Raw genomic sequence first — 115,343 nt, 5'->3', positions numbered from 1 at the left:
CCGCAATAGCATTGTATTCAGCTCGTATAGGTACGTTAGGCCCGGTATAAGATCACTGAGAGTGGGCAAAGAAGGCTGATAAGCCTCTGACACACGTGGTAGTTTAACTTTCTATTTTACTTACCCTACATGAAAGTATCTGAAGTGTCGTCCGAATCACTTGTAACCATGGGATTGTTCGCCCTCTACGCGGCCGGTTACCTGATTGTGAATATGTACCTAGCGACTCACAATCTGACAGAAGCAAGTTGGTTGAGCTTTAACTATATCAAAGCGGGCATCAGCTTCTTAGGCTTTACGCTACCTCCCGTACTAATAGCCTACTATAGCACGCACGAACAAGAGCAGGTACCTATACCTATCGTGGATGCCGCGTTTGCCGTGCTGGGAGCTCTTGGGTATGGATGCGTTGCGTTCACCATAACGGGGAGCTTCTCGGCAACGGCTGAATCGGTTACGCCCATGAAAGTAGTGATCATAGCCGGCGCATTTGTTGCAGCCAGTATATGCTTATTTGCGGCGCTTAAACCGGCTGCGGATACCCCTAACTGGGGCAAAAAGCATGGACTGCCGTGGTTCTACCTACTACTGGCTGTTGTAATAATATGGGTAGGCGTATATGGCATGAGCTTACTCATCCTGTACTTCATCTCCAGTGGAGTGGTCTGCCAAGTAATAGTTCGGCAGATGCGCCGGATTAGGGAAAAACCTTCGCTCCAGCGAGCAGTGTGGACTGCTATAGCAGGCATTACTTTTCTCCTGGTAGCGTGCGTGTTATACGGAGTGCTCTTCTATCGCTGGATGCCGTTGCAGTTGGGCGGTGGGCGGCCCTACTTCACCCGCTTTTACCTGCAGGCAGAAGCGCTTGACAAGCTGGTAAAAAGTGGGGCTATTACCTCCCCAGCTGTGCTGCAGGCACCTGTCGAGGTGGTGTACATCTCGGAAAAAAATTACTACGTGCTGGTTAATGGCAATGCGGTTCCCTTACCCATCGAGAGCATAACTGGATATGCAGGAACCGGCACCCAAAATCTCTGACCGAATTGCCTAACGTCGCAAAAGGCAAGCAGTTAAGGCAGTAGTTCAGAAGAAAAGATTCGACACCTACTTTGTAGGAGTCGAATCTTTCCCGCTAAGCCTTGGACTTGTCCTTACGGGTAACCTCACACCTACACTTGCATCGCGGGCTGGCAAGCTTGCGTAGTGACGCACACTCCGGTCCTAGCCGGTACTGGACTTTGACTGGTTGGTCAATACCAGTTAGAGCAGAGCTTTGCGCGAGTTTGGCCTGCCTGCGTCGGCTCTACTCTGGTGCTCTGCATGATGTTTTCAAAAAAGCGAACTACTACCGGTTCGCTTTTTTGGTTTTGGGGCCGACGCCTCCTTACTAGGCAATACATGCAGAGCAAGCTGGCGTAATACGTACAAGGTGCTGCAATTTTCCTGCAGATTTGAGTGCTTGTTTTGCTGCCTCACTCAATTCCCGTGCTTTTGCCTATCCACTCACCCCATTGCTCGCTTTGCTGCCGCGTGTGTATACTGGTGGCGGTCCGCATCAGCGCTGCCGACGCGGAGCTGGTGCGGAAAACCTGCAAGCTATGATGAGCGTCACCGCCCGCCTCGACGACCGCGACCCAGGCGGAGTCATGCGCGACATCCAGCAGTGACTGGCCCAGTTGGTGCCCCTGCCGCCGGGCAGCTACTTCAAGTAGTACGGGGGATCCTACGCCGAGCAGCAGCAGTCGTTTCAAGAGCTACTCACCATCCTGATTACGGCGTGCCTGCTCGTATTTGCCGTGGGGCTGTTTCTATTTAGGGACGTGAAGGCCGCGGGACTGCTTTTGCTGGTGGCCGTTCTGGGCCGGCCGGCGGCAGCCTGGCGCAGCACTTCACCCCCACTCCCCTCCATGTAAGCTCGTGCACCGGCCTGATTATGGTGGTGGACATCATCGGGGAGAATGCAATCTTCACGCTGCAGCCATTTTCTGACAACCGCGCCGAGGGTAACCCCGTGGACCAGGCCATCGGCTACGCTATTGTCGCCCGCCTGCGGCCTAAGCTGATGACCGCGCTGGCCGCTATTTCTGCCTTACTGACCCTGGCCATTGCCGTTATTGGGGGCTACTGCTGGCCCTGCCCCTGCTTTTAGTAGTGTCACCCAGTCTGCTGCGGCTGGCCGACGCAGTTAAGCTTGATGCACCCGTAATAAGAACGAGGTAGCGCGTCAAATTGGCCAGAAGAGCTAACGTGCAGCCCCTACCCCTTCAGTAGCGTGGATGCGCTGCTCGACGCAGGAAAAGGATAACACCGACCAATGAACGCAATGTCCTGGGCAGAAAGCTGGGTATTAGGCGGCCTATGCGTGTGGGGGACGGTGAAATCTGGGGGGAAACTATAGTGCATAATCGAAAGCGGATCATACCCGGAATTCGTGATAAGCTCTTTTTCCGCTTGTTCAAAGAAATTGGTGTCCACTTTCTGCCGATCCCACCCGTAGGCTTGAAACAGGCGGCTGTAGATCAGGGGCTTGTTCCACTGGATAGCAGCTGCCGGACTCTGATGCTCGTGCACGCACCCCAGGCAATGGCCAAATTCGTGCAGTATCGTAGCCGGGAAAGCGTCCGGACTGGTCGTTTCATCCGAGAGATCAAAATTCATCGTGGCTTTATTCTGATCGCGTTCCGTCAGCGCATCCGTGCCTACCAAGGACCAAGAGCCGCTACGGGTAAAGCTAATTCTTACTTCCGCCTCCCCCTGCGTAATAAAGTCAAACGTGATGTTGGCATGGGTTTCCCACGTTTTGGCGATTGTCTCAATTTGACGGTGCACATGCGCCTCCCCACCCAGAAAGCGGACCCGCAAAACTCTGCCTGGCTGCCAGAAGTGGGTGTGCAGTAGGGCCAGTTCCTGCAGGATTTCTTTGGTTTCCCTTCTCCCAATGGCGGTGCCTTCACTGATCAGCAACTCCGAGTACGCTTTGTGGCCGGCCGCTATTTCCTGCAGCAGGTACCGAGCGGGTTTGTGGCCGTAAATTGACTCGGTTTCCGCATTCATGACATTGTCGGCCCGTTCTCGTAGCGCAACGTACAGGCCGTATTCACCGCCATGGGGGCGCGTGGTACATAGGTTGAGCGGGGTATTTTTCACTGGCGTAAGTAGGGTATGTATATGTAAGGGCATTCAGCCGCACGGGGCGGCCAAAGTAGCAGAGGGTATGCTACTCTATCAGGAGGGCTAAAAATCCTCACTCCCCCCGGACCTGAGGCCCTAGCTGGTGGGAACTAACTTAGTGTAATTCCATGGAAATCGAAAAAATACTAATTCACAAACCTTCTAAGTCATTAATTCATAATACCAACTGCTGCGCAGGAAAAACTGCTGAGCCGCGGATACTCTACTACCCTCCTATCGCACCATCCGGCTACAAAGCATCTAGTGCGCTTGCCGCGAAATATCTACCCTTCGGGTATAACGGACGTGGATTTGCCAGGTCAGCGCGATGGGGACGCCAGGTGGTGTAGGCGACTAGAATAACCAGTAACGCAAATAGAGTCAGCGAGGATCCCTGCGTGCCGAAGCCAAGGCCATGTTTAGCCAAGGGTTTGGTTAACAAGTCGCCGAACGTAGTTCCGAACGGGCGGGTGAGCACGAACGCCACCCAAAACAGGAGCACGTGCGACAGGTGGGTGAAGTAGTACGCCAGCACGACCAGGGCTAGCAGGGATCCAATAAGCAGCGCCCCTCCGGCGATCCCTAAGCCGGAGTAGTCGGCCATATAGTGGCCCAAGGCCGTGCCCAGCGTGTTGAAAAATAGAATGGCAGTCCAGTAAAACCGCTCCCCCCGGCGAGTGGTAATCGTACTGACCGAGAGGGTTTTTCGTTAAGCCGCCATAGCCCCAGTATTACGGCCAGCAGCGTTACCAGCAACGCTGAACCAGTAGCGTAGCCTAAACCCATGGTCCGGTCCATGTAGTCTGACATGGTGGTGCCCGCCGTGCTGGTGGCCAGAATCACGGCCCAATACAGCGCGGGGATGTACCGACTGACAACTAGCTGGGCAGCCAGGACGACCAGGAACACGCCCAGCAGCAATAGGGAGCTAACCCCGTAACCCACGTTCAGGGTTTGCGCCAGCAGGTCCCCGGCCGTTTCGCCCAAGGTGGTGGCACAGATCTTCATCACCCAGAAGAGTAGGGTGACTTCCGGGATTTTCTTCAGCGCGGTCTGCATGAGGCCAGCCAGTTAATGAGCGCGCCAGCTCAGCGTCAGGCCGGATGTGCCACCGCCAAAATAGGCCGGAGCCACGTTCAGGCCTACCAGGCGCGGCTGCCGGCCCCAGCGGTTGCGGTGGGTAAGATAGCCCAGGTGTGCGGAGAGAATACCGAAGCCCGCGCCCGCCACCACGTCGCTCTGCCAGTGCTTGTTGTTGATCATGCGCAGGGCCGCTACGCTGGTAGCGATAGTATAAGCACCAATGCCATACCACTGGCTTTTGTCGCGGAACTCCGTGTGCACGATGCTAGCGGCCAAGAACGCCTGGGCCGTATGCCCTGACGGGAAGGAAAGGTTATCAGAACCGTCGGGGCGGGTTTCCCGAGTTAGGTTTTTGACCGCGAATACGGATGCCAGCATGAATAACTCCGACTTGCCGATAACCAGCAGGGTGTTCAGCCGGTCGTCGCGTGACTCTACTCCCGAGAGGGCTACCAATCCCAGCTCGGCATAGGGGGCAAAAATCAAGATGTCGTCCAGCCGCGTACGGTAGGTGGGAAACAGCTTGTGAATGTCGCGGTTGGCTTGCTGATTAGTGTAAAAGCCTCCCCCGTTGAAGGTATAGGCCCCGTAGCCGATAAGCAGCGCGGGCACAATGCTGGCCTTCACCAGTTTGCCCTTGTACCAGGGTTTGGAAGCTGGTGGTGCCGCCGCCGCGGGCACCTCGAATTTGTGCAGTGAGTCCGCGGCCGGCGTGGGCGGATTCTGGGGAATCTGGGCGTAGGCCGGCATGGACAGGCTCAGAACTATCGCCGCGAAAACGGCGCGGCAAGACGATGCAATACGCATATGTTGGTAGCTAGTGTGTAACCATGGCCCGCATCAGCGAGGAAAAGAGTTCTGAAATCGCGCAAACCTAACGGCGGATTCTGGCGGAAATCTGAGTTTTAAAGCTTACTCTGGAGCGGCTGTGGTTGAGCTTTCCTTCGTGCGTATCTATCTAATCCGCACCCATTAGGTTCGTGCTGAGAACAGCAGCTAGCAGAGTCTTGCGGCTTACGTTTCCCGAGTATAAGCAGCGTCCAGGGACACGCAGTGGGGGCAGCGTGCCCGAGTTTCCTCGATTCGGGTGGGCTCGTAGTATTGCCACTCACCTCCAGCCTTCACCTGCTGACCAACGGGACACCCGTCGTTGTCGTGGTAGGGGTAGCGTACTGGCCCCGGAGCTGCGGACCGTAACCCAGTTGCGTGCTGGTTATGCTGGAAAAAAGGCGGAGTCTTGGCCATCGGTATGAAATAGCTGGCGTGTTGGCTGAAGCCAGGTGAAGTATTTATGATCCAGCCACTGACACAGAAAGCGGCATCTGGCACCTTATCCGGGCAACTAGTGAGCAGACGCTGCTACAAGCTCGATAAGATAGAGTGCGACGGCAAAGGTGCCCGCTGATTCTGAAGCAAAACTGACGCCTGCCTGACCGCCGCTATCCGGCTGGAGCGGCGGGGTCCGGCCAACTTCCAGACGCACCTGGACAAGCTGCAGCAGGCTCCTTGGTGGCTAGGCCTCAGTTTTTACTCAGAATCCGATACTAGTCTTGCTTTTGCCGGCTCCCCTGTGAGTTGGTACGGAAAGAGGTTTTACAAGACTGTTCACTATGGATCTCTCTGATCTGACTCACCTCCTGCGCCACTTGCTCCGGCAGCGGCGCCAGGTGGTAGTACTCCTGCTACTAGGCATTATCCTGCCTTGGAGCGCGTTTCTGAAGGCCGCCTCAGAAATCCGGGAGGGGGAAGGCTTCCCTGGCGACCAGGCCTTTCTGCGGTGGCTGCATGCCCATGCTACGCCCCCGCTGGACGCCCTCAACCTGCTGCTGACCCGGGTCGGCGGACCCCAGGTAATGGCCGTTGTGACCCTGCTCATTGCGGGTTTCCTGTTCTGGCGCCGCTCTTACCACCAAGCCTGGTTTTTCTCGTGGGCAGTTGGAGGCGCTATGGTTATCAACCTGCTGGCGAAGGCGCTGTTAGGCCGGGTCCGACCGGCACTCTGGGTATCTCTGGCTCCGGAAACGACGCCTAGCTTTCCCAGCGGCCACGCCATGGGGTCGGCGGCGGTGGTGCTGGCGTTGGGGCTGATACTGGCCCACTCGCCCCGGCGCTGGCTGCTGTGGCTGCCGGGGGCACTGTTTGTGCTGGGGGTGGGCATTTCGCGCATGTACCTGGGCGTACACTATCCTTCCGATGTGCTAGCGGGCTGGATTGCGTCCGTTGGCTGGGTGACGAGTGTATACCTGCTTTTCAACCGGTCCACCCTGCTAAGGTAATTCGGGAGTGAGGGCCGAAGTAGTCGGCCAAGTCGCCTTTACACGCCCTTAGTATACAACTCAGTTTAGCGCTGACAAGATATTCTAAGCCCGTTAACCAGTCGGGAAGCTGGCTAACGGGCTTTTTCACTACGGGACCGTTAGTTTCTGGCTTAATAGGGTTTATTCAGAATTGCTTCAGAAACGGTGCCTAACCTTGTGCGTAGTGCTGCTTCACGCATTCTTCATAAATACCTAAAGTACCATTCATATGACAGCAAGATGCTTTTAAAGCAGAGTGCTGGCGGACAGCTGATAAAACAATCCTGTTTTACAACCTCACATGCGGTAGCCATGCGCTCTTCGCTTTGTTGCACTCATAGTTAGTTGCCGTGACTTTTTTCCTTCCGAATCGACTTTCAAATCTTCTGGTCTTTCCCCTCCACCGCCGCGGCGTTTGGCTACTGGCTTTGCCGCTGCTGCTGGCCGGCTGCGTCAGCACCAAGTCAGCGTACACCCGCGACCATGTGGCCCGGCGCCTGCAAGCCCGCGGCGGCTACGAGCTGGGCACGGCCCGCAGCGCCAGCGCCCTGGCCCCGGCGCTGCCTACTCTGCAGGACGGCCTGAGCGAAGACGAGGCCATCCGCCTGGCCCTGACCCGCAACCCCGCTTTCCAGGCCGACCTGAGCACGCTGGCGCTGGCCCAGGCCGATTTACAAGACGCTGGTTTGCTTCCCAATCCCGTGCTGAGCCTGGTGACGGCCCACGGTACCGCCCCGTTCTCCATGGCGCTGAGCCTAGCCTCTGACCTGCTCTGGCAGCGGCCGTCGCGCGTGGGGGCCGCTCAGCTGGAAACCCAGCGCGTAGCCGAAAGCCTCGTCAGTCGCGGCCTGCTGGTTAGCCGCGACGCCCAGGTAAGCTACACGGATATCACGCTGGCCGATGAGCGGCTGCGCATCGCCCGTGAGGCCATTGTGATGCGGGCCGAAGTAGCGCGCATCGTGCGGGCCCGCTACCGCGCAGGCGAGGCCAGCGAGCTGGAAACCGTGGCGCCCAGCGCCGATTCCCTGCGCGCCGTCGACGACTACTACCGGGCCCGCCGCGACAACCGGGTGGCCCGCCTGCGCCTGCTGGCTACGCTGGGCCTGGACTCCGTGAATGCCGATTCCCTGCGGTTCACCGCCGCTCCCGTCTCGGCGACTCTGGTGCCGCCCTTGCCGACGCTGCTCGATTCGGCCTACGCTGCCCGGCCCGACTTGTGGGCAGCGCGGGTGGGCATCGAGGGCATTGGCCAGCGGCTGCGGTGGGAACGGAGTCGGGTGTTTTCGTTCATCGTTTCGCTGGACGCCCGCTTCAACAACCCCAACCCGGTGCACCTGGGGCCGGGCGCAACCATCGGCCTGCCCCTCTTCAACCGCAACCAGGGCCGCATTTCGCGGGTGAAAGCCGAGCTGGAACAAGCCTCCTGGCAGTACCTGACCCTGCGCCAGACCGTGAACCTGGACGTGCGCGAGGCCTACGCCCAGTACGAGCAGGCCACCCAGAGCGTCGCCCTGTGGGAGCGGAGCTACCTGCCCAGCCTCCAGGACGCGCTGCGCCGCTCCACCAATGCCTTTATCAACGGCGACTTCCCTTACGTGCAGGTGGCCGAAACCACCCGCCAGTTGCTCGATGCCCAGCAGCGTGCCGCCGACGCCCGCGCGGACCAGCGCCGCGCCCTGGCCCGGCTGCGCTACGCTGTGGGCGGCCGCTTCTAATTCTTCGATTTCTTCTCTGTATGTACTTCCCCAAGTTTACATTCTCCCTGCTGGCAGCGTCCCGCTGCCTGGCACTGAGTGGCCTGCTCTGTGGCGCAGTTGCCTGCGGCAAAGCTGAAAAGCCCAAAGCCGTCAGCCCTTCCGAGGTTGCAAACCCGGTCAAGGAGTCAGACCTGACCACGGTGACCATTACCGCCGACGCGGAAAAGCGGCTGGGCATTAAAACCGTGGCGGTCAAGACCGACAACGTGCAGGCCACCCGCGAGGTGGGCGGCGAAATCCAGGCCGTACCGGGCCAGGCTGTGACCATCGTGGCCCCGGTGCAGGGCACGCTGCGTGGCGGGGCCAGCCTCACGGCCGGCCAGCGCGTGCGACAGGGGCAAACCCTGTACCAACTGGTGGCACTGCCCGCCGAGCGCGACCTGCTCACGCTGGACCAAGGCACCACCCAGGCCCGCACCCAGCTGCAGGTAGCCCAGGCGCGCCTGCAACGGGCCGAGGCCCTGCTGGCTGACCGCGCGGGCAGCGTGCGCGCCCGCGATGATGCCCGCGCCGACGTGGCCCTGGCCCAGCGGGCCCTGGCCGATGCCCGGGCCCGACAGGGTGCTCTGAACGGCAACACCGGCGGCGGGCAGAGCCTGCCCATCAAAGCACCGTTGAGCGGGGTAGTGCAGCGCGTCACGGTCGCGCCGGGTTCGCTGGTGACGGCCAACACCGTGCTGCTGGAACTGGCCTCCTTGAACAAGGTGTGGGTGCGGGTACCGCTGTTCGTGGGCGACTTGCGCCGCCTGGGCAAGGACCAGGCAGTGACCGTGCGGCCCCTGAACGGCGGCGCGGCCCGGCAAGCGCGGCCGGTGGAAGCGCCCACCATTGGGGGCACGGCGGGCACGGCCACGGCCGATGTGTTCTACGAGATTGACAACACCGACGAGGCCTTTCGCCCCGGCGAGCGGGTGGCCGTGGACGTGACGCTGGGCAACGCGGCCAGCGGCGCCACAAATGGTATGACGGGTGCGGCTACCAGTACGGCGGCGCTGACTGTGCCTACGGCCGCACTACTCTACGACGCCTCGGGCGGGCAGTGGGTGTACGTGCGCACCAAGCCCTTGCAGTACGTCCGCCAGCGAGTGGAGGTGCAACGGGCAGTGGGGGACCAGGTGGTCATCTCGCGGGGCGTGAAAGCCGGCGCCGAAGTCGTGACCGACGGTGCGGCGGAGTTATTCGGAACCGAATTTGGCGGCAGCCACTAAGCGATGAAGTGGATAATAGAATCGGCGCTGCGACTACGGCTGGTGGTAGTCATCCTGTTTGGCGTATTGCTGGCAGCAGGGCTGCAGGTGGTGCGTAACACCCCGTTGGATGTGTTTCCGGAGTTTGCGCCGCCTTACGTGGAAGTGCAGACCGAAGCCCCCGGCCTGAGCACCGCCGAGGTGGAAGCCCTGGTGAGCGTGCCGCTGGAAAACGCCCTGAACGGCACGCCCGAGGTCAAGAAAATCCGCTCCAAATCGGTGCTGGGCCTCTCGTCGGTGGTGCTGTACTTCCCTCAAGGCACCGACATCAACAACGCCCGGCAGGCGGTGCAGGAGCGGCTGGCACGGGTGGCCCCTACCCTGCCCGGCGTAGCCCGGCCTCCGGTGATGCTTTCACCCTTGTCCTCGACGAGCCGGGTGCTGAAAATTGGGGTGTCGTCAGATAGTCTGACCCAGGTGGAGATGACCACGCTGGCCCGCTGGAGCATCCGCCCCCGCCTGATGGCCGTGCCCGGCGTGGCCAACGTAGCCATCTGGGGGCAGCGCGACCGGCAGTTGCAGGTGCTGGTGAACCCCGAGCAGCTGCGCACCCTGGGTCTGACCTTGGCCGAAGTAGAAAAGGCGGCGGCCGACGCTACCGCGCTGGCCGGCGGCGGTTTTATCGATTCGCCCAACCAGCGCCTGGCCGTGTCGCAAAGCTCGGCCATCCAGTCCGCTGCTGACCTAGCCCAGATGCCCGTCACGTTCCGCAACGGCGTGAGCCTGAAGCTGGGCGAAGTGGCGCAGGTGGTCGAGGGCTTTCCCGCCCCCATCGGCGACGCCGTAATTAACGACGGGGCCGGCCTGCTGCTCATCGTGGAAAAGCAGCCGGGAGCCAACACCCTGGCCGTGACCCAGCAGGTGGAAGCCGCGCTAAATGCCATGCGTCCCGGTTTGAAGGGGCTGGAAATCGACTCGACCATCTTCCGGCCGGCGACCTTTATTGAAATGTCGCTCAGCAACCTGAACAAGTCCCTGCTCATCGGCTGCGTACTGGTGGTGCTGGTGCTGCTGTTTTTTCTGTACGAGTGGCGCACGGCCCTCATCAGTGCGCTGGCGTTGCCCACCTCGCTCATCGCGGCGGCGTTAGCGTTACGCTACTCCGGCAAAACCATCGACACGATGGTGCTGGCCGGCCTCATCATTGCCCTGGGCGAAGTCGTGGACGACGCCATTATCGACGTGGAAAACATCATGCGCCGCCTGCGGCTGAATCACGAGGCCGGCTCGCCTAAAACGGCCTTTGCGGTGGTGTACGAGGCCAGCATGGAGGTACGCTCGGCCGTGATTTACGGCTCGGTTATCGTGGCGCTGGTGCTGCTGCCCATTTTCCTGCTGCCGGGCTTGTCGGGGGCGTTTTTCCAGCCGCTGGCCTTTGCCTACGTGCTGGCCATTCTGGCCTCGCTGTTTGTGGCCCTGACCCTGACGCCGGCCCTGGCCCTGATTCTGCTGCCTAAGGCGGCGGAGAAAAAGTCGAAAGATGCGCCGGTGGTGGCCTGGCTCAAACGGCACTACGCCCGCATCTTGCCCACCCTGCTGGCCCGGCCCAAGCGCGTGGCCTGGTCGCTGACGGCAGCCGCGGTTATCTCCATGCTCACGCTGCCGTTTTTCGGCCAGGAGTTTCTGCCCAACTTCAAGGAGTACGATTTTCTCATGCACTGGGTAGAGAAGCCCGGCACCTCGCTGCAGGCCATGTCGCGCATCACGGTGCGGGCCAGCAAGGAGCTGCGCGCCATTCCCGGCGTGCGCAACTTCGGGGCCCACATCGGCCGGGCGGAAGTAGCCGACGAGGTGGTGGGTCCCAACTTTACCGAATTGTGGATTTCCGTCGACCCCAAGGTGGACTATGAGGCCACCGTGGCCAAAATCCAGACGGTGGTCGACGGCTACCCCGGCCTGTACCGCGACCTATTGACCTACCTGCGCGAGCGCATCAAGGAAGTGCTGACCGGTACCTCGGCCACCATCGTGGTGCGCATCTTCGGCCCCGACCTCGACCAGCTTTACACCAAGGCCAAGGAAGTGGGCAGCAAGCTCGAAGGCGTAGAGGGCGTGGTGGACCTCAAAGTGCAGCAGCAGACGCTCGTGCCCCAGATTCAGGTGAAGATGAAGCCCGAAGCCGCGGCCCGATTCGGTCTGAATCCCGGCACGGTGCTGCAGGCCATCAGCACCGTGGTGAAGGGCCGGAAGGTGGGCGAAATCTACCAGGAGCAAAAGATTTTCGACGTAGCCGTGTGGGGCCAGCCAGCCATGCGCGCCGACTTCGGGGCCGTGCGCGAGCTGCTCATCGGCCTGCCTGGTGGCGGGGCCGTGCCCCTACGCGAGGTGGCCGACGTGCGCATCGTGCCCACGCCCAACGAAATTACCCGCGAGGCCTCGTCGCGCCGCATCGACGTAACGCTCAACGTGCGGGGCCGCGACCTGGGCTCGGTGGCCCGCGACGTGCAGGCGCAGGTGGACGGCGTGGCCTTCGGCGCCGGCTACCACCCCGAAATCCTGGGCGAGTACGCCGAGCGACAGGCCTCGCAGAACCGCATGGCCCTGCTGGTCTGCCTCTCGCTCATCGGTATCTTCCTGGTACTCTACACCGACTTCGGCACCGTGCGCCTGGCCGTACTGGGGATTCTGAGCTTATTCTTCGCCGTGTCGGGCTGTTTGCTGGCGGCGTTTCTCACCGGCGGGGTGCTCTCGCTGGGCTCCATCGTGGGGTTTATTACGGTACTGGGCGTGGCGGCCCGCAACAGCATCATGCTCGTGAGCCACTACCGCCATCTGGAAGTGGAGGAAGGCATGCCATTCGGTAAGGAACTGATTATCCGCGGCTCATTGGAGCGGATATCGCCCATTATCATGACGGCCCTGACCTCAGTGCTGGCCCTGCTGCCCATCATCTTGGCCGGCAACGAGCCGGGCTCTGAAATCGAGCACCCCATGTCGGTGGTTATTCTCGGGGGCGTCATCACCTCCACGGTGCTTAACCTGCTGGGCATGCCCGCGCTGTATTGGGCTTTCGGCCGCAAGGCCGGAGCGGAACCAGCGCGGGCAGAACCAGCCGTCGCCTAGCTCCGATGACTGTCGTCTGCCCCACTACGAACCCAAACCCCTCAATCAGGTTGCGCGTCGCTTGGGCCGGAGCCGGGCTGGTGTTGCTGCTCAGCAGCGGCCTGACTCCACATGGCGCCCTTTCGCCTTCGGTGGCGGTAGACCCCGACGCGGTGCGCACGGTGGCCGCCCGACCCATGGACAAGTCGCTGCTGGTGTACCTCGCCGCCGACGATTACCGGCAGATAGCGGTCTCGTTGACCCGAAAGTTTGGCGAAAAGTTTCGGGCGCGGCGCGACCACCTGCCGGCCGTGGCGCGTGCCCCTGATGAGCTTATCTGCCCAGTCAAGCCCGGTCGCATAAAGCATAAATCGGCCAACCTCGCTTAAGTCGGCCGGAAAATCAACTTCTTCCACAATGTCGCGGTCAGCAGGGGTCATCAGTCACTGCCTACGCCAACCTGTCAACAAACTTAAGTATTCAATGATAAGATTCTTGCGCGTTTGCAGGCATCCCTGCTACCGGCTGCTTCTGTGTTTGACCATCGGCTTGCTTACCTCTAGCTGCGGTTCCAAATCGGACAGCGTAAAACAGGCAGCCGAGACTGCGCCCGTATTCAACGTCCCCGACCTGCTGGGCTTGGATATTGACCGCGTGGAAAGCAAGTTGGGCCGGCCCAAGTGGGACAGCGTAGCCGCGCATGACGCCTCCGAAAGCGTCCGCCTCTTTCGCCGCGATACACTGCTGCTGCGGGTCGGCTACAGCGCGCGCACCCGAAGAGTGTACAGCTATCTGATTCAATCCGCGCACGCACAAACCCATGATTATCGGCCCCTGCTGCGCCTGGCGAACCTTACCGGCAACGAGCCCGTGCTGGTGGTGGTGCCCGTGCCGTCAAAGAACAATTCTGCCGAATACACCGGAGTTAAAGTGTTTGTAAAAGACGCCGGGAGCCGGTAATGCGGCAGCAGCATACTAGGGGGAAATAGCCGACTACTTCGGGGACAGCGCAATTGATTTGGCAAACGCCTGGGGTAGCGGCACTTTATTTCATAGTCTTTAACTGACTATTTCTTTGCTCATGCAGCCCGACTCCCGCGCCTTTCTTGAAATACGTGCCCACACCGAAACGCACCTGACCAGCTCGGCCATGCTGCAGGACATCGTCATCGGTCTGTCGGATGGCCTGACGGTGCCCTTCGCCCTGGCGGCGGGCCTAAGCGGGGCCGTGGCCTCGTCCAGCCTCGTCATCACGGCGGGCCTGGCCGAAGTGGTGGCCGGCTCCATTGCCATGGGCCTGGGCGGCTACCTGGCCGGCCGCACCGAGGTGGAGCACTAAGCCGCCGAACTGCGGCGCGAGCACCAGGAAGTACGGGAAGTGCCCGAGGTGGAGCGCTGCGAAGTTAAGGAGCTGCTGGCTGAAATGGGCCTGAGCCCCTCCACCCAGGAAGTGGCCATGCAGGAGTTGACAGCTGACCCTGAACAGTGGGTGAAGTTCATGATGAAGTACGAACTGGGCTTGGAAGCGCCCAATCCCCGCCAGGCTCCCAAAAGCGCCGTGACCATCGCCGGGGCCTACGCCGTGGGCGGCCTCATTCCGCTCAGTGCCTATTTCCTCACCAGCACGCCCTGGCAGGGCCTGCTTTGGTCGGCCCTTATTACGCTGGTTTGCCTGCTCATCTTCGGCTACTTCAAGAGCCGCATCACCGGCCAGCCGCCGGTGTGGGGGGCCCTCAAGATGGCCAGCACCGGGGCCGCCGCGGCCGGGGCCGCATTTTACGTTGCCCGTCTCTTTGGGAGGTAAGGCGATCCAATACTACCCCCGCCTGAACGCGCCGGCAGCCCGGCGCTTCAGCTTTCCTTCAGATTTACGGACTTATTTCGCCTTCACTATCCCATCAGGGAAGACCTGCTTTTGCCCATTTACCATGAAACTGCTGCTGATTGAAGACGAGGTCTACCTGCGCAATACGCTCGTAGACTACCTGCGGCAGGCGGGATACGTCTGCGAGGTCGCCGGGGACTACCAGCAGGCGCTGGAGAAAATCAAGCTATATCAGTACGATTGTGTGGTGCTAGACTTAACCCTGCCCGACGGCAACGGCTTGAATATTCTTCGCGAACTGAAGGCCGACAGCTCCCGGGCCGGCGTGCTGATTATTTCGGCCCGTGATGCCCTTGATGACCGGCTGACGGGCCTGGACCTGGGCGCCGATGACTACCTGACCAAGCCCTTTCACCTGGCTGAGCTGAACGCGCGGCTCCGGGCCATTATCCGGCGGCGCCAGTTCCAGGGCAGCCACCACATTGCTTTCCGCGACCTGCTGGTGTGGCCCGAGCAAGCCGAGGTGTTTGTGCGGGACCAGCCGCTGGTACTCACCCGTAAGGAATACGATCTGTTGCTGTTTCTGCTCGCCAACCCTAACCGGGTGCTGACCAAAGAATCCATTGCCGAGCACCTATGCGGCGATGCCGTGGACAGTGCTGACTCGTTTGACTTTATTTATACCCACCTGAAAAACCTGCGCAAGAAGCTCCAGGAAAAAGGGGCCGACAACTACATCCGTACCATGTACGGCGTGGGCTATAAACTCAGCACCGAGTGAAGCTGCTCACCAAAACCAACCGCTACTACTTGCTGCTGACCACGGTGCTGTTCATTGTGGCCAGTGCGGTACTCTACTACGGGCTATTCGGCGCCTTGCAGCACGAGGTGGAAGAGCAGTTGTTCAATCGCCGCGTATATTTGGAGCAGCGGGTGCAGAATGGTGTGGGCCTGCCCACCTCCCCCTTTGAGTACCAGATGGCAGTCAGCCACCGACCCCAGCGCATCGGCTACAGCGACACGCTGCTGCTCGACCCACAGGAGCAGGAAATGGTGCCGCACCGCCAGCTTACGTTTCCGTTACGGGTGCGGCAAGAGCTGGTTTGGGTAACGTTGCGCAAGTCACTGGTGGAAACCGAGGACGTACTGGCCGTGGTACTGGGCGTGATGGTGGGCGTGCTGGGGCTACTGCTGCTGGGCGTTATTCTGATTAACCGCTGGCTGGGGCAGTGGCTGTGGAGCCCGTTCCGCAATACGCTACGGGTGCTGCGCGGCTACGGCGTGCAGCAGGACCAGGTGCTGACGTTTCCGCCGACCAACACCGATGAGTTTGCCGAGCTAAACCAGGCCCTGACCCTGATGAGCCAGCGGCTGGTAGCCGACTACGAGGCCGTGCGGGAGTTTACGGCTAATGCCGCCCACGAGACCCAGACCCCCCTGGCCATTATGCAAGCCAAGCTGGAGCAGATGCTGCAGCTGCCGGAACTGGTAAACCCGGAGCTGGCTACGCTGGTGTCGGAGCTGTACGGGGCCACGCTGCGGCTCTCGCGCTTGCACCAGGCCCTCACGCTACTCAGTAAAATCGAGAACCGTCAGTTCGCAGACACCTCTGCGCAACGCCTGGACCGGCTGCTGGAAGAAAAAGTGCTTCAGTTTGAGTCGCTGGCCGATGTACGGCACGTGACGCTACGCACCCACCTCAGCGGCGTGCCAGCCTTGCAGATGCACGCCGGCCTGACCGATTCGCTGGTACACAATCTGCTGCAGAACGCCATTAAGCACAATCACCGCGGGGGCACTATTGATGTGACGCTGACTCCAGCGTACCTGGAAGTGAGCAACACGGGCCCAACGGTGACCGGCGACCCAGCCCGCTTTTTCGAGCGGTTCCGCAAGCACCAAGCTGCTTCCGATTCGCCGGGCCTGGGCTTGTCGATTGTGCAGCAAATCTGCCAGTACTATGGCTTTACCGTGCGCTACCGCTTCGAGCCGACTACCAGCCTGCATACCTTGCGGGTGGACTTCGCACCCAAAAAGGCAGCTTCCACTCCGGATACTCAAGTGTCAGCGGGCTAAGCCAGCGTCAGTTCTGAGGCCGCACGTCAGAATTACTTCAGATTCGATTTATAGACTGCGGGCCAAACCACTCCAGGCTTGGCTTTTCCTCCCTGTATGCTCTCACGGCTCCGCCCACACATTTTACTCTTCCTGTTTGGCCTTGGAGCATTAGCCGCTCTGACCGGATGCGAGTCGGGCAGTGGCCAGCCTATCACGGTGCCAGCAGCAGCGCAAAACGCTTTGCGCCAGAAATTCGGCACGCACCTGGAGCAGCTGCGCTGGCACCCGGACTCAAACCGGCTACACGCCTCTTTTATCTGGAAGACCATCCCCGTAGACGTATGGTTGACCGCGGCCGGCCAGGTGCAGGAAACTCAGCTGGCGATGCTTGGGGAAGACATACCGCCCGGGTTGCAGGATTCGCTGCAGCGCTACTACCGCTCCTACCAGCGCCGGGCGATGCACTTGGTTGAAACGCCGGCCGGCTTCCACTACAACTTGCTGCTCGCCGCGCCCGGTGGCCCCGCGATGCGCTTCCGCTTCCTGGCCGATGGGCACCGGCTCAGCCAACCTGTTAAGGTTTCCAGCTCCCCCCGTTAGGTTATGAGAAAAACAGCTTTTCCCCTTATAAGTGGAGGTGTGCTGGCTTGGTCAGTGGGGGCGGCGCAGGCTCAGCAAACGGCATTAACGCCGGGCTTGCTGGTGCCCGATAGTGCCCACGCTACCTCTTCCGTAATGGTGCAGCGGGTCCGGCCCGCTACCTGGGTCGTACTGCGGGGGCTGGTAGTGCCGGCGGCTTTAATAGCAGCCGGGGCCCTCACGACAGAGCATGTCGAGGTAATCAATTCCGATGAAGCGGTGCGGGAGGAAAGCCGGGAACACCTGCGCTGGGTGCGTACCAACCTCGACGACCAGCTTCGCCACGCGCCCGCCTACACCACGCTGGGCCTGAGTTTGCTGGGGGTGAAGGGCGAGCATAACTCGCTCAACCAGGCCGTGTTATTTGCTCTCACCTACACGCTTAATAACACGATTACCAGCAACCTTAAGCGCATCACCCGCGTGGAGCGCCCCCAGGGCAACAGCTTCGAGTCGTTTCCGAGCCAGCACACCAGCGCGGCGTTTTCGGCGGCCCGGTTTCTGGACAAAGAGTACGGTGCCCAGAGCATCTGGTACCGGGTGGGCGGCTACACTGTGGCCACGGGCGTGGCCGGGCTGCGCGTGGCCAAGGATAACCACTGGCTCTCCGACGTGGTGGCCGGGGCCGGGGTAGGCATGCTGTCCACGGAAATAGTGTACCGGGTGTACCCGCTGCTGCAGCGCGCCACTCGCCGCGTCATCGGCCCAACCAGCCGGTTTGGCCACCACGCCGTGCTGCTGCCCAGCTACGCCAATGGGGCCACGGGGGCGACCTTGGTGATGGTGTTATAATTTTTACGGACAGCGTCGGATTCCAGAATATCGACAGAATCAGGGGGTAGTTTTGGCCATAGATCTTTCAAAACCTCCCCATGAAACACTATCTTGTGTTGGCCGCCTTCGCTCTGGCGCTGGCCGCCCCCGCCCAGGCGCAGCAGCTGAAGGCGACCCAGGTTCCCGCGGCAGTCGTTGCGGCGTTTAAGCAGAAGTTCCCCCAGGTCAAAGAAGTGAAATGGGAAAAGGAAGGTGACAAGTACGAAGCCGGCTTTGAGCAGGGCAACGTGGAAATGTCGGCCTTGCTGAGTGCCAGCGGTGAGCTGCTGGAAACTGAATCGGAAATGGCGCCGTCGCAGCTGCCAGCTGCCGTGCGGGCCAAGCTAGCCAGCTCTTACAAAAGCTATAAAGTCACGGAAGCCGCCAAAATCGTGTCGGCCAGTACGGGGGCTACCACCTACGAGGCCGAGGTGCTGAAAAGCGGCAAGAAGATGGACCTCCTCTTCGACGCCAACGGCCAGGAAGTAAAAAAATAACGTGATTGAAGCCCAAAAATAGTTGGCTTCCATGATAACTTGAGGCCCAGTTCGTCCCTGAAGCAAACGCCTGCTCCGACATCTGATCCCACACGTATTGCAGCACCCATACCAGGAATGCCTGGTTCTAATTCAAGCTGTCAGCATCTGCTGACAGCTTGTTTTTGTTATCTACCTGTCGTTTTTCGCCTTGTTCCCTTTAGCCCGGTCTTATAAATTAGTCTGCTACGCTGTATTTTAGCCTACTAACTGCTTTAACCGTGAAAAAAATCTGTTGCGCTATTACCCTTTCGGCTACGGGGAGTTTTATTGATAACTGGGAAGCTATTGGGCAGGCTGCTGCTGACCAAAGCGAGCGCCCACCAAGCCACCATCAGTTCATTCACGACCATTCGCACTAGTGGTGTAACATGAAAGCTGCTTTGTCCAGACCTCCCAGGCAGCGGAGCAGTTCACTTCGGAGCTTGTTTTCAGCGCGTAGCGCCAGCGTGCTCACAAGTCCATCTAGTAAGTCGAGAATATCGTCCGTTGCCGTCCGTTCCAAGGCGTGCATAAACACAAGCAATGTCGCCAAACACCGGTCCTCGAGCATCCGGCTTACTCTCTGAGCCCATGATACCTGCGCGTGGCGCACCATGCGTGTCACTCGATCTTCCGGTAAGTCACGTACCAAAATGTCTCCCACGCCTACGGCCCGCAATTGTTCCAGCCGCCAAAAGGCTCCTGCCAGGGCTGGAGCCGACACGCGGGTAGGAGGCGTACGGAGGACTTGCATCGGCGTAAATCGCTCTCCAGGCAACAGAATCAATACATCTTCCAGTGCGGCGCACTGCAGCGTTAAAAGCCGGGCAGCAAGTTGCCGATACACCGTGCGGCTAGTACACTCCCGTACCAGGACAGTCAAGCGGGCCAGCATCGTAGCGCCCGGCTGTACCACGCGGGGCGTTACTAGGTGAGCAGTAGCCAAATTAAATAAAATGCTGTGACGTACCGGGCTGGTTGTCACCTGCGCATACAGCCAGTGGGTAGGGCGAAATGCCTGCTTCGCTTCAATGAGTATGTAACCGAGTTACACCAGCAGTTTGGCCTGCTGATCGTCCCTAGTACTTATACGTTTGCGATGTTCTTCTATTTCGGGCGGTGCAGCACCCAACTGCGCGGGTAGGGTGTCCACGACAACCGTTGGCAAATCGAGTGGGTCGGGTGGAAAGGTAACCAGAAACCGAAGAGTACAGAGTTGCACCACGCAGCCCAGCCGATTACATGGCCGGCGCCGCTGGGCCACGAACGCCAAATCAGCGAACCTCAGGTAAAAGAAGCGGGCTATTTGCTCAGGGCCAGGAGCCACGTAGTAGCATCTGTAGCGGGCGGCTTGCTCGTCACTGAGAAATTCTACGGGCATGCAACAGCTTGTTAAGCAGAGAAAGTACTGATATCATGCTGAATGGGCCATTGCACGTCAGTGAAGAGCAATAGAACTGAATAAAACGCACCGAGTTGCTCCAAGATAAGCCTCCCTTAACTAGGTGGCAATCGGCTATCACAAACTGATATAAAAAACCAGTTCGTAGATAAGCGAGTATGTAAGCTTGCCTAAAAAAATATTTAGGTTTGTCTAAAATACACGTATGCTCTCCTTCTACTGCCTGGTATTCTGTTCACTGCCTGTAGCCTTGTCAGCGCAGAGCCAAGGGGTCGCGCCGGATTCCTTGAATCGTCGCCCCCCCAGTACTCGCTCTTGCGGCCGGTGCCCCGGGCCCGGCTGCGGCCAATGAGTACGGACCGGCCCGACGCGACGGAAAGCGCCTACTTGGTGGACGCGGGGCATTTTCAGGTGGAAACCGACGTGCTGCGGCTGGGGCGGCAGCGGTTTGGCAAGCAGGACACGCACCAGGAGCTGGGGCTGAACCATGCCAATCTGAAACTAGGTTTGACGCGCACGATGGATGTGCAGCTGGTGGTGGAATCGTACACGGCGCAGACGGAGCGGGGCGAGCATCCGGGGGCACGGGCCGGCTTTGGGGACCTGACGCTGCGGGTGAAGCGCAACCTGTGGGGTAACGACGGGGGCCGCACGGCGCTGGCGCTGATGCCCTTCGTAAAGCTGCCGACGGGTCGGCGCACTGGCAACCACAATTGGGAAGGCGGCGTGGTGGCACCGTTTGCCTGCCAATTACCCCACGATTGGAGCCTGGGCAGCCAGTTGCAAGCTACCTGGGTGCGCGACGAAGCCACGGCGCGTCACTGCCTGGAACTGGCCCCGACCCTGACCGTGGGCCACGACCTGTACAAAACGCTGGGTGGGTTTGTAGAAGTGGCCGGGGCCTGGGACTGGCGGGAAAGAGGCTGGGCCGCGACGCTCAACGGCGGGCCCATCTGGCGGGTGACGGATAACGTGCAGTTGGATGTGGGCCTGAACTACCCGCTGACGAAAGACACAGAAACAACGTACTTTCTGGGGGTAAGTTTTCGGCGTTAGGACGCGGGAATAATGCGTGATTTTGCGTGGACAGCTGCTGGGGTCAGAGAAATTAACACTGAATGCATTCTGTTTGCTGCCGCTGCCCCTGACGTCAGTTCGCTCAGCGAACTCAACACCTGTATACTGCCGGTTACGAAGATTTTAGCCTAGTGGTGTGCCCGGCGAAAAACTGGTTGCTTCAGCTTATTTTATAACCAGCGATTAGGGTCGAAGCCAGCCTCATGCCGTGTTTTTCAGGTCTATTTCCCCAACCTAAACCCATCATGCTGATCTGCTACGCCTGTTAATTACCTGGTAGAGGAATCTATTTGGCGACGAGTACGTATGTTTGCAGCGTTTGCCCCTTTCTGCTATGCGTTTTTTCGCGGTCTTTTTTGCGCTCTACCTGCTGTTGCTGGCCTGTCTGCCCTGTGCTGACGGGGCGGTGAACCCGCCGGAGCCGGCGCGTGCCCGCATTACGGCGCAGACCAATGCCGCCGCGCATCACCAGCAGGATTGGTGTACTCCCCTGTGCCAGTGCCACTGCTGCGCTGGTACCTCCTTGCCTGCCGCTACGGCCGTGGTTCTTCCGGCCACCCACCCGGTAGGCGATGCTGCCCGGCCGTTTGCTCCGTTGACGAGCCCGGCCCCGCAGCCGCGGGCCTTTGCCGTCTGGCAGCCTCCGCAAGCCTAGTTTCCTGTTTTTTCGGTTCCGTCCGCGGGACCGGGCACGCTGCCGTGCCCGGTCCCGTCGGCGCATACGCACCTTGCTGTGCGCTGTCGAACCCTGCCGTCGTCGAGCCCCGCGGGCTCCGACCGCCCTTTTCTCAGGATTTCTAGTCTTACCCCTCAGCCAGTATGTTCGACCGGCTCATTCACTTTTCCATTCACAACAAGCTCATCATCGGGCTGCTGACCCTGGCTTTGATTGCCTGGGGCAGCTACTCGCTAAGTCGGCTGCCCATTGACGCGGTGCCCGACATTACCAACAACCAGGTTGTGGTCTACACGGTGGCACCCTCGCTATCGGCCGGCGACATCGAGCGGCTGGTGTCCTTTCCCATCGAGCAGAGCGTGGCCACGATTCCGGGGCGCGAAGAAGTACGCTCCTTTTCCCGCTTCGGCCTCTCGGTCGTGACCATCGTCCTGGAAGACGGCATCGACATCTACTGGGCCCGCCAGCAGGTGGCCGAGCGCCTGCGCGAGGCCGAAAGCCAGATTCCGGCCGGCGTGGGCCGGCCGGAACTAGCCCCGGTCAGCACCGGCCTGGGCGAAATCTACCAGTACCTGGTACGGGCCAAGCCCGGCTACGAGAAAAAATACACGGCGCGGGAGCTGCGCACGATTCAGGACTGGATTGTGCGCCGCCAGCTGCTGGGCACGCCCGGCGTGGCCGACGTCAGCTCTTTCGGGGGCCAGCTCAAGCAGTACGAGGTGGCCCTGGACCCGGAGCGGCTCCGTTCCCTGAACGTGACCGTGGACCAGGTGTACCAGGCCGTCAGCCGCAACAACCAGAACACGGGCGGAGCCTACCTGGATCAAAACCCGACGGCCTACTTCATCCGCACCGAGGGCCTGGCCCAAAACGCCCAGGACATCGGCAACATCGTGGTGCGCTCTACCAGCACCGGCTTGCCGGTGCTGGTGCGCGACGTGGCCGAGGTGCGCCTGGGCTCGGCCGTGCGCTACGGGGCCATGACCCGTAACGCGGAGGGCGAGGTCACCGGCGGCATCGTGCTCATGCTCAAAGGCGCCAACGCCAACGAGGTTATCAAGGCCGTCAAGGAGCGCATGGAAACCGTGCGCAAGTCCCTGCCGGAAGGCGTGACCGTGGACGTGTACCTGGACCGCTCGGAACTGGTGGGCCGGGCCATTCATACGGTAACCAAAAACCTGATTGAGGGAGCGCTCATCGTGATTTTTGTGCTGGTGCTGTTCCTAGGCAACCTGCGCGCGGGGCTGGTGGTGGCCTCGGTGATTCCGCTGGCCATGCTCTTTGCCATCAGCCTGATGCGCGTGTTCGGCGTGTCGGGTAACCTGCTCTCGCTCGGGGCTATTGATTTCGGACTGGTAGTGGATGGGGCGGTGATTATCGTGGAGGCCATCGTGCACCGCCTGCACACCCACTCGGGAATTGCCGCCCACCCCGACGGGGCCCACGGCAAGCTAACCCAGGACCAGATGAACGAGGCCACCTACGAGGCAGCCTCCAAAATCCGCGCCTCAGCCGCGTTCGGGGAAATCATCATCCTCATCGTGTACCTGCCCCTGCTGGCCCTGGCCGGCATTGAGGGCAAGATGTTTAAGCCCATGGCCGAGACGGTGGCCTTCGCCATTATCGGCGCTTTCATTCTCTCGCTCACCTACGTGCCCATGATGGCGGCACTGGGGTTGAGCCGCAACACGGAGCACAAGCGCAACTTCTCGGACCGCATGATGAGCTGGCTGGAGGCCCGCTACCGGCCCCTGCTGGAATGGGGTCTGCGCCGCAAAGCCCTGGTGCTGGCTTCGGCCGTGGGGCTGTTCGTCGGGGCCTTGCTCGTGTTCCGCACTCTGGGCGGGGAGTTTATCCCCCAGCTTTCGGAAGGCGACTTCGCCATTGAGATGCGCGTGCTCACGGGCTCGTCGCTAAGCTACACCATCGAAAAAAGCCAGCAGGCCGGGGCCATCCTGAAACAGCAGTTTCCGGAGGTCAAGGAAGTGGTGGCCAAGATTGGCGCGGCCGAAATTCCCACCGACCCCATGCCGGTGGAAGCTGGGGACGTGATGGTAATTCTGGAAAAGGACCAGAGCAAGTGGACTTCGGCCAAGTCCCGCGAGGAGCTGGCCGAGAAAATGGCCCACGCCCTGAGCGTAATTCCGGGCGTCACCTTCGGGTTCCAGCAGCCCATTCAGATGCGCTTCAACGAGCTCATCAGCGGGGCCAAGCAGGACGTGGTGATGAAAATCTACGGCGAAGACCTGCAGCAGCTGGCCGACTACGCCCAGCGGGCCGCGGCCCAGGTGCGGCAGGTGCAGGGAGCCGAAGATGTGTACGTGGAGCAGGTGACGGGCCTGCCCCAGATTGTGGTCCAGCTGGACCGCAACAAGCTGGCCCAGTTCGGTCTGAACGTCGAGGACGTGAACCGCACGGTGCAGACTGCCTTTGCCGGCCAGGCCGCCGGGCAGATATTTGAGCAGGAGCGCCGCTTTGATTTGGTGCTGCGCCTGCGCCCGGACCTGCGCCAGGACATCAACGCCGTGCGCCAGCTCTTCATTGCCACCCCGCGGGGCGAGCAGGTGCCGCTGGAGCAGGTGGCCACCGTGGCCCTGCAGGAGGGTCCGAACCAGGTGCAGCGCGACGACGCCAAGCGCCGCATTACGGTGGCCTTCAACGTGCGGGGCCGCGACGTGGAAAGCGTAGTGGAGGAGCTGCAAGGCAAAGTGGACCAGCGCCTGAAGTTTGCTCCCGGCTACTACGCCACCTACGGCGGGCAGTTCGAGAACCTGCGCGAGGCCTCGCAGCGCCTGAGCGTGGCCGTGCCGGTGGCCCTGACCCTGATTTTTGTGCTGCTCTTCTTCACCTTCGGCTCCCTGAAGCAGTCCGTGCTGATTTTCACGGCCATCCCCTTATCGGCCATTGGCGGGGTGGCGGCTCTGTGGCTGCGGGGCATGCCGTTCAGCATCTCAGCGGGCGTGGGCTTTATTGCCCTGTTCGGCGTGGCCGTGCTCAACGGCATCGTGCTCATCGGCTATTTCAACCAGCTCAAGGACGAGGGCTGGGCCAACCTGCACGAGCGAATTCTGGAAGGCACACAGGTACGCCTGCGGCCGGTGCTGATGACGGCTACGGTGGCCTCGCTGGGCTTTTTGCCGATGGCCCTGAGCACCTCGGCCGGGGCCGAGGTGCAGCGCCCCCTGGCCACGGTCGTCATCGGCGGGCTGGTCACGGCCACGCTGCTGACGCTGCTGGTGCTGCCGGTGCTCTACGCCCTGTCGGAACGCACCCCGGCAGCCGGGCCGGACCAGCAGCCCGAGGATCCAACCCACCACGGCACCCGGTCGGCACCCCTGCTGGCCGGCGGCGCAGCCGTGCTGTTGCTGACACTGCTGGTGCCCGGCACCGGCCGGGCCCAGCAAGTGCAGCTGACGGCCGGTGGCACGCCCTTCACGGCCCAGCAGGCCGTGACCCAGGCCTTGCAGGCCAACACCACGGTAACGGCTGCCCAGCGCAGTTTGGAGGCCCAGCAGGCCCTGCGGCGCACCGCTACCGACGTGGGCCGCACCACCGTGGGCGTTACCTACGGGCAGTACAATTCCTACCGCAAGGACAACCAATTCAACGTCAGCCAGAGCTTTTCGCTGCCGCGGGTGTACCGCAGCCAGCGCCAATTGCTGGAGGCGCAGGTCGGCGGGCAGCAGCTCACGCTGGCCCAGGTGCAGGCCGAGCTGCGGCGGCAGGTGCGCCTGAATTATGAGCAGGCCGTGTACGCCCGCCACCGGGTGCAGGTGCTGCGCGGGCAGGACAGCCTCTACAGCGAGTTTTTGCGGGCCGCCCAGCTGCGCTTTAAAACCGGGGAAGTAGCCCGCCTGGAGCCGGCCACCGCCCTGGTGCAGCAAGGCGAAACCCGCGCCCTGATTGCCCAGGCCCGCACCGGCTACCAGGTGGCCCAGCGCCAGCTGCAAGCCCTGCTGCAACAAAGCCAGGCGGTGGGCGTGGCCGACAGCCTGCTTCGCCCGCTGGAACCCGTGGTGCTGCCCGCCACCGGTGACACGGCGCGCCTGACCCAGAACCCGGAGCTGCAAGTGCAGCGCCAACTCATCGCCCAGCGCCAGGCGGCCACCCGCACCGAGCAGGCCCTGGGACTACCCAACGTGACGCTGGGCTACTTCAACCAGTCGCTGATTGGCCCCCAGACCATGGGCGGCGTGGGCGGCGCGGAGCGGTACTACGCCGGGTCGGACCGCTTCCAGGGCGTGCAGGCTTCGGTGGGCATTCCCCTCCTGCGCGGGCCGCAGAAGGGTCGGGTGCAGGCCGCCCGCCTGCAGGAGCAGGTGGCCGACGCCGGCTACCAGCGCCTGCGGGCCGAGCTCTCGGGCCGGCTGGACGAGCTAGTGGCCCGGCACGCCGAGCAGCAGCAGCGCCTGGCTTTCTACCAGCAGACGGCCCTGCCCCAGGCCGACGTCATCGTGCGCCTGAGCACGCGGGCCTTCAAGGCCGGTGAAACCGGCTACGCCGAATACCTGCTCAACCTGGAGCGGGCCCTGACCCTGCGCACCACCTACCTGGACGTGCTGCTGGAACACAACCAGACCGTCATCGAGCTGGACTACCTGCTGGGCAGCACCCCCCAGTAATCATCCCTGACTTTTCTTGCCTCCCCCTTTCATGACAAAATACGCATTGCTGGCCCTGCTGGGCCTGACGCTGGCCGGTTGCGGTCAGGAGAAAACGGATACGGCGGCACCGGAAGCGGCCGGGGCCACCACGGAAACATCGGCCGCGGGCGGCGAAGCCGCCGCCGAAGAAAACGCTACCGAAACCACCCTGTCGGCTGCCGAGCAGCGGGCGGCCGGCATCCGGCTGGGCCGGGTGGAAGACCGGGTGCTCAGCGGCACGCTCAAAGTCAACGGCACGCTCGACGCGCCCCCGGAAAACGCGGTGGCCGTCAGCGCCCTGCTCGGGGGCATCGTGGAGCGGACGACCCTGCTACAGGGCAGCCGCGTGCAGGCCGGGCAGGTGCTGGCGACGGTGCGCAACCCCGAGTTTGTGCAGCTCCAGCAGGATTACCTGGAAACCAGCAGCCAGCTGGAGTTTGCCCGCGCCGAGTACGAGCGCCAGCAGGAGCTCTACCGCCAGGAAGTAGCCCCGCAGAAAAATTTCCAGAGGGCCCGTGCCGAATACCGAGCCATGCAGACCCAGGTGGCGGCGCAAGCCGCCCGCCTGCGCCTGGCGGGCCTGCCGGTGGGCGGCAAGATTACCACGACGGCCCCGGTGCGGGCCCCGCGCGGCGGCTTCCTGAAAACCGTGAATGCCAGCGCCGGGCAAAGCGTGACCTCGACCGACGTGCTGTTTGAAATCGTGGACCCGGCCCACCTGGACGTGGTGCTCACTGTGTTCGAGAAGGACGTGCCGCAGGTGCGCGTGGGCCAGACCGTGCGCTACACCCTGGCCAATGATTCGGCCGGGGCCGAGCACCGGGCGAAGGTGTATGTGATTGGCCGCGCCGTGAGCGAGGACCGCACGGTGCGCGTGTACGCCCACCTGAGCCGGGAAGACGCCAGCCGCCTGCCCGGCACCTACGTGCGGGCCACTATCGAAACCAACTCGGCCACGTTGCCCTCCCTGCCCGACAAGGCCCTGGTGCAGTTTGGGGGAAAGAGCTACGTGTTCGTGGCCGAAGGTCCGGCAGGAAAAAACCAGGAAACGCACTACCGCATGGTGCCCGTGACGGCGGGGGTAAGCGAAAACGGCTACACCGAAGTCCGTCTGCCGCAAGGCACTGCGGCGGCGCAGGTCGTGGTGGAGGGCGCGTACTCGCTGCTGGCCAAGCTCAAAAACGCGGAAGAAGAAGAATAGCCGCGCATTTTCTCCCCTAATCCGGCCGCGTTCCTGTCGCGGCTCTTCGCCCTGCCCATGTTCCATCTGCTCACCGGTTGCCTGCTCTTAAGCCTGCTGCACGCCGCGATTCCCAACCACTGGGCGCCGGTGCTGGCCGTGGCGCGCGCCGAGCGCTGGCCCCTGCGCCGGGCCGTGGGCGTGACGCTGGTAGCCGGCCTGGCCCACGTGCTGAGCACGGTGCTGCTGGGCCTGGGGCTGGGGCTGCTGGGCTGGCGCTTGTCGGCGCAGTTCTCCCACCTGGCCCGCGGGGCGGCCCCGGCCCTGCTCGTGCTCATTGGCGTGCTGTACGCCTTGTCGGGGCCGGGACACGCCCACCCGGACCCGGCCCCGACCCGGCCCCGCGGCCGGGTGGTACTGGGGCTGGCGGCGACCATGTTTCTGGCGCCCTGCCTGGAAATTCAAACGTTTTTTCTGGCCGCCGGCACCCACGGCCCGGCGGCGCTGGCCCTGCTCATGGGGGTGTACCTGCTGGCTTCGGTCTCGGCCATGTGCGCGCTGGTCGCGCTGGCTCACCGGGGGCTGGGTCGCCTGAACCTGGACGGGCTGGCGCACCACGAGCGTCGCCTGACCGGGGCCGTGCTCGTGCTGGTAGGCCTGGCCGGCTTTTTCGTGGACTGGTAGCGGCCGGCTGGCTGCTGTCTTCATTTTTCACCTGATGCATCTTTCCTATGCCTGATCCAACCCCTTCCAATACCGACGAAGAGCTCAACACCGCCAAGCAGGTGCAGCTCGACAACGTGGGCGCCCTGAGCCGGGACCAGCTCACGCCTGAGGCCGCCGCCGCGCCCGAGGGCCACGACGTGCCCGGCCACGACCACGCCACCCACGACCACACGGGCCACCACCATCCCCCCGGCAAACAGGTCGTGGACCTGGCCGGCCAACCGGCCGACGAGCACGCCGGCCACTCCCACGGGGACGGCGACGACCACGACCACGGTCCGGCCGGGGACAACCCCTACCTCTGGCCCGGGGTGAGCCTGGCCCTGCTGCTGGCCGGCATTGCGCTCGACTACTATACGGTGGGCTTTTTTACCGGCTACGTGCGCCTGCTCTGGTACGGGGTGGCCTTCCTGCTGGTGGGCTGGAAAGTCATCCGCTCCGCCGTGCAAAGCATTCCGTCGGGTAACGTATTCAACGAGTTTCTGCTCATGAGCATCGCCACGCTGGGGGCGTTTGCCATCGGCGAGTACCCGGAAGGGGTGGCCGTGATGCTGTTCTACACAGTCGGCGAATTATTCCAGGACGCGGCCGTGAACCGGGCCAAGCGCAGCATCAAGGCCCTGCTGGAAATCCAGGCCACGGAAGTCACGGTGCTGCGAGGCGGGCAGTCCCTGGTGCTGGATCCCAAACAGGTACAGGTAGGCGATACCATTGAAGTGAAGCCCGGCGAGAAGGTAGCCCTGGATGGGACGCTGACCAAGGGACCGGCTTCCTTCAATACGGCGGCCCTGACGGGGGAATCCGTGCCCCAGACCAAACAAACGGGGGAGCCGGTGCTGGCCGGCATGGTCAACCTGGAAAGCCTGATTCAGGTAGCCGTCACGGCAGGCTACCAGGACACGAAGCTGGCCAAGATCCTGGCCATGGTGCAGGACGCGGTGGGCCGCAAGGCTAAAACCCAGCAGTTCATCACCAAGTTCGCCAAAATCTACACCCCCATCGTAGTGGCGCTGGCCGTGCTGCTGGTGCTGGTGCCCTCCTTCGTGGTAGAGGACTATGTCTTCCGGGACTGGTTGTACCGGGCCCTGGTGTTCCTGGTCATTTCCTGCCCCTGCGCGCTGGTCATCAGCATTCCGCTGGGTTACTTCGGCGGCATCGGCGCGGCCTCCAAAGCGGGCATCCTGTTCAAAGGCTCCAACTTCCTGGATGCCATGCGCGAATTGGATACGGTGGTGATGGACAAAACCGGCACCCTCACGGAGGGGGTGTTTGCCGTGCAGCAGGTGCAGGCGGTGGGACTGGAGAAAGCCCAGCTGCTGCGGCTGCTCGGGGCGCTGGAAACCAAATCGACGCACCCGATTGCCAAAGCCGTCGTGGCCCACGTCGGCGCGGCTACCGCCGGCGTGGCAGTAGAGAACGTGGAGGAAATAGCCGGCCACGGCCTACGGGGCCGGGTGGACGGGCGCGACGTGCTGGCCGGCAACACCAAGTTGCTGCGCAAGTTTAACGTGGCCTACCCGGCCGAAGTAGACCAGGTGGTGGACAGCATCGTGGTGGGGGCCGTGGACGGGCAGTACGCGGGCTACCTGACTGTGGCCGACGCCCCGAAAGAGGACGCGGCCCGCGCCGTGCAGGAGCTGCGCGCCGACGGCATCAGCAAGCTGGTCATGCTCTCGGGCGACAAGGACAGCATCGTGCAGCGCGTCGCCCGGGAGCTGGGCATCGACGAGGCCCACGGCGGCCTGCTGCCCGAGGACAAGGCCCGCTACGTGCAGCAGTACAAAACCGAAGGGCGGAAGCTGGCCTTCGTGGGCGACGGGGTAAACGATGCTCCGGTGGTGGCCCTGGCCGACGTGGGCATTGCCATGGGCGGGCTGGGCTCGGATGCGACCATTGAAACCGCCGACGTGGTTATCCAAACCGACCACCCCAGCAAGATTGCCACCGCCCGGCGCATTGCCCGCGCCACTCACCGCGTGGTGTGGCAGAATATCTGGCTGGCTTTCGTGGTAAAAGGCATCGTGCTGGTGCTGGGCGCGGGCGGCTTGGCGACCATGTGGGAGGCCGTGTTTGCCGACGTGGGCGTGGCCCTGCTGGCTATTTTAAATGCCGTGCGCATTCAGCGCATGGACTATTCCACGCCGGGTACCGGTAACCCGTCGCCTGCTTCTCTCGCTGCCCCACAAGCGCAGCATACCCTGTCAGTGGTTGAGCCCATGCCCCGGGCGCTGCGCCAGGGCCCGCACCACCCTAACGACCAAACGACATGAGCGGGTCCCACGGTATGAGCGGCAGCGCCGCCAGCCGCAACAAGCGGCAACTGACCATTGTCTTCTTTCTAACGCTGACCTACCTGCTGGCGGAAGTAGTGGGCGGGTTCTGGACCGGCAGTCTGGCCCTGCTGGCCGACGCGGGCCACATGCTCACCGACGTGGCCGGCGTGGGGCTGGCCCTGCTGGCCATCCGCTTCGGGGAGAAACCGGCGACGCCGCAGCGCACCTACGGCTACTACCGCTTTGAGATCCTGGCGGCGCTGACCAACGCGGTGGTGCTGATTCTGATTTCGATTTATATTCTCTATGAGGCCTATCTGCGCTTTCGGAACCCGCCCCAGGTGGAAAGTGGGCAGATGCTATGGATCGCAGGTCTCGGACTGGCGGTTAACCTGGCCGGCATGTACTTGCTGCGGCAGGGCAAAGACGAGAGTCTGAACATGAAGGGAGCGTACTTCGAAGTGCTCAGCGACATGCTGACGTCTATCGGGGTAATTGCCGCCGGTATCATTATGCTCACCACCGGCTGGTACTACGCCGACCCGCTGCTCTCGGCCGGCATTGGCCTGTTCATCCTGCCCCGCACCTGGGCCCTGCTCAAGGAGTCGGTGAACGTGCTGCTGGAAGGTACCCCGGCCGATATCAACCTGGAGGAGCTGCGCCAGGGCCTGCTGCAAGTGCCGGGCGTGGCGGCCGTACACGACCTGCACGCCTGGGTGCTGACCTCCGGCGTCAATGCCCTGAGTGCCCACGTCGTGCTGGCCGAGGCCGCCGGGCACGAGGAAGTACTGACCCGCGCCCAGGCGTACGTCACGGGCAAGCATTCCATCCAGCACGCGACCATTCAAGTGGAGCGCGGCGACGTTGCCCGGCACGAAACCCACCTCTAACCTGACTAGCTTCTTCGTTTCTCTCATGACCTCCTACGACGTTCTCATTATCGGCTCCGGCCCCGGCGGCTATATCGCGGCCGTACGCTGCGGGCAGCTGGGCCTGAAAACGGCCATCATCGAAAAGTACCCCACCCTGGGCGGCACCTGCCTCAACGTGGGCTGCATCCCCAGCAAGGCGGTACTCGAATCCACCGAGCTCTACCAGAAAGCCACTCACCAGTTCACGGAGCACGGCATTGATGCCGATAACCTGCGTGCCGACCTGCCCCGCATGATGGAGCGCAAGGACCAGGTGGTGAAGAAAGTGTGCGACGGGGTGGTCTTCCTCATGAAGAAAAACAAGGTGGACGTACTCCACGGCGTAGCCTCGTTCGTGGATGCCACCACCGTGCTGGTAGAGCCCAGCGACGGGGGCAGTGGGGAAAAGCAGCTGCTCACGGCCAAAAACATCATCATTGCCACCGGCTCCAAGCCCAGCACCCTGCCCTTCATCACCCTGGATAAGGAGCGTGTCATCACCAGCACCGAGGCGCTGGCCCTGCGCGAGCTGCCCCAGCACCTGATTATTGTGGGCGGCGGGGTTATCGGCCTGGAGCTGGGCTCAGTGTATGCGCGGCTGGGTAGCAAGGTGTCCGTCGTGGAATACACTGACGCCATCATCCCTACCATGGACCGCACCCTGGGCAAGGAGCTGCTACGCTCCCTCAAGAAGCAGGGTCTGGAGTTCTACCTCTCGCACAAGGTGACGGCCGTGGAGCGGACCGGCGACACGGTGAAGCTCACGGCCCAGGGCGGGCCATCGGCCGAGCTGCAGCTGGAAGGCGACTACTGCCTGGTATCAGTGGGCCGCCGGCCCTACACCGACGGGCTGAACCTGGCCGCGGCCGGCGTGGAGCTGGATGAGAAGGGCCGCGTGAAAGTCAACGAGGACCTGCAGACGACGGTGCCGGGCATCTGGGCCATCGGCGACGTGGTGCGCGGGGCCATGCTGGCCCATAAGGCTTCCGATGAAGGCGTGTACGTGGCTGAGCTCATTGCCGGCCAGGCCCCGGAGGTGAACTACCTGCTTATCCCGGGTGTGGTCTATACCTGGCCCGAAGTAGCTGGTGTGGGCTACACCGAGGAGCAGCTCAAGGAGCAGGGCAAAGCCTATAAGGTGGGTTCCTTTCCGTATTCCGCCTCCGGCCGGGCGCTGGCCGGGGCTGACACCGAAGGGTTGGTGAAGGTGCTCACCGACGCGCAGACCGACGAGATTCTGGGCGTGCACATGATCGGGGCCCGCATTGCCGACATCATTGCCGAGGCCGTGGGCATCATGCACTTCCGGGGCGCGGCCGAAGACGTGGGCCTGATGTCGCATGCCCACCCCACCTACGCCGAAGCCTTCAAGGAAGCCTGCCTGAACGCGGCCGGCATCGGGGCCCTCAATATGTAACCCCGTATGCTACTCGCCTTTCTGCTGGCTGTTACGCCGGACGCGCCCCCTTCCTGGAGTCAGGTGCTGCTGTATTCCCTGGTGCCCGCCGCCATCATGGTCGTGGGGGCCGTTGTGGCCGTGCTGCGCCCGCCGGGCGCGGCCATTCGCAGCGCCATTTTGCACTTCGCCGCCGGGGTGGTGTTTTCCGTGGTGGCCGTCGAGCTGCTGCCCGACATCGTGGCCCGTCACCGTCCGCTGGAGGTTGGCCTGGGCTTCGGGGCGGGGTAGGGCTGATGCTGGCCTTGCGCTCCTGGACCCGCAAAGCGGCGGAAAAGGAGAAAGCCACGCCACTTCCCTACTTCGCCCCAGGCACCATGTGGGCCTCGCAAACCGAAAAAGCCGCGGACCAGCGCCGGGCGCCGCTGCCCATGGGCCTGCTCACGGGCGTGGCCATCGACATCCTCATCGACGGGCTGCTCTTGGGCATCGGCTTTGCGGCCGGGGCCGAGGAAGGCCTATTGCTGGCCATTGCCCTGACCATTGAGGTGCTGTCGCTGGGGCTGGCTACGGCCGTGGAGTTGCAGCAGGAAGGGCAGCCCAAAGCCCGGACCGTGGGCGTCGTGGCTGCTTTGTCGGGGCTGCTGGTCGTCGGGGCCGGGGTCGGTATCACTGTGCTGCAGGGCGCCTCCGACAACGTCATGGAACTGGTGCTCTCCTTCGGCCTGGCCGCGCTGCTGTTCCTGGTAACGGAAGAGCTGCTGACCGAGGCCCACGAGGAGCCGGAGTCGCCCTGGCTAACCTCCGCATTTTTCCTGGGTTTTCTGGTCTTTCTACTTCTGGGCATGCTCGTGTAGCCGGCCACATTTTCTGACCTACTATGGATTCGCACAAGCTTCTCATCGAACTCACCCTGGTGCCGGCCGGCCGGCACATTGCCTTTTCCAAAGAAATGCTGGAAAAGGTGCACGTCTACCGCCGGGTAGGAACAGAGGGAGACGCCTGGCAGCAAGTGGCTACGAATGCCCGCTCTCCCTTTATCGATACGGAATCCTTTCCGGCCGGCACCACCCTGGAGTACCACGTGCAGCACTTCAATCAGCAGGATGTTTACGAGGGGCACAGCAACATCGTGCGCACCACCCTCAGGTAGCTTCAACCCAAACAACCCGACCCAACAACGCGATGCGCTTCACCGACAAAATATGCCTCGTCACCGGCGGCGGCTCCGGCATCGGCCGGGCGGCCTGCCAGCAGCTGGCCGCTGAAGGCGGCACCGTCGTCGTCCTGGACCGCGACGAAACCACGGCCCAGCAGACCGTGGACCTGATTGAAAAAGGCGGCGGTCAGGCCCGGGCCATCCGGGTTGATTTGGGCCTGGTGGCCGAGATAGAAGCGGCCATGGGCACCGTAGTAGCCGCCTACGGCCGGGTGGATGTGCTGGTCAACAACGCGGCCATGATGACATTTAAGCCGATTACCGAGTTGGCGGTCGAAGAGTGGGACCTGGTCATGGCTGTCAATCTGCGGGCAGTTTTTCTGCTCAGCAAACTGTGCCTGCCCCACATGCGGGGCGGAGCCATCGTCAACATCAGCTCCGTGCATGCGCAGGAAACCACGGCCAACGTGATTCCCTACGCGGCCAGCAAAGGCGCGCTGGAGGCCTTCACCCGGGGCATGAGCCAGGAGTATCCGGCTGCCCGCGTGCGCACCAACTGCGTGGCCCCCGGAGCCGTGGACACGCCCATGCTGTGGAACAACCCGAACGTGAAAAGCGGCAAGGAGAAGGTAGAGGGCGAGGTTGGCCACCCCGCAGACATTGCCGGCGCCATCTGCTACCTGGCCTCGGCCGATGCCCACTACATCAACGGCACCACCCTGGTCGTGGACGGCGGCCGGCTCAGCATCTTGTAACCGCCTCCCCGCACACACTTTTCCATTTCCGCTTAAACTTATCCCCAAGCCCATGAGCGCCTTCATGTTTGCCACCGGCATCGAAAACAGCTACCCCACTATCAAACTGCCGGACGGCACGAGGCAGCGGGTGGACGAGCTGGAGAAAACCGGCCATTACGAGCGCTGGCGCGAAGACTTCGCCCTGGTCAAGGAAATGGGCATTGAGTTCCTGCGCTACGGCCCGCCCTACTACCGGGTGCATACCGGCCCCAGCCAGTATGACTGGGCCTTTACCGACGAGACCTTCGGCGCCCTGCGCGAGTTGGGCATCACGCCCCTGGTGGACTTGCTGCATTTCGGGCTGCCCGACTGGCTGGGCAACTTCCAGAACCCGGCCTTCCCGGAGCACTTCGCCGCCTACGCCGGGGCCTTTGCCGCCCGGTTCCCGGACCTGCAGTTCTACACGCCCATCAACGAAATCTTCGTCACCACCATGTTTTCGGCCCAGTACGGCTGGTGGAACGAGTGCCTGGCCAGCGACCAGGCCTTTGTGACGGCCCTCAAGCACGTGTGCCGGGCCAATGTGCTGGCCATGCAGGCCATCCTGGCCGTGCAGCCGGGAGCCACCTTCATTCAAAGCGAGTCGGCCGAGTACTTCCACCCCGAAACGCCCGCCGCGCGGCCCCTGGCCAACTTTCTCAATCAGAAGCGCTTCCTGAGCCTCGATTTAACCTACGGCTACCCCGTGAGCGTGGCCATGTACGAGTTCCTGCTCAAAAACGGCATGACGGATGCCGAGTACCACTGGTTTGACGACCAGAACATCAAGGCCAAGTGCATCATGGGTACGGACTACTACCGCACCAACGAGCGTATGGTGCGCGAGGACGGCAGCACCTACCCGGCCGGGGACGTGTTCGGCTACTACGTCATTGCCAAGCAGTACTACGACCGCTACCGCATGCCGCTGATGCACACCGAAACCAATTTGTGGGAACCCGACGCCGTGAACTGGCTCTGGCGGCAGTGGGCCAACGCCTACCGCCTCAAGCAGGACGGCATTCCCCTGGTGGGCTTCACCTGGTACTCGCTGCTCGACCAAGTGGACTGGGACACGGCCCTGCGCGAAAACAACGGCCGCGTTAACCCGCTGGGCCTCTACGACCTGGACCGCAAGATACGGCCCGTGGGCCGGGCCTACCAGCGCCTGATTGCTCAGTGGAAAGACGTACTCCGGGACGAGAGCTACGGCGTGCACATCAACTATTAGCCCCCTCTTGCCATGCCTGCTTTCTTAGCACCTTTGCGCCGGGTACGCATCCTGTTGCTGGGGGCCGGGGCCCTGCTGCTGGGCTTTTGCGGTCACCCCCGCAACGAGCAGCACGCGGAACCCGCGCGCCCGGCCGTGGCCCCGGCCGACTCGGGCCACGTAGACGCGCCCGTGGAGCACGCCACCGCCACCGGCATTCTGCAGCGGTTGCAGGAGAGCCTGGACGGCCTCTCGCTGAACGGCCGGGCCGACCATGACTTTGCCCACCTGGCGCTGGAATACACCCACGCCGGCCTGGATCTGGCCAACCTGACGGTAGAGCGGAGCGCTTCCGATTCCCTGCGGGCCCTGGCCCGGCGGGTGCGCCCCGGCCAGGAGCATCTGCTCCCCGAATTGGAAGCCATTGTTTCCCGCCAGCATCATCTTCACACCAATCACCGCCTGGATCCGGCCACGCCGTTTGCCCGCGCCACCGCATTGCTACGCCGCGATTTGGCGCACGCTTGCGCGGCACTTCCTGCTTCCAAGGCAGATTCTGCCGCTCAACTGGCGGCCGCATGGCGCGTGTACCAAACGAGCCTCACCCGTTTGGCACAGCTGCAATTGCGTTACGGGCAGGATTTCCGTCTACGAGAAATAGCCCGCTTGCTAAGCCCGCTGGCTGCCAGCCCTGGGCGGAGGCATCCCTAACATACCAAGTGGCCATTGTTTACTCGGACCTATGCCTGTTTTACGCCTGCTTTCCCCCCGGCACCTGCTGGCCCATCTGCGTCACCTCTCGGCCCGGCAGCGCCTGCTCGTAGCCGCCGGCCTGGGCGGCCTGAGCTGGCTGCTGCTGCTGCCGTTTTCCTTGCAGGCGGCCACGCGCCTGGTGGCCGCCTGGGACGTGTTTTGCTCCGGCATTCTGAGTTTGCTGTGGGCCGCCATGTACCGGGCCGACGCGGCCCATATCCGGCGCGTCGCCACCCGGCAGGATCCCGGCCGGACCTGGACCTTCGTGGCCGTGCTGGCCGGCAGCAGTGCCGCGCTGCTGGCCGTGGTGGTGCTGCTTTCGGGGCTGGCTTCCATGCGCGGGCCCGAAGTGAGCTACCATGTGGGGTTGTCCGCCGGGGCAGTGGTCGGGGCCTGGCTGCTGGTGCACACCGTGTTTGCTCTGCGCTACGCCCACGCCTACTTCAGCGAAAACCTCGCGACCGACCCACCGGATACGCTGGGGGGACTGGAGTTTCCCGGGGAGCCCCCCACCTCGTACTGGGACTTTGCCTACTTCGCCTGCATCGTGGGCATGACCGCCCAGACCGCCGACGTGGCCGTGTCCTCGGCCCGTCTGCGGCGGCTGGTGATGCTGCACGGCCTGTTGGCCTTTGCTTTCAATACCAGCATCGTGGCGCTGGCCATCAACCTGCTGGCCGGACTGCTCTGAGGCGGCGGGCCGTCCAGTTCTCCGGCCAGTGGCTTGCTCACGGCCTGATGATCCTTCGTTGTTTTACCCCGCTGTTACCGCATGTATATCCGTAAGCACATTCACTGGCGTGTTATCTGGGCCTATTCCTGGAAAGACGTGCTGATTTTTCTTGGCTACGATACCCTGCTGGCCGTATTGCACGGGCCGCTGCAGGTACGCTGGCTGGACATTCCCTGGCAGCTCATCAGCATCCTCGGCGTGGCCGTCTCCTTTTACGTGGGCTTCAAGAACAGCAGCTCCTATAATCGGTTTTCCGAGGCCCGCCAGCTGTGGGGCGGTATCGTGAACCGCAGCCGCAGCTGGGCGATGCTGGTACTGGGCAATACCGACCCATTGGGGCCGGCCCTGACGCCGGCGCAAGTGGCCGCACAGCAGCGGCTGATCTACCGGCACCTGGCCTGGGTGAATGCCCTGCGCCTGCACCTGCGCCGCCAGCCTGAGCGGTGGGAGGCGGAGGTGGCCCCTTTCCTGGGCCCGGACGAGTCCGTGTACTTGCGGGCAGTAGCCAATCGGCCGGCCCAGTTGTTACTGCGGCAGACCCATGACTTGCGCCAGGCAGCCGGTCTCTACACCGAGTTGCAGCAGCGCACCCTTACCGAAGACCTGCGGGAGCTCACCAATCTGCAGGGTGGCTGCGAGCGCATCAAAAACACACCGTTTCCCCGGCAGTATGCCTTTTCCAGCGCTGCGTTCGTCTGGCTCTTTATTGCCCTGCTGCCCCTAGGCTTGCTGGCCGAGTTCGAGAAGCTGGGCCACGGGCAGTACTGGATGACGATTCCGTTCTCGGTGCTGGTGTCCTGGGTGTTTGTGACCATGGAATTGGTGGGCCACATCAGTGAGGACCCGTTTGAGAATCGCATGAACGACGTGCCCATGACGGCGCTCTGCCGCACCATCGAGATTGACCTGCGCCAGATGCTGGGCGAGCAGCAGGTGCCCGCGCCCGTACAGCCCGTGGAGGATGTACTGCTGTAACCTGACTGGCCGCCTACCCTGCGGGGCGGGGTGGCGGCGGGCCGCAGGTGGACCCTTGTTGAGCGCGGCCTGGCTAAGCGCGGCTCTGCTGCAGCCCTCCCCCGCCGCCGCCCAAGTGCCCCGATCAAAGAACGAGGACGTCCCCAGTCTGGCCGACTCCAGTCGTCACGCCGCTCGGTTGCCGGTGCTGGCCGGCAGCGTGGCGGTGGTCTATCCCGCGGGGCTGTACCTGCTGGGGCGTAGCTGGTACACCGGGGAGCGGGTTCCGCTGCATTGGTTTAACGACTGGCCCGAATGGAAGCAGCTAGACAAAGCCGGCCACTTCTGGACCGCGTTTCACGAAAGCCGCGCCGCGGTTGACCTGCTGGGCTGGGCCGGGGTGGCCGAGCGCCGCTCCCGCTGGTACGGGAGCTTTGTAGGATTTCTGCTGCAAAGCCCGATTGAGCTGCTGGACGGCCGCTCTCCCGCCTACGGCGCCTCGCCCGGCGACCTGGCGGCCAACCTGGCCGGATCGGTGGGCCTGCTGACCCAGCAGCTGGCCTGGGGCCAGGTGCGGCTGATGCCCAAGGTATCGTTTCACCGCAGCCCCTACGCCGCGCAGCGCCCCGACGTGCTGGGGCGTACCCTGCCCGAGCGCTTGCTCAAGGACTACAACGGCCAAACCTACTGGGTGTGTGCCGACGTGGGCGCGTGGCTGCCGGCCGGCAGCCGCTGGCCACGCTGGCTCCAGCCGGCAGTCGGCTATGGGGCCGACCAATTGCTCTACAACGACCCGGCCCGCAACCAGGCGGCCGGACTGCGCGCCTACCGCCAGTACTACCTGTCGGTGGACGTGGACCTGCGTCGGGTGCCCACACGCTCCCAGGTGCTACGGCGCGTGTTCTACGTAGCCAGCCTCGTGCACCTGCCCGCCCCGGCGTTAGAATGGAACGCCCGGCGGGGCTGGCATGGCCATGGCCTCTATTACTAACGCTGTCCGGGCGGCTTCGCGCCCTTTCCGGGTGTTCTCCTACCTCCGGTTTCCCTCCTTATTTACTGGCCGGGGCGCTGCTCATTTTTAGCTCGTATGGCATGAAGACGTATCTGCCCTTTAATCGGTTCATCGGCCTGGCCGGTCTGGCAGCCGCACTGTTGCTGCCCGGCTGTGGCAATCTGGGCTCGCATAGCCTGACCCTCCGCTTGCAGGTTGCCTTCGACAGCACGGCCATCCGGATCCATAACCCCACCCGCGCAACGTACTACCACGCGCAAGTGGAAGTAAATGATGCCTTTGCGGCCGCATTAGGCACCCTTGCCCCGGGCGCCCACCGGCGGCTTTCCTTGGACAGCCTGCGCACCGACCAGGGCCAAGGGTTGTCAAGGGAAGTGCAGCTGGAGCGGCTTACGCTCTACGCCCAGGACAGCGTCGGCAACTATGATGCGCTTATCCTGGATCCCGTTCCTGCCGGCCGATGAAGTCCGGCGTAGGAGTCAGCGTTTTATACCGGGGCAGAACGCCAGAAACTCGTAGCGGTCCAGCAGCACCGCGCGGCAGGGCAGCTACGAGTAAGCGGCCCGCCACGGCCAAACGACCTGTGGCTTTGCGGGGTTCGTGCTCAGCCCCAGCGACGGCAGCTCGTTGCAGACGGCGTCTTTGCTGCTGTGCGCCAGGGGAACTACGCCCGCTCTCATTATGGTTAGGCGGGTATGTGTGCGCATCATACCCCGACTCGAAAACTGCTCCGACTAGGCCTCTACGCGGCGGTCGGCGCCTGGATCCTCTACTCCCAAGCCGGCGGTTTCTAGCCCGGCGCATGGGGCCGTTTTTGGGAATGCGCTACGCAGGAACCGGGTGCACAACGCACCTAGCATAGGCCAACGGTGCCGCTACCTTGTGTATCTTCCGGGGTTGTCCCCTGCACTGTATGCTCCCTGTTCGTCTTTGCTGGCCCGCTGTCGGCGTGGCCGTCTGCCTGCTGACGCCAGCGCCCGTCGCGGGGCAGGTGCTGCATTCCCCTGTTGTGCCTGATTCCGTGGGCCGGCGCCTGGAGGTAGAGCCCCGGCCGTCGCCGCTCCGGCGCGCGGCGCAGTGGGCCGGGCGGCCGGCCACCTGGCGCGTGCTGGTACCAGGGCTGTTGGTGGGGGTCGGCCGCCCGGCCCACCACACGCTGGAGCTCAAGACCGATTGGGCGGTGCGCGAGGAACTCGGTGAGCACGTGCCGGCCGTGCGCACCACCCTGGACGACCAGTTGCGCCACGTGCCGGCCGCCGCGGCCCTGGGGCTCAGCCTGGCCGGCGTGCGGGGCGAGCACAGCACGGTGAACCAGGCGTTGCTGTTTGCCCTGACCTACACCATCAACAATACGCTCACCAGCAACCTCAAGCGCCTGACGCGGGTAGAGCGTCCCTACGGCGGCGGCGATTACAGCTCGTTCCCGAGTCAGCACGCCAGCGCGGCGTATTCGGCCGCCTGGCTGTTGGACCGCGAGTACGGGACGCGCAGCGGCTGGTACCGCGTAGGCGGCTACACCGTGGCCACCAGCGTCGCGGCCCTGCGCCTAATCAACGGCAAGCACTGGCTGTCGGACGTCGTCGCGGGGGCGGGGGTAGGCCTGGCGTCTACAGAGCTGGCGTACTGGGTGTATCCAACGGTCCAACGCCTGCTGCTGCGGGGCTTGCAGGACCGGGCGGGGTGGTGCCTTTCTACCAGGGTGGGGTCACCGGGCTGCTTGCCGTGGTGCGGCTGTAGAATGAAAGGCAGGTACTGTACGCTTAGCGGGAATTTTTGTTCTTGTGCTAGTGCTTCCTAATACACCTTCGGATTAAGTAAACGTAGACTTCGTCCTGTCCGTTTTAGCTAGACCATCTCGCTTTTACTGACATTCTCATTGCCTTATTGTTAAATGGCGGCCTGTCTACCTGAAAGTTATCAGGTGCCAAGCGTTCAAAGTATTGTAGAATACAGGAACACTCCAGCCGCGTTTGTGGCGAAAGTCTCGAGCAAAGTCATAGTGTTTAACATATACCTCAATGCCTGAGTCAGTCACTTTCAGCACTACGAAGCCTGCTTGATTGTTCGTGATTCTAACTTTAGGATAGCTCGTATACGCTAGGTGCTTGCTGCTGGCATTACCCAAAAGCGTAAGTCTGGGCTTTAATGTTTTTAGAAAATCATAGTTCCGCCCAGAATCTCGGCCGTGATGCGGGGCAAAGAGGACATCCACGTTGCTTACTTCAGTCTGATAAGTGGTAAGAATGTAGTCCCAAGCTGCATCGTGCGTGTCGCCAGCGAACAGAATTTTCCAATGCCCTCCCCCTGCTTTAGGAGGGGTGAATAGCAGCACGTAAGAAGACTCATTATAATCCTTCTTGTCGTTCGCTTCTTTAACCAACGCTGCGGTTGGACACAGTATTTTAACGTTATCCTGGTTCCAAAAATCGGCTTGGTGATTGGCTAGCAGGGATAAGCGACGTGTGGCCGAATATCGGCCATGACGTACTTCTTGATAAAATTTCCAGTCTTCCTTGTTGTAGCCTCCGCCAAAGCCGTTCTCGTCACAATATTTATCATTGTCTGTGTCCCACGTATTAGGAATTGAGAACTCCTGGTACAAATCCCGGATACCATCCAAATGGTCCATATCTGGGTGAGTCACGATGAAGCGCCAAATCTGCTTAACACCTAACCCTTTTATATAATCAACGGGGTTATCGGGGCTCAGCTTCTGATAGTAGTTGGTTTTTCCGGATGGGACAGAAGTTCGAGTACGCCGTTCCTCTCTTTCTTTCGAGGCTTTTACTGCTTTTTCTTCTGGTGTATCCACCAGATTATAAGCATTGCTGACATCAATTACTGTAGTTCGACCTGAGTTGTGCTGTATTATATTACAATCGCCCTCAAGCACGTTAAGAAAATGGATAATCTCCATGAAAGGAAAGGGAAGTGAGCTTTGTTTTAAGAAAAAGGTTATTTCAAGTTTTACTAAAGTAGTCTTTTGCTTAGGATGGTAACATTGCACGCTAAGCCCCCCATTCTCTATACAAATACAGTGTATTGCTTGGCTAGCGTTTGACCATCCTTGGTGATGACTCTATACCGGGCTTCGCCAAGGGTTGTCAAATCATATTGCGCGGAGGGGCGCGGAATGATTTCAATTTCGTCCATAATAATACATTTACCCTGGCTGCGTTCCATCAAGTCTCGAAGCAAGCGGTAATTAGGCATCGTAGTTCGCCAACGGGATGAGATACGTCGTAGATCCAGGGGGACCATGACCGCCAAATCCGGGTTGTTCAGTAACTGAATGCCTTTGTCCAATGGAGTGCCGTTGAAGCTTAGATGGTGTGAGACCTTGTAAAAAACGGTACGGCTCAGTAAGTCCGTCACGAAATGTTTAGGATTGGGGCCTGTGCCATTCCATTTCTCAATCAGGTGCCAGCTCTCCCAGTTGGCGTACTCAGCATCACCGGGCAACAGCAGTACGGGGCCACCTGTTCCGATCTCAATGGCCAAGGCCAAACTGGTGTTGTTGATGTGAGAGTCCAGTCGAATGGCCAATGAACCAGCCGTGTATAGCCATTCCTGCTCAATATCCCGCCACTTATTGTCGAAGGCCGCGTAACGGTCAAACAAGTCTCGGGCCTGGCTCAAGTACACTGCGCTCTCGGCGGGTGAGTGATCGAGTTCCGATTGGACGAGTCCCTGAGCCCCCACAGCATACTTATCCGAGAATGGTAGGTCGCCTGGAGAGATATCTCCATCAATAGTAAGAAAGCTGTTCATCGCCAGAATACCTTCCCCTGGAGTGGTGTGGCGAGGGTGCGTATCGCGGCCCTCTTTGCCATCGGCAAAAATATGCGCCTTGTCTAGTGGCGGGCCCAATACATGAAACCGGACGCCAGGCACCTGGGGCATGGGAAGCGAAGCTCCGGGCAGTAGGTAGCGGGTACGCACTTGCTTGTTTTTCAGCAGTTGCTTGATTTTTCGCATCCCGGCCAGGCCCCCCGCAGCAGGCAGCGCTTCGTCTAAATTCACGGCTCCGAGCGTGTCCATCCCATCAAGAAAAGCATCTAGAGCCAACAGTGCCTGCTCATTGGCTTTCAGATTGGTTTGCTCGGCGTGAATGGCACCTCTGTTCGTATGCAGCTGGGTGATGGCATTTCGGAGACCCAGGCGCATTTTTTGTCTTTTCTGGAGCAGGTCTTGGGCCCGTCCTTGTGGGTCATCAGGATCCTCAGTCCACGCAAACCAAGCCTCCCCAATTTCAAGTTGCTCAAACTCCTCTAGGCACTTGTCAAACCCATTGACATGGTCTTGGTGTTCGTGAGTAATGACCAGCAAGTCCAGCTTGCCTTCGACGTAGTCAACTAGGTTTTCGATGTAGGGTAAAAAGTCGGCCCGCGTGCCCATACAACTTCCGCAGTCAATCAGCATGGTGAATTGCAATTCCTCCTGCGCAAAGAATTTGAGCACGAAGCAATCGCCTGTACCCAGACAGTACATGCGCACGTCAACCCGGGTAGTGGGCACGGCTGGCGACATGGATGCCCCTTCTAGAGCAGTAGTGTTTCTATTATGTTCCATGCCGACGGCTAGTGTTGGTGCAAGAAGGCAAACGGCTCGCTCAGGTGCTGCACTTGCTGGCCGAAGTACTGGGTATAGGCATTGTGGTGGTGGTGCTGCCCTTGGCGCGTATAGCGGTACTGCCGCTCAGCCCGGGTTGTGTCGAGCACGGCTATTTCACCTCCCGATTGCTCCCACACCTGCATGTTGAGCAAAGGCCGGTTCACCACGTACTTTAGACTGAGCGTGTCCAGATCCAGAATAAGCGTGCAGCCCCCGCGGAACTCCATCCGCTGCTCCGTGTCGCCCGGATTGGTGCGGATGCCTTCTTTCAAATTGTAATGTCCTACCACTTTACCCTCTCTAAATACAACGCCGCTACGCTGCACCAGGCAAAAAACAACATGGTTAATTTGTAAACCATCTGGTCCGGATCGGCTGACTAGCCGCAGGTTTTGAACTTGAAAAGAGGGGCGTGACGAATAGGTAGTTTGGTGGACGACAGCTGCGTGAAGCGAGTCAGCCAACACAAAGGCTATTCCGGTAAAGCTGGTAAACTCCTTAGAAGTGGCAAATTGCTCACTGATATACTGGTGAATCCCCTCCGTTTCTCCCGTCTCTTCCTTCCGCAGCTTACCAATAAAATTTCGGGTGAAGGCATCTATCTTAGCCCGGTCGTTTTCGTACTTGATTCCTATCGCGTATTCCCGCAGTCGTCCGATGAGTTTCGTCAACACCTTCTGAGAAGCTGAATCTGAATTGTACTCCGCAATAGTTCCTATTCCGGGTAAACGCAGGCTTTCCACGCTCAGCGTCTTGATGCCCTGCGGATAAATGCCCCGTCGACGGAAAGCATCAATAAAAGCCAGCCTGTATTCATACCGGTCGTCCCGTACGGAGTCAACGTCAGCCGTGATGATGGCTCGCAGGTAATCACCGAAAGTGATGTCTACGGGCGGACAATAATCAAGTGCCCGGATGCACATGCCCAGCACATGATTCGCAGCCTTAGCCGCTTCATCCGCTAGGCGGTTGACCAAATCCGGATGCAGTTCGCCCTGGGCTAAGATGCCGCTGCCGCCCGAGGCGATGCGCAACAGGTCCGCGATCCGCACCTTATAAATCGAGGTAAAGGCTTCAAAAACTGCTGCTACCAGGATGCTGCCGCGGGCATGCGGCTCGGTTTGCTGCCGATATTCGTCACTGTTAGGCTCCAAAGGCCGCCACTGCTGGGTATTGGGGTCCTGGCGTCCAATGGCGTCGCGCAAGCTGCCGTAGCCGCCGATAGCCGTACCAAACTGTTGTGCCAATTCACCCAGTAAGTTCTGCGCGGATAAATCACCCCTCGTGCGAGCAATCTGGTGTTTGAGCACCTCCGGAAAAGTAAAGTGCTGAAACAGGGCTACGATGTCCGCGAAAGCTTCGTGAAAAGCTAGCACATCGGGGTTGGTTGGCTCGTTGTAATGCGTGTAGATGCCGTCGAGAATGGCGTGCGTCACCTCGTGGGCGATGATGTCATGGCTCAGACAGGTAAAAACCAGTGAATCGGGCATTTGCTGGGTATCATCCGCAGGGGTGGAGGAAAAGTACCCGAAAAGAATAGCCTTCTTTAAAGGACTGTAGTACGCATTGGCATCTCGCATCGCGTGCGGGTAAATGCGCAGTTGCGCCACATACTCTTCGTACCCGGGGCCATCAAGCGTGCGCCGCGGGGACCACTGAATTTTACGGCCAAGAGCCTTTTCAAAATTTTTAATTGTTGTCATGGCCACCGCGTACACCATTTGCTGGTGAAACTGCGGATTGCTTTCGCTGGGCTCTAACCCGTGTTGAGCGAGCAAGTTCCGGTCGTTTAGATCGACCGGTAAATAGAACCGTCGCACGGTAGGATCGTAGTCCAATACCTCCAGGTACTCACCCACCGGTCCCGGTGTCACAGATTCCCAATCCACCTGATAGGTAAGTCGGTTTATGGCCACTGTGTCCAAGCGCAGAGACAACGAAGGATCGAAGCTGTACGCCCGTAAACTTCGGTGCCCAGGTTCCGCGATGCGCGGGCGATGTTGGATTGGTAAAGACATTGATTAAAAGCTGTTTATATGGCCATTGCCAAGCGCTATTCGAAGTGATTGGAGTGTGCTGGCAGTAATATTCTCAGGGCGCCAAGCGCCAAAGTGGCCAACTGGCACCCAGCTGCAATGAAAAGGTAATATGCAGCTTTGCACAATAATTTTAACTAATCTTCACTTGCAGCTTGCTACACGCCTTTTCCAAGTTTGCTGGCTCCAATCTTACATCTCATGTCAAAACGCCTAATTGTCCTTTGTGACGGCACCTGGAATCGGGCCGAAAACATGGATAACCGCAAGCGCAAACCTACCAACGTGATGAAGATGGTGCGGTCAATCAAACCGCTAACCGCTGATAACACCGTGCAAGTAACCTATTACGACGAGGGCGTGGGCAATCATTGGGGACTGGACCGGTTTCTTGGGGGCGGCTTAGGGCTGGGATTATCTAAAAACGTCGTTGAAGCGTACCGGTTTTTGCTCTACAACTATGAGCCCGGGGATGCGATATTTCTGTTCGGCTTTAGCCGGGGGGCTTACACGGTCCGTAGCTTGGCCGGATTGATTCAGCACATTGGTTTGCTACCCAAGCAGGAGGACTTCTATGTGCCGGAAGCGTACGGTCTGTATCGGCAGCGGCCCACCAAAGGGGACCCACAGGAAGCGTGGCAACACCAAATTGCTGCGTTTAGAACAAGGCACCATGCCCAACCCATTCCTATCCATTTTGTTGGCGTGTGGGATACTGTAGGAGCCCTGGGCCTGCCGTTGAACCTGTTCAATCTTTTCAATCGTCGGCGTTATATGTTCCACGATTCCAGCCTCAGCCCCTGCATCCAGCACGCCTACCAAGCGTTGGCAGTGGATGAGCAGCGAAAAACGTTTCGACCAACGCTGTGGGAACATGTAACAACCTCACAGGTATTGGAGCAACGCTGGTTCGCTGGCGTACATACCAACGTAGGAGGTGGCTATGAGAAAGATGGGTTAGCTAATATTCCTTTGCATTGGCTTAAAGAAAAAGCTACCGCTTTGGGCCTAGAGGTCGACGAAGCTTTTTTGGCGTATTACAAGCCGTGGTATGGTGACCAACTGCGCAATTCCATGACGTGGCTCTACCGGCTGCTGGGCACGCACGTGCGTGAAATCGGTGTCGGTCAGGGCAGCAATGAAACAATTGATGAGAGTGTACTGCAGCGAATAAGAGCCCTACCCGATTACAAGCCCGTCAACGTAGCAGCTGCCTTGGAAAGGCTAACGGTTAGTGCTTCATAACCTGCGCCAGTGTAGGGAATACCTCTCAATCCAGCATTCCATTTTGCTCACAACATCCGGCTAGTGGGCCCACGCTTTTTAGGAACGATATGTTTCAGTTCGATAATCTAGACCAGAAAACCAGAGACTACATGCTGCTCGAAGTAGAGGCTGCCATCAAAACCAGCCAACTCTACATTAGCATGCGGTTCACCGAAGAGGGAAAGGCTCTTTACCCAAAACTTCTGCGCCAAGCAGTGATAGATGGGAATGAAGAAACACTGGCCACAGCACTGCAACAGCATAATTGCTTTCAGACGCACGAGAAGCATGGAATCGTATTACGGAAAGTACCGGCGAATGCACCGCTGATTTTTGCGGAAGGAGAATTCAACGCCTTTTATATGCGTGGCATTTGCCACCGGGCCATTGGGGAAGGAAACGCAGTAGAAGTATATCGAGCCAAATCCTCTATGGTACCACGAAGGTCCTCCAAGTTGATCGAAGGAAATCTGGAAGATCCTCGAAGACTGCTCCTCTACCTGAAAAATAGCATAGATGGCAGCCAAAGGGGCAGCCAACTGCCGGCGGGCTCTAATTCTGGCCTAACGCTTCGCCTAACAAACAAGCCACTAATGAAGTAATCGTGCCTTGACCGGGTCAAGCGGGTAGTCCATAACCTGTGAGGAGTTTCCGCTACGCGTTTCAGTAGACAAAAGGCAGGATGGCAGAGGGCGTGGCAATAAGCAAGAAAACTGGTAAGGGGCTTGTAAGGTCAGCAAACTCTTGCTGGAAGCGTTGCACCGTGGCCGCATCGGTTGGGCTCATGCACTCAGGCCCAACTGGATGAGTATGCCACTCGCCAATGTAGCCGAGTTGCCCGCCACTGGCCTGGTTGATCTTGTTTACCGTTTCCGGCAGATTCTGTACGCCGCGAAAGAAGCACACGGAGTTGGCTCGGCTGTCGGGTGGCGCTGGCACCACCCCTACTACGTGGATGGTTTTGGTTTTAAAATTAGCCCTTCCAATAAATACGCCGCCCGTTTCGTGAGGGGCTGCAAGCGCCAACTCTTGTTTAATAGTTTGCAGCACCGCTGCCGTCATGCGCACCTGCCAACTCGCGTCGTTCACCGCGTTGAACACATGCATGGGCTCTACTACCAAGCGCTCGGTGGAAATACTGGGGTAGCCGTCTTCGATGGCGACGCGGCTAAGAAACACTTGGCCGTGAACGGGCCGCTCCCTAACTACCGCGTCTTGCTTGAGCACTTCGGCGAAATAGGCTGCGTGGGTCGAGATGGTTTCATCGGCTAGGACTGTGGTTTCGGAGTTACAGCCTATCCCTACGCTTAACAGCGGACCGTCGGTTTGAGCTAAAGCCACTTCCCGCGCCAGCCATGCGGCCACTGCGGGACGGTGGGCATATTCGGCGTAAAGCATAGTTTGCAAGTCATCCAATCGCGGATTGCGGTTGGCCCCCTCCAAGGATAGAATGCCGAGCTGCCCCTGGTCCGAAATAAGCCCTCGGCTTATTACTGTCTGAGCAAGTATTGGACTAGCCAAAAGGGTATGGAAAAAGGCTTCCGATGCAGTGAAGTCAAATACTCGTTGGATAGTAACAGGCACATTCCCCACGACGGGCGCTAACACGAAATCAGCTGAACGGGCAAGGGCAATCAGACCCAAACCGGTTTCATATCTATACATTTCCCGAATGACTTGCTCTAAAGCAAGTGCTTTGTTCAGGCCCTCATGCTGGGCAAATAAAGTGTGGCGAACTAGGTTATGAGGGGAGAGCTTGTCGGGATCCAGTAGCACAAAATCGGTAATGCCACCACGAGCAAAATGCATCACCACTTTCGAACCTAAGGCCCCGCAACCTGCCACCCAGATCGAGCCAACAGGTACGACCGCCGCCCCAGAGACCACCTGGGCCTTCTGCAGGGTTAAGGGCTCATTGTGCACCTGAAAGCTTACAGGCAGATCGTTTATAATGCGACCTGTAGTTGGATCCTTGTCGGTGTCTTGCAGCGTGAGGTAAAAGTTGACAAACTCCAGATTTGCTGTAAATCCAATGAGTGGTTTGGGCCTTTTCAGGGCACATAGCACGGGTACTTCTGGGAAGAAATTGATGTCGTGCACGGCTAAGTGCCGTTCCAAGGGACCAAAGTCAATGCCAAATGATTGACCAAAGGCCAGTAATTTTTGCCAACTGCGGGGCAAATCCACGCAGTAATCGGAATAGGTGGTGTCTGCAGGTGACCACACCACGTAACCGGCGTGGTAGCGGCGGGCCTGTAAGGAATTGGCGGCCACTGCCCGCATGCCGCGCAGAAACTCTTCTACGATTTCCTCTATATTTTCAGGCGTGACCAACCTGTCAAGCCTAAAAGCGGGAGAAGTCCCGACTGGGGCTGTATTCTCAAACAGAGCTACGGAAAAATTGGCCACTCCAGACGCTGGCCTAGTTAACACAACCTGGGCCAGATGGTCGTAGGGATAAATAACGGAGCCCTGGTACCCTTCCAACCGAAGCGGATCAAACTGCTGCCCGTCAACAGCCAGCTCGCCAGTAACCGCGTCGCGTAGCCAGTTTTGGGTGCGGGTTACGACGTCGGGGAGCCGGCGGTTAGCATACCATTCCGTGAAGTCGCCACGCACCAGACAAAATGCTGGCGGTTTACCCGGCACTGCCACGTACAAATGAGCAAGTTGGTCTTTAGGGAAATCAAGTCGGTCAGCATATACCACCGGCGTCGCAGTGGGGTAACCGGTGCGGCTAAGCACTAGCAGCACCGGTTCCTGGGCCCGAATGTCAATCCCTGCGTAGTTGCCCCGGGGAGGTAATTCAACCGCTACGGTTAAGGCCAGGCCAATATGGTCGTTATCCCAAGCCAGCGGTTTCAGTACAGCCACGCCTAAGTGACTTGCCAACTCACGCAACGAGGCTTCCAGCCGGGGATTCGTGATGGGACGCTTGTCACGGCGCAAGAAATGGCTAAATAGCTTCCGCGCCATAGCCTGATGGTTTATGCAACGCCCCCAGCGCCCCCGTACCTGCTACCGTAGCGGTGCTTTCTACCAGTTTAGCGGGCACCGGCCCTTGGGAAGTTACCTCAAACACAATGGGCTGGGGAGTATTGCCCTTTTTCTTGTGTGTATCCGTGTTGAGGAAATTGGCTTTGCCCACTTTCTTGATGTATTCCAGCTTGGCCTCGTAGTGCGGTGGGTTGCTAGAATCATCCAGCACTTCTTTGCTGGACGCGATTACGCGTGCCCCAGTTCGGGCATAATCTAGTACGGCTAAAGGTTCGGCCTTTGGGGTAGGATTGTCGGCTTGAGGCCGGTCATTGAAGTAAGACCACGAGCAATGGTGAGGCGCAAGAAATAGATCCCAATCCAGGGCCTTATGCGTTACATCATTTTTGTGTCGGGTAGTTTTGTCCAGGATAACGCACCAAGCCCAGTGGTCGGAATCGCCGCCGAATAGTGCTAAGCAAGCAAAATCAGTGTCCGTTGCGCGCTGTTTAAACCGAGCCTGGAACACAATGCTGGCAAAGTTTTTATCCTTTTCTTCGTCGTATAACTGCTCTTTAAAGGGTGCATGCAAAAATACTGAGAATAGAGTTTGTTCCTTCTGGTTAAACCGGGTAACTATATTACCTGGCGTTTGGCGCAAGTGGTTCAGGTCCTTGAAGCTGCCGCGCCCATCGTAGCCTATGATGACCACTCGATTGCCGGGCTCGTCCCGGTTCGCAGCTTTGTCGCGGTGGAGCTTGACGCGCCGCATGGCCTCGGCTTCGAATACGTCCTCGTCTGGGTTGGTGCTTACTTCCTCAACCATTGGCGAAAACCAAATTTCATCGATAAGAATGCGACCAGCTTCACGATCGTCGGCGCTATAGGTAGCTGGGTCACCTTGGAAGAAGTTCTTTGCGAAACCCCGGCAGTGATCTTGGTCACCGTGGGTGAGCACGAACACATCGACAAAAGGATTGTTCGCTGTATTACGCTTGAGCGAGGCCAGCAAGTCCTGTTTTACATCAAACTTGGTATCGTCCGTGTCACCCGAAGCTGATTCACGGATGTTGCAGTCGACGAGCATCGTGGTACCGTCAACAAGAGTAACCAGCGAACAATCGCCGTTGCCGACGGGGTAGTATTTTATGGTAGCGTTTGCCATAACTAGAAAAAATATGAACAGTGAAAAAAATCCTATGCCTCCACATGAGTTGGTGGATTAGCCAGGGCATTTAAGTAATGCAGGTATTGACTTGGCTTATTCGGGGGCTGGCTCGGGAGCCGAACCGCCACTGGTGTTGCGTAAGTTCAAACTGACCTCGTTGCGCAGCTGTATGTTGTTATGCTGGAAGTTGTTAAGCGTTAGGCTGCGGGTGACGGAACTATACACGTCGTGGCGCTGCAGGGGATCGCGGATGGTCACAATGAGGCAGAACTCCTGGGAGAGCACCTCGCCGTCGGCCGCGGCCGCCGCTTCCGCCGCGTGCGAAAACAGGCCCTTGAGCTCGAGGTACCACTTCTTGGGCGCCGTCAGCCCGCGTACCCGGTGCGCCTCGGTCATTTCCTGCAGGTTGATGGCGTATTTCTTAATCGGGTGGTACTTGCCCAAGTCGTCGCGCAGTTGCCGCTCGGCCGTGAACGGGTGGTCGATGTAGCGCTGGAACTTGGCGGCGTAGTTGCTGGAGAGCAGCAGATTGTAGGGATTAAGCTTGCCGATGGGGTTGGAGACGGTACGCTTGGTCGTGTCGCGCAGGCGAATCCGGTCGTAGGTGCCGAAAGACACGTCAATGTTGGACTGGCAGTACTCGGCGCCCTGGTTGCCGTCCAGGCGCGGGTCGGTGACCAAGGTGACCGTAACCTCCCCGTAGAACTGGCCCTCGTCGTTGAGTAAGACGTCGGGAAATGGAAAGTCGAGGATCTCAATGTAGCCCCCGCGCACGATGTTGTCCTGCAGGATCAGCGTGCTTTCGTGGGGCGAATTGAAGATGATGTCGTCCACGGAGCCCGGCAAGCCGAAGCCCAATTCGCGCAACCGGTCGCTCGGACTCAGGCTCAGGCCCGGGTGGTATTTAGCCGAGTGAATGGCCAGGGCTTTCAGCAGCAGGGGGTTGAAGTCGCCGGCCACGCGGTGCGAGAGGCCGGCCATCAGCGCTGACACCCGGGGGGTGGAAAAACTCGTGCCGGCTTGCTGCACCACGCCCCCGGTGAGGGAAAAGGAGTTGACGCCGGTCAGTTTCATGCGCCCGCCGGCCGTGACGCCACCATTCCCCCCGTAGTGCACCAGCTCGGGCTTGATGAGCTTGTTAGGACCAAATCCCGAGCGCGAGAAGGGCGAGGCGTGGCCTTCGGCCGCCAGGTCGTCCGGCCCCTGGCTGTGCGCTACACTGCCCACCACTAAGGAGCGCACGGAATCGGCCGAAACAGGAATGCGTCGCTTGGGGGCAGCTGAAACGAAGTTGGTGCAGTTGCCCGCCGATTTGCAGATCAGGGCCCCCGTGCGCTGCTGCAGCTCGTCGAGCGACTTGCCGAAGTCCGAGAAGTCCCGGGCGCTGCATTCCATCGTGCCCCCGCCGGACAGGCTCCACAGCAGCACGTCGGGGTGGGCCAGCACCGCGTTCTGAATGTTTTCCAGCAACTCATCCTCATCAATTTCCAGCCCCGGCCGCGGAAACACGGTGGCATCGAGCAGCTTGAATTCCCCCACCCCCACCCAGCTGCGCTGCTCCAGCTCGTCGCCGTAGAGCAGCACACCGGCTACGAAGGTGCCGTGGGAACGGTCCACTTCCGGTTCGTTGTAGGCCGAGTAACGCCGCGAATCCAGCCACGGGGCCAAGTGGGGAATGGGGGCGATGCCAGAATCCAGTACGCCTACGGTCAGGTAATCCTGTCCCGGCACCGGGGTTTTTACCGGCAGTTCCAGGCCACTGCTCAGCTCGTCGAGCGTGATGCGGTAAGCCGGCATGGGGTCGATCGAATACAGCGCCTCAAACTCTTGCACCGTCACGAGGGTATCGGGCCGGACATGCTCCAGCTTGAAAACGGTCAACCCGGAAGTGTAGCGGGTTTTACGGTAGGCAACCTGGCCCTCGCGCAGGGTTTGCTCAAAGGCACTTTCCACCTGGGCATTCATTTGCCGATCCTGATAATTCACCAGCTTGACTTTTAACGGCGTGGAGGTATCCTGGGGTAAATCAATGCGCGGCTGAAATGGTCGAATCTCGTCAATGGCGGATAAACCGATGGAGAAAGCCAGCGGGCGCTCCAGGTTATGGTCGATGAAGGCCACGTGCTCCGGCGAGTCCACTTTTACCAGGAAGTCCAGGTCTTCGGACAGCCCGATGAAGTTGTATTCTTCCTTGCGGTTGAAGAGTTTACCTACCTCGCCCCGGTGTGACTTGGCCATGGCATCTTCCCGCACTGTTACCTGTACCACGGCCGGAATAAAGCTGCGCTCCGGCCGCCGCGCAGCAATAGATTGGGCCGTAGCGCCCAATGATTGCCGAAACTCGGTGGCCCGGGCTTCCAGTATGTCTTCGGGCAATAGCCAGCTGGGTTGGGGGCCGCCGCCCCCAGCTTCGGTTTTGCGCTCGTCCTGGGTGCCGCGCTTGCTGAACAGCTTAATGGGAAGATTCTTGGGTTCCATACCTAGCCTTTCGGATTAAAGTAGTTGCGCACCTGGCGTAGAGAAATGTCGAGTAACTCCGCAATAGCGGCCTGTGATACCCCATGGGCACTCAAAAAGCCGAGCAGGGCTTCCTGAGAGGCTGCTTCATGGTGCTTGTAGTAGTAGAATTGCAGCAGCAGGTGTTCGTACTCCAGCTTTGGCTTTTTGGCCAGCACGTTCTGAGCAATGGCATTCTGACAGATGGACTTGATGTCGGCCGGGCTGTTGCCCTGTAGCAGTTCGGCCAGGGCCTCCCCTTTTTTGCTGTCCAGGTCAAATCCCAACTCCACGGACTTCAGAAATAGCTGTAGCAGACGCTGAATGTCGGTCGGCTGGGGCAGGGACACGTCGATGATGCTGTTAAACCGGCGCCAAATGGCCTTATCCAGCAATTCCTGATGGTTGGTGGCCGCGATCAGGATGTTGGATTCCACAAACTCATCAATGTTTTGCAGCAAGCTGTTGACCACCCGCTTCAGTTCCCCGAGCTCGTGCTGGTCGTCCCGGGCCTTGGCGATGGCATCAAACTCATCCAAAAACAGGATGCAGGGCTGGCGACTGGCGAATTCGAAAATTTTGCGGATGTTCTTGGCCGTGTTACCCAGCAGCGAGGAAACCAGCGAGTCGAGCCGAGCCACCACCAGCGGGAGGTGCATTTGCTGAGCGATGTAATGGGCAATGGTGGTCTTGCCGCCGCCGGGGGGGCCGTAGAGTAAGAGAGAAGCCTGCGGAGCTACGCCCGCGGCCTGGAGTTCAGAACGATGCTGCAATCGATTCACAAAGCCGTCGAGCTTATGGCGCAGGTTATCAGAAAGAATAACTGGCAGCTCCAACCCTGGCTGGGGCATCACCAGGTCAGCAATATTCATGCGGGTCTCCTGATCAACCGGAGCGGTCAAAAGCTGGTCGAGGTACACGGGCTGGGCCTGCTTGCTGTGCAAGGCGCGCAGGATGCGGTCAGCCGCTTTCGTGTCACCGGCTTTGCGGAGGTTTTCGGCTAGCAGCGTGGCGTAACTAAGCACCTTCTGCGAATCCTTGTTGAGGCCGCCTTCAATGATTTTTATGATTTCTGTGAACATGAGTGCTTTATACGTACTCAAATATACGAAAATCGTTTCTGAAATATTGAAAATCGTTTCTAAAAATATAAAATATGTTTCTGGCAACACTCCATGCTATGAACGGAGGCCCATGGTAGCCTGCTCCTAGTGTTGCCCGTATTGCTCGGGGCATTGCCACCTTCGACAACCCGTTGCCTGACCGGCTGGCAAACGAAGAGCACTGTTTGCAGGCCTATCTATCGAGCAACGGTGAATTATACCCCATCCGTGAGAGGAGTGCAGTGCTTAATCACCGCCTTTCCTGTTCGTGTATACTTCTCAGTTTGGCCGAATGATTTTTTTAAACCGCCACGCTGCCTCGAGGCAGTTCAGGACCTGGAAATTATGCAAGTAAATCGGCCACACGATGCACGGGCAAAGTGCGTAAGCTCACCTAGTCATTCCCACCGAATAGCCGACTCTGTGTTGCCGTTCTTGCCTGGAGGGGATAGCAGCAATCTGTTCACGACCTGGGTATTTTAAGCCCGGTAAGGACATAGGCATCGTAGCAAGCAGGGTAACGACATTGGATGCCCCGCTCAAAACGGATGATTCCATCTTCAACTATGCTGCTTCGATGGTGCCGAGCCACGAGGCCGCCCGCAGGATGGTTGCTCGGGATAAGCCTGTTTACTCGTCCCCAACACGTTTCCTAGCTTCTCTTGCCTGTTTTCAGCTTCATTCGCTATAGCGCCGCCGGCCTGATGTTGGCGCTTGCTGGTTGCCGGTCATCCGCTCTGCCCCCCAAGTTTGCGGCTACTGCCGGGTACCACTCCCCGCGGCCGGTACAGCACTGCGACACGGCGAACTCCCTCCTAGCTCCTGAGCTCCCCTCTGCGCCGCAGAAGCGGGTACAGCCTGAAGTCCAGCCTGCGACCACAAACACTTCGGCCCACCCTTCTTCGAAAAAAAGGGGGCAGCCGAATCGGCTGGGTAGCTTTCAGCCCAAGCCAACGATTAGGGACACGGTAAGTGGCACCACTCAGCCCTTGGTTTCGCGCAGGCCCCGGCAGTACGCCTCCCCCAAGTTCTTCAGCGTCCAAACGTTGGTGCATTATGGGCTGCACTTTCTTTTTCCGGCTGTGTTGGCGCTTGTTTTCTTTCCCGCGGTGTGGCAAACCGCCTACCTGATCATGCTTGCCACCATGATCATGGACCTGGACCACCTGCTGGCCAAGCCTATCTTCGACCCCTTGCGCTGCAGCATCGGGTATCACCCGCTCCACTCTTTTTATGCCATCCCGGTGTATACGCTGCTGCTCCTGCTACCAGTCACGCGGATTGCCGCCGTAGGCCTGCTGTTCCACCTGTTCACGGATACGGTGGATTGCTTGTGGATCTTCAGCCACTGCCGCGCGTGCTACCTCAACTCCCGTATCTATGCCTTGCGCAGCTGGCTAAAGCGGCTCCTAGCCCGTGAGAAGGGTAAGTGAATAGGCAGAAAGGAGCCTGTTGCATTCCCAAAAGTCTTCTGAAGGCTTGATCCGCGCCCTGCCCTTCTTTGTGGCAACGACCATGATGATAGCTTGGGGCCTCATGCCGGCCGCTTTCGTAGCGTTAGGCGTCGGCTTTGGCTTTCGTTAATGAGAAGTACCGGGCGGGCGGCTGCGTCCCCACTACTGTACTGGCGAGGCTTGTAGGCAGAGGATGCGACGCAGTCGCGCTTTCCCCCGGCCATACGCACGGATCTGGTGCTGCCGTTTGCCTAAGCTACCCATTCATCCGGGCCATGTAGCGCGCCCCGCAGTGCCCGAGGCCTTCCCGGGCGAAAGATTACCCCTCATGGCTGGAAATTATGTAAGTAACCAGGGTGATTAGTGTTATTTATAATCTTTCTAAACAAATATACCTTTGTGCCACTATTCCACCTGAAGTCTCCTAATGAGCTGTTCTTTTTACCCGACCATGGCTGGCCTACTGACCAGCTTTGCTTTTTCTATTATTTCCCAGCCCGGGTTGGCCCAGCGGCTGCCGGCGCCCGACACTACGCATCACCAGAAGCTGAGCGAGGTCACCGTTACCGGCACGGCTCCCCATTTCGCCGCTCCCGTTGAGGGCACCACGCTCACGGCCGGCCGCCGCAACGAGCTTATCAGGCCGCGCGACGTGAATGCCAACCTGGCTCAGAACAATGTGCGGCAGGTGCTGGCCCGCGTTCCCGGCCTGATGGTGTGGGAAAACGACGGATCCGGTCAGCAAATTAACATTGCCACCCGGGGCCTGAGCCCTAATCGTAGCTGGGAGTTCAACACCCGGCAGAACGGCTACGACATGAGCGCCGACGCCTTTGGCTACCCCGAGGCCTATTACAATCCGCCGATGGAAGCGGTGGAGCGCATTCAGCTGCTGCGCGGCGGGGCCGGCCTGCAGTTTGGACCCCAGTTTGGTGGTCTGCTCAACTACGAGCTCAAACGTGGTCCCCAGGATAAAAAGGTGGAGGTGGAAACCAGCAATACAGCTGGCTCCAACGGCCTGTTCAACTCCTACAACGCCGTAGGTGGCACGGTAGGCAAAGTGAACTACTATGCATATTACCGCCACCGACAGGGCGACGGCTGGCGTCCCTTTAATCAGTTCACCGTCGACGATGTGCATGCCAACGTACACGTGGCCTTGACCAAGCGTTTGACGCTGGGCGCGGAAGTCAGCTATTTGACCGATAAACTCCAGCAGCCGGGCGGCCTGACCGATGCGCAGTTTGCTCAGGATAGCCGCCAAAGTACCCGCGCCCGCAACTGGCTGAGCACTCCCTGGCTGATTCCGGCGCTGAAGCTGGACTACCAGGCCGGCGAGCGGACCCGCCTGAGCGTGAAAACCTTTGGCCTGGTGGCCTCCCGCAACAGCGTAGGCTTCGTGGCTGGTCTACCCGCGCCCGACACGGTAAACCGCCGCACCCGGCAGTTCGCCGCCCGCCAGGTGGACCGCGACGACTACCGCAACCTTGGCGCCGAGCTGCGGCTGACGCAGGAGGTCCGTTTCCTGGGCCGCACCCACACGCTGGCCTCGGGCCTGCGGGCCTACCGCGCCACCACCTCCCGTCGCCAGCGTGGTACGGGCACCACCGGGTCGGACTTCGACCTGACATTAACCGGTAATGGGCGCTTCACCAACGAGTTTGATTTCACGACTACCAATGCCGCAGCGTTTGCCGAGTTACTGCTCCGCGCCGGTACGCGGCTGAGCGTTACCCCTGGGCTGCGCTATGATTACCTGCGCAATACCGGCAGCGGCTACTTGGGCCGGGCGGCCGATGGGACGAAAAACCGCCTTGCTGACCAGGCCAGCCGCCGCAACGTGCTGCTCTACGGTCTGGGCACCGAATTCCAGCTGTCGCCCACGACCAATCTGTACGCCAACTATTCCCGCGCCTTCCGTCCCGTGCTGTTCGGTGACCTGGTGCCACCAGCTACCTCGGATGTCATCGACCCCAACCTGCAGGATGCCCGCGGCTATACGGCGGAGGTGGGCTACCGCGGCAGCTTCCGGACCTGGCTGCGTTTCGACGTAGGCTACTTCTTCCTCAACTACGAGGACCGTATCGGTGTCATCCGTCGTCCCGTACCCGGTGGCACGACTGGCCAGACCCAACAGTTTCGAACCAACCTGGGCCGTACCCAGACCCACGGCTTGGAAGCCTATGCCGAGTTGGACCTACTTCACTCGCTGACCAGCAACGTCAACCTACCCCACCTGGATCTATTCGCCGCGCTCAGCCTGCTGGACGCCCGCTACGGGAACCTGCCCGTGACCACGCTCACGGGCACGGGCACCAGCACCCAAATCGTGGAAACCAACCTGAAGGGCAACTACGTGGAGAATGCCCCGCGTCAGACCCTGCGCACGGGTCTGACTTTCGCCCACAAGGGCGTGTCCATTACTGGGCAGTTCAGCCACGTCGCCAAAGTGTATGCGGATGCCAGTAACACGGAGACTGCCCCGGCTAGTGCCCAGACCGGCGTCATCCCGGCTTACCAGGTCGCTGACCTTTCCGCTACCTGGAAGCTGGGCCGCGACAACCGCTACCGGCTGAGCGGGGGCGTGAATAACGTGTTCGACGCGCGCTACTTTACCCGGCGCTCGGGTGGCTACCCCGGCCCTGGCATCCTGCCCGCCGACGGCCGCACCTGGTTTGCGGGGCTGGGCCTCACGCTTTAAACAGCGTCCTACCAATTACGCGAAAGGGGGTGCTCCGTTGAGTACCCCCTTTTCTGTGTGGGTCAAAGCCGTGAATAGTCGGCAGCCCGGTATATTTACCTACCGCATTTTGGCTTGTTCTACCTCCTATTCCTGTATGGCAAAACATTACTTTCTACACGCCTTGTTCTGCTTTATTTGCCTGCCCGTGCTGGCCCAGCGACCCAAGCCGGCAGCTGTCAACTTACCGCCGGCCGACACCGTGTATTTTGACCGTGACTGGGAGCGCACCGAGACCCTGGAAGAGGTTTCCTATGCTCGGATTGCCCGCCATGATGCTGCCGGCAAAACGGTGGGCACCGTGCGCGACTACTTCTATCCTTCCTGGAAAAAACAGTGGGAAGGAAAAATGGCCAGTGAAGCCCCGGACAAGCCCACCGGGCTGTGCTGCGGCTGGCACGAAAACGGCCAGATGAGTTTTCGCGGAACGTACGTGAATGGCGTACAACAAGCTGATTTTCGCAGCTGGCATGAGGACGGCCGCGAAATCAAGTGTACATCCGTGCTGCAGGACGCGCTGCCCTTAAGCACGGCTTCCCTCCACTGCAGCAACTGCATGCACACCAGCCGGAAAGTATTCACGGTAGACCTGCCGGTCGGCACGGTCGGCATTATCTATAAGCTGGACGTGCGCGACGAAGGCCAGCCTCCTATTTCCTGGTCAACGGCGCTGGCGGTGGCAGCCGTGGCCAGCAGTGGGGGAACTGCGGCCCCCACCCTGCTGAGCACCGCGGCCACGGCCCTGACCAAGCAAGGCAACAATGCTCCGCCCACGGTGAGCACCAAATGTCACTGGTACATTACCCCCGACGAGCGCGCGGCCCAGCAGTTTCTCGCTACCAAGGGCACCATTACCCGGGACAAAGTGTGCTTTCGGGCAGCAGAAAATACCCCCCAGGAAACCCGCCCCCTTGCGCTGCCGGCCGGTACCCGCCGTCTCTACGTGTGCGTGAACAATGACAACTATACCACCGATGCTACTGCTACGCTCAGCGTAACGGCACTGCTACAATCCTGTCAGTAATGCTGTCCACCCCTTGCCTGCGTTCAGGGGGCAAGGGGAGCCAGCACCGTTTTTTCCTTACTCGACAGACTGCCGTGCGGCCCCGGCCGGTCCACGTAGTGTTGAGTTACCTGCTCACCACTCCGAGCAGATAGTTGCAGTGCATCGAGGCGGGGTGCCAACTGCTGCCAACCATTGGTTATCTCTGCCCTTGATACGTTGGCCCCCCTGGCAGCCAGTCTACACACTACATTTTCAAGCTGGTTGATCTTCATATAGGGAAGGGTCAATAGTAAAAACAATACGCGAAAAAAGAAGCTTGCTATAGAGCTACTCGCGTTACGCTCCCTTCCCGGTTGCCTAAGGATAAACTATGCAACAAATTCCGGGGATGGTGTATCCGATATCAGGCCTACCTGCCTGCCTGCTCTAGTTGCCACCGCAGGTAGACCGGCTTACAAGCCCTGGCCGCAACAGCCTACGCACCCGAAGCCGGACCGGTGAACCGGTTTGACTTGGCAAGCTTCCCTCGGTTGTCAATCTTCTAACTTTAAACACCTTTTAGCAGGTGGAGTAGCTACAGTCCGTAGGGATATGGACCTTTCTGTCAGGCGCAAGGAGAAAGCAGGGTGTAGTACGGGCGGCTAGTAAAGTATGCCATGTTCAGCTTGCACGGGCGCGGGCACCTGCTGTTCGCCCAGCATCTGGCGCAAATCAATCTCGATGCTGCGGCAGAGCGCCGTCATGGGCACGTCGTTCATGCGGTTCTCAAACGGGTCCTCGCTGATGTGGCCCACCAGCTCAATGGTGATGAACACCCAGGATACCAGCACGGAGAACGGCACGGTCAGCCAGTAGTGGCCATGACCCAGCTTCTCGAATTCGGCCAGCAAGCCCAGGGGCAGTAGGGCAATAAAGAGCCACACGAACACCAGACTGGAAAAAGCATACTGCCGGGGAAACGGCGTATTCTTGATGCGCTCACAGCCGCCCTGCAGGTTGGTCATCTCGCGTAGCTCTTCACACAGAGTACGCAGCTGCAACTCACTGAACAGCCCTTCGGCCTCGCGCAGGGCCTGCGTTTGCCGCAGCAGCAGCTGAGCGGGTGGATTGGCCAGCTGTTGCAGCTGCGTGGCCTCGGCCGGGTCGAGCAGGGGTGCCACCTCCGCCTGCCAGCGCTCAGGCTGACGACGCAGGTGCAGGCGTAGCGCATTGACCCAGGCCAGCTGCCGGTACACCAGTTGTCGCTGAAACGCCAGCTGCGCTAGGGTGGTCGTCACCAGGTTGGCCGGCTGGGTATGGCCCAGCACCAGCATCGTCCAGCTGCGACTGCGGTTGACAATCCCGCCCCACAGCTGGCGGGCTTCGGAAAAGCGGTTGTAAGAGCTGCTGTTCTTGAAGCCCACGTAGAACGACACGGCCACGCCCACGATGCTGACCAGCTGCCAGGGCACGTCCAGCCAATGCCAGTGCAGCGGTCCGTAGAGTACGGCCAAGAGCAGATCGTAAGTCAGGAAAAGGAGCACGTCCTTCCAGGAATGGCGCCAGATAACGCGCCAATGAATGTGCTTGCGAATGTACATAATGGGGTAAATCAGCCGCGCCAGGATAGACCACTCAAGTAGCGGCTCAGGAGGCAGCGGGCAAAGCAACGCTCTTGAGGGGCGCTTTGCTAGTAATGAAAGGTCAGACCGGCGCCCCAGCCATACTGGTTATCGTAGTTGGTGCTCAGCGAGGCGTACTTGCTGACCATGTAGCGGAAGCCGAGCGTAAACTCCCGGTCCGTGTTGCCCCGGATGTCCATAAACACATTATTACTCAGGGGCAAATCCCGGCGCTCGAGTTGCAGACGCACCTGACCAGTCAGATCAGAGCGTAACTCTGCGCGCACAAGTAGGGGGAGCAGATAGTACACGCCGAGTTCGGTTTGCCGGCGGAAATTGATGTTGTTGTCTCGAGGACGGCCTTTTTCCAGGGGCGACCCACGTAACGTCTTGTTGTCCCGAAAATCATAGCCCACGAAGGCCGCCCAGAATTGCCGCTTATCGAGGTAGCGCAGCAAGTGGGTTTCGGTTTCGTAGTTTCCCTGGTAATTGACCCGGCCCTCGAATTCCAGCGCGTTGCGGTTATTGGAAAGATTGCCTTCCAGGAAGGCCCCCTGAGAGTGGACCGATAAATCGAGCCAGGGGTAGACCGCATTGTCCTCGCGCTTAAGCATCTTGTAATTCCCCTTCGCGTACTCGTTCTGGGGGCTGGCGTCGTAGCTGATGATGCGGGCCATGCCGGCCATCATGTGGTAGAGGATGTGGCAGTGGAAAAACCAGTCCTGGTACTCGTTGGCCTCAAATTCGATGGTCACCGTGCCCATGGCCGGGATGTCGAAGGTGTGCTTCATGGGCGAGTAAGCGCCCTGGGCGTTGACCAGGCGGAAGAAGTGCCCGTGCAGGTGCAGCGGGTGGCGCATCATGGTCAGGTTGGTGAAGGTCATGCGCACGTTCTCACCCCGGCGGATGGGAATTTTGTCGGCTTCCGACAAGGTTTTGTTGTCAAACGACCAGATGTAGCGCAGCATGTTGCCGGTGAGCGTAAGCTTGATGTCGCGCCACTGCCGGGTAGAATCCAGGGTGGTCGGATTCAGGGCCCGCAACTGGTTGTAGTTAAAGTCGCCGCCCGCGCCCCCCATGCTCATGCCGGCCATTCCACCGCCCATGTCCATGCCGGCCATACTACCCATGTCCTGCGTATTGCCCATGCTCTTACCGCTCTTTTCCTGCATGTTCATGGGCCGGTTTTGGGGAGAGGGGGCCGTGCTGGCGGGCATGGTTCCGTTTTTCATATCCATCCCTTTCATAGAGGGGTCCGCGGGCTGCGTAGACTGCCGGCCGGCCGGCATGTTCATGCCTTTCATCTCCCCACTGCCCCCTTTCATATCCATGCCCTTCATGCCGCCGTTAGGGTCCATCTGGCCGTTGCCGCCCATGTCCATACCGGTCATATTACCCATGCTGCCCATTTCCCGCATCATCTGGAAGTAGTTAATGCGCGGCAAATCGGGCGCTTTCATCGGCTCGCCGGCTCCAAAGAAGCTGGACGAGTAGCCCGTGATGTCGTTGGCGGTGGCTCGCAGTTCGGCCGCGCCCGCGGGTGGAATGGTCACCAGCAGGTCGTAGGTTTCGGCCGTGGCAATTTCAAGCTTGCTGACGGGAAAGGGCTCCACGTTGATGCCATCGGCGGCGATGACCTGCATGGGGCCGCCGGCATACTGCAGGTAGAAGTAGGAGGAGGCGCTGCCGTTGATGACGCGCAGGCGCACCACTTCCCCGGGCTTGGCGTCAGGGTAGTAGCTCTGCTCGCGGCCGTTGGTGAGGAACTTGTTGTAATAGATGTCGGTGAGGTCCATGGCCGGCATGCGGCCCCACTCCTGCCGGACTTTGTCCTTGAAATAGCCGGCCGCAATAGCCTCCCCGTAGCTCTGCGTCGCGCCTTTCTGCACGGCAAACCACTCGCCGGCCCGCTTGAGGTAGCGCAGCACTTCCTTGGGTGGGTGGTCGGTCCAGTCGGAGAGCAGGAGCACGTACTCCTTGAGCTCGTACTTCACCTGCTTGGGCTGAATGACGATGGAGCCGTACAGCCCGTTCTGCTCCTGCAGCATGGTATGGGAGTGGTACCAATAGGTGCCGCTCTGGATCAGCGGAAACGTGAAGGTGTGCATGCCGCCCGGCTCAATGGGGGCCGTGTTAAGGTAGGGCACCCCGTCCTGGTCGTTAGGCAGCAGCAGCCCATGCCAGTGAATGCTGGTTTCCACGCTCATCTGGTTGTGTACCCGGATGATAGCCGTGTCGCCCTCAGTGAAGCGCAGCGTGGGGGCCGGAATCTGCCCGTTGATGGCAATAGCCAGGCGGGTTTTGCCGGTGTAGCTTACCTCCCGCTCATCCACGTACAGGTCATATTCGACCCGGTGGCCGGCGTGGCCCGTGCGGGGCGCCACCACGTGGCCCCGCAGGTCCTGATCCGGGGGCGGGGTGGCCGGGCCATTGGCGGCCTTGCTTTTGGGCATGGCCTGGTGCTGGGGCGTTTGGGCGGCCAGGGAAAGCGAACCAAGCAGAAAGAGTAGAAGGGCAAATAATCTCATCGGGTCGCTACTGGTTAGCATGCTTGGGTTTGTTACGGGCGGGGTTGTTGTCCTCGAAGCGGAACTTGTCCAGGGGGTTGGTGGGCATGCGCATGCCCGGCATCGGGCCCATGGCGGGCATGGGCTGGCCTTTTTCCATACCGGGCATATCGCTCATGTTGTCCATTGGCGGCGTGGCTTGCTTGGGCTGCTTTGAACCCGGCGCCTTCATGCCCGGCATATCGGCCATAGTGCCCATGCCCGCCATGCCGGATGGGGCTTTGGCTGGCTTTATGGCGCCTGGTTTCGGCGGGCTCATGCCGGGCATATTCTCCATCCCGGGCATATCGTTCATGGGTTTCTGCCGGGCCGGGCGGCTCCTATCCATGCCCGCGGGCATGGGCTGACTCCTCTTTTCAGCGGGCATGCGCATGCCCGGCATGTCCGGCATGGTGCTGTTAGCGGGGGCTGGCGGACCAGCCGGCTGGCGGCCGGGCATAGCCCTGTTGTCCATCGCGCCCGGGGCCGTGCGGCTGTCCTTGCTGGTGGAGGCGGGCCCGTTCATGTCCATGCCGGGCATATCAGCAGAACCCGGGGCCGCGAGTGGGTTGGGTGAAGCGGGAGCCTGGTTCGCGTTGTGGTCGTTGCCCCCTGCCGCCTCGTTGTGCGTATCGGCCTCCATCTCCATAGCGGGCATGGCTTCCCCGCCCCCATGGCCGTGGCTTTTATCGAGCAGGCGGCCCTGCGGCCCCACGCCCTCGACGTACACCAGCTGCGCCCCACGGTGCCCAGCCACCGACAATACCCCGGCCGTGGCTATGGCCAACACCAGCACCAGGATTTCGTAGGCCCGCCGCTGAATCTTGAAAAACGTGCCGACACCGGTCAGCAGCAAGGTAATGCCGGAAAGCCACAGGGTGTAGCCCGCGAACTTTTCGTGGGCTTCAAAAACGGCGGCGGCCCGGGGTGCCAGACCCATGGGCATGGCATGAAACACGGTGCTGGCGGCCAGAGCTCCCAGAAAGCCGCCGGCCATCACGGCCATGGTAATCCACTTCACCGGTGGCCAGTCCTTGTACACGTTCAGCGCCTGCAGGCCCGCGCTGAGCAGCAGCAGGACAATAGGTAGATGCACCACCAGGGGGTGCAGGTTGGGAAAATCTGAGAACATAGAGGCAGGCAAAGAATTGAACAGCAGAAAACCGCCGAAAGAGCGGAGCCCTTTCCGGATTCCCGGCGCCGCAACATTTTCCGGTAGTGCAGCGCCGCTTTTTCCCGGCCACGACGAAGCAAATCAGAGAAGTCGTGTTGCTGTGCCAGCAGGCTAGCAGGACGTGACCGGCGGTTCGCTTTACGCAGAGTGGGTGGGGGCGTGTTTGCTGCTATTGCGCGCGCAGCCTACATAATTTCCATGCTTTCCAGTGCTAGGCACCCTGAAAACCAAAAACGCCCGGCAGAACCGGGCGTTTTACGTGCAGACAACGAAGGCGCTTAAGCAGCCGCAATGTTAAAGCCGGCTTTCTCAACGGCCTGAACCACTTGCTCCGCCGTGAGCTGGTCGGAGGTGACGGTGAGAATCTTGTCGGGGCTAGTCGTGTCCACTTGCCAGTTACCCACGCCAGCTTCTTGGTTCAGGGTCGGCGTAACGGCTTTAATGCAGCCGCCGCAGTTAATGTTGGTCTTGAATTGCAGAGTTTTCATGGGAAGAAGAAGTAAGGTCGCCGAGCTAGTCGGTACTGGGTGTACAACGCACAAAAATAGACTCCAGTGCGGCGCCAGGGGTATAGAATTGCGCTTCGGGCTTATATGATTTGCAGGAGAGTTCATACCATGAACTATTTCGTTAGGATCAAGTAGTTGGAGTCTTTTCAGCCCCGTGAGTCTAGTTTAATCCCCTACGAACAGTGCCACCAAATTGTGATGGTCATTCCATAAGGTAGTAGAAAAGCCTGTTTGTTAGGGTTGGATCAAAAGTCGCGTAGTGGCCGTAAGGTTACCGCTTACCACGTTAACTAAGTATACTCCAGCCGACAAACTATCGAGTTTCAGCGGTATTTCCACGACCGTGCCGGCAGGACGCGGGGACAACTGTACCCGGTGTACTTCACCGCCGAGCAGGTTACGTACGCTCACCGTCACCGGGGCCGTAACAGGCGTAGTCAGTCGCACGGTGGCCCGAGTACCGGCCGGGTTCGGGGCGACGCTCAAGTTCAGCGCGGTGCCTTGTTGCGCCCCCCTGGTGCTGAGCACTATACCGGCACGCCGCACCCGCTGCGTGGTGTACACGCGGTACTCCCCGGGCTGCAGGTTTAGTTGGGCATTCACGTTGGTCACGGTAATACTGTCGCCGCTGAGGTAGTTGTACCACTTGCCGGGCCGTTGAAAGGCTGGGTCAATGGTGATACTGGTCACGTCGAAGTTGCCCAGAACGGTCACTTGCTGCGTGGCATCGCCCAGGTGGATGGATTTGCCCGCGCCGGCCAGCTGTTGGGTATAGCTGGTGGGGTTGTCGAACACGGCCTGACTCTTCTTCAGGGCTATCAGCGCCCGGTAGGTGTCGTAGAGCTTACGGCGGGCGGGTTCCTGGTAGTAGTTCCAGCGGATAGGCTTATTGCCGGTGCGCCCGTTGAAGTCGATGCTCACCTCGTAGCCCAGCTCGCCAAACTGCCACAGCATCTTGGGGCCTGGTACGGTGAAGAAAAACGCGGCCGCGGCCTCGTTGCGGGCCAGAGCAGTGGTGAGGTCGCGCACGTTGTGGGCGGGGTTGGATTGGTTGCCAAAGGTGAGGTTGCGGTACATCAGCCGCTCCTCGTCGTGGCTTTCCATGTAGGTCACCAGGCCCGGCTGCGCCCAGCCGCGGCCACCCTGGGCGGTGCTGCCGTAGTAGCCCCCGCTGAAGTTGGAGTTGGGCAGAAAGCCCATGGTAGCCTCGTTGTAGTTGTAGTTAAGGTTGCCCCACAGCAGCATGCCCGCGTTGGCCAGCACCCGTTCTTCGGTATTATCGGCAAAGTGCTCCAGAATAACGAACGCATTCGGGTCCACTGTTTTAATGAAATTGTTGTACTCCATCCAGATGTTCACCCGGGACTGGTCGTACTGGCTCCACTGACCCACGTTGGTGCCGGAAACGGTCTGGGTGAAGCCTTTGGACAGATCGAAGCGGTATCCATCCAGGTGATATTCCTGCAGCCAGAATTCCATCACCCGTTTGGCGTACGTTTTGGTGAAAGCGCTTTCATGGTTGAAGTCGTACCCCACGTTGAAGGGGTGCGTGGCGTCAGCATTAAACCAGGGTGAGTTCGCGGCCGGCTTGCCGGCTGCCCCGTCGAAGTACAGTTGCACCATCGGGTTCTGGCCAAAGGCGTGGTTGAGCACCATATCCAGCGTCACGGCGATGCCGCGGGCGTGGGCGGAATCGATGAAGCGCTTGAGTTCGTTCTTGGGGCCGTAGTACTTGTCGGGGGCCAGGTGAAAGGAGGGGTTGTAGCCCCACGACTCGTTGCCCTCGAACTCGCCCACCGGCAACAACTCGATGACGTTGACCCCGAGGCGCTGCAGGTAGCCTAACGTGTCCACCAGGGTCTGGTAGTCGTGGCGGGCCATGAAGTCGCGTACCAGCAGCTTATAGATGACCAGCTTGCTTTTTGCCGGCTTCTGAAAGGTAGGCACCTGCCAGGTGTACGCCGGCTGATTGGTTTGCAGCACCGACACGATGCCCGAGGTCTGGCCCGTGGGGTAAGCCTTTAGGTTGGGGAAGGTTACGGCCGGAATGAAGCGGTCGTTATTGGGGTCGAGCACTTTCTCAGCGTACGGGTCGGCCACGCGCAGGCTGCCATCCACCAGGTACTGGTAGGCGTATTCGCGCCCCGGCGTCAGGCCGTTGAGCTGCACCCACCACTGGTTGCCGTCGGGCGTCTGGTTCATGTAGGCCGGCTGGTCGGGCTGCCAGTTGTTGAACTCGCCGAGGGCGTACACGAACTGTTTGCCCGGGGCCGTGAGCACCAGCACGGCGGAAGCTCCCCCAGCCAAGTAGTTGATGCCGTCGCGTACGCCGGCGGGCAGGGCGGCCGTGGTTACAACCGGGCGCACGTACACAATGGCCGAGTCCGACACGGACGTGGTGCCCAGGGTAGCTGTGAGGCGGATGACGTTGCGGCCCGCCCGGGTGGGCGTCACGCTGCCGGTAAAGCTCGTGGCATTGGATTGCTGGCCGACCTGGGTGCCATTAAGACGCAGCGTTAGAGTCGCGGCCTGAGAGGCGACACCCGCCACGTTCACCGGTGCCCCCGAGCTGATAAAGATGGGGTTCTGACCCGTTGCTGGGGCAGTAAGGCGCACGGCCAGGGCGCTGCTCTGGCTTACGTCCACGAAGATATCAGCCCCACCGGTGGCCCGGCCGACCTGGGTGCCGGCGGCGTTGCGAAACACCATGGCCAACTTCAGAACCTGCTCGGCGGCCGGCACGTTGAACCAGGCCCGCACGCTGGGCGTGATGCTTAACGCGTAGGTATTAGGGCCGGTGCAGGTAAGCAGCACCGAGGGGTCAGGAGCGGTAAAATTGGTAAATTTCACATACCTCCAATCCGAAGGTGAAGCGCTAAGGTTAGTGATAACCCCGATGTGAGCGTACACGTCACCGGTAAAGTTGTTCAGGCCCTGGTTGCCTTGCGTGGCATCAAAGGACAGAGTAACTGGGTCAGTCGCCGCAAAGAAAGCCGGAGCGGTTGAGACCACCTGGGCCCGCACAACACCAGTCAGCACCAACAGCCAAGCTAAGAGCAGGAAATTTTTCATGTATCGTGGAGAAAGAGTCGGGGAAACCGCTACACTACTTTTTGTAGAATACCCACACGATTGTCGTGATAAGGGTAAGAGGTAAAAGGCAGTCATCGAAAATCAGTAAGCTTTCAGCCAAGCGTGCGCGCCCCGACATTACCACCTATCGGGCAGTGGCAGGTAAGAGAAGGATAATGCACGGGTCACTACTGCCAGGCATGCCACACCCAAACTCCGAATTATGAGCACAAACCATGGGAGAAGTGGCGTTTACATCTGTAGACCATGCTCTAAGTGGCAAAGCGAGCAGATGAAAAGCGAGCAGATGAAAAGCGAGCAGATGAAAAGCGAGCAGATAAGAAGCTGAGCCAGTTGCTGATTCTTGGGAGATCGTCCCATTCAAGTCACCGCACTGGTCTCCGTAAAGAGCTAACAGCGGGGCTGCGCAGTATCGGGCAAGTCTGGGAAGGGGGTGAGCCGCTACAGGTATTAGGGCACCGCGTGATTAGTTCAAAGGTAAAATCCCGTCAAATAGTAAGAAATGTACTATCGGGTTTATTGCTTGCAACATTACACTCATACAAATGCAAAAAGCCAGCTCAATTCACATGAGCTGGCTTTTTTGGTGTCAGGTAGTCTAGGCGTTCAAACCTTGACGGCAGGCCTGCTCGCAGCGGCGGCAGGCTTCCGCGCACTCCCGGCAGTGCTGCATATGCGCGCCGTGCTTTTCGCATTCGTCACCACAGGCCTTGCAGATTTCGGCGCACTCGCGCAGCAGGTGCTGGGCGTGCTCAGAGCCGCGGGCCAGCAGACGAGCGGTGAGGGCGCAGATGTCGGCACAGTCCCGGTCCAGGCTAATACAGCGGACCATCATGCGCACATCCTGCTCTTGCAGGCAGGCGGTAGCGCAGTGTTCGCACGAGGCGATGCAGGCATTGAGGGCGTCGAGCAGGTTCTGGTTTTGAGTGTGCATGATACTGGAAGGTTAAGGATGAATAATTTCCAGTATATACTTGCCGTGCAGCCAGTAGTTGTGCACGATTAAAGCCGATTACCTGCATAATTTACTCGGCTCCACTTTTGCAAGCCGCTTTCTCGGCTTACCCCGTCAAGGTGCTATTTTAGCAAGAACCCGAACCCTACAAGGCCTTAGCCGCTTGCACCCGAATCAGAAAGTGTAGCGACGGAAGCCTGCAGAAGGCACTGGCGGCGGTACTCGCTGGGAGAAAGCCCCGTTGCGCGCTGAAACTGCCTGGAGAGGTGGCCCAGATTGCTAAATCCCAGTACTGTAGCAATGCGCCCCACGGGCAGCGTACCATCCCGCAGCAGGCACCGGGCCTCTTCCACGCGCTGCCGGATGACGTACTGTTCCAGGCTCAGTCCTTCAGTGGCCGAAAACACGTCGCTCAGGTAAGCAAAGCGTCGCTGCAGGCGCTCGCTCAGCAGTCGGGAGAAGTGTCCGCTACGTAGCGCGGCGGGCTCCTTACGCAGCAGCTCGGCAATTACTTCCTTGATTTGCACTACGAGGCGCTGCTGGGGGGAGAGCCGGTCGAGCAAGGCAAAGCCTTCCGCTTCCAGACGCTGCTGCAGTCGGGCCCAGTCAATGACCTGCTGGGTGCCCAGCAGTTCCACTTCCCCCAGTTCCACGCGTAACGGCACCAGGCCCAACTCCACGAGGAGTTCGCGCACTACCAGGATGCACTTTGAGCAGACCATATGCCGGACATACAGGAGCGTGGAGGCCATGGGACAAGGGCTACAGGGCCGGGGACAAATCGGTCTGATCGCCCGGGGGCGTGAGCGGCTGCGCATCCAGTTCCTGCGGGTGCTCATCCAGGCCTACTTCCCGATGGGCGGCGAAATACTGGGTCAAGGCCTTCTCCCCTACCAGCCAGAACACCACGGGCGTGACGATGATGTCGAGAAAGGTGGACGAGAGCAGCCCTCCGAGGATGACGGTGGCCACCGGGTAGAGGATTTCCTTGCCCGGGGCGTCCTTGGCCAGCGTGAGCGGCACCAGGGCCAGGGCCGCTACCAGCGCCGTCATCAGCACGGGCACCAGGCGCTCCAGCGAGCCGCGGACGATCATCTTTTTGCCGAAGGTCTCGCCCTCATGCTCCACGAGGTGGATGTAGTGGGAAATCATCATGATGCCGTTGCGCGAGGCAATGCCGGTGAGCGTGATAAAGCCCACGAGCGAGGCAATGCTGAACGTGCTGCCCGTGAGCAGCACCGCCACCACCGAGCCAATCAGGGCCAGGGGGATGTTAAGCATAATCTGGCCCACCATGTAGGTGGACTTGAAGTGCGAGTAGAGCACCAGGAAGATGCCGGCCAGCGAAAACAAGCTCAGCCACAGAATCTTTTGCGAGGCCGACTGCTGGCTCTCGAACTGCCCGCCGTAGGTGAGGTAGTAGCCCGCCGGCAGCTTCACCTGCTGGCTGACTTTGGCTTGAATCTCCTTCACCGTGGAGCCCAGGTCGCGCTCGGCTACGTTAAGCGAGATGGTAATGCGGCGCTGGGTATTTTCGTGGTTGACGGTGTTGGGCCCCGGCTCGTAGATGACATCCGCCACCTGGCTCACGGGAATCATGGCGCCCGTGGGCGTCTCAATGCGGGTCTGGCCAATGGCCGCGATGTCGTTGCGCTGCGCTTCGGGCAGCTTCACCACCAGGTCGAAGCGCTTCTGCCCGTCGAGCATCTGCGAGACCACGGCGCCCTGAAACAGGGTTTCCAGGTCACGCACCACTTCGCCCCGGGCCATGCCGTAGGCTCGTAGGGCGTCGTCCTTGGGCCGGATGAGCAGCTGCGGTATCTGCACCTGCTTCTCGACCTGTAGGTCCACCACGCCCGGCACCGTGCCGGCCGCCGTGCGGATTTCATTGGCGTAGCGGCGCAGCTCCAGCAAATCATTGCCGAACACCTTGATGGCCACCTGGGCACGCACGCCCGACAAGAGGTGGTCGAGGCGGTGGGAGATGGGCTGGCCGATGTTCACGTTCACGCCCGTGATCAGGCTGAGCTTCTGGCGCATATCGGCCAGAATCTCGTCCCGGCTGCGCATGGTTTTGCCCTCCTTTTCCAGTTCTTCCTCCGTTTTGAAGGCCACCTCAATTTCCGAGTTATTCACCGACTCGGCGTGCTCGTCGAGCTCGGCGCGGCCGGTGCGGCGGGCCGTGTAGGCCACTTCCGGAATCTTGAGCATTTGCTCCTCACCCAGCGTGCCCAACCGGTTGCTTTCCGTTAGCGACGTGCCGGCGGGGGCCGAGAAGTTGACCGTCAGCGAGCCTTCGTTGAAAGGCGGCAGAAACTCCGTGCCGAAGAAAGGCACCATGGCCGCGGCCATGACAAAGAGCAAGGCCGTGGAGGTCAGGATGAGTTTAGGGTGGGTCAGGCCCCAAGTAAGCAGGCGAGTATCCTTCTTCTTCAGCCAGCGCACCAGTGGACCATCCGTTTCGGGGTGGTCCATCTGCTTCATCTTCGGCAGTAGGTAGTAACATAGCACCGGCGTGACGGTGAGCGACACGAACAGCGAAGCCACGATGCTGGTGATGTAGGCAATGCCCAAGGGCGCAAAGATTCGTCCTTCCATGCCTTCCAGCGCAAACAGCGGCAGGAACACCAGCACCACGATGATGGTGGCGTACACGATGGAGTTGCGTACCTCCGATGAGGCCGCATAGATAACCTTGAGTACCGGCTGGGGAGTGGCCCGTTGCCGGTTTTCGCGCAGGCGGCGGTATACGTTCTCCACGTCCACGATGGCATCGTCCACGAGCTCGCCGATGGCGATGGCCAGCCCGCCCAACGTCATGGTGTTGATGGAGATGCCCGCCAGGCGAAACACCAGCGCCGTCACGAGCAGCGATAACGGAATAGCCACCAACGAAATAAAGGTGGTGCGCACATTCAGCAGAAAGGCAAACAAGACGATGACCACGAGAATGGCCCCATCGCGCAAGGCCTCCTCCACGTTGGTAATGGAGGAATCAATGAACTCCGACTGCTTGAACAGGCGCGTATTTACCTGCACATCCTTGGGCAAAGAGGGCTTGAGCTCGACCAGGGCCTTCTCCACGGCCTGCGTGAGACCCACGGTGGCGGCCCCCGGCTGCTTCTCAATGCTCAGGATGACGGCGGGCTTACCGTTCACGCTGCCGTCGCCGCGCTTGAAGCGGGCCCCGAATTCCACGTTAGCCACGTCCGCCACGCGGACCGGGGACTGGTCGCGGTAGCCGACGATAATGTTTTCGATGTCCTTGACCGAGCGCAGCCGGCCCAGGTTGCGGATGAGCACCTCCGAGCCATTACGGTCGAAGAAGTTGCCCGTGGTGTTCAGGTTGGACTGGCGCAAGGCTTCCTCCACCTGGTTTACCGTCAGGCCGGTGGCATTTAGCCGGGGCATGTCCAGCAGCACCTGGTACTGCAGGTTGTCGCCGCCGATGGGAATGACCTGGGCCACGCCGGGTATGGAGAGCAGGCGTTGGCGCACGGTGTAGTTGGCCAGCGTGCGCAAATCAGCCGCATTGGTCTGCTTGCCTCCTGTCAGGCCCACGAGCATAATCTGGCCCATAACCGAGGAAATGGGCCCCAGCACGGGCGTTACGCCCTGGGGCAGCTGCTCGCCGGTGGTCTGGAGCTTTTCACTCACGATCTGGCGGGCCGTGAAAATATCGGTGCCGTAGTCGAACTCCACGAACACCATGCCCAGGCCGATGGCCGAGTTGGAGCGCACCGCCGACACGCCGGTGGCTCCGTTCAGGGCCGTTTCCACGGGTAGCGTCACCAGGGCCTCCACTTCCTCGGGCGCCATGCCCGGGGCTTCTAAGAATACCGTCACGCGAGGACGGTCCAGGTCGGGCAGCACGTCCACGGGCAGCTGGCCCGCGGTGTAGGTGCCGGCAATGAGCAGGCCCAGGGCGAAGGCCAGCATCAGCAGGCGGTTCTGCAGGGCAAAGCGAATTATCTGATCGAGCATCGGTTGTTAGCGCAAAAAAGGAAGAAGCGAGGGGGCCGGAAGGCCCCTCCCCTCCCGGAATCGGCAGCGTCCCGGACAAGTAGCCCAGGCCCACCGGACTGCTTATTTTTTAGGACGTGGGGTGCGAGCCGAGGAGTGGGTGCTCATAATCTGCCACTGGCCGGCGGCGTTTTTGCGCAGCACCGACGTGGCCACCCCGCGGCGGACAACAGGCGCCTTGGCCTGCTTATCCTGGGGGCCGTTCTTGAGATTGATCGTGTAGGTGTAAGTCTCCGTCGCGAAGGCGTAGGGACCGTCGACCTGCACGGCGGCCTTGTAGTCGCTAAAGGTGAAGGCGCTGAACTCTTTCAACTCCGGCCCCAGATGGTGCTCGGCATAGTGGCGGTAAGTGCCTTCCACCCCGCCCGACTCAAACACCTGGGAGTTAGGTGCGAACAGGCGGTGGGTACCCGTCGTATCGAGTTTTTGCACGGCCTGCTGGTACTTGGTCAGCACCATTTTCACGGCGGCCTCATCGGCAGCGGAGCCGGCGGCGGGGGCCGTCTGGGCCTGTGCCGTGGCGGCGGTAAGGGTCAGCAGGGCAAGCAAAGCGGCAAAGGCAAAGCGATTTTTCATGGCAAGCGGACGGAGCGTGAGGCCACCGGGCAGGGGGCACTATTGGTTGAGGTAAATGGACTTGAGCTGGTAAGTGCCGGCGGTCACTACCCGGTCATTTTCGTTGACCTGGCCTTGCAGCAGTACCGTTTGCTGCCCGTTGACCGCTCCCGGCTGCACAAAGCGAATCTTAAAGTGCTCGGGCTCGGTGTGCACGAACACGACGGGTTTGCCATTGAGGTCGGTGATAGCGGAAGTGGGTACTACCAGCTGGGACCGGCCCCCACCCGTCTGACCTACGACCTGCACGTTCACCGCCTGGCCCGCGCGGTAGGCACTACTCTCGGTAGCGTCCAGCTCCAGCACCAATTGGCGGGCCTGGTTCACGGGGTTCACCACGTTGGAGAACACCACGAGCCGGGCCGGTACACCGGCCTGCCCCTGCAGGCCTTCCACGCGGAACTGCGCGCCGGGCGTGATCTTAGCCAAGTCCTGGGCAAACACCTGAGCTTCCACCCGCAGCTTACCCGGGTTCAATACCCGCAGCAGCTCGTCGCCCTGGTTTACCTGCTGGCCCACGGCCAGGTTGAATACATCCACCGTGCCGCTCACCGGCGAGGTAATGGATATTCGGCGCTGCTGACCCTGCCCGTTGTAAATGCTGGCGTTCTGCCGGGCCTGGCGCAGGCGAAGCTCGGCCGCCACCACGTCCTTGCGGGCCGCGATGTCGGCGATGCTCTGCAGCCGGGCATAGTCTTGTTGGGCGGCGCGCAATTCGGCCTGGGCATTAGCCCGCTCGGTGCTGAGTCCAATCTGCTGGGTAGCATCCAGGGTTTGCTCGATAACGGCCAGCGTCTGCCCGGCCCGCACGGATTGGCCCACTTGCGCCGAGAGGCTCACGATGCGCCCCCCCTGGGGCACGACGACTCGCCCTTCGCCCCCGGCTGCCGCCGATACCGTGCCGTAGAGCGTGGCCCGGCTATAGGTGGTGGAGTACTCGGCCAGGTTGGTCCGTACCTGAAACAGAAACTGACTTTCTTTGGGCAGCAATACCTCATCGGTCAAGGCCACGCCGGTGCTGGCTTTGGCTTCGCCACCGTGGTCTTCACCCCCGTGCGCCTGTACCGTACCCGGCGGAGGCAACAGCACGGTCAATCCGAAGCCAACTGCGGCTGTGGCCGCCAGGAATTTATAGTGGGTCTTCATATCCTGAATAATTAAGAAATGGGCGTGCGGTGGCGGGCAGTCAAAGCCGGCTCCGAAGTGTGCAGCACTGAATCCGGGGATTGGCGCCGGCGGCGCAGCAGCAACGCTGTCAGGGCGATGCCGAGCACGAAGGCGCCCACCACGGCCAGGATGGTTTTCCAGGAGGAAAAAAGCGATGGGGTCGCAGTGGGAGTGGCAGCCGCCACCGGGAGCTTCTCCCCTACCTTGATACCTTCCAGCAGCAGCAAGTCCGCTTTGTCGCCAACCACAATGTTGGCCGCAAAGCTGTAGGTCTTGTTGGCGGGGAACTGGCCTTCCACCAGGTACACCCCCGGCTCCTGTTCGGTCACCGCCCACTTCAGGTTGGCATCTTCCGGGTTGGTAAGCGTGAGCTTGGCGCCTTGGAGAGGGACGTTGGTGGCGTAGTCGGAGAGGAACAGGCGCAGATCGGCCGGCTTACCCCCTTCCAGCGGCTCGTAGCGCAGCAGCGCCTCAAACTGTTCCGAGAGCGCGGCGACGGAAAACGACGTGGCCCCGGCTGGCGTCGATGCTTTGGCGCCGTCGCCGTGGTCTTCGCCCCCGTGAGCGGAGGCAGAGGCGCTTAGCAGCAGGCCCAGCAGCAAAATCAGGAGTTGTTTCATGAGGATTGACGGTTATTCGCCCCGCAGGTAGTTAAGCTCGACCAAAGCCTGGCGGTAGTCGCGGATGGTGGTCAGGTAGGTATTCTGAATGGCGAACGCCTGGTTCAGGCTCAAAATCAGCTGTAGGTAGCTGACTTCCCCGGCGCGGAACAGGCGCTGGGATTGGCTGATAATGGCCTGTGACTGGGGCAGACCGGTTTGTTCGTAGTAGCCCAGCGAGGCCGCAAACTTGCGCGAGTCAGCTAGGGCCTGCTGATACTGTCCACTCAACTCCAGCCGCTGGGCCTGGAGCTGATAGTTGGCGGCCTGGGAGCGAGCCGTAGCCGCCTGCAGCTGCGAGCGGTAGGTCCAGAACCAGATGGGAACCGATACCCCAAACTGGAAGCGGTAGCGAGTAGGCGAATAATCGTACCCCTGATTCTGATAGCCCACCGTCAGAGCCGGTGTGCGCCGGGCTCGAACTAAGCTGATGCCCGACTGGCTCAAGGCCACGTTCTGGGTGGCAGCCGCCAGCGTAGGGCTACGTACCAGGGCGGTGCTGTCTTCGGTGGGCAGACTGCTGAGCAGCGCCCCACCCACCTGCCCCAGTTCGGGGCCGGTGCGGCGCAGGTCGGTGGTGGTGGTCAGGGCCGCAGTGGGTTGGCCCAACAGCAAGCCCAGGCGGCGCTGGGCGGCGCGCTGGTCGGCAGTCGCCTGCTGCAGCTGCACGGTCACCTGCCGCGCCTCGGCGTCGGTGCTGATGCGCTGCAGGGAGGTGACTTCGCCGGCGGCGAACAGGCGCTCGGTGGCCACGCGCAGGGCGCGAAACAGGCTGTCCTGATAGGTAAGCTGTCGCACCTGCGCCTCGGCAAACTGCAGGCTGAGGTAGGCCAGGCGGGTATCGCGCAGCACGCTGGCCCGGCTCACCTCGCGGTTGCGTTCGGCCAGGGTAACACCTGCCTGGGCCACTTGGCGCTGGCGCCGGTAGACGTTAGGCAAGTCGATGGTTTGTACTACGCCGGGGGCCCACATTTCCCCCGTGGGCGCCGAGAACAGAAAGTCCGGGTTGGCGGGTGCGAAGGAGCCCCGTTTGAGCGCGCGCTGCTCCTCGATTTCGCGATCAGACTGCCGCAGCCGTGGGTGCCGCCGCAACGTGAGGGCTTCGGCGCTGTCGAGGCTGATGGCGGTTTGGGCCCGCGCGTCTTCTAGGAGCAACCCAATCAGCGCCAGCACCAGCAGCCCTTGCGCTGCCCATTTCAGGTTTAGAAACTTCATATTGTCAGGTTAGAGCCCGTCATGGGGCCGCCCACCGTTGCAGCGGCGAGCGGCCCGAGACGGAGAGGGTTCGGACGCCGGGCGTCCGAGAAGCAGGCTCCGCCTAGGCCTTTTTCACGAGGGCCATGCCGCACTTTGGGCAGGTGCCAGGCTTCGAGCTGGCGCTGCCTTCGCACTTCATGGGGCACTCGTAAGCGGCGCCAACCGCCTTGCTACCCTGAGCCCCCGCGTCGAGCTTGTCGAAGCGGGTGTTAATGGCTTTGCCATCGGCTTTCAGGCTGACGATGGCCGTGCGCACTTTCGTCCCGGCGGGCAGTTTGGCCACCAGGTGGTCGGTACCACCAGCTACCAGCGTCACGGTCATAGTTTTGTTGTCGGTGGTTTGCACCATCACCGTGCCCGAGAGCGACTTACTGGGCACGGAGGCATTTTTATCGGCCAACAGGTAGATGTGCAACTCACCAGTGTGCTGCACCAGCTCCATGTGGTAGGGGTTGGCCGAGCGTACTACGCCGCCGTGCGGGGCTACGTGGGCGTGGGTTTCGCCAGGTGCGGTGTGGGCATCCGGCTTGCCACCGGCGTGCGAGTGCTGGGCCTGCGAGGCCAGGGGAGCCAGGGCAAACAGAGCGGCGGTCGTCAGGGAAATGCTGAAAAGCTTCATGGAGGAGAAGAATATCGAATGGGCAGTGGGGAGGAGTGAGGTGGTCGGCAATAGGCTTCTTTCGCCAGTGCCGCCGGCCACCCGGATTACATTTTGTCGGCGTTTTTGCCGTGCCAGGCCTTGAATTCGGCGATTTCCTTCTGTTGGGCGTCAATCATCATCTGGGCCATCTCCTTGAGCTTGGTGTCCTTGCCGTGAGCCAGTTCGGCTTTGGCCATGTCCACGGCGCTTTGGTGGTGCACCGTCATCATCATGTTGAAGTTCATGTCCGGGTCGGCCACCATGCTGGGCAGGTTCTGCATCATGCCGTCCATGGAGGCCTTCATCTTGCTGGTGAAGGGGTCGATCGGATCCATTGGCTTATAGTTATTGGGGGCGGAGTCTAGCCGCTCAGCAATGGGCTCCAGCTCACTGATTTCCTTTTGCTGATCAGCCTTGATCTTCTCGGCCATTTGCCGCATGGTGGCGTCCTTGCCGTCGCGCAGCTCGAGGTCAGCCATGGCCAGGGCACCTTTGTGGTGCTCCAGCATCATGTGGGCAAAATCGTGGTCGGTGTTGCCCTTCATCTTCATGGCGTCCATTTTGGCCATCATATCGTTCATGGCCATCAGCATGGGAGATTCACTGGTGGAGGTCTCACTGCTCACCTTTGAATGATCCATGCCTGCCATCGAACCGGAACCCGCCGCAGCATCAGTGGTGGCGGTTTCCATGGTGCTTTCCGTGGCAGTGGTGGCATCAGCTTTCTCATTGTTGCAGCTGCTCAACAGCAACGCGGAACAGAGGGTGGCGAGGAAAAAAGTGGTTTTTTTCATGGGGTTGGATGGTTTGTAAAAAGGGAACTAAACAGGGATGCCTCAGCTAGCGGCCGTGCCCTTCACGTTGATAGTGAAGTCGCCGGTATGGATCTTACCGCCGTGGTTGAACTGCAGGAAGACGCGGTAGAGGCCAGGAGCTTCGAAGTTGGTGTTGAAGCCGATCCGCGGGCCTTTGTCGGCTTGGTCATTGGGATGCACGTGCAGGTAGCGCTCCGTGTCCTGGCTAATGACCACCACGTGGCCCAGGGCACCGAGGTAGTTGTCCAGGTCAGTGACCGGCTGGCCGTCCTTTTGGATGGTGATGCTCATGCCCAGCAGCTGACCCGTGGTGAGCGGCTTGTCAAAGGAGAGCGTGGCCTGGTAGCCATCCTGCTCCCACTGCATGTCATCATTTTTGAACGTTACCGGGGCGTACTTCGGGCCCTGCACCGTGATGGGCTGGCGGCCCAGCTGGTGGCCAGCTCCCGTGGGCGTGTAGTCCTGAAACAGCACGTAGTCGCCGCCCTTGGGGAAAGTGTAGGTGACCTTATAGTTGCCCTGGGCAGTATAGTCGGGGTGTTCGTGGTAGAACTGGCCCAGGTCCTTGCTGACGATGATCAGGTGAATTTTCTTTTCGTGCACCAGGGCCAGGGGCACGGGCGCGGCCTCGTTGCCGACTTCCTGGGGGGTGAAGACGAGCTGCGAGGGCTGCCCGGCCGTGAGTTGCATGGGCTGCGGCTCAAACTTCATGGCGTAGGCTTTGCCGTTGCCGGCCGCCTGATCGTTGTGTTCGAGCTTCATGCCGCACTTGGGGCAAGTCTCCCCGGCCTTGGTGCTGGTCACCTCGGGGTGCATGGGGCAGGCATAGGTGTGGCCGGCGCCGTGATCCGCCCCGGCGCCGGCTGGCGCATCCGTGGGTGTGGTTACGGTGTTAGTGGCGCTACTCGACTCGGTTTCGGAAGAGCAGCCGGCCACGGTCAGGACGCTGGCCAGGGCCAGCAGCGAAAGGGGTACGCGATGCATGGGGGAGGAAATGAGTGATGAAAATGGGGGGCGCTTCTCAGGGCGGCCCAGGGCTCCAGCCAGTGCTTAGGCCTGCCACTGCTGCCAGAGCACAAAGCCCAGCGTGGCGGCCAGCACGGCGTAGAGCAAGTAGGAGAGCAGGCGACGGCCCGGCCCTCGGCGGGGCGGCGTACCAGCTTCTTCGCAACAACTCTTCATTGCCGGGAGGAAAAAACCAGGAAGAAAAAGGGGAAGGGGCGCGGCCGGACCACGCGCGACGGGCAAACGAAAAGGCCCGCCCCGGACATAGCACAGCTATGCCGGCGCGAGCCTTAGCGCGTCGGAAAAATCAGACAGTCAGCGACTGGATGAAAATGCGGATATCGGGTATTTTGGGCTTTAATTGCCGCCGCGCCACCAGCAGCACGGGACGCGAACGGTCCCACTGCTGAAAGCGGAACACTACGGTCAGGGGTGCTGGCGGCAGAGCCACCGGCATGAACGCCATTTTCTCAATTCCCGCCTTGGGCGGATGCGCCAGCGAGGCCCATACGGTTGCGGCATCATCCTGGCAGCAGGCACCCTTAGGGCCGTGCTGGTGCGAGGTCCCGGAAGCGGGGGCTTCGCGCTCGTCGTGGTGGTGAGCCGCCGTCGCGTTGAGGCCAGCCCCATGGGAATGGGGCGCTTGGTGCTTGGACGACGCTGGCTGCGGGTGCTCATGCGCCGGCGTGCCGGCCGGGTGCTTGTGCGCCATGGCTTGAGCCGGGGCCGCTGGCATTACCAACGCACAGAAGACTTGCCCAAAAAACACGTTGAGGAAGACCACCAGTAAGGAGGTCGCCACCGCGCGTCGGGAATGGGTCTGGAGTCGGAACATTGGTACAGGTCAACTGCAAAATTATGGGAAAGGTTTACATAGTATTCTACTGCTACTCTGGCCTCCCTAGCTCGGCGGCTAAGCCCCTTTCCTCCCCTACCGCCCCAGAAATGGCCTTTTCAGCGTCTGCGGGCCTTCCTAGGCCCCGTTCTGGTTTTGACCCGCTGGGAGTGCAATCGGGCTATGCTGGAAATCTTATAAGCTCAGCGACTGAATTGTGTACGTGCCGGCACACTGGACGACGGGGTATGCAAATGTTGTAAGCGCAAAGCTCAATTCTGCACATCTATTGGGTACCGAAGCCAGTTTACTTCGTGTTGACCACAACGAGCAACTTACCGCTCCCCACCAACGCTACTACTCGTGGAAACCATACCCCATCATCACCCCACCCCGGCGGCACCCGCCCAGCCAGCGGCGCCCGCTGGCGGCACCGAGACCGCCACGCTTAACATCGAGGGCATGACCTGCGCGTCCTGCTCCAACTTTGTGGAGAAGGCGCTCAGCCGCACGCCCGGCGTGCAGCGCGCCACCGTAAACCTGGCCAGCGAAAAGGCCACCATCGAGTACCTGCCGGGCCAGATTGACCGCGCCGGCCTGAAGGCGGCCGTGGAGCAGGCCGGCTACGGTGTGCACGAGCCGGTCGCGCCGGCTTCGCCCAACGTGCTGGCTTCCGACCAGGAGCTGGACCAGCGCAAGGCCGAGGCTTACCAGAAGCTCAAACGCCGCTTCCAGGTAGCGGTGGGGCTGGCCGTGGTCATCATGCCGTTGAGTATGCTCATGCTCTGGCCCCGGATGATGAACCTGATCCCGACGCCGGTACTCAACTACGTGCTGCTGGCCCTGACATTGCCCGTGCTGCTCTACAGCGGCCGCGAGTTTTACGTCTCGGCCTGGAACGGCTTCCGGCACCGCACCGCCAGCATGGACACGCTCATCGCCGTGGGCACCGGGGCGGCCTTTCTCTACAGCTTGGCCGCCACGGTGATTCCCCACTGGTTTATGCAGCGCGGCATCATGCCCGAGGTGTACTACGACACCACGGCCACCATCATTGCCTTGATTCTACTGGGCAAGGTGCTCGAAAGCCGGGCCAAGTCCAAGACCTCGGCCGCCATCAAGGCCCTGATGGGGCTGCAGGCCAAAACCGCCCGCGTAGTGCGGGGCGGGCAGGAAGTAGACGTGCCCATCGAGCAGGTCGTGCCCGGCGACGAAGTGGTGGTGCGCCCTGGGGAGAAAGTAGCTACCGACGGCGTGCTGCTCAGCGGCCACTCGGCCGTCGATGAGAGCATGCTCACCGGCGAGAGCCTGCCGGTGGAAAAGAAGCAGGGCGACAACGTGTTCGGGGCCACCCTCAACAAGACCGGCTCGTTCCGCTTTCGCGTCAGCAAAGTGGGCGCCGAAACCATGCTGGCCCAGATTGTAAAGCTGGTGGAAGAAGCCCAGGGCAGCCGCGCCCCCATCCAGCAGCTGGCCGACAAAGTCAGCGCGGTGTTCGTGCCGGTGGTGGTTATGATTGCCATCGTCACCTTTGTGCTCTGGTTTGACTTTGCCCCCGAAGCCACGCGCCTGCCGCTGGCGCTGGTCAACTTTGTAGCCGTGCTCATCATCGCCTGTCCCTGCGCCCTGGGCCTGGCCACGCCTACGGCCATTATGGTCGGCACCGGCAAGGGGGCCGAGCACGGCGTGCTGATTCGCAATGCCGAGGCCCTGGAGAAAGCGGAGAAGGTAACCACCGTGCTGCTCGACAAAACCGGCACTATCACCCGCGGGGAGCCCAGCGTGACGGACTTCGTGCCCGTCACCGGGGAAGCTACTGACCGCCTGCTGCCCCTGCTGGCCGCCGTGGAGCGGCAGAGCGAGCATCCCCTGGCCGAGGCCGTAGTGCGCTACGCCGATGCCCAGGGCGCCGCAGCGCTGTCGGCCACCGCGTTTCAGGCTTTGGAAGGCCGTGGGGCCAGTGCCACGGTGGACGGGCAGGCTATTTTGCTGGGCAACCGCCGCTTGCTCGTCGAGCACCAGGTGCCGATGACGGCCGCGGCCGAGCAGGCCGCCGCGCAGCTGCTGGACCAAGCCAAGACCGTGCTCTACGCCGCGATGGGCGGGCAGGTGGTGGCCCTGATTGGGGTAGCCGATACCGTACGCGACACGTCGGTGGCCGCGATTCGCCATTTGCAGCAAAAAGGCATTGAGGTGGTGATGATGACCGGCGACAACCCACAAACCGCCGCCAAGGTAGCCGAACAGGTAGGCATCAAGCGCTACTTTGCCGAGGTGCTGCCCGCCGATAAGGCCGGCAAGGTGAAAGAGTTGCAAGCCGAAGGCCGCGTGGTGGCCATGGTCGGGGACGGTATCAACGACGCGCCCGCCCTGGCCCAGGCCGACATCGGCCTGGCCATGGGCGGCGGCACCGACGTGGCCATGGAAGCGGCCGGCATCACGCTCATGCGCTCGGATTTGCAGGGCGTGGTCACGGCCATTGACCTCTCGCGCCAAACCATGCGCACAATTAAGCAGAACCTCTTTTTCGCCTTCATCTACAACACGCTGGGCATTCCTATTGCGGCCGGCCTGCTCTTCCCGCTCACCGGCTGGCTGCTCTCGCCCATGCTGGCCGCCGGGGCCATGGCCCTGAGCTCGGTGTCGGTGCTGACCAACTCGCTGCGCCTGCGCGCTTATAAGCGGACCGCATAAGGCGGCCTTTTCTTTCCTTTTTGTACGTTCCCCTATGGATACTACTCAGCTAATCGTCACCCTGGCAGGCGTGGGCCTGCTGGCCTTTGTCGGCTGGTTTTTCTTTCTGGCCCCGCACCGGGTGGCGGCGGCCGTTTCCTCGTCGGCGGGCATCCAGCAGGTCGACATCATGGTGAAGGGCGGCTACTCGCCCGACGTCATTGAGGTGGAGCGCGGCAAGCCCGTGCAGCTTAACTTTTACCGCGATGAGGAAAACAGCTGCTCCGAGGAGCTGCTGCTGCCCGACTTCAACATCCGGCGCGACCTGGCTCCGTTTAAAACTACGGCCATTGAGTTTTTGCCCCAGCAAGCCGGTACCTTTGCTTTCACCTGCGGCATGCACATGCTGCGGGGAAGCCTGGTCGTAAAATGAACATCATGACGCAGTCCGCCACTTCCACCCTACCGCCCCCCGCGGCCGGGGCGGTTCGCCTTTCCATCCGCAACATGGTGTGCCCCCGCTGCCTGCGGGTGGTGCAGCGCGAGCTGGAGAAGGCCGGGCTGGTGGTGGACGACGTGGCCCTGGGGGCAGCTAATGTGCGCATGGCGGATGGCAGTCCCCTACAGGAGCCCGTGGTGCAGCAAGCCCTGCAGGCCTACGGCTTTGCCCTGGTGGAGGACCCACGCGATCAGCTGGTGGAGCAGGTGAAGGCCCTGGTGGTAGAGCTGATTCACTACACCCCGGTTGAGCTGCAGCCATTTCACACCTATTCTCACTTCATCAGCGAGCGGGTCGGCCGGGCCTACGCGTACTTGTCACACCAGTTCTCGGTGCGCGAGGGCCTGACGCTGGAGAAGTACATCATACGCCAAAAGGTGGAGCGCGCCAAGGAACTGCTCAGCTACCAGGACGCGAACGTGAGCAGCGTCGCGAAACAATTGGGTTATAGCAGCGCGGCCCACCTGACCAACCAGTTCCGCCAGGTCACGGGTATGTCCCCCTCCGATTTTCAGGCCCTAGGGCCCGGCAGCGCGGGTCGTCTCGGCCTGGAAACTCTCTCTTAGAGGCGTGGGACTGGAAACTTTACAAGGTTTTCGGCCGAATTGTGGGCAAACAGGGAGGCTGTTGCATCGTTTAGCTAGGGTAACAACCTCTGTTGCCTTTGCCTACCATTCAACCCTGTAGTATGCCACGTTCGCTCCGCTTTACCCTGTTTGCTTCAGTACTTGCCTTCGGTGCCCTGACTTCGTGTAACAAAGATGAAGCCGATGGCCTGAAGGTGCAGGCTCATGACAAAAACGCCTTCATGTCTATCATGCACGATATGAGCAAGGAGATGGATATGATGACGGCCACCATGGATCCCGACAATGACTACGCCAAGATGATGGTCATGCACCACATGGGCGCCATCAAAATGGCCCAGAAGGAACTCAGTGACGGGGACAACGCAACCATGAAAGCCATTGCTCAGCGCGTAATTACCGCCCAGCAGGCCGAAATCACGCAGTTCAATGCCTTCCTGGCCGGCCATCCGGCCCATGCTCCCATGGTGATGGAGTTCATGGACCGCGCCATGATGGTCATGGAGATGATGGATAAAAACAATGACCTGCGCGTGCTCACCGGCGACGCGGACCAGGACTTTGCCCAGCTCATGATTGACCACCACACCAGCGCGCTGGAAATGAGCGAGGATGAGATTGAGTTGGGTCGGGAAGCCACCCCTAAGGCCATGGCCCGGAAGATCATCACGGACCAGCAAATGGAAATTAAGGAGTTGCAGGATTGGCTGCTGGCCAACAAATCCTACTAACTGGTAGCGTAGCTGCCATTCTCAGAGCGGCTCCCACGGGGTCGCTCTTTTTCCTTGCCGTTTGCTGCGTATGGTGCACGCACTTCTCCACCTGCTGGTGCCTGGTATTGTGGCCCTGCTGTTCTACCGGCCGCGCTGGCGCCGGGCCTGGCTTATCTTGGCCGCAGCCCTGTTGCTAGACATAGACCATGTGCTGGCCACGCCTATGTTTGACCCTACCCGGTGCAGCATCAATTACCACCCCCTACATACGTACTGGGCGATGGGCATCTATGGGTTCGTGCTGCTTCCTCCAATAACCCGCCCGTGGGCCGTGGGCTTTTTATTGCATATGGCGCTGGATTATGCCGAATGCTGGCAGCTGGGTATCCGCTGGCCACAGTAAGCCACGTGCTCCTGCTGGACGTACGTTTTCCTTCCTTACCCTTATGGAACCTTCCGACACGCTCTCTTCCGCCCTGCAGCAGCTGCGCAGCCGCGGCTACACCGAAGACTTTAACCTGCGGCCCGACTGCCTGTACTGCGCGGCCCACGACCTGCAGCTCCGGCCCGAGCAGTTTCAGGTCGACGCGGTGTTTCGCTTTGAAGGGCCCTCCGACCCAGCTGACCAATCCATCCTTTACGCCATCAGGGCCATCGGACTGGACCTGCGGGGCGTGCTGGTAAATGCATACGGCGCGTATGCTGACCCACTGACAGCCGCCATGGAGGCTAGGCTGCGCCAGCCGCTCCGCTGAAGATTCTTCTTTTTGGTCTTTTACTTCCTTTCCGTTTTACTTACTCCCCTCCCCTGATGCACCCAATGTCGGAGCCACTGTTTCCGCAGTACCTGCTGTGGATTTGGTTTACTTTAACCGCCCTTTCCGTAGCCTACGTGGCCTGGGACCTGTTTACCCGCACCCCGGAAATGAAGGTGATGAAATGGGGCTGGGTGCTGGTGACGCTCTACACCGGGCCGGTGGGCCTGCTCATCTACTGGTTTTCCTGCCGCGAGCCGGCCCCCGGCACCCACGAGCAGTTTGTAGCCCCGCTGTGGAAGCAAACCGTCGGCTCCACTATCCACTGCTTAGCCGGCGACGCCACCGGCATCATTGCGGCAGCCATCATTACCAGCTGGCTGCGCTTGCCCATGGGCATTGACATCTGGGTGGAGTACGCCGCCGGCTTCTTGTTTGGCTTACTTATTTTCCAGGCCTTGTTTATGAAAGACATGCTGGGGGGGAGTTATAGCAAGGCCATGCGGGCCTCTTTTTACCCCGAATGGGTGTCCATGAATGCGGTCATGGCTGGCATGATTCCAACTATGGTTATCCTGATGACCCGCGACATGACGGCTATGGAGCCTGCCTCCGTACGCTTCTGGGGAATTATGTCACTGGCCACCCTGGTAGGAGCCCTCACGGCTTACCCCATTAACTGGTGGCTCGTGAAAAACCAGCTTAAGCACGGCATGGGCACCGAGCGTGCTCTTGGCAAAGGGGGGCCACCACCCGAGCGCGCCACCGACCCCGCCATCACAGCTCACACCGCAGCCTCTGCCGCGCACATGCGCGTAGCAGCTGATGCTTCAGCGCCGGGCGGTCAGCACGCTACTGGCCACCACAACATGGGCGGTCAGCATATATCGGCATCCCGCAAGGCTGCGGTAGCCTTGCTCTCCCTGCTCCTGCTGGCCGTGGGATATTACCTGGCAGCGCAGTACGGGGACCTGTCGATGCGGCCGGGTATGCCAATGGATGCAATGCCCGGGATGGACATGCCCGGACACCAGATGTAGCCGCCATTTCGCGAAATGCCGGGACCCGCGCCGGAAGCATGATGATTGGGCCCGGACTTCTGTGCAACTTAGCTACTGTATTGGTTCTACTTCCTTTTTATGTCTGCTGCCCTACCGCCCCTTATTCAATCGTACAAAGCCGATTCCGAATCCGTTTACAATACCTGGTTTATCAACAACGAGGAACGGTTAAAGGCGTTTCGCTCCATCCGGCGCGGGGTACAGCAGGTGGTCAAGGACATCAAGGCCGGTAGCTTCGGCAACGATTTCAAGGGCACGTCGCTTGAATTTGTGCTCAGCGTCATCAGCGAGCAAAAGCAGGTGTTTCAGGGCGCGGCCCACCCCTTCTACTGGAAGCCCAAGCTGCGCATTCCCGACATCTACGAGCACGAGGACAATAAGCGCGCCTTCGGGCAATTTCTGGAAAGCTGTCTGGCCGCCACCACCGAGCAGCAGTTACTACGCGAAATAGACTTGCTGGACCGCCGCAAAATCAAGGGGCTGGGCCCGGCCGTAGCCAGCATCCTGTATTTTTTGCACCCCACCTTGATGCCGCCCTGCAACACGGCCATCGTCAACGGCTTCAACGCCCTGTTCGGGGAGAAAATCAAGCTGGGCTCCTGGGCGGAGTACCTGCGCATGCGCGAGCGGCTACGCGACCTGAACCAGGAGCACCGTCAGCACCTGAGCCTGGACTACGGGGCGCTGGCGGGCTTGCTCTTCGACGTGGGCGTGAAGAAGATGATTGCCGGCGACCAGCAGTTTGCCAGCGACGAGGACCGCGATAAGTACCAGCAGCAAGCCCGCAAGCGCCACCAGGAGGTGCAGACCGAGGCCCAGGAGCAAAACCAGCACACCCAGATGCAGCACCACCTGCTGCGCATCGGCAAGGCCCTGGGCTGCGACGTGACCACGGCCATCAACGACCGTAACCGCTTGTGTCACGGCCAGAAGCTGTCATTTCTCTGCCTCGACCAGCACCCCGAGCTGCCGGTACCGGCCGACGTGGCCACCACTATTCGCCTCATTGATGTGGTGTGGTTTGCACCCGGTACCAATCGGGTGGTAGCCGCCTTTGAGGTCGAGAAAAGTACCAGCATCTACAGCGGCATTCTGCGGCTGACGGATTTGGCGTTTTCCATGCCCGAACACGAAACAGCCTTGTATTTAGTGGTGCCCGACGCCCGCGAGAAGGAGGTACAGGCCCAACTCTCACGCCCGGCCATTCGGGCCGCTGGCGCAACCATCCACTACATTCTGTTCTCCGAACTCAGCCAGCACTGTGAGGCCCTGTGCAAGTTTGGCGACACGCCGTCGGCCATGCGCAAGATTGCGCGCAACGTCCTGTAATGGGAGCCAATCTTCCCGCCGCCTTGTTTAGGAAGCACCGGTAAAGCCACTACATGCAAGACCTTCAGAATTACCTGAATTACCTCGATACTGCCAGCGAAGATGTCAAGGACCATCACGCGATTACCTCGCGACTGGGCGAAATGGCTGTGCAGCTTACGGGGGCTGGGGACCTCGAAAACGCCCGGTCAGCCCGAATAGAACAGGAAGTAGTAGCCGCCAGTAAACAACTTGACAAAGGGGTAGGCTATCAGATCAGTGGTACCCGAAAAGACGAGCAGGGCGTGGAGCACGAGTTCGGCTGGCCGGATACGAGCGGGTATGGCGCGGCCGAGTATGCGTATGTGCAGCAGCGGTATCGGGCTTCCCCCAACCTTTATCTGAAGAGCGAATACGGTTTGTTTCTGTATTTGCGCAAGCAACTCCGCACTAATGAGGAAGTTCGGGACTTGGCGGCTACGCTCTTTCGATTAGGAAGCAGTTATATCGACAAACACCGCGTGGCCGGGGAGCGGGCCCATTATGCCCTGCATGCGATTGAGGTGTTGCGGAAAGCCTTTCAACTGGCCAACACGCGAAAAAACGACGCGGGCGTTGCAGAGCTGCTGCGCGCAATCGTCGACTACTTGGTGGACCTGCACACTTCCTGGCCGTTGGAGAGCCGTTCTACCTTGCTGGTCTTGGCCTCCATCACCCGGTTGTTTACCGAGTATTACCGCTCGCTGAACAGTCCGGCGCAGGCCGATGCCTTGCTCGAACAAGATTGGCATGGGGTGCATCAACTGGCGCAAACTTACCGGCATGGCGCCATTGAGCTGGCGGCCGAGGCGGCGGAACTGGCCGTCAAAGCCCGCCGCGAACGGGAGCGGTGGTTGACGTTTCAGGCGCAGCAGCTGGAAGCGCTGGCCCAGGAAGCGGAGGCACAGCACAACATGACAGCCGTCACCTTTACGGAACGAGCCCTGCGCATCTACCGGCAAGTGAAAGACCAGCCTAATAGCCAGCGCCTGGAGCAGGAATATCAGCGCCTGCGGACGCGCTTTGCCTTGACGCAGACCCGCACCCAAATGCCGGACGAGGCCACCCGGGCGTTGATGGAGTACATTGATGAAGTGGTGCGTACCAAAGATGCCGAGGGCATTCTGACGGAGCTGTGCCTGACGCCCATGTTCCACAGCTTGGATAAGGTGAGCGAGGCCGCCCAGGCCCAGCGCGACTCTTTTATGGACATGCTGCCTAAAAGCCTGGAGGACAAGCACGGCAACACGGTACAAACGTTTTACACGGAAGAAGAGAAGGAGCAGTTTCAGTTTTTGAATACCTACAGCCTGCTGGCCCAGCTCTCTACCCAGACGTTGGTTAAACTGATGCTGGAAGCGTTTAAAGCTGGAAAGCTGACGGATACCGCCATTGAAGCGTTCTTGCAGCGCAGTTGGCTGGGTGAGCCCCGTATGGTGGAATCGAGCGGGCAGCAAACCCAGACTTCCCCTTTGCGCCTGATCATGTCGGGCATTCGCCTGCTCTTCCAAGAACTGGAAGCGTGGCGGCAGGACCCTGACTATGAACCCGACTTCATTGCCAGCACGGATTCACTGACGTTGAAAGTCGAGTACCTGCTGCGCTACATCTGCGTACGGTTGAATATGCCGACTTTTAAGATGCGCGAGGGCTCGGAGGTGACCATGGAAAAGCTGTTGGACGAATTGCTGGCCGACTTGAAAGGGAAGCTTGAAGAAGAGGATCGGTTCTTTATCAAGTTTTTCCTCAGTGAGAAAGCCGGCTATAACTTGCGTAACCGCGTGGCCCATGGCTTGATGGACGACGACGAGTACGGCGTAGAAAACGTCTTTCTCGTCCTAACGATGATATTGAAATTAGCCTCGTACGAATTTCGTGCAGTAGCAGTATAAGAAGCGCTATGGAACCACAAGTAATGACGATTCGCAAGTCAATTGCCCGCTCTGACCGCCGGTCGGTGAAAGGCATTGACATGTGGTCGATGGACGCGGACGAATTTGTTCGCAACGAGCAGGCCAGCCGAAAAAATGCGCGGGGTATCAGCAACAAATTCTCCCTGTTCGAGACCCTTGAGTTACTGGCCATCAAGACCAAGCGAAACCCAGTAACCGGCTTGGGCCTGGTTATCCCGAAGCTCTTGGCGCAGCTGGAGACGTTCCGCAACCTGTCGCCTAATTGGGATTCGTACGGGGCCTTGCCCACCGAGGAGCGCGCCCTGGCCCGTGCCCGCCAGCTCTTAAATTCCCTCTCGCTGCAGTTGGTCTACGCGCCGGCCGTAAGCGTGCATGTATTTCCCATGCGCGATGGTGGCATACAGGTGGAACTGGACCGAGACAATGCCTCGATGGAAATCGAGGTACACCCCGATGGAACCGAGGACTACCTGCTTTTCACGGCGCAAGGCGCTCTCATTGGCACTTACACTAGCCTCTTTGCTGCCTTGCGGCATTTTATTGATCCTCCGCGCCCAGCAAGCAATACATGAGTGTGCATCAGATAACCTCCGAGGATGAATTACTCCGAAGAATCATCTTACAGCCCCAGTTTTTTAAAGTAATGCCGGACGGTGTCCGCCGGCCTACCAGCGCCGCTTTCAAGATGCGCAGCGGAGAAGGCGGCCTATCTGTCGATATCATGGCCCTGACTACATTGGAACAAGCCATTGCCACCCGTAGCACGCACACGGGGGCCTTGCTGGCGGCAAAGGTTCCGCTTGACAATCAGTGTCCTTGCGTCCACGACCCGGTAGCAGGAAATCCTGCCCACGCCCTCATCCGGAATGTAACACCGGCCTTGGCAAAGCTATTCGCCGTTAATGCCCGCCTCCTGTAGCGAACCGGGGCCTAGTTCTCCGTTTCCGTAGGGCCGAAGCCAAACACGCCAGGTATAAAACCAGTGGCAGCCAAGGAACCTATGTGATTTTGTAGTGGCCGCGGTACTAAGCAATTGGGAAGGGCCGGTAAATAAACTACGGATAATTCCGTGCCGCAGGCGATTCTTATATGTTGTACAAACGCAACAAACATGGTATATTTGGCCCTGTTTGTTGCGTCTGTACAACATGAATTGGTACTCTCTTTCCGACTTGGCCATCCTGCGCGAACTGGGCAGCAGCCTGCGCCAGATTCGGCTCAATCGCAACCAGTCCCAACAAGCGGTGGCCGAGGCCGCGGGCATCGACCGGGCCACCCTGAGCCAAATTGAGCATGGCCGTCCTACCTCGCTGCTCACCTTTGTGCAGCTGCTACGCACGCTGGAGCAGTTAGACTTGCTGGATACGCTGGTGACCAAAGCGGAAATCAACCCCCTGGCGCTGGCCCGCCTCGCCAAAAAGCAGCGCCGCAACGCCTCGCCGGCTTCATCCACGCCGCCCCCACCCGCTGAATGGTAGACCTCGCTTTTGTTCGCTTGTGGGGCCAGTTGGTCGGCGCCGTGCGCTGGGATGCGGCCCGGTCGCTGGCCACGTTTGCCTATGACCCCGGCTTTGTGAAGTCCGGTCTGAATGTGGCGCCGCTGCAGATGCCGCTGACGGCCCGCGCCGGCCAGGTGTATTCCTTTCCCCGCCTCAACCCCGACACCTACCACGGCCTGCCCGGGCTGCTGGCCGATGCGCTGCCGGACCGGTTCGGCAACCAGCTCATCGACGCCTGGCTGGCCACGCAGGGCCGCGCCGCCGCAGACTTCTCGCCGGTGGAGCGCCTGTGCTACATCGCCAACCGCGGCATGGGCGCCCTGGAATTCGAGCCCCAGGTGGGCAACGTGGCCGGGGCGGGGGCCGAGCCTGTGGAAGTGGCCGCCCTGGTCGAGCTGGCGCAGCAGGTCGTGGGCCAGCGCGAGGCCTTCCACGTCAACCTGCGCGACGAGGCCGCCGACAGCCTGGCGGCCCTGCTGGCCGTAGGCACCTCGGCCGGTGGCGCCCGGCCCAAGGCCATCATTGCCTTCAACGAAAACAGCGGCGAGGTACGCTCGGGCCAGGTAAAGGCCCCGCCCGGCTTTGGCTACTGGCTGCTCAAGCTGGATGGCGTGCGCGACCAGGCCCTGGCCGACCCCCAGGATTTCGGGCGGCTGGAGTACGCCTACTACCTCATGGCCACCGCCAGCGGCCTGCAGATGAGCGAGTGCCGCCTCTACGAGGAAGGGCCGCGGGCCCACTTCATGACCCGGCGCTTCGACCGCACGGCCGCGGGCGAAAAACTCCACGCGCAGACCTTGTGCGCGCTGGCCCACTACGACTACAACCAGCCCGCCGCCTACTCCTACGAGCAGGCCTTTCAGGTCATGCGCGACCTGCGCCTGCCCTACACGGCGGCCGAGCAGTTCTACCGGCGGATGGTGTTCAACGTGGTGGCCCGCAACCAGGACGACCACACCAAGAACATCTCGTTTTTGATGGACGCCGCCGGGCAGTGGCAGCTAGCCCCGGCCTACGACGTGGCCTATGCCTACCAGCCCGGTAACCGCTGGACCAGCCAGCACCAGATGGCCCTGAACGGCAAGCGGGACGGCTTCACCCGCGCCGACCTGCGGGCCGTGGCCCGGGAGATGAACATCCGCGGGGCCGACGAGCTGATAGACGACGTGCTGCAACAGGTGGCACGGTGGCCAGAGTTTGCCGCCACGGCCGGCATGAGCGAGGACCGTACTGCCGCAATTGCCAGTGCGCACCGGCAAGTAAAGTAGTTGGGAGCCGGTGCCTTGTTGGATAAACCAAGGAAGAATTCTGACCCGTAAGGGTAGTCCGGTTTTTCAATGCGGCCGGTTGTGGAAGTAGTCTTGAGTCTTCCTTGCACGCTGAAGCAGCTATTCAATAACGGACAGTCAACTACTCACTATACCTCATCTTTGTCTTACGCTAATTATTTAAGCGTTTGCTTAAATAAGAAAACAATAACTTTGTATAAACTCAAAGTTATGGCTGCTTCCTGCATCCGCGTCTTTGCTGACGCCGCCCACATTGAACACAGCAAGCAGCGTCTGGCTGCAGCTGCGCCGGGCATCGAAGCCATGGCGGCCGTGCTCGCGCTGGCCGGCAACGAGGTGCGGTTGAAGATGCTGTTTCTGCTGCTCGACCAGCAGCTGTGCGTGTGCGACCTGGCCGATGTGCTGCAGATGAATGTGTCGGCCATCTCCCAGCACCTGCGCAAGCTCAAGGACGGCGGGGTGATTCAGGCCCGCAAAGTGGGCCAGACCGTGTTTTACTCGCTGACCCCCGCGCATCAGCCATTGGTGCAGTCGCTGCTATCATCCGTTTCACCCGCCTTGACTGCCGCTGCCGTATGAACCAGCCCGCTTTCACTTCCTCCAAGTCCCTGGCCAGCACGGGCGTGCTGGCGGCGCTGGCCGCCTCGCTGTGCTGCATCACCCCGCTTCTGGCCATCATTGGTGGGCTGGGCGGCGTCGCCTCCACTTTCTCGTGGCTGGAGCCCCTGCGTCCTTACCTGGTGGCCCTGACGGTGGGCGTGCTCAGTTTTGCTTGGTACCAACAACTCAAGCCCGCGCCCGTGGCAGACGATGACTGTGGCTGCCCCGTGCCGGCTAAACCTTCCTTGATGCAGTCACGCGGCTTTCTGGCCAGCGTGACGGTGCTGGCCGGCCTGCTGTTGACCTTTCCCTACTACAGTGCGCGGTTCTACCCGTCGGCGGCACTCAAACCGGTGACAGCCACCAATACGGCGCCGGTGTGGCAAACGAGCTCCTACCGCATCGGGGGAATGACCTGCGAGGCCTGCGCCCGCCACGTGGAGCACGACGTGCAGCAGCTGCCGGGCGTGCAGAGCGTGCGCGTGTCCTATGACCAGGGCACGGCCCAGGTGCGCTATAATGCCGCCGTGACGCCCGTGGCCCAGATTGAAAAGGCCATCAACGGCACCGGCTATTCGGTGCTGAATCCTTCCCGCTAAATGCTCCCGGCTATGATTTCCCTCACGCCTTCTGCCCCTACCCCCTTGGTCACGCTGACGTCGGTGCTTACCTGTCCGGTTTGCCAGCATGCCCAAGCTGAGCAGATGCCCACCGACGCCTGCCAGTGGTTTTACGAATGCACCAGCTGCCACACCGTGCTCAAGCCCCTGGCCGGCGACTGCTGCGTGTTCTGCTCCTACGGCACGGTGCCTTGCCCGCCCATTCAGGAGCAGGGCACAGGGGCCTGCGGCTGCTGCTAGATGCCTTTCCTTCGCCTACTCACTCCTTTACCTTTCCATCTCATGAAAAATCTCCTGCTTGCCCTGACCCTGTTTGCCACCATCAGCAGCGCCGCGGCCCATGACGGCAAACCCGGCAAAAAGAACAAAAAAGCGGTTAAAGAAGCCACCATGCAGTGCTCGAAGGACGAGAAGCCCGGGGCCAGCTGCTGCGCCAAAAAGCCAACCACGGCCGCCGTGGTGACCCCGGCTGCTGCGGAAGCCGTTAAAAAGTAGGCTTCTTAGGCAGCGGTTACCATGCGGCCGCATGGACGCAAAAAAGCGCCTGACTCGTGAGGTAAGGCGCTTTATTGTTTGGATAGTCTGCCCCCATTACGCCTGCGCAGCCACGCTGTTCCCGTCGTACCAGCGGCGCCGAAACCAGAAGGCTAGGTTGACCAGTGCAATTAGTGCCGGCACTTCAATCAGCGGCCCGATTACGCCCGCAAACGCCTGCCCCGAGTTGAGCCCGAACACGCCAATGGCCACCGCAATGGCCAACTCAAAGTTGTTGCCCGTCGCCGTAAAGGCAATGCTGGCATTCTCGGCGTAATCGGCCCCCAGGTACTTGCCCGCCGCGAAGCTGAGCACGAACATGATGCCGAAGTACAGGGCCAGCGGCAACGCAATGCGCAGCACGTCCAGCGGCACCTGCACGATGGCCTCCCCCTTTAGGCTGAACATGACCACGATGGTCAGCAGCAGTGCCACCAGCGTAATCGGGCTAATCGCGGGAATAAAAACCGTTTCGTACCACTCGTTGCCTTTCAGCCGGCGCAGAACCAAGCGCGAGAGAAAACCCGCCGCGAACGGAATGCCCAGGTACACCAGCACGCTCTGCGCAATGTCCCAAATACCGATGTTCACCGCGTAGCCTTTCAGCCCGAAGTAGGGCGGCAACACCGTGATAAACAGCCAGGCCAGCACCGAGTAAAACAGCACCTGAAAAATGGAGTTCAGCGCCACCAGCCCGGCCGCGTATTCCCGCGAGCCGTCGGCCAGGTCGTTCCATACCAGCACCATGGCAATGCAGCGGGCAATGCCAATGAGAATCAGGCCCATCATGTACTCGGGCTTGTCGGGCAGCAGCCAGATAGCCAGAAAGAACATCAGCAGCGGGCCGAGTATCCAGTTCAGGAACAGCGAGAGGCCAATGATGCGCGTGTTCTTGAACACCGTCGGCAGCTGCTCATACTTCACCTTGGCCAGTGGCGGGTACATCATCAGAATCAGCCCTACGGCCAGCGGCACGTTCACCGTGCCCACCGAGAAGTAGTTGATAGCCCCGTTGATGCCCGGCACCATATAGCCCAGGGCCACGCCCAGCGCCATGGCCAGGAATATCCACAGGGTCAGCCCCCGGTCTAGGCCCGAGAGTTTCTTTTCCGCCAGCGCGGCCGGAGCCGGCGCGGCGGGCAAATGTTGATTCAAAGTCGTCATAAAAAGCAGTTGTATTAAGCGATGCCGACGGTCGGGCTGCGCCGCTCCATCTGCACCGTGTTGCGCCACACGCCGTGGTGCTGGCCGATTCGTTCGCGGTGCCCAATCACCCGGAACCCCGCCTGCGTGTGCAGGCCGATGCTGGCTTTATTCTCTTCAAACGTGCCGGCCTGCAGCGTCCAGATGCCATGAGCTTCCGAATCCGCAATCAGGGCCTGCAGCAGCTGCCGGCCCACGCCTTGGCCCCGCGCCTCGGCCCCGATGTAGATGCTGATTTCGGCCACCCCGCCGTACACGCAGCGGCTCGATACCGGCGAGAGCGCCGCCCAGCCCAGCACCGTGCCAGCCTCGTCCACCGCCACCAGCCGGCTATGGCCCAGGTGGGCGGTATCCCATGCTTCCCAGGCCGGTGCCTGCGTTTCAAACGTGGCATTTCCCGTCGCAATGCCAGCTTCGTAAATGGCCTTTACCGCCGGCCAGTGCGCGTCCGTCATCGGAATAATCGTCATGGCAGAATCCGTTTAATAGGCGTTACGGAGCATGTCCGCGTATTCGTTGGGCAGCGGCGAGGCCTCCACGGCCCGGGCTGCTTTCTCCACATCGTACTCCACGCGAATCAACTCCGAGCGCACGCTGTTGGGGTCCGTCAGTTGGGTGTTCTCGTCCAAGTGTACCAGCTGGTAGGCTGCGCGCGGGTCGCCATCCTTGGGCTTGCCCACCGAGCCGATGTTGAGCGCGTGGCGGTAGCGGGTTTCACCCTCGTGCTCGTAGGCAAACGTGCGGTGATAGGGCTTGTGGGTGTGCCCAAATAGCAGGATGTCGGCGTTGGCATCGGCCAGCACCCGCAGGAAGCTGGCCTCGGGCCGGTCCTCGAACAGGTACTCGTTAATTTTGCGTGGGGAGCCGTGCACCATCAGCAGGCTCAGCGTGTAGGGCTCCTCCTGAAAGTCCAGCCGCATGTGCTTGGGCAGGTAGCGTAGGTAGCGCCGCTCGTCCGGGCCGACGATGTGATTCGTGTACGCAATGCTCTGCGCACCCAGTCCCTTTTCCACATCGGTTTTGTAGGCGCAGCCGCAGTTCTCGCTGGCCAGCCCGATGCCCTGGTCGTAGTTGCCGGCCAGCGTCGGGATGCCGCGCCGCCTCACCTCGTTCACCACCTCGTTGGGCCAGGGGGCGTAGCCCACCAAGTCGCCCAAACAAAAAATCATGTCGGGGCGGCGCTGCTCCATATCGGCCAGCACCGCTTCCAGCGCCGGCAGGTTGCCGTGCACGTCGGAGAAAAAGGCAATTGTCATCAGAAACGAAGAAGAAATGCGGGGATTTAAGCAAAACGGCGCTGCCCTGTAGGGTAGCGCCGTTAAGAGCGGTTAGCAGCACCCGCCGCCTGGGGTGCAGCAGGCGGTTTGCAGTTGCGGGAGCGCAATCTGGTGTTCCGCAATGCCGCAGGCATCCTGTGCCAGGCAGGCCGTCTGTTTGGGCGTCAGCACGAAGTCCGTGCCGTCGAACGCAAGGCCGAATTTGCCAATGGTGTCCTGCTGGTATTCTACCTCGATGTCCAGGTCCTCGCTGCCGAGAATCTTCTCCGAGAGCTTCAGAATGTGCAGGAATTTCTGTGGGGCCAGTCGGTGGTCGTAGTCGCCGGCTTCCCACAGCTGAAAGTTGGCCACGGTTTCCCGACGTTCTACGCCGCCGCAGTCGATGAAATGCTTGCTCACTAAGCCTACTTCCGTCACGTGGAAGTGGGATGGCAGGTAATCGCCGGTGGGCAGGCGGAAGTTAACGGCGTCGAGTCCGGCCAGGGACTGCTTCATTTCGGAGATTTTCATGGGTTGGAGCGGTTTGGTGAAGGATATGGTTAGCAGCCACAGGCGTCGGCCGGCCCGCAGGCCGCGCTCGTCGTGGCCTCGATGAAAAAGGCCGTGAATTGCTGGTGCACCTGGCGCAGCAGTTCGGTATTCAAACAGTAACAGACGGTGAGGCCATCAATTTCCCCGCGAATCAGGTCCAGGGCTTTCAGCTCCTGCAGGTGCTGAAAGACGGTGGTGCGCGAGAGCGGCAACTCCGCCGCAATGTCCCCGGAAATGCAGGTTTGCTTACTGGCCAGCAACTGAATGATGGCCACCCGGGCGGGGTGAGCCAGGGCTTTGGCCACGCGGGCCAGCTGCTGTTGCTCAGTCGTAAAGGCCGTGGTTTTCGCGGTTGTCATAAAGAGGTCAGTAACTATGTCGTAAATATACGACATATTATGTCGCAAGTTTACGACATAAGGAAAATATTTTTCACAAGGCCAAAAAAAAGCCTGAGCCGGCGCCGCGCAACTGCATGGACGACACGGCTCAAGCCTATTTCAAGCGAATGACTAGCTACCTATTTTTTGGTGCAGCAAGCGGGCACACCTGCCAACGTGCAGGCCGTGCCCTTGTCCGGGCAGTTTTTCACCAAGGGGCACTCGGGGGTGCCTTTCAGGGGGCAGTCGGCAGCGGTCGGGCTGGTAAAGCCGAACAGGACACCGCCAGAGAGCAGCACCGCAGCACTGAACATCAACGCTTTGCCTTTCCTGGCTGGGTGGTTAAAACGCAACAGCCCGGCCCAGCGGATGATGTTAGCGGGAGAACGGACCGGGCGCCGTTAAGTAAAAGCGTTGCGTCGGTTAGGCTTTCTCGGCCTGGAACCCGGCGTCGGCCACAAGCGCCAGGACCTGCGCCTCGCTTAGGTCGGTGGTCACGGTTAGCACCTTGTTGGGGTTCTCCGTGTCCACTTGCCAGGAAGCAATGGCGGGCTCCCCGTTCAGGGTCGGCGTCACCGCGCGGACGCAGTTGGCGCAGTTGATGTTGGTTTTGAATTGAAGCGTGTTCATAAGAGAGAAGAAGGTGGAGCCAGCAGCGGCCGTTTCAAGTAAGTAACAGCGCGCCCGGCGGGGGCGTGCGCGCAGATGGTGCAGAATTAAGCAGGGGAGTTGCAGGATTTCGCTTCCCCACCGCCCCTATCTTAATAGTCAGCTGGCTTAGTTGTCGAGCAAGTTGACGAACACCCGCACGTAGTAGCCGCTCACAAACAGCAGGGCGATGCCGCTCACCAGCTGGATGCCCCGCCGCCAGCGGGTCGACTGCGCCAGCGCCGTCAGCGACTTGGCAAACACGCCGGCCAGCAGAAACGGTAGGCCCCGGCCGATGCCAAAGGCCAGGGCCAGCAGCAGCCCCCGCCCCACGCTGGCCTGCCCCGCCGCCACGGCCAGCAGCAGCAGCAGCGGCGCGGCCGAGGTGCCCAGGCTAAAGATGAAGCCGTACACGAACGTGCCGCTTAGCCCCGGTTTGCGCAGGGTTTGCAGCTGGTGGGGTTTCAGGTAGGGCCCGTAGAAAGCCACAACCGCGGCCAGCAGCGAAATGCCCGCCATGGCCAGGGCCCAGTACCGCCCAAAGGACTCGGTCAGGATGACGCCCAGCCGGCCGGCCACGGCCCCGAGCACCGTCAAACTCACCACGATGCCCAGGAAGAAGGCCACCGCCACGGGCAACCCGCTGCGCTTGCTGGCCGTTTCCGAGTTCGTGCTCACCAGGCCCGCCAGCCCGAGGCCCACGGGCAGCGAGCACGGGCACACGCTGCAGGCCACCACGCCGGCCACCACGGCCAGCAGAGCGGAGAAGCCCAGGCCGCCGGCCAGCGACGCGGCCGACTCGTGCAGGAAATCTTCTAAGCTCATTTGCCGGTGACGGTGGTCAGCGCGCCGGCCTTGTAGCCCTTGGCGTTGACGGCGGCCTGAATCTGCTCGGGCTTGACCTTTTTGGGGTCGTAGGCCACCGTGGCCGTGCGCTGCTCCAGGCTCACGGCCACCGTCGAGATGCCGTCGAGGCCCTTGAGGGTCTGCTTCACGTTGGAGACGCACGAGCCGCAGGACATGCCTTCGATGGGCAGCGTGGCGGTGGTGTAGCCCACTAGCTGGGCGGGTGTTTTAGCCGCCGGCGCTGCCTGCGAAGGCGTTTGCTGACCGCAGGCGGACGTGGCTAGGCTCAGGGTAAACAGGGCGCCCAACAGGACGGATTTAGAGGCGTTGAATGCGAACATGGGGAGGGAATGAGGAAGTAGTAAATTAGAGAAGACTGGTTGGAGCTTCGGTCAAGCCGGTGCCGGCGCCCGGGTTTCAGTGCGGAACAAGCGGACCGCCGCCAGGGCCAGTCCCGCTTCGAAAACGGTGAAATACAGAAGCGCGGCGGGCAAGCCCGTGCGCAGGGCTTCGCCGAACAGCCAGCTGCCCATGCCGAAGCCCACGAACAGGGCGAACACGTTCAGGCCCATGGCCTGCCCGGGCCGCTCCTTGCCCACGTCCGTGACAATGGCGGCCAGCAGCGGCTGCGTCAAATCGTAGCCCAGCGAAAGCACCGTCACGGCCAGCACGGCAACTGCCAGCGGCAGGTCGGCCCGCAGCAGCAGCGTGGCCAGGGCACTGATGGCCAGCCCGGCCGGAATCAGCCAGCGCCGGCCCCAGCGGTCGGCCAGCCGCCCGATGAACGGCCCCAGCAGAAAGCCCGGCAGGCCGTAGCCCACCAGCGCCAGCCCGATGCCGATTTCACCCAGCCCAAAGCGTTGCTGGAAATACAGCGCTAACCAGGTAAACACGCCGCCGTGGAAAATGCTGTTCAACAGTACGTAGACGTAGGTACGTGCCCCGCGCCCGCTGCCCAGCAGCTGCCCGTAGCCCGCCACCACGGTCCGCCAGGGGGACGGCGCGGCGGGCGGCGGAGCCGGGGTGGTCGGAGGCACCAGGCTCCGCCGAACAACGAACCAGACGAGCAGGCCCGCGGCGGCCACGCCCAGAAACAGGGCCCGCCAGCCCACGTAAGGTTCCAGCAGCACGCCCAGCGTAGAACCAAACGCGCTGCCGCCAGCCATGGCCCCAAACAGCCAGCCCAGCGCCCGGCCGCGCTCGCCGTAGGCAAAGCGCTTGCTCACGAGCACCAGCGCCATGGGCACCACGCCGCTTGCGCCCAGGCCGGTGACCAGCCGCCAGCCCACCAAGGCACCAGACGAGGAAGCCGTGGCCGTCAACGCCGTGAGCCCCACGAAAGCCAGCAAACTGCCGAGCAGGATGCGCGGCGGCCCCAGCCGGTCGGCCAGCAGGCCGTAAAACAGCGTAGCCACGCCGTAAGGAATCAGGTAAGCGGGCACCGCCAGCCCCACCGCCTGCGCTTCCACCCCAAAGAGCGTGGCCAGGCGCGGAATCAGGGGCGCCACCATGTAGGCCTGAAAAAAGACCACGAAGGTGGCCGCCGCCAAAGCCCACAGCAACCGCGGCGACGAAGCCCCTGTTGCGGCATTGGTGGCAGGGGTATCCTGTACTCCTGGAGTCCTCATACTTCCACGGCGGTAAAGCCGGATTCGGCCAGCGCTTCCACCAGCTGCTGCTGCTTGACTTGCCCAGGCTGGTACTGCACGTACACCTGCTTCTGCGCCACCTTCGGTTTCACTTCCTGCACACCGGGCAGCTTGGTGAGCTTGGCACTGATGGCCCCCGCGCAGCCCTCGCAGACCATGTTGGGCACGCTGAATTCCACTTGGGCCAGCGTGCTGGCCTCGGGGGGAGTTTCCTGGCCTCGGTCCAGCTTAATGGTGCGGATGCGCAGCGTGTTGAGCAGGATAGTGAAGATGCTGACTATCATCACCGCAATGGCCAGCACGGGGGTAATGTAGCCCAGCGCCGCCAGGCTCATGCCCACCACGTTGAAGAGCACGGCCACGAGCACGTTGCCGGTCATGGTCCGGTAACTGGCCTTGCCCAGCACGAGGGCGTTGACCACGTCGTCCAGCCGGTCGCCGATGAGGATGACGCCGGCCGACTCGATGGCCACGTCGGTGCCCGCCCCGATGGCAATGCCCACCTCGGCCTGCGCCAGGGCGGGGGCGTCGTTGATGCCGTCGCCCACCATGGCCACTTTGCGGCCCTGCCCCTGCAGCTTTTCGATGATGGCCACTTTATCAGCCGGCAGCAATTGGGCGTGAATCTCGTCGATGCCCAGCGCCCGGCCGATGGCCTGCGCCGCGCCGGTGGCGTCGCCGGTGAGCATGACGGTGCGGATGTTCTTCTGGGCCAGGCGGGCCATGACGTGCTCGGCGCCCCGGCGGGGCGTGTCCTGCAGCGCCACCAGGGCCAGCACTTCGCCGGCCCGGGCCAGCACCACCACCGTTTTGCCCGCCGCGTCCAGCGCCGCGATGCGGCTTTGCACGGCGGCGCTAAACATTACGCCGCGCTCCTGAATAAAGCCGGGCTTGCCGGCCAGTACTTCCGTGCCGCTGACCAGGGCCGAAACGCCCTTGCCCGGCGTGGCGCGGAACTGCTCGGTGGCCAGCTCCACCGCGCCTTCTTTCTTGGCAAAGAAGCCGATGGCCTGCCCCAACGGGTGCTCGCTCTGCCGTTCCACGGCGGCTAGCAGCGCCAGCGCGTCCAGGCGCTCGCCCTTAATCACTTCCACGTCGGTGACCGTGGGCCGGCCGTAGGTGAGCGTGCCGGTTTTGTCGAACACCAGCGTATCGACAATGGAAAGGCCGTAGAACACCTCGCTGGCTTTCACCAGCAGGCCGATGGAAATGCCCTTGCCGCCGGCAATGGCCGCGAGCATGGGCGTGGTGATGCCCAGGGCGCAGGGGTAGCCCATGATGATGGTCGTGACCAGGGCCAGCGTCGCCTTGTTGTAGTCGCCGGTTAGCAGCGCCCAGGCCGCGAAGGCCAGGCCCGCCACGATAAAGACCACCGGACCGTAGTAGTTCATGAGCTTGTCGGCCAGCAGCTCCACCGGGGGTTTGCGCTCGGCAATCTGGCTCATGAGCCGCACGACCTGGTTGAGGAAGGAATCCAGCCCCACCTTGGTCACGCGCACCTGCAGCGCCCCATCCAGGTTCAGGGTGCCGCCGATGACTTTGGACCCCGCTTCCTTGGTGGCCGGCACCGACTCACCGGTAAAGCTTGACTCGTCCACGCTGGCCTGGCCCGACACGACTTCGCCGTCCAACGGCAGCCGCTCGCCGGGGCGCACCTCCACGAGTTCGCCCACGGCCACGTCGCTGGTGAGCACTTCCACGGCCTGGTCGCCGCGCAGCACCCGGGCCCGCGGCGGCTGTAGGCTCAGCAGCTTGCGCACGGCCTCGGAGGCCTTTTTGCGGGTGTCGAGCTTGAAATAGGCGAAGAACAGGTGCAGCGACATCAGCCAGGCGGCCACGGGCAGGAAGTTGGGCCAGCGCGCATCCGTCAGCGAGAGGCTGCCGATGATGAACGAGCCCCAGGCCCCAGCCGAGAGCAGCACGTTGGCGTTGATGACCCGCTGGCTCAGGGCCATGAGCGTCTTGCGCAGGATGGGGTAGCCCACCCAGAAGAGCACCACCAGGGCCACGGTCAGGCTGAAATAGCCCCGGGTTTGCGCCGGCAGGCCGAACAGGTTGAGCGGGTCCACCAGCAGGTCGATGGCGGAGAGCACCATGCCGATGGTGCCGCGCTGCTTGATGACCTCGAACAGGTCCTCGTCGTTTTTGTACTGCTGGGTGTTGTTAAACAAATAGGGGAAAACCTCCGACCCAGGCGCACAGCTATCTGGTTTTCATGATTAGTATTCTGTTTGACAGTGTGTTACCCAGTATGTGACCAAAACGATAGTGTTAATGTTCGTTTTCGCTCGTCTTTTCCGATTGGGTTAAGGAGCGTGTAATCCTATCATCCCTCGCTACTCTTACGGCGCATTTGAACCTTATCACTAGCAGTCAAGCTAATTGGCATCCGAGTCGGAGGTTTTCCCCTGTTTGTTTAACAACACCCATCAGTGGCGTACTTGGGTTTAGCCGGCAGGCGTATTACCAGCACCACACGCGGCAGTGGAGCAGCGAAGAGCGCGAGCACTATGTGTTGGAGCAGGTCGCGCAGCTGCGCCAGGAGCACGGCCGTATGGGGGGCCGTAAGCTCTACCATCTGCTGGAGCAGAACTTACGCCAGCAAGGGATTAAAATGGGCCGGGATGCGCTGTTCTCGCTGCTGGCAGCGCATAACTTGCTGATTAGAAAGCGCCGCCGTAAGGCGTTGACAACCTTTTCCCGCCATCGCTTCCGCAAGTACCCAAACCTGATCCGGGAGCTGACCCCGCTGCGGCCTAATCAAGTCTGGGTAGCCGATATCACCTATTGGTTCACCCAGGCCGGCTGCCTGTACATCTCGCTGCTGACCGATGCCTATTCGCGCCGCATCATGGGCTTTGCTGTGGCCGAGACGCTGGCCACGGTACATGCGTGTCGCGCCTTGCAGATGGCCCTACGGCAGATCAGCAAACGGGTAGGACGGAATTTGATTCACCACAGTGACCGCGGCATCCAGTACTGTAGTCAGGAATACCTCAGGGCTTACGCATCAAAATCAAGACGCTGTAGTGAGGGCTGACCTTTGTCTCGTTAGACATCGTTAAGTTCTTCATGCTCAATCAACTTCTTGCTTCCTTTGCCACGCTTCCAGACCCGCGTTGCGCAGGCCGCACCCGGCACCGCTTGCTTGATATGCTGGTTATTGCCGTCTGCGCCGTGGTGGCCGGCGCGGAGACGTGGGTAGACATCGCGTACTACGGCCAGTTGAAGCAGTCGTGGCTGGCGACGTTTCTAGACTTGCCCGGCGGCATTCCCTCCCACGACACCTTCCGGCGGGTGTTCTCGCTGCTTGACCCGCAGCAGGTGGAGCAGTGTTTCCGCCAGTGGATGGCCACCGTCGCCCCGCCCTTACCGCGCGAGGTAGTCGCGGTCGATGGCAAGACCCTGCGGCGCTCGTTCGACCGCGGGCGGGCCCAGGGCCCGCTACACGTCGTCAGCGCGTTTGCCACCGAGCAGGGCTTGAGCCTGGGGCAGGTAGCCGTGACGGGCAAAGGGCAGGAGCTGACGGCTATTCCGGTGTTACTCCGCACCCTGCACCTGACCAATACGATTGTCACACTCGACGCACTTGGCTGCCAGCAGGCCATTGCCCGGCAACTGCTGGCCCAGCAGGCGGATTATATCCTGGCCTTGAAGGGCAACCAGGGCCGCTACCACCGTGCCGTCAAGGCCTACTGCCACGCCTGTTGTGTCGAGAGCTGGGCAGCATATCCCGCCGATTACGATGCCTTCGACCGCCGTCACGGCCGCTGGGTGCGGCGCCGGGCCTGGGTGCTGCCGCTGGGCAAGGAACTAGCCGGATTACACGCCTGGCCAGGCCTGCGAGCGATTATCGTAGTCGAAACCATCCGGTCGGTGCAGCATCAGCCGGGCACCCGCGCCGAGTGGCGCTACTACCTGACCAGCTGCGCAGATGCCCCGGCAGTGCTCATTCAGGCTATCCGTCGCCATTGGGCGATTGAAAACAGCCTGCATTGGGTGCTGGACGTGGTCTTCCGCGAGGACGAGGCCCGCAGTCGCGACCGGGTCGCTACCCGCAACTTTGCTGTGTTGCGTAAGCTGGCGTTTAATCTCCTGCAGCAGGGGAAGCACCCGCCTGGCAGTCTGCGGACCCGCCGCCGGAATGCGGGCTGGAGCGATAACTACCTGACCCAACTACTAACCCGCGCCCGCCAAAACGACCGTGCAACTGCTCCTTAGATTTGATGCGTAAGCCCTGCTAAAGTAAATGGAAGCAGGGCACTTCGGAAGCATGATATTCTGCCCTAATGGCTACTAAGCGGCCATTCCTTGGGGAGGAAAGAGATAAACATGTCAGCCAGATGGTAGCTTTCCATCACAGTATGCTGTACTGGCCATTCATTAAGCCGGCTATAACTTGATTTTAACGGGCGCAAGCTAACGTAGCACTTTAGAATGCGTTACCGTTTCTCGTCATATTTGACCAGCCACTGTTCTCCATCTCGATCTTCTATTGTGAAGCCGTCACGTAGATATACTTGCTGCAGATGTTGCTCGAAAGTATCGGCTTGCTTCTGCCGTTGGGCGTAAGGCCCAGGGTTATCATATATTTTTCGCACCTCACTTAGACGGTAGGTTACTGCAGCGGCAGCGGAAGGCGCTTGAGTCAATGCCTTTTTTTCGTTCCAGCGGCAGCTTTCGCTTGCTGATAATCCACCAACAGGTATTTCTCTATCAAGGCCTTGTAGATAGCGCCTGCGGGCTTCTTGATCTTGCCCTTACGGAACTGGTTGGTTACGATGCGTATTACGTAGGCAATGTAGTCTACTTCATACTCGCCGGCTTCCAGTTGTCGGTGGACTACTGCCAGGCTTCTTTCCCCGACGCCAATTTCTGCTAAAGTCCGAGCCCAAGCGGGCACTTCGACCAAGGGCGATTTTGTAGGCATGACTTCTCCGTTATGAGGAGCAGCTAGCAGAAATTTCACCTCCGACACAACTTTGCCTTGTTTCTGCAGCTCGTACGTGAACGGCATATCCGTCTGTTGCATCTCGGTCTGGGCCTTGTCCAAAATGCGGGTGCGTAGATTGTTGAAGCGTGGGTACTCGCCTTCCTGTAGATCTAGTAAGAAACGGAGTTGGGCAATTGTGATGGTACGTTCCTTGAAGGTGGCATACTCTTTCAGCAGCCAGTAAATGCGGTAGGAGTAAAAGCTCTTCAGCTTATTAAGCTGCTCCAGTTGCGCGAGGGTGAAGTTGCCACTCTCCCGCAACTGCAGTAGATAAGGCATAATCAGGGGGTTAAACGAGGCAACCACCCCTCCCCTATCGCTCTCGTAAGCGGCCTTCGCCATTAAGGGGATGAATTCGAAGTCAGGCTTTTTGCTCCGCTTCCGAGTACCCTGCTGCGTGTCGATTAGCTTCTCGATATAAAGCCGTCGGGAGGTAATGTTATTGCACATTTGCTTTACCTCATCATACGCAGATCCCCCCGTGCGCTCGTGGATAATCTCGGCCATCGGTACGAAATGCTCCCGAAACTGCTCATCCCCGGGCTCGATACGCGTGAGTAAAGAGATGAAGAGTCGCATTTCCAGAGGTACAAAACTGAACCTTGCGTTGATGAGTGCATTGTGCTGGGCAACCGTTTTGTCAACAATCGGGATCAAGGGCGATTTTGTAGGCATAAGGAAGGCAGCAAGGCGGTTTTGTAGGCGTCAAAGGGCGATTTTGTAGGCGCTAATCGTCGATTTTGTAGGCATGAAAGGGCGATTTTGTAGGCTTATTCCATTCCATGATACATATAATCAGGCCGTTACGGCTCCTGTAATTACTAATATAGTATAGGTAATCAGCTAGCTTGTTTAGGGCGATTTTGTAGGCATGAAAAGACGGTCGCGGTAAAAGCAAAAAAAAGTAATAAGCGAAAATTTTTGCGGCGCTTTTTATGCTTTTTTATACTGTAACTATTTGAGTTTCTTGCCATTCAGTCGATACTGTTCGTCTTCTGGCAGCGGCCGATCAGCTCCTTCCATCGTGTCTAGAAAAGCACAAAGTGCTGAATCAACTGCTTTCTTCAGCACCAGTCGGTCCCAGTACTCACTTTGCTTTAAGCGAACGTAGGTGCTGCGTCGCAGAAAGCTGCTGAATTTCAACCATTCTTCTTCCGTCGAAGTGGAAGCAGTAGTTTCCGGTTCGGACGAAGCAGCAGGGGTTGGGGCTACCTGCGGTAAGATGCTCCGGTTTACCCCGTATAGGAGCGCGTCATTCGTTAGCGATGGCGCCGAGGCATCCAAGTCATCCCCAAAATTTGGTTTCTTGCTCTGCTTGCTCATACTCGGGCAATGATTTCTTGGGTAAGCGATTCGTAATCAGTGGCGCCATTGCTCTCGGGCGCCCACCGGTAGATGCTCTGCTTCTTTATCTGAGCTTCCGCCAGCGAAACGTTTTCACGAATAGTGGTTTCCATGAGCAGCTTGGCCTCAGAATACTTGGAGTCAATCAGGGCCACAATGTCATGATGAAGCTTTTTACGGTAGCGGCTACTGTACTTGGTAAAGAAAATACCTCCTATAGTCAGATTGGGGTTATAGAGGTCTTTCACCCGCTCGCAGGCTTGCATGAGCTTATTGAGCCCTTCGTACCCAAAGTATTCCGGTTGACACGGAATAAATACCGCGTTACAAGCTACCAGCGCCATGTACGTAAGGGCAGATAATGAAGGCGGGGTATCAATCAGACAGTAGTCATACTGGTCCTGCAGAGGTGCCAACCCCTTCCGCAGGATACTCTCGTAGCCTAATTGCTGGCCAACCATTTTTTCTAGATAGTCCAGATCCGGGGTAGCGGCCACTAAGTGCAAGTGTTCCTCTATCGCCAGGACAACGTCGGTCAACTGAGCTTTTTTCTCTAAAACCAATCCTAGATCCGGATAGCCTGCCGGCAAGCGGAAGGCAAGGGAAAGATTACGCTGGGCGTCGCAATCAATTAAGAGCACGCGGTAGCCGTCACGTGCCAAGGTTTGAGCCACGCTAAGCGTAGACGTAGTCTTTCCGACTCCCCCCTTGTGGTTAGCAAATACAATAATCTTCATGGTGCAGCACACGCTTGATCTGACAGCAATAATAAAGAATTAAAACTTCCTCGACTTCTGTCACCTGCCAAGCTTCCTGAGGAAGTTAAAGAAGTCTGACATGTTTAGCTTCTTAAAGAAGTCTAACATGTTTAGCAAGTCAAAGAAGTTAAAGAATCAAGTGTTCTTAGGCTTCTTAAAATTCCTCAAGAAGTTCAGGAAGTTAATATACTAGACTCAGTCGCTCACCAGATTAAATATTCATCTGTTTTACAGTGGGTTACTAACAGGACCGGGCTGACCTGTTGCTATTGTTGATGAATAACGAAAGAGCCGCTGAACCGTCATAGCAGCATATTTTTTTCCGGCGGCTGTACGAAACATGGCTGCGTTTAAATGCGCTGCGATTTGACGAAACGTCAATCCTTGGGCGCGTAGCAGAACCACGAGGCTGGTTGCCTGTTGATTCTGCGGCGTGCGCTGGCGCTGCTGCCGGCGAGCGGCAGCCCCTTTCAGCCGGGCTTCCTGCGTTAGGTTCTGGGGGCTGCCTAGCTGTTGGCCCCGCGCCTTCTTCGCCTGCAGCGCGTCCTTCGTGCGCTTGCTGATGGTTTCCCGCTCGTGCTGGGCTATCACGGCAAAGATGCCAACCGTGAGCGTATTGGCATCGGGCATGTCGCAGGCAAGAAAGTCGACTCCGGAATCACGCAACGCGAAGATGAAGCCAGCGTTGCGGCTCAGGCGATCCAACTTGGCGATGAGCAACGTGGCGCCTTGCTGCTTAGCAGCCGCCAGTGCGGCCTTGAGCTGGGGCCGGTTGTTCTTCTTGCCGGACTCTACCTCGATGAACTCCTGCAGCAGTCGCCCTCCGGCTGGCACATAGGATTGCACCAGGTACTGCTGTGATTCCAGGCCGAGGCCACTGGCGCCCTGGCGGGCCGTGCTTACCCGGTAGTAGGCAATGTAGGTACGCATGGCTTACTCCGATTCGTCACCATGTAAAGTCTCCATCTCGATCTTATCTAGGCGCTGAATTGGTTCGGGCTTGCCTGCTTCCGCGACGCTAGTGGCTTGCTCAGGTCCGTACAGCGTATGTAATTCACGAGTGGCACTGGTAATGCGGTAAGCGGTCTTGTCCTTGCCTCTTCGCTTATACCGTGCCTGCTTTAGCACATGCGCTGCCTCGTACTCGATGCGGAGCTTCCAGCCCAGCAGCGTATAAGTCGTATCTAGCTGCTGGTGGACAACAACATCCTGGTCCTGAGATTCAGGGAGTTTAGAAGGATCTTCTACCACAGCATCGACGTACCCTTTAAACGCCTTGGATACCCGCGTTTTCATCTGCAAGATATAGCTCAGTTCCGCCGCTGTGTCTATGTCGTCGCCTGTGAGCTTGAACCGTCGAAATCGGATGTTGAACCCCTTCTCCACTACCTGAAGGGTCTGCATGTTCCTCTCTAAGCTTTCTCCTTGTTTGATAAAAGGAAGGCCCCGAGGTGTTTCCTCCTTGCTCCAGATACGCTCTCCATCTTCATACAAAGCGATTCCTTCCCCCCTGCCTAATGACTGTAGAATTCTGGCATGTAGCAGGCCACTATCAACTGAATCAGTATAGCGATGCCGACGAGAAACTGTAGCCGAGTACTTAAAGCCTTTCGCGTGAATGTTCTTCTTGGGTACACGGATCTGAACCTTGTGCAGATCCGTGTACACCAAAAAGTCTACCTGCTCAGGGCTGGAGTAGATGCGTAAGGTGGCATCGCGGATGCAGAGCCCTCCGGTAAACTCAATATCAACTGTTTTCTCAATGGTATGGGAGCGTACAAACACCAATGAGCCCATTTCCAAGCCCAGGTTTACGCCCCCTACCCGCCATTCAAAATCAACCAGTTGGGAAGGACCTATATGATACGCCAGGCCCGACAACCCTTGTTGAAATTGAGTAAGCGATGCGCGCCCGTCCTCGCGAACGGTTAGGGTCACTTGCCCCGCTACCTCTCCCTGTACTCCAGTAAGCTGCGAGATATGATACCCGTTCTCGCTAGTCTTAATCGTTGGGTTAAGCCCGAGATTACGCAGGAACTGCGTCGTTGGCCCCAGTTCAATCCCTCCCTTTTTTAAGGCGGGTACCGCAGTATCCTTCAGGTCCTGCAGCAGGTCGGCAATTAACTGTTCCCCGGTAGATTGAATGTAGGTGACGTTGTGGCGCTTGAGCCAGTCGATGCGGAGCTGACTCAAATTGGGGGAAACTAGGTAGGCCCCGCGCATATTGCCTTTTACCGCATCCAGGATGCGCTCAAATAAGACCAGTACATTCGGGTCTTCCAGGCCGTAGCCAACGAAGAGCAGAGTTTTACTCGCCATAAGCGCCTGGATGGCACCCCACAGCAGGTGGTCGGCCTTGGAGTAAAATGCCCGGTAGTCTTCCTCCGTAATCAGCAGACGGTTCAAGTCCTCCAGGCTGCCATGCACCTTATACAGAGTAGGTTTATTTGGTTCCTGATACGGTATCTGCTCACCGTTGGTAACAATGTGAAGTTTATCCTGGCCGTACGCCTGCTCAAAGAGCGAGTCGTAGTTCGTAGTAACGATATGCTCGAAGAAAGGAATGGTAGCCACCTGCTGATGAGTCTTTAGTGACTTGGGCCGCGCAGAATATACGGCCTTTACCTCTTTGCGCAACTCGTGCAGGCGCCCGTTAAACAGGTTGACGAACAGACTGGCAAAAGCAGGTAGCGGCATGTTAGGATAACCGTCTGCATCCAGCGAGGGGGCATACTCCCGGGCCTGCTGCTGCTGGGCTTTGCTGAGCGTATCAAACAGGTGACGTACCAAGCCGCCGCCCATGGGGTAGCCGGCATACTTTGAAAACCCGGCTCCAGCCCACAGGACAACCTCCCGGTTGCGTATAGTCTTAAATAAGGTTTCCTGATCCATACATACTGGGGGTGTTTGGGGATAGGTGTTATTTCTGGTTGTTGTCGTGCACTAGAAGGGCGACCTCGCCGACTACCTGGGCCGGGTGGTTGGGATAAGCGTTCAGTTCAGGATTAAGAATGTAGAGGGCATTTACCCACTGATTAATAGAACCGCTCTCCTTGGCCTGGGTGCGCACCTGCTGGGCAATGTTCTGCTGCATGGCAGCGGAATACTCGCGAAAGTGTTTCATGGGGTAGTTTACGTGCTGGTAGGTGAAGGTAGCGGGTTTGTAACAGATCACAAACGGGCGTTTATGATCCGTTACAAACGGGATAATGGAGATCTTCTAGAAGGGGGATAGCAGAATGGGTACTACCCGATGTCCCCCATTCCCCAAGGACCGAAAAGCAGATTACTCGGCAACACTGCCGGTGGCGCACCATTGGAAAGCGCCGCCAGTCCGCTTAATAGTGCAGCTGTTATAACACTGGTCCCAAGCCTTGAGTACGATTACAGCCCCTGAACCAGTTCAGCCAGGGAAATGCCATAGTAGCGACACAGAATAACCAGCGTGCGAATGGTCATGTTCGCGTGCTGGGCTTCCAGGCGCCCAATGTGCACGCCGGTAGCATCATATACCTCTTGCTGGGTGTACTGGCGGGAGCGTCGCAGCTGCTGTAGCCGTCGCACAATTTCACTCGTAATGACCTCGCCGGGTAATGCCTCCATGGAGGTGGCAAGGTGAGGGAGGCTGTTGTAGTCGACAATGACATATTTGTAATTATTTTAATACCTTGTTTTGGCCACCCGCGTCCGACAGGGCTACACAACCACGTATTTTCAGGTCTTTAGCAGCCCATTCGTCTCTGCTCGGCACCTCCACAACAACTTCTTTCACTTCTTCTTGTCTGCTCTTATGAGTCACGTACAGAAAATCAGAATCATCATTGACGCCGAACTGCAGGATCGAGTGCCCACTGTTCCCGCTCAGCATGTGTCACCCGGAGACCAGGAGGGCTACGGGTATGAGCAGGCCTTGTTCAATGCATTGCGGGCTGACCCGGTACGCTACGCCGAATTTATTAGGATACGCGCTATTAACACCTTGGAAATACTGGGGATGAACAATGAAATTTCTAGTTTAGCCCAGATCCGTGACTCGTATACAGCTGGAATACAAATGCTGACAAGCTTTCTTTCAACCTTGCCCCAACCGGCGCAGGAATACTTGCAAGATGGCTTGATCAAGGGATGGATTATGGATGATCCAGATAGTATTTATAATACTGTAGAAGTAAAGCCGCTGCAATTAACAGTTGAATATCCCACTCGGCAAGAGTAAGTAATAACTCCTGTTATTAAAATGTAGGTGGATAGTATATTTTACTACCCACCTACACTAGAATTTAACTATGGGCATTCATTTTTTCTAATAAATCCTTGAACTCATAAACTATCCGTAATTCTTCAGAACTTAGGTGCACATTGCGTTGCATCGCGGTGATGCTTTCGTGTACCGCTGAAATAAAGGCCCGCTTGGATCGTTGAGGCTTAAAAAACAAGTGCGCTAAAAAATTATCCGGAATAAGCTCTTCCTCATTTTCAACAGCAACGCTAAGGTTACTATCTGCGTCTTCCAATGCGTATTCCGTAGGAACTAATTCGCTTGGTCTGTTTACTACTTGATGTGCCCGGCGTCGAATAGCGTAAAAGGTCACAGAAGCGCTTTGGTTCAGCCAATCGTCATCTACGTCCAGATAATAGCGCAAATTCAGTATCGACAAATGTCCTAACCACAATCGCAACTCTTCCAGCCCCAGGCCTGCCTTGTAATAACGGGTGGCCAAGGTCACGCGAGCCCGGTGGCTGCGAATCGGTCCTTTCTCGTCAACCGTGTCGAGTTGCGCTTTCCGGCACAGCAGCGGAATTAGTACGCGGTTGAGGTACGTCTTAATCAGCCCGCGCCCTTCCCATTCAAACAGAAAATCGACGAGTTCTCCTGTTGTTTCGTCTACACGCTGTGGGCCAGCTGGCCGCTCCGCTTCCCAGGCTTGGATAGCTTCTGCTGGATAATATTCAACTGGCTTGTCAAACTCTCCGCACGACTTGTTCACGGGAACATGCAGCAAACACACGTGTTGCCACAGATCTTGTTCCTCCTCAGTCGGCGAAGGGAGTGGGCGGATACACCCTAGAGGCAGGCGCACAATCTCATCTGTCCGCAGCCCCCCAAACAGCCAGACCAGCGCGATAGCGCGCACCAACGTGAGAGGATAGGAAGCTTCGTGCGCAGAAACGTCGGCTTGTTCCCGCAAGCTCAGTAGATCTTCCTGCGTTAGAGACATTCCTGCCTGTTCCAGTTTTTCCCAATTAGCATCCGAAAGAGCCTTGGGATAGGGTTTTACTGCGTTTAAAATATTGCGCGGGGTTCGGAAAGCGCTATCCGGCTCAAAAGTCAGCGTGAAGAAATTATAGTCTTGCCCATCATTTAGGAAACTTCGAATCAGACTGAACAGGTACGCTTTGGTGGAGGCCGCATACTCTTTGCCCGGCCCCGTAGCAGGAAGTTGATTCGGCGGCGTGATGGTCCACTCGTTGGTTCGCATCTTACTGATAGCCGAGGCAATTCGCCGAGCCATGTTAGCTGTCCATTGCGAAGGCATGATACGGTTGGGGTAGGTGGCAACTACATAGCGCAACATTTTCGCCAGTAGAGATCGCATGTGCGGTTGCGCACTTTTTCGGCCTTGGTACTTGGCAAGCCATCGGTCCAGCAATTTGCCTAAGGGTTCCGGTAATCCATCCTTTCTAACCCGTAGCTCCAGGGGCGCAAAGCCAAAGGCGGCTTCCGTGACAATGCGTAGTCGCCGCAATATGTGGTACAGTTGCACACAGGCCGGTTGCAATCCTGCAAAGCCAACAGGATTCGCGTAGACCTGTTTTAGCACGGGGAGCGTCAGCTTCTCCACCTGTGGATTGCGATTACGCAGCAGAGCTAAACACAAGCAGCTCGATAGCCCGGCTATGTTTAGATACGACCACTGCGTTTTCTCTTTAAACGCTTCTTCAAGAACGCCTTCAGCGATCCAAACCTGCTGTTTGCCAAAGATGCGTTTGGCGGAGCCTACTACATCACAATCCGTGACCAGAAGATGGATATCAATCTCGCCAAACAGGTAAGCACAATTCATGATGCAAGGGCGTAGGTTGATTGTCACATTCAACCAGTCAGCCAAAAACGCGTGATGCCGGTCTTGGAAGTGCTGCGTATTGTAGCCAACAATTTCTACCCACGTCGCCTTGTCCCACGCCCACATCGCTGTCTGACGCACATGCATTTCTTTGAGCAACAGCGCGCAGCAGCTGTACAGTAGTTTCTGATTCGTATCATGATATTTACAATAAGTGATCGCCTCTTGCACAGGATCTACCAAGCGGTGCAGTAACTGCAGCTTCTGTTGCTGTAGCCGATAATACGGGATGGCTGGTTTTGGAGGGGAAGGAATGAGGTGGTCTAGAGAAGGCGGACAGAAGAAGGACGTATATTTCTTCTGTTATGGCAGCAAAAACCAGCGGGTCGTCGCCCGACAAACGGCGTAAATACGACGAGGCGTTCAAGGTCGAGGCCCTGCGCTTGGCGTCCGAGAGCCGCAGTACGCAAGCCGC

100 protein-coding genes and 3 pseudogenes are annotated in these 115,343 nt (G+C 60.0%); 57 read left to right on the top strand and 46 right to left on the bottom strand.

Annotated features, from left to right (window positions below; all coding sequences use genetic code 11):
• Window positions 1–129: 129 nt before the first annotated feature.
• Together N008_RS21005 and N008_RS23960 are read left to right on the top strand one after the other, a co-directional pair.
• Window positions 130–1,038, top strand: a complete 909-nt coding sequence (locus tag N008_RS21005; protein ID WP_044019291.1) for a hypothetical protein — start codon at window positions 130–132, stop codon at window positions 1,036–1,038.
• A gap of 838 nt (window positions 1,039–1,876) precedes the next feature.
• Complete coding sequence (locus N008_RS23960) at window positions 1,877–2,149, top strand: efflux RND transporter permease subunit (protein WP_231569839.1); 273 nt, start codon at window positions 1,877–1,879, stop codon at window positions 2,147–2,149.
• A 107-nt stretch (window positions 2,150–2,256) separates the two neighbouring features.
• Here the strand turns inward: N008_RS23960 and N008_RS22100 are convergent, their stop codons facing one another.
• The 3 genes and pseudogenes from N008_RS22100 to N008_RS20980 all read right to left on the bottom strand — a co-directional run bounded on the left by N008_RS22100 (window position 2,257) and on the right by N008_RS20980 (window position 5,061).
• Complete coding sequence (locus tag N008_RS22100; protein WP_156109492.1) at window positions 2,257–3,147, bottom strand: hypothetical protein; 891 nt, start codon at window positions 3,145–3,147, stop codon at window positions 2,257–2,259.
• Between the two features lie 274 nt (window positions 3,148–3,421).
• A pseudogene (locus N008_RS23675) lies at window positions 3,422–4,218 on the bottom strand (hypothetical protein).
• A gap of 24 nt (window positions 4,219–4,242) precedes the next feature.
• The gene (locus N008_RS20980; RefSeq protein WP_081910978.1) at window positions 4,243–5,061 is read right to left on the bottom strand and encodes a phosphatase PAP2 family protein; all 819 of its coding nucleotides are present in this window, start codon (window positions 5,059–5,061) and stop codon (window positions 4,243–4,245) included.
• An 803-nt stretch (window positions 5,062–5,864) separates the two neighbouring features.
• Here N008_RS20980 and N008_RS20975 point away from each other — a divergent pair.
• From N008_RS20975 to N008_RS20920, 12 genes and pseudogenes are all read left to right on the top strand, one after another.
• Window positions 5,865–6,530 carry a phosphatase PAP2 family protein gene (locus tag N008_RS20975; RefSeq protein ID WP_044019288.1) on the top strand — a complete coding sequence of 222 codons (666 nt, stop codon included), beginning with the start codon at window positions 5,865–5,867 and terminating at the stop codon, window positions 6,528–6,530.
• A 449-nt stretch (window positions 6,531–6,979) separates the two neighbouring features.
• A complete protein-coding gene (locus tag N008_RS20970; RefSeq protein ID WP_052381933.1) occupies window positions 6,980–8,266 on the top strand; it encodes a TolC family protein in 1,287 nt (428 codons plus the stop codon).
• A gap of 20 nt (window positions 8,267–8,286) precedes the next feature.
• Window positions 8,287–9,516, top strand: a complete 1,230-nt coding sequence (locus tag N008_RS20965) for an efflux RND transporter periplasmic adaptor subunit (RefSeq protein ID WP_044019286.1) — start codon at window positions 8,287–8,289, stop codon at window positions 9,514–9,516.
• A 3-nt stretch (window positions 9,517–9,519) separates the two neighbouring features.
• The gene (locus tag N008_RS20960; RefSeq protein ID WP_044019285.1) at window positions 9,520–12,618 is read left to right on the top strand and encodes an efflux RND transporter permease subunit; all 3,099 of its coding nucleotides are present in this window, start codon (window positions 9,520–9,522) and stop codon (window positions 12,616–12,618) included.
• 176 nt (window positions 12,619–12,794) lie between these two features.
• On the top strand, window positions 12,795–12,986 hold the full coding sequence (locus N008_RS23955; protein ID WP_156109491.1) for a hypothetical protein: 192 nt from the start codon (window positions 12,795–12,797) through the stop codon (window positions 12,984–12,986).
• Window positions 12,987–13,134: 148 nt separating this feature from the next.
• Window positions 13,135–13,557 carry a hypothetical protein gene (locus N008_RS20950; RefSeq protein WP_044019282.1) on the top strand — a complete coding sequence of 141 codons (423 nt, stop codon included), beginning with the start codon at window positions 13,135–13,137 and terminating at the stop codon, window positions 13,555–13,557.
• A gap of 121 nt (window positions 13,558–13,678) precedes the next feature.
• Window positions 13,679–14,401: pseudogene (locus tag N008_RS20945) on the top strand (VIT1/CCC1 transporter family protein).
• Window positions 14,402–14,525: 124 nt separating this feature from the next.
• Entirely contained in the window at window positions 14,526–15,203 is a 678-nt protein-coding gene (locus N008_RS20940; RefSeq protein WP_044019281.1) for a response regulator transcription factor, read from the top strand.
• Entirely contained in the window at window positions 15,200–16,498 is a 1,299-nt protein-coding gene (locus N008_RS20935; protein ID WP_044019280.1) for a sensor histidine kinase, read from the top strand. The genes N008_RS20940 and N008_RS20935 overlap by 4 nt, the downstream gene beginning before the upstream one ends.
• Window positions 16,499–16,720: 222 nt before the next feature.
• Window positions 16,721–17,080: a hypothetical protein gene (locus tag N008_RS20930; RefSeq protein ID WP_156109490.1), complete on the top strand. Its 360-nt coding sequence runs from the start codon at window positions 16,721–16,723 to the stop codon at window positions 17,078–17,080.
• A 39-nt stretch (window positions 17,081–17,119) separates the two neighbouring features.
• Window positions 17,120–17,911 carry a phosphatase PAP2 family protein gene (locus tag N008_RS20925; protein WP_180754657.1) on the top strand — a complete coding sequence of 264 codons (792 nt, stop codon included), beginning with the start codon at window positions 17,120–17,122 and terminating at the stop codon, window positions 17,909–17,911.
• 80 nt (window positions 17,912–17,991) lie between these two features.
• Window positions 17,992–18,429, top strand: coding sequence for a PepSY-like domain-containing protein (locus N008_RS20920; RefSeq protein WP_044019278.1), 438 nt, complete (start codon window positions 17,992–17,994; stop codon window positions 18,427–18,429).
• A 1,069-nt stretch (window positions 18,430–19,498) separates the two neighbouring features.
• Here the strand turns inward: N008_RS20920 and N008_RS24330 are convergent.
• Window positions 19,499–19,831 carry a DUF4158 domain-containing protein gene (locus tag N008_RS24330; protein ID WP_044019274.1) on the bottom strand — a complete coding sequence of 111 codons (333 nt, stop codon included), beginning with the start codon at window positions 19,829–19,831 and terminating at the stop codon, window positions 19,499–19,501.
• A 369-nt stretch (window positions 19,832–20,200) separates the two neighbouring features.
• Here N008_RS24330 and N008_RS20905 point away from each other — a divergent pair, with 369 nt between their 5' ends.
• The 18 genes and pseudogenes from N008_RS20905 to N008_RS22090 all read left to right on the top strand — a co-directional run bounded on the left by N008_RS20905 (window position 20,201) and on the right by N008_RS22090 (window position 41,129).
• A complete protein-coding gene (locus N008_RS20905; RefSeq protein WP_156109489.1) occupies window positions 20,201–20,908 on the top strand; it encodes a transporter in 708 nt (235 codons plus the stop codon).
• 355 nt (window positions 20,909–21,263) lie between these two features.
• Window positions 21,264–21,584, top strand: a complete 321-nt coding sequence (locus tag N008_RS24325) for a DUF6660 family protein (protein ID WP_044019273.1) — start codon at window positions 21,264–21,266, stop codon at window positions 21,582–21,584.
• Window positions 21,585–21,748: 164 nt separating this feature from the next.
• Window positions 21,749–26,227, top strand: coding sequence for a CusA/CzcA family heavy metal efflux RND transporter (locus tag N008_RS20895; RefSeq protein WP_044019272.1), 4,479 nt, complete (start codon window positions 21,749–21,751; stop codon window positions 26,225–26,227).
• A gap of 31 nt (window positions 26,228–26,258) precedes the next feature.
• Window positions 26,259–27,449 (top strand): efflux RND transporter periplasmic adaptor subunit, encoded by a 1,191-nt coding sequence (locus tag N008_RS20890; RefSeq protein ID WP_044019271.1) that lies wholly within the window; start codon window positions 26,259–26,261, stop codon window positions 27,447–27,449.
• A 57-nt stretch (window positions 27,450–27,506) separates the two neighbouring features.
• Entirely contained in the window at window positions 27,507–28,112 is a 606-nt protein-coding gene (locus N008_RS20885) for a hypothetical protein (protein ID WP_044019269.1), read from the top strand.
• Window positions 28,113–28,159: 47 nt separating this feature from the next.
• On the top strand, window positions 28,160–30,424 hold the full coding sequence (locus N008_RS20880) for a heavy metal translocating P-type ATPase (protein ID WP_081910975.1): 2,265 nt from the start codon (window positions 28,160–28,162) through the stop codon (window positions 30,422–30,424).
• On the top strand, window positions 30,421–31,317 hold the full coding sequence (locus N008_RS20875) for a cation diffusion facilitator family transporter (protein ID WP_044019267.1): 897 nt from the start codon (window positions 30,421–30,423) through the stop codon (window positions 31,315–31,317). The genes N008_RS20880 and N008_RS20875 overlap by 4 nt, the downstream gene beginning before the upstream one ends.
• A 25-nt stretch (window positions 31,318–31,342) precedes the next feature.
• The gene (lpdA, locus tag N008_RS20870; protein ID WP_044019265.1) at window positions 31,343–32,755 is read left to right on the top strand and encodes a dihydrolipoyl dehydrogenase; all 1,413 of its coding nucleotides are present in this window, start codon (window positions 31,343–31,345) and stop codon (window positions 32,753–32,755) included.
• 96 nt (window positions 32,756–32,851) lie between these two features.
• Window positions 32,852–33,591 (top strand): annotated as a pseudogene (locus N008_RS22095) (ZIP family metal transporter).
• A gap of 23 nt (window positions 33,592–33,614) precedes the next feature.
• A complete protein-coding gene (locus N008_RS20855) occupies window positions 33,615–33,887 on the top strand; it encodes a hypothetical protein (protein WP_044019263.1) in 273 nt (90 codons plus the stop codon).
• Window positions 33,888–33,919: 32 nt separating this feature from the next.
• Window positions 33,920–34,648: an SDR family NAD(P)-dependent oxidoreductase gene (locus tag N008_RS20850; RefSeq protein ID WP_044019261.1), complete on the top strand. Its 729-nt coding sequence runs from the start codon at window positions 33,920–33,922 to the stop codon at window positions 34,646–34,648.
• 52 nt (window positions 34,649–34,700) lie between these two features.
• The gene (locus N008_RS20845; protein WP_044019260.1) at window positions 34,701–35,900 is read left to right on the top strand and encodes a family 1 glycosylhydrolase; all 1,200 of its coding nucleotides are present in this window, start codon (window positions 34,701–34,703) and stop codon (window positions 35,898–35,900) included.
• A 12-nt stretch (window positions 35,901–35,912) separates the two neighbouring features.
• Window positions 35,913–36,590: a hypothetical protein gene (locus tag N008_RS20840; protein WP_135436990.1), complete on the top strand. Its 678-nt coding sequence runs from the start codon at window positions 35,913–35,915 to the stop codon at window positions 36,588–36,590.
• Window positions 36,591–36,621: 31 nt separating this feature from the next.
• Window positions 36,622–37,323: a DUF1345 domain-containing protein gene (locus N008_RS20835; RefSeq protein WP_052381929.1), complete on the top strand. Its 702-nt coding sequence runs from the start codon at window positions 36,622–36,624 to the stop codon at window positions 37,321–37,323.
• An 81-nt stretch (window positions 37,324–37,404) separates the two neighbouring features.
• Complete coding sequence (locus N008_RS20830; protein WP_044019258.1) at window positions 37,405–38,340, top strand: bestrophin family protein; 936 nt, start codon at window positions 37,405–37,407, stop codon at window positions 38,338–38,340.
• Window positions 38,341–38,455: 115 nt separating this feature from the next.
• A complete protein-coding gene (locus tag N008_RS20825; RefSeq protein WP_044019319.1) occupies window positions 38,456–39,310 on the top strand; it encodes a DUF2279 domain-containing protein in 855 nt (284 codons plus the stop codon).
• Window positions 39,311–39,411: 101 nt separating this feature from the next.
• A complete protein-coding gene (locus N008_RS20820) occupies window positions 39,412–39,795 on the top strand; it encodes a hypothetical protein (RefSeq protein ID WP_044019257.1) in 384 nt (127 codons plus the stop codon).
• A gap of 545 nt (window positions 39,796–40,340) precedes the next feature.
• Window positions 40,341–41,129 carry a phosphatase PAP2 family protein gene (locus N008_RS22090; protein ID WP_139926219.1) on the top strand — a complete coding sequence of 263 codons (789 nt, stop codon included), beginning with the start codon at window positions 40,341–40,343 and terminating at the stop codon, window positions 41,127–41,129.
• Window positions 41,130–41,234: 105 nt separating this feature from the next.
• Here N008_RS22090 and N008_RS20810 read toward each other — a convergent pair whose 3' ends face one another.
• The 3 genes from N008_RS20810 to N008_RS22085 all read right to left on the bottom strand — a co-directional run bounded on the left by N008_RS20810 (window position 41,235) and on the right by N008_RS22085 (window position 45,834).
• Window positions 41,235–42,248: a ComEC/Rec2 family competence protein gene (locus N008_RS20810; RefSeq protein ID WP_052381927.1), complete on the bottom strand. Its 1,014-nt coding sequence runs from the start codon at window positions 42,246–42,248 to the stop codon at window positions 41,235–41,237.
• A gap of 107 nt (window positions 42,249–42,355) precedes the next feature.
• Entirely contained in the window at window positions 42,356–43,792 is a 1,437-nt protein-coding gene (locus tag N008_RS20805; RefSeq protein ID WP_125433359.1) for a hypothetical protein, read from the bottom strand.
• Between the two features lie 119 nt (window positions 43,793–43,911).
• Window positions 43,912–45,834 carry a hypothetical protein gene (locus tag N008_RS22085; RefSeq protein WP_231569834.1) on the bottom strand — a complete coding sequence of 641 codons (1,923 nt, stop codon included), beginning with the start codon at window positions 45,832–45,834 and terminating at the stop codon, window positions 43,912–43,914.
• 348 nt (window positions 45,835–46,182) lie between these two features.
• On the opposite strand from N008_RS22085, the gene N008_RS20795 reads away from it, so the two are divergent.
• Both N008_RS20795 and N008_RS20790 read left to right on the top strand, forming a co-directional pair.
• The gene (locus N008_RS20795) at window positions 46,183–47,226 is read left to right on the top strand and encodes a DUF2235 domain-containing protein (protein ID WP_044019255.1); all 1,044 of its coding nucleotides are present in this window, start codon (window positions 46,183–46,185) and stop codon (window positions 47,224–47,226) included.
• An 89-nt stretch (window positions 47,227–47,315) separates the two neighbouring features.
• A complete protein-coding gene (locus N008_RS20790) occupies window positions 47,316–47,849 on the top strand; it encodes a hypothetical protein (protein WP_044019254.1) in 534 nt (177 codons plus the stop codon).
• 61 nt (window positions 47,850–47,910) lie between these two features.
• On the opposite strand, the gene N008_RS20785 is transcribed toward N008_RS20790, so the two are convergent.
• From N008_RS20785 to N008_RS20770, 4 genes are all read right to left on the bottom strand, one after another.
• Entirely contained in the window at window positions 47,911–50,223 is a 2,313-nt protein-coding gene (locus tag N008_RS20785; RefSeq protein ID WP_044019253.1) for a ThiF family adenylyltransferase, read from the bottom strand.
• Window positions 50,204–51,388 carry a hypothetical protein gene (locus N008_RS20780; RefSeq protein WP_052381925.1) on the bottom strand — a complete coding sequence of 395 codons (1,185 nt, stop codon included), beginning with the start codon at window positions 51,386–51,388 and terminating at the stop codon, window positions 50,204–50,206. The genes N008_RS20785 and N008_RS20780 overlap by 20 nt, the downstream gene beginning before the upstream one ends.
• A 96-nt stretch (window positions 51,389–51,484) precedes the next feature.
• Entirely contained in the window at window positions 51,485–53,869 is a 2,385-nt protein-coding gene (locus tag N008_RS20775) for a S8 family peptidase (protein WP_044019252.1), read from the bottom strand.
• A 2-nt stretch (window positions 53,870–53,871) separates the two neighbouring features.
• Window positions 53,872–54,969, bottom strand: a complete 1,098-nt coding sequence (locus N008_RS20770; protein WP_044019251.1) for an AAA family ATPase — start codon at window positions 54,967–54,969, stop codon at window positions 53,872–53,874.
• 1,070 nt (window positions 54,970–56,039) lie between these two features.
• On the opposite strand from N008_RS20770, the gene N008_RS20765 reads away from it, so the two are divergent.
• The 3 genes from N008_RS20765 (at window position 56,040) to N008_RS20755 (ending at window position 60,208) form a co-directional block, all read left to right on the top strand.
• On the top strand, window positions 56,040–56,423 hold the full coding sequence (locus N008_RS20765) for a DUF6122 family protein (RefSeq protein WP_316963319.1): 384 nt from the start codon (window positions 56,040–56,042) through the stop codon (window positions 56,421–56,423).
• 472 nt (window positions 56,424–56,895) lie between these two features.
• Window positions 56,896–59,145, top strand: coding sequence for a TonB-dependent receptor family protein (locus tag N008_RS20760; protein ID WP_052381924.1), 2,250 nt, complete (start codon window positions 56,896–56,898; stop codon window positions 59,143–59,145).
• A 136-nt stretch (window positions 59,146–59,281) separates the two neighbouring features.
• On the top strand, window positions 59,282–60,208 hold the full coding sequence (locus N008_RS20755; RefSeq protein WP_156109488.1) for a toxin-antitoxin system YwqK family antitoxin: 927 nt from the start codon (window positions 59,282–59,284) through the stop codon (window positions 60,206–60,208).
• A gap of 623 nt (window positions 60,209–60,831) precedes the next feature.
• Here the strand turns inward: N008_RS20755 and N008_RS20750 are convergent.
• The 14 genes from N008_RS20750 to N008_RS20685 all read right to left on the bottom strand — a co-directional run bounded on the left by N008_RS20750 (window position 60,832) and on the right by N008_RS20685 (window position 79,016).
• Window positions 60,832–61,770: a bestrophin family protein gene (locus tag N008_RS20750; RefSeq protein WP_044019249.1), complete on the bottom strand. Its 939-nt coding sequence runs from the start codon at window positions 61,768–61,770 to the stop codon at window positions 60,832–60,834.
• 89 nt (window positions 61,771–61,859) lie between these two features.
• A complete protein-coding gene (locus tag N008_RS20745) occupies window positions 61,860–64,319 on the bottom strand; it encodes a multicopper oxidase domain-containing protein (protein ID WP_156109487.1) in 2,460 nt (819 codons plus the stop codon).
• Window positions 64,320–64,326: 7 nt separating this feature from the next.
• Window positions 64,327–65,469 (bottom strand): DUF2231 domain-containing protein, encoded by a 1,143-nt coding sequence (locus N008_RS22080; protein WP_052381922.1) that lies wholly within the window; start codon window positions 65,467–65,469, stop codon window positions 64,327–64,329.
• A gap of 320 nt (window positions 65,470–65,789) precedes the next feature.
• Window positions 65,790–65,999 (bottom strand): heavy-metal-associated domain-containing protein, encoded by a 210-nt coding sequence (locus N008_RS20735; protein WP_044019248.1) that lies wholly within the window; start codon window positions 65,997–65,999, stop codon window positions 65,790–65,792.
• Between the two features lie 255 nt (window positions 66,000–66,254).
• The gene (locus N008_RS20730; RefSeq protein WP_231569837.1) at window positions 66,255–68,870 is read right to left on the bottom strand and encodes an alpha-amylase family glycosyl hydrolase; all 2,616 of its coding nucleotides are present in this window, start codon (window positions 68,868–68,870) and stop codon (window positions 66,255–66,257) included.
• An 841-nt stretch (window positions 68,871–69,711) separates the two neighbouring features.
• A complete protein-coding gene (locus tag N008_RS22575) occupies window positions 69,712–70,047 on the bottom strand; it encodes a four-helix bundle copper-binding protein (protein ID WP_071884653.1) in 336 nt (111 codons plus the stop codon).
• 176 nt (window positions 70,048–70,223) lie between these two features.
• Entirely contained in the window at window positions 70,224–70,820 is a 597-nt protein-coding gene (locus N008_RS20720; protein WP_071884652.1) for a helix-turn-helix domain-containing protein, read from the bottom strand.
• A gap of 10 nt (window positions 70,821–70,830) precedes the next feature.
• Window positions 70,831–74,052: an efflux RND transporter permease subunit gene (locus N008_RS20715; protein WP_044019245.1), complete on the bottom strand. Its 3,222-nt coding sequence runs from the start codon at window positions 74,050–74,052 to the stop codon at window positions 70,831–70,833.
• Between the two features lie 102 nt (window positions 74,053–74,154).
• Window positions 74,155–74,667 (bottom strand): YybH family protein, encoded by a 513-nt coding sequence (locus tag N008_RS20710; protein ID WP_044019244.1) that lies wholly within the window; start codon window positions 74,665–74,667, stop codon window positions 74,155–74,157.
• Window positions 74,668–74,706: 39 nt separating this feature from the next.
• A complete protein-coding gene (locus N008_RS20705; protein ID WP_044019243.1) occupies window positions 74,707–75,852 on the bottom strand; it encodes an efflux RND transporter periplasmic adaptor subunit in 1,146 nt (381 codons plus the stop codon).
• An 11-nt stretch (window positions 75,853–75,863) separates the two neighbouring features.
• A complete protein-coding gene (locus N008_RS20700; protein ID WP_044019242.1) occupies window positions 75,864–76,493 on the bottom strand; it encodes a hypothetical protein in 630 nt (209 codons plus the stop codon).
• 12 nt (window positions 76,494–76,505) lie between these two features.
• Entirely contained in the window at window positions 76,506–77,747 is a 1,242-nt protein-coding gene (locus N008_RS20695) for a TolC family protein (RefSeq protein WP_044019241.1), read from the bottom strand.
• Between the two features lie 103 nt (window positions 77,748–77,850).
• On the bottom strand, window positions 77,851–78,408 hold the full coding sequence (locus tag N008_RS22075) for a heavy metal-binding domain-containing protein (protein WP_052381920.1): 558 nt from the start codon (window positions 78,406–78,408) through the stop codon (window positions 77,851–77,853).
• Between the two features lie 86 nt (window positions 78,409–78,494).
• The gene (locus N008_RS20685) at window positions 78,495–79,016 is read right to left on the bottom strand and encodes a DUF305 domain-containing protein (RefSeq protein WP_410471208.1); all 522 of its coding nucleotides are present in this window, start codon (window positions 79,014–79,016) and stop codon (window positions 78,495–78,497) included.
• A gap of 52 nt (window positions 79,017–79,068) precedes the next feature.
• Between N008_RS20685 and N008_RS23665 the strand changes: the two genes are divergently transcribed.
• Window positions 79,069–79,242, top strand: a complete 174-nt coding sequence (locus tag N008_RS23665; protein WP_197063009.1) for a hypothetical protein — start codon at window positions 79,069–79,071, stop codon at window positions 79,240–79,242.
• Window positions 79,243–79,265: 23 nt separating this feature from the next.
• Here N008_RS23665 and N008_RS22070 read toward each other — a convergent pair whose 3' ends face one another.
• The 3 genes from N008_RS22070 to N008_RS20675 form a co-directional block, all read right to left on the bottom strand.
• Window positions 79,266–80,228, bottom strand: coding sequence for a heavy metal-binding domain-containing protein (locus N008_RS22070; RefSeq protein WP_052381918.1), 963 nt, complete (start codon window positions 80,226–80,228; stop codon window positions 79,266–79,268).
• Window positions 80,229–80,294: 66 nt separating this feature from the next.
• Window positions 80,295–80,426, bottom strand: coding sequence for a hypothetical protein (locus N008_RS24105; protein WP_257883438.1), 132 nt, complete (start codon window positions 80,424–80,426; stop codon window positions 80,295–80,297).
• Between the two features lie 130 nt (window positions 80,427–80,556).
• On the bottom strand, window positions 80,557–80,961 hold the full coding sequence (locus N008_RS20675) for a hypothetical protein (RefSeq protein ID WP_197063008.1): 405 nt from the start codon (window positions 80,959–80,961) through the stop codon (window positions 80,557–80,559).
• Window positions 80,962–81,456: 495 nt separating this feature from the next.
• Between N008_RS20675 and N008_RS20670 the strand changes: the two genes are divergently transcribed.
• The 16 genes from N008_RS20670 (at window position 81,457) to N008_RS20590 (ending at window position 95,135) form a co-directional block, all read left to right on the top strand.
• Window positions 81,457–83,778, top strand: coding sequence for a heavy metal translocating P-type ATPase (locus N008_RS20670; RefSeq protein WP_044019303.1), 2,322 nt, complete (start codon window positions 81,457–81,459; stop codon window positions 83,776–83,778).
• A 34-nt stretch (window positions 83,779–83,812) separates the two neighbouring features.
• Window positions 83,813–84,190, top strand: a complete 378-nt coding sequence (locus N008_RS20665) for a cupredoxin domain-containing protein (protein ID WP_044019239.1) — start codon at window positions 83,813–83,815, stop codon at window positions 84,188–84,190.
• Window positions 84,191–84,195: 5 nt separating this feature from the next.
• Entirely contained in the window at window positions 84,196–84,822 is a 627-nt protein-coding gene (locus N008_RS20660; protein ID WP_052381938.1) for a helix-turn-helix domain-containing protein, read from the top strand.
• 122 nt (window positions 84,823–84,944) lie between these two features.
• Window positions 84,945–85,574: a DUF305 domain-containing protein gene (locus N008_RS20655; protein ID WP_044019237.1), complete on the top strand. Its 630-nt coding sequence runs from the start codon at window positions 84,945–84,947 to the stop codon at window positions 85,572–85,574.
• A 70-nt stretch (window positions 85,575–85,644) separates the two neighbouring features.
• Window positions 85,645–85,959, top strand: a complete 315-nt coding sequence (locus N008_RS20650; protein WP_044019236.1) for a DUF6122 family protein — start codon at window positions 85,645–85,647, stop codon at window positions 85,957–85,959.
• A 43-nt stretch (window positions 85,960–86,002) separates the two neighbouring features.
• Window positions 86,003–86,311: a hypothetical protein gene (locus N008_RS20645; protein WP_044019234.1), complete on the top strand. Its 309-nt coding sequence runs from the start codon at window positions 86,003–86,005 to the stop codon at window positions 86,309–86,311.
• A gap of 56 nt (window positions 86,312–86,367) precedes the next feature.
• Window positions 86,368–87,351, top strand: a complete 984-nt coding sequence (locus N008_RS20640; RefSeq protein WP_044019233.1) for a DUF4396 domain-containing protein — start codon at window positions 86,368–86,370, stop codon at window positions 87,349–87,351.
• 99 nt (window positions 87,352–87,450) lie between these two features.
• Window positions 87,451–88,701: a hypothetical protein gene (locus tag N008_RS20635; protein WP_044019232.1), complete on the top strand. Its 1,251-nt coding sequence runs from the start codon at window positions 87,451–87,453 to the stop codon at window positions 88,699–88,701.
• A gap of 53 nt (window positions 88,702–88,754) precedes the next feature.
• Window positions 88,755–90,611, top strand: a complete 1,857-nt coding sequence (locus tag N008_RS20630) for a DUF4209 domain-containing protein (RefSeq protein ID WP_044019230.1) — start codon at window positions 88,755–88,757, stop codon at window positions 90,609–90,611.
• Window positions 90,612–90,619: 8 nt separating this feature from the next.
• Entirely contained in the window at window positions 90,620–91,204 is a 585-nt protein-coding gene (locus tag N008_RS20625; protein WP_044019229.1) for a hypothetical protein, read from the top strand.
• 576 nt (window positions 91,205–91,780) lie between these two features.
• Window positions 91,781–92,110, top strand: coding sequence for a helix-turn-helix transcriptional regulator (locus tag N008_RS20615; RefSeq protein WP_071884651.1), 330 nt, complete (start codon window positions 91,781–91,783; stop codon window positions 92,108–92,110).
• On the top strand, window positions 92,104–93,399 hold the full coding sequence (locus N008_RS20610; RefSeq protein WP_044019223.1) for a type II toxin-antitoxin system HipA family toxin: 1,296 nt from the start codon (window positions 92,104–92,106) through the stop codon (window positions 93,397–93,399). The genes N008_RS20615 and N008_RS20610 overlap by 7 nt, the downstream gene beginning before the upstream one ends.
• Window positions 93,400–93,630: 231 nt before the next feature.
• Entirely contained in the window at window positions 93,631–93,999 is a 369-nt protein-coding gene (locus N008_RS20605; RefSeq protein ID WP_044019301.1) for an ArsR/SmtB family transcription factor, read from the top strand.
• Window positions 93,996–94,619, top strand: a complete 624-nt coding sequence (gene merTP / locus N008_RS20600; protein WP_052381917.1) for a mercuric transport protein MerTP — start codon at window positions 93,996–93,998, stop codon at window positions 94,617–94,619. Before N008_RS20605 ends, merTP begins: the two co-directional genes overlap by 4 nt.
• A gap of 12 nt (window positions 94,620–94,631) precedes the next feature.
• Window positions 94,632–94,880: a GDCCVxC domain-containing (seleno)protein gene (locus tag N008_RS20595; RefSeq protein ID WP_052381937.1), complete on the top strand. Its 249-nt coding sequence runs from the start codon at window positions 94,632–94,634 to the stop codon at window positions 94,878–94,880.
• A gap of 42 nt (window positions 94,881–94,922) precedes the next feature.
• Window positions 94,923–95,135, top strand: a complete 213-nt coding sequence (locus tag N008_RS20590) for a hypothetical protein (RefSeq protein WP_044019220.1) — start codon at window positions 94,923–94,925, stop codon at window positions 95,133–95,135.
• A 96-nt stretch (window positions 95,136–95,231) separates the two neighbouring features.
• Here N008_RS20590 and arsB read toward each other — a convergent pair whose 3' ends face one another.
• The 10 genes from arsB to N008_RS20540 form a co-directional block, all read right to left on the bottom strand.
• On the bottom strand, window positions 95,232–96,338 hold the full coding sequence (arsB, locus tag N008_RS20585) for an ACR3 family arsenite efflux transporter (RefSeq protein ID WP_052381916.1): 1,107 nt from the start codon (window positions 96,336–96,338) through the stop codon (window positions 95,232–95,234).
• Window positions 96,339–96,352: 14 nt separating this feature from the next.
• Window positions 96,353–96,847: a GNAT family N-acetyltransferase gene (locus N008_RS20580; RefSeq protein WP_044019218.1), complete on the bottom strand. Its 495-nt coding sequence runs from the start codon at window positions 96,845–96,847 to the stop codon at window positions 96,353–96,355.
• 12 nt (window positions 96,848–96,859) lie between these two features.
• Entirely contained in the window at window positions 96,860–97,633 is a 774-nt protein-coding gene (locus N008_RS20575; RefSeq protein WP_044019217.1) for a metallophosphoesterase family protein, read from the bottom strand.
• Window positions 97,634–97,705: 72 nt separating this feature from the next.
• A complete protein-coding gene (locus N008_RS20570; protein WP_044019216.1) occupies window positions 97,706–98,164 on the bottom strand; it encodes a DUF6428 family protein in 459 nt (152 codons plus the stop codon).
• Between the two features lie 29 nt (window positions 98,165–98,193).
• Window positions 98,194–98,544, bottom strand: coding sequence for an ArsR/SmtB family transcription factor (locus N008_RS20565; protein ID WP_044019299.1), 351 nt, complete (start codon window positions 98,542–98,544; stop codon window positions 98,194–98,196).
• 444 nt (window positions 98,545–98,988) lie between these two features.
• On the bottom strand, window positions 98,989–99,195 hold the full coding sequence (locus tag N008_RS20560) for a heavy-metal-associated domain-containing protein (RefSeq protein WP_044019215.1): 207 nt from the start codon (window positions 99,193–99,195) through the stop codon (window positions 98,989–98,991).
• Between the two features lie 147 nt (window positions 99,196–99,342).
• Window positions 99,343–100,038 (bottom strand): cytochrome c biogenesis CcdA family protein, encoded by a 696-nt coding sequence (locus tag N008_RS20555; protein ID WP_044019214.1) that lies wholly within the window; start codon window positions 100,036–100,038, stop codon window positions 99,343–99,345.
• Window positions 100,035–100,400, bottom strand: coding sequence for a heavy-metal-associated domain-containing protein (locus tag N008_RS22570; RefSeq protein WP_081910968.1), 366 nt, complete (start codon window positions 100,398–100,400; stop codon window positions 100,035–100,037). Before N008_RS22570 ends, N008_RS20555 begins: the two co-directional genes overlap by 4 nt.
• 51 nt (window positions 100,401–100,451) lie before the next feature.
• The gene (locus tag N008_RS20545) at window positions 100,452–101,687 is read right to left on the bottom strand and encodes an MFS transporter (protein ID WP_081910967.1); all 1,236 of its coding nucleotides are present in this window, start codon (window positions 101,685–101,687) and stop codon (window positions 100,452–100,454) included.
• The gene (locus N008_RS20540; RefSeq protein WP_231569836.1) at window positions 101,684–103,879 is read right to left on the bottom strand and encodes a heavy metal translocating P-type ATPase; all 2,196 of its coding nucleotides are present in this window, start codon (window positions 103,877–103,879) and stop codon (window positions 101,684–101,686) included. The genes N008_RS20545 and N008_RS20540 overlap by 4 nt, the downstream gene beginning before the upstream one ends.
• A gap of 182 nt (window positions 103,880–104,061) precedes the next feature.
• Between N008_RS20540 and N008_RS20535 the strand changes: the two genes are divergently transcribed.
• Entirely contained in the window at window positions 104,062–104,748 is a 687-nt protein-coding gene (locus tag N008_RS20535; protein ID WP_052381914.1) for a DDE-type integrase/transposase/recombinase, read from the top strand.
• Window positions 104,749–104,780: 32 nt separating this feature from the next.
• Window positions 104,781–105,929, top strand: a complete 1,149-nt coding sequence (locus N008_RS20530; protein WP_044019211.1) for an ISAs1 family transposase — start codon at window positions 104,781–104,783, stop codon at window positions 105,927–105,929.
• A gap of 427 nt (window positions 105,930–106,356) precedes the next feature.
• Here the strand turns inward: N008_RS20530 and N008_RS20525 are convergent, their stop codons facing one another.
• The 7 genes from N008_RS20525 to N008_RS20500 all read right to left on the bottom strand — a co-directional run bounded on the left by N008_RS20525 (window position 106,357) and on the right by N008_RS20500 (window position 112,406).
• Entirely contained in the window at window positions 106,357–107,376 is a 1,020-nt protein-coding gene (locus tag N008_RS20525; RefSeq protein ID WP_044019209.1) for a replication initiation protein, read from the bottom strand.
• 279 nt (window positions 107,377–107,655) lie between these two features.
• Window positions 107,656–108,024, bottom strand: coding sequence for a hypothetical protein (locus N008_RS23450; protein ID WP_125433395.1), 369 nt, complete (start codon window positions 108,022–108,024; stop codon window positions 107,656–107,658).
• The gene (locus N008_RS20520) at window positions 108,021–108,782 is read right to left on the bottom strand and encodes a ParA family protein (protein WP_044019208.1); all 762 of its coding nucleotides are present in this window, start codon (window positions 108,780–108,782) and stop codon (window positions 108,021–108,023) included. The genes N008_RS23450 and N008_RS20520 overlap by 4 nt, the downstream gene beginning before the upstream one ends.
• A gap of 249 nt (window positions 108,783–109,031) precedes the next feature.
• Window positions 109,032–109,733: a recombinase family protein gene (locus tag N008_RS20515; RefSeq protein WP_044019207.1), complete on the bottom strand. Its 702-nt coding sequence runs from the start codon at window positions 109,731–109,733 to the stop codon at window positions 109,032–109,034.
• 3 nt (window positions 109,734–109,736) lie between these two features.
• Window positions 109,737–111,695 carry an SIR2 family NAD-dependent protein deacylase gene (locus N008_RS20510; protein ID WP_044019206.1) on the bottom strand — a complete coding sequence of 653 codons (1,959 nt, stop codon included), beginning with the start codon at window positions 111,693–111,695 and terminating at the stop codon, window positions 109,737–109,739.
• A 28-nt stretch (window positions 111,696–111,723) separates the two neighbouring features.
• On the bottom strand, window positions 111,724–111,927 hold the full coding sequence (locus N008_RS20505; RefSeq protein WP_125433393.1) for a hypothetical protein: 204 nt from the start codon (window positions 111,925–111,927) through the stop codon (window positions 111,724–111,726).
• A gap of 260 nt (window positions 111,928–112,187) precedes the next feature.
• Window positions 112,188–112,406: a helix-turn-helix domain-containing protein gene (locus tag N008_RS20500; protein ID WP_052381913.1), complete on the bottom strand. Its 219-nt coding sequence runs from the start codon at window positions 112,404–112,406 to the stop codon at window positions 112,188–112,190.
• Between the two features lie 187 nt (window positions 112,407–112,593).
• Between N008_RS20500 and N008_RS20495 the strand changes: the two genes are divergently transcribed.
• A complete protein-coding gene (locus tag N008_RS20495) occupies window positions 112,594–113,019 on the top strand; it encodes a hypothetical protein (RefSeq protein ID WP_156109485.1) in 426 nt (141 codons plus the stop codon).
• 64 nt (window positions 113,020–113,083) lie between these two features.
• On the opposite strand, the gene N008_RS20490 is transcribed toward N008_RS20495, so the two are convergent.
• The gene (locus N008_RS20490; protein WP_156109484.1) at window positions 113,084–115,111 is read right to left on the bottom strand and encodes a tyrosine-type recombinase/integrase; all 2,028 of its coding nucleotides are present in this window, start codon (window positions 115,109–115,111) and stop codon (window positions 113,084–113,086) included.
• Window positions 115,112–115,343 lie beyond the last annotated feature (232 nt).

The sequence above is a fragment of the Hymenobacter sp. APR13 genome (assembly GCF_000737515.1).
In the GTDB taxonomy this organism is placed as follows: Bacteria; Bacteroidota; Bacteroidia; order Cytophagales; family Hymenobacteraceae; genus Hymenobacter.
The sequence above is the reverse complement of the archived record's forward strand: the minus strand, read 5'-3'. Positions and strand labels throughout refer to the sequence as shown.

What these genes read in the sequence shown, in the direction of transcription:
- N008_RS21005 (WP_044019291.1), top strand. Translation starts at nt 130, where the DNA reads ATGAAAGTATCTGAAGTGTCGTCCGAATCACTTGTAACCATGGGATTG.
- N008_RS20840 (WP_135436990.1), top strand. Translation starts at nt 35,913, where the DNA reads ATGCCTGCTTTCTTAGCACCTTTGCGCCGGGTACGCATCCTGTTGCTG.
- N008_RS23955 (WP_156109491.1), top strand. Translation starts at nt 12,795, where the DNA reads ATGGACAAGTCGCTGCTGGTGTACCTCGCCGCCGACGATTACCGGCAG.
- N008_RS20920 (WP_044019278.1), top strand. Translation starts at nt 17,992, where the DNA reads ATGAAACACTATCTTGTGTTGGCCGCCTTCGCTCTGGCGCTGGCCGCC.
- N008_RS20780 (WP_052381925.1), bottom strand. Translation starts at nt 51,388, where the DNA reads ATGGCAAACGCTACCATAAAATACTACCCCGTCGGCAACGGCGATTGT.
- N008_RS20700 (WP_044019242.1), bottom strand. Translation starts at nt 76,493, where the DNA reads ATGAAACAACTCCTGATTTTGCTGCTGGGCCTGCTGCTAAGCGCCTCT.
- N008_RS20895 (WP_044019272.1), top strand. Translation starts at nt 21,749, where the DNA reads ATGTTCGACCGGCTCATTCACTTTTCCATTCACAACAAGCTCATCATC.
- N008_RS24105 (WP_257883438.1), bottom strand. Translation starts at nt 80,426, where the DNA reads ATGAAGAGTTGTTGCGAAGAAGCTGGTACGCCGCCCCGCCGAGGGCCG.
- N008_RS20880 (WP_081910975.1), top strand. Translation starts at nt 28,160, where the DNA reads ATGCCTGATCCAACCCCTTCCAATACCGACGAAGAGCTCAACACCGCC.
- N008_RS20650 (WP_044019236.1), top strand. Translation starts at nt 85,645, where the DNA reads ATGGTGCACGCACTTCTCCACCTGCTGGTGCCTGGTATTGTGGCCCTG.
- N008_RS22575 (WP_071884653.1), bottom strand. Translation starts at nt 70,047, where the DNA reads ATGCACACTCAAAACCAGAACCTGCTCGACGCCCTCAATGCCTGCATC.
- N008_RS20940 (WP_044019281.1), top strand. Translation starts at nt 14,526, where the DNA reads ATGAAACTGCTGCTGATTGAAGACGAGGTCTACCTGCGCAATACGCTC.
- N008_RS20520 (WP_044019208.1), bottom strand. Translation starts at nt 108,782, where the DNA reads ATGAAGATTATTGTATTTGCTAACCACAAGGGGGGAGTCGGAAAGACT.
- N008_RS20660 (WP_052381938.1), top strand. Translation starts at nt 84,196, where the DNA reads ATGACGCAGTCCGCCACTTCCACCCTACCGCCCCCCGCGGCCGGGGCG.
- N008_RS22070 (WP_052381918.1), bottom strand. Translation starts at nt 80,228, where the DNA reads ATGCATCGCGTACCCCTTTCGCTGCTGGCCCTGGCCAGCGTCCTGACC.
- N008_RS20715 (WP_044019245.1), bottom strand. Translation starts at nt 74,052, where the DNA reads ATGCTCGATCAGATAATTCGCTTTGCCCTGCAGAACCGCCTGCTGATG.
- N008_RS20595 (WP_052381937.1), top strand. Translation starts at nt 94,632, where the DNA reads ATGATTTCCCTCACGCCTTCTGCCCCTACCCCCTTGGTCACGCTGACG.
- N008_RS20785 (WP_044019253.1), bottom strand. Translation starts at nt 50,223, where the DNA reads ATGGCGCGGAAGCTATTTAGCCATTTCTTGCGCCGTGACAAGCGTCCC.
- N008_RS23665 (WP_197063009.1), top strand. Translation starts at nt 79,069, where the DNA reads ATGCCTGCCATCGAACCGGAACCCGCCGCAGCATCAGTGGTGGCGGTT.
- N008_RS20555 (WP_044019214.1), bottom strand. Translation starts at nt 100,038, where the DNA reads ATGAGCTTAGAAGATTTCCTGCACGAGTCGGCCGCGTCGCTGGCCGGC.
- N008_RS20575 (WP_044019217.1), bottom strand. Translation starts at nt 97,633, where the DNA reads ATGACAATTGCCTTTTTCTCCGACGTGCACGGCAACCTGCCGGCGCTG.
- N008_RS20705 (WP_044019243.1), bottom strand. Translation starts at nt 75,852, where the DNA reads ATGAAGACCCACTATAAATTCCTGGCGGCCACAGCCGCAGTTGGCTTC.
- N008_RS20665 (WP_044019239.1), top strand. Translation starts at nt 83,813, where the DNA reads ATGGATACTACTCAGCTAATCGTCACCCTGGCAGGCGTGGGCCTGCTG.
- N008_RS20625 (WP_044019229.1), top strand. Translation starts at nt 90,620, where the DNA reads ATGGAACCACAAGTAATGACGATTCGCAAGTCAATTGCCCGCTCTGAC.
- N008_RS20615 (WP_071884651.1), top strand. Translation starts at nt 91,781, where the DNA reads ATGAATTGGTACTCTCTTTCCGACTTGGCCATCCTGCGCGAACTGGGC.
- N008_RS20710 (WP_044019244.1), bottom strand. Translation starts at nt 74,667, where the DNA reads ATGAAAAATCGCTTTGCCTTTGCCGCTTTGCTTGCCCTGCTGACCCTT.
- N008_RS20505 (WP_125433393.1), bottom strand. Translation starts at nt 111,927, where the DNA reads ATGAAACACTTTCGCGAGTATTCCGCTGCCATGCAGCAGAACATTGCC.
- N008_RS24325 (WP_044019273.1), top strand. Translation starts at nt 21,264, where the DNA reads ATGCGTTTTTTCGCGGTCTTTTTTGCGCTCTACCTGCTGTTGCTGGCC.
- N008_RS20605 (WP_044019301.1), top strand. Translation starts at nt 93,631, where the DNA reads ATGGCTGCTTCCTGCATCCGCGTCTTTGCTGACGCCGCCCACATTGAA.
- N008_RS20590 (WP_044019220.1), top strand. Translation starts at nt 94,923, where the DNA reads ATGAAAAATCTCCTGCTTGCCCTGACCCTGTTTGCCACCATCAGCAGC.
- N008_RS20630 (WP_044019230.1), top strand. Translation starts at nt 88,755, where the DNA reads ATGCAAGACCTTCAGAATTACCTGAATTACCTCGATACTGCCAGCGAA.
- N008_RS20565 (WP_044019299.1), bottom strand. Translation starts at nt 98,544, where the DNA reads ATGACAACCGCGAAAACCACGGCCTTTACGACTGAGCAACAGCAGCTG.
- N008_RS20850 (WP_044019261.1), top strand. Translation starts at nt 33,920, where the DNA reads ATGCGCTTCACCGACAAAATATGCCTCGTCACCGGCGGCGGCTCCGGC.
- N008_RS22075 (WP_052381920.1), bottom strand. Translation starts at nt 78,408, where the DNA reads ATGAAGCTTTTCAGCATTTCCCTGACGACCGCCGCTCTGTTTGCCCTG.
- N008_RS20980 (WP_081910978.1), bottom strand. Translation starts at nt 5,061, where the DNA reads ATGCGTATTGCATCGTCTTGCCGCGCCGTTTTCGCGGCGATAGTTCTG.
- N008_RS20720 (WP_071884652.1), bottom strand. Translation starts at nt 70,820, where the DNA reads ATGGCCTCCACGCTCCTGTATGTCCGGCATATGGTCTGCTCAAAGTGC.
- N008_RS20495 (WP_156109485.1), top strand. Translation starts at nt 112,594, where the DNA reads ATGAGTCACGTACAGAAAATCAGAATCATCATTGACGCCGAACTGCAG.
- lpdA (WP_044019265.1), top strand. Translation starts at nt 31,343, where the DNA reads ATGACCTCCTACGACGTTCTCATTATCGGCTCCGGCCCCGGCGGCTAT.
- N008_RS20770 (WP_044019251.1), bottom strand. Translation starts at nt 54,969, where the DNA reads ATGTTCACAGAAATCATAAAAATCATTGAAGGCGGCCTCAACAAGGAT.
- N008_RS22570 (WP_081910968.1), bottom strand. Translation starts at nt 100,400, where the DNA reads ATGTTCGCATTCAACGCCTCTAAATCCGTCCTGTTGGGCGCCCTGTTT.
- N008_RS20830 (WP_044019258.1), top strand. Translation starts at nt 37,405, where the DNA reads ATGTATATCCGTAAGCACATTCACTGGCGTGTTATCTGGGCCTATTCC.
- N008_RS20965 (WP_044019286.1), top strand. Translation starts at nt 8,287, where the DNA reads ATGTACTTCCCCAAGTTTACATTCTCCCTGCTGGCAGCGTCCCGCTGC.
- N008_RS20960 (WP_044019285.1), top strand. Translation starts at nt 9,520, where the DNA reads ATGAAGTGGATAATAGAATCGGCGCTGCGACTACGGCTGGTGGTAGTC.
- N008_RS20640 (WP_044019233.1), top strand. Translation starts at nt 86,368, where the DNA reads ATGCACCCAATGTCGGAGCCACTGTTTCCGCAGTACCTGCTGTGGATT.
- N008_RS20610 (WP_044019223.1), top strand. Translation starts at nt 92,104, where the DNA reads ATGGTAGACCTCGCTTTTGTTCGCTTGTGGGGCCAGTTGGTCGGCGCC.
- N008_RS20855 (WP_044019263.1), top strand. Translation starts at nt 33,615, where the DNA reads ATGGATTCGCACAAGCTTCTCATCGAACTCACCCTGGTGCCGGCCGGC.
- N008_RS20570 (WP_044019216.1), bottom strand. Translation starts at nt 98,164, where the DNA reads ATGAAAATCTCCGAAATGAAGCAGTCCCTGGCCGGACTCGACGCCGTT.
- N008_RS20515 (WP_044019207.1), bottom strand. Translation starts at nt 109,733, where the DNA reads ATGCGTACCTACATTGCCTACTACCGGGTAAGCACGGCCCGCCAGGGC.
- N008_RS20500 (WP_052381913.1), bottom strand. Translation starts at nt 112,406, where the DNA reads ATGGAGGCATTACCCGGCGAGGTCATTACGAGTGAAATTGTGCGACGG.
- N008_RS22080 (WP_052381922.1), bottom strand. Translation starts at nt 65,469, where the DNA reads ATGTTCTCAGATTTTCCCAACCTGCACCCCCTGGTGGTGCATCTACCT.
- N008_RS20775 (WP_044019252.1), bottom strand. Translation starts at nt 53,869, where the DNA reads ATGGAACCCAAGAATCTTCCCATTAAGCTGTTCAGCAAGCGCGGCACC.
- N008_RS20790 (WP_044019254.1), top strand. Translation starts at nt 47,316, where the DNA reads ATGTTTCAGTTCGATAATCTAGACCAGAAAACCAGAGACTACATGCTG.
- N008_RS20695 (WP_044019241.1), bottom strand. Translation starts at nt 77,747, where the DNA reads ATGAAGTTTCTAAACCTGAAATGGGCAGCGCAAGGGCTGCTGGTGCTG.
- N008_RS20810 (WP_052381927.1), bottom strand. Translation starts at nt 42,248, where the DNA reads ATGGAGATTATCCATTTTCTTAACGTGCTTGAGGGCGATTGTAATATA.
- N008_RS20760 (WP_052381924.1), top strand. Translation starts at nt 56,896, where the DNA reads ATGGCTGGCCTACTGACCAGCTTTGCTTTTTCTATTATTTCCCAGCCC.
- N008_RS20795 (WP_044019255.1), top strand. Translation starts at nt 46,183, where the DNA reads ATGTCAAAACGCCTAATTGTCCTTTGTGACGGCACCTGGAATCGGGCC.
- N008_RS20530 (WP_044019211.1), top strand. Translation starts at nt 104,781, where the DNA reads ATGCTCAATCAACTTCTTGCTTCCTTTGCCACGCTTCCAGACCCGCGT.
- N008_RS20885 (WP_044019269.1), top strand. Translation starts at nt 27,507, where the DNA reads ATGTTCCATCTGCTCACCGGTTGCCTGCTCTTAAGCCTGCTGCACGCC.
- N008_RS20820 (WP_044019257.1), top strand. Translation starts at nt 39,412, where the DNA reads ATGAAGACGTATCTGCCCTTTAATCGGTTCATCGGCCTGGCCGGTCTG.
- N008_RS20675 (WP_197063008.1), bottom strand. Translation starts at nt 80,961, where the DNA reads ATGGCGCACAAGCACCCGGCCGGCACGCCGGCGCATGAGCACCCGCAG.
- arsB (WP_052381916.1), bottom strand. Translation starts at nt 96,338, where the DNA reads ATGACGACTTTGAATCAACATTTGCCCGCCGCGCCGGCTCCGGCCGCG.
- N008_RS20905 (WP_156109489.1), top strand. Translation starts at nt 20,201, where the DNA reads ATGAGTACGGACCGGCCCGACGCGACGGAAAGCGCCTACTTGGTGGAC.
- N008_RS20745 (WP_156109487.1), bottom strand. Translation starts at nt 64,319, where the DNA reads ATGAGATTATTTGCCCTTCTACTCTTTCTGCTTGGTTCGCTTTCCCTG.
- N008_RS20510 (WP_044019206.1), bottom strand. Translation starts at nt 111,695, where the DNA reads ATGGATCAGGAAACCTTATTTAAGACTATACGCAACCGGGAGGTTGTC.
- N008_RS20890 (WP_044019271.1), top strand. Translation starts at nt 26,259, where the DNA reads ATGACAAAATACGCATTGCTGGCCCTGCTGGGCCTGACGCTGGCCGGT.
- N008_RS20655 (WP_044019237.1), top strand. Translation starts at nt 84,945, where the DNA reads ATGCCACGTTCGCTCCGCTTTACCCTGTTTGCTTCAGTACTTGCCTTC.
- N008_RS24330 (WP_044019274.1), bottom strand. Translation starts at nt 19,831, where the DNA reads ATGCCCGTAGAATTTCTCAGTGACGAGCAAGCCGCCCGCTACAGATGC.
- N008_RS20525 (WP_044019209.1), bottom strand. Translation starts at nt 107,376, where the DNA reads ATGCCTACAAAATCGCCCTTGATCCCGATTGTTGACAAAACGGTTGCC.
- N008_RS20750 (WP_044019249.1), bottom strand. Translation starts at nt 61,770, where the DNA reads ATGTACATTCGCAAGCACATTCATTGGCGCGTTATCTGGCGCCATTCC.
- N008_RS20735 (WP_044019248.1), bottom strand. Translation starts at nt 65,999, where the DNA reads ATGAAAACTCTGCAATTCAAGACCAACATTAACTGCGGCGGCTGCATT.
- N008_RS20755 (WP_156109488.1), top strand. Translation starts at nt 59,282, where the DNA reads ATGGCAAAACATTACTTTCTACACGCCTTGTTCTGCTTTATTTGCCTG.
- N008_RS20635 (WP_044019232.1), top strand. Translation starts at nt 87,451, where the DNA reads ATGTCTGCTGCCCTACCGCCCCTTATTCAATCGTACAAAGCCGATTCC.
- N008_RS20685 (WP_410471208.1), bottom strand. Translation starts at nt 79,016, where the DNA reads ATGGCCATGAACGATATGATGGCCAAAATGGACGCCATGAAGATGAAG.
- merTP (WP_052381917.1), top strand. Translation starts at nt 93,996, where the DNA reads ATGAACCAGCCCGCTTTCACTTCCTCCAAGTCCCTGGCCAGCACGGGC.
- N008_RS20845 (WP_044019260.1), top strand. Translation starts at nt 34,701, where the DNA reads ATGAGCGCCTTCATGTTTGCCACCGGCATCGAAAACAGCTACCCCACT.
- N008_RS20645 (WP_044019234.1), top strand. Translation starts at nt 86,003, where the DNA reads ATGGAACCTTCCGACACGCTCTCTTCCGCCCTGCAGCAGCTGCGCAGC.
- N008_RS20835 (WP_052381929.1), top strand. Translation starts at nt 36,622, where the DNA reads ATGCCTGTTTTACGCCTGCTTTCCCCCCGGCACCTGCTGGCCCATCTG.
- N008_RS20560 (WP_044019215.1), bottom strand. Translation starts at nt 99,195, where the DNA reads ATGAACACGCTTCAATTCAAAACCAACATCAACTGCGCCAACTGCGTC.
- N008_RS20580 (WP_044019218.1), bottom strand. Translation starts at nt 96,847, where the DNA reads ATGACGATTATTCCGATGACGGACGCGCACTGGCCGGCGGTAAAGGCC.
- N008_RS20975 (WP_044019288.1), top strand. Translation starts at nt 5,865, where the DNA reads ATGGATCTCTCTGATCTGACTCACCTCCTGCGCCACTTGCTCCGGCAG.
- N008_RS23450 (WP_125433395.1), bottom strand. Translation starts at nt 108,024, where the DNA reads ATGAGCAAGCAGAGCAAGAAACCAAATTTTGGGGATGACTTGGATGCC.
- N008_RS20875 (WP_044019267.1), top strand. Translation starts at nt 30,421, where the DNA reads ATGAGCGGGTCCCACGGTATGAGCGGCAGCGCCGCCAGCCGCAACAAG.
- N008_RS20545 (WP_081910967.1), bottom strand. Translation starts at nt 101,687, where the DNA reads ATGAGGACTCCAGGAGTACAGGATACCCCTGCCACCAATGCCGCAACA.